At 49.7% G+C, this 115,343-nt stretch carries 100 protein-coding genes, 3 tRNA genes, 10 pseudogenes and 1 other annotated feature (2 of these 114 running past the window's edge); of the genes and pseudogenes, 50 read left to right on the forward strand and 63 right to left on the reverse strand.

The genetic code is table 11. The features are described 5' to 3' along the window. The 10 genes and pseudogenes from carB to ESM_RS1000000128440 form a co-directional block, all read right to left on the reverse strand. Positions 1–535, reverse strand: the 5' end (the start) of a protein-coding gene (carB, locus tag ESM_RS0111225; RefSeq protein WP_001126327.1) for a carbamoyl-phosphate synthase large subunit. It extends 2,684 nt beyond the left edge of the window; 535 of the gene's 3,219 nt are visible here — the first part of the coding sequence; its start codon is at positions 533–535; its stop codon lies off the left edge, out of view. 17 nt (positions 536–552) lie between these two features. Then, positions 553–1,701: a glutamine-hydrolyzing carbamoyl-phosphate synthase small subunit gene (gene carA / locus ESM_RS0111230; protein ID WP_001517722.1), complete on the reverse strand. Its 1,149-nt coding sequence runs from the start codon at positions 1,699–1,701 to the stop codon at positions 553–555. Positions 1,702–2,157: 456 nt separating this feature from the next. Further along, entirely contained in the window at positions 2,158–2,979 is an 822-nt protein-coding gene (dapB, locus tag ESM_RS0111240; RefSeq protein ID WP_000543592.1) for a 4-hydroxy-tetrahydrodipicolinate reductase, read from the reverse strand. Between the two features lie 166 nt (positions 2,980–3,145). After that, positions 3,146–4,053, reverse strand: a pseudogene (gene rihC / locus ESM_RS01000000124660) (ribonucleoside hydrolase RihC). Positions 4,054–4,118: 65 nt separating this feature from the next. Continuing rightward, positions 4,119–5,069 carry a 4-hydroxy-3-methylbut-2-enyl diphosphate reductase gene (gene ispH, locus ESM_RS0111250; protein ID WP_001166388.1) on the reverse strand — a complete coding sequence of 317 codons (951 nt, stop codon included), beginning with the start codon at positions 5,067–5,069 and terminating at the stop codon, positions 4,119–4,121. 1 nt (position 5,070) lies between these two features. Next, on the reverse strand, positions 5,071–5,520 hold the full coding sequence (fkpB, locus tag ESM_RS0111255; RefSeq protein ID WP_000004655.1) for an FKBP-type peptidyl-prolyl cis-trans isomerase: 450 nt from the start codon (positions 5,518–5,520) through the stop codon (positions 5,071–5,073). Positions 5,521–5,627: 107 nt separating this feature from the next. Further along, positions 5,628–6,122 carry a signal peptidase II gene (gene lspA / locus ESM_RS0111260; protein ID WP_000083379.1) on the reverse strand — a complete coding sequence of 165 codons (495 nt, stop codon included), beginning with the start codon at positions 6,120–6,122 and terminating at the stop codon, positions 5,628–5,630. Then, the gene (ileS, locus tag ESM_RS0111265) at positions 6,122–8,938 is read right to left on the reverse strand and encodes an isoleucine--tRNA ligase (protein ID WP_001286811.1); all 2,817 of its coding nucleotides are present in this window, start codon (positions 8,936–8,938) and stop codon (positions 6,122–6,124) included. Before ileS ends, lspA begins: the two co-directional genes overlap by 1 nt. 42 nt (positions 8,939–8,980) lie before the next feature. Then, entirely contained in the window at positions 8,981–9,922 is a 942-nt protein-coding gene (gene ribF, locus ESM_RS0111270) for a bifunctional riboflavin kinase/FAD synthetase (protein WP_000767344.1), read from the reverse strand. A gap of 7 nt (positions 9,923–9,929) precedes the next feature. Further along, positions 9,930–10,148, reverse strand: a pseudogene (locus ESM_RS1000000128440) (DUF2575 domain-containing protein). Positions 10,149–10,250: 102 nt separating this feature from the next. Between ESM_RS1000000128440 and rpsT the strand changes: the two are divergent. Further along, the gene (rpsT, locus tag ESM_RS0111275; RefSeq protein ID WP_001274018.1) at positions 10,251–10,514 is read left to right on the forward strand and encodes a 30S ribosomal protein S20; all 264 of its coding nucleotides are present in this window, start codon (positions 10,251–10,253) and stop codon (positions 10,512–10,514) included. A gap of 102 nt (positions 10,515–10,616) precedes the next feature. On the opposite strand, the gene nhaR is transcribed toward rpsT, so the two are convergent. Beyond that, a complete protein-coding gene (nhaR, locus tag ESM_RS0111280; protein ID WP_000062876.1) occupies positions 10,617–11,522 on the reverse strand; it encodes a transcriptional activator NhaR in 906 nt (301 codons plus the stop codon). Positions 11,523–11,581: 59 nt separating this feature from the next. Next, on the reverse strand, positions 11,582–12,748 hold the full coding sequence (nhaA, locus tag ESM_RS0111285; protein ID WP_000681378.1) for a Na+/H+ antiporter NhaA: 1,167 nt from the start codon (positions 12,746–12,748) through the stop codon (positions 11,582–11,584). Positions 12,749–13,331: 583 nt separating this feature from the next. Here nhaA and mokC point away from each other — a divergent pair. Then, positions 13,332–13,484: a type I toxin-antitoxin system toxin MokC gene (gene mokC, locus ESM_RS0111290; protein WP_000809168.1), complete on the forward strand. Its 153-nt coding sequence runs from the start codon at positions 13,332–13,334 to the stop codon at positions 13,482–13,484. A 104-nt stretch (positions 13,485–13,588) separates the two neighbouring features. Here mokC and dnaJ read toward each other — a convergent pair whose 3' ends face one another. Beyond that, complete coding sequence (gene dnaJ, locus ESM_RS0111295; protein ID WP_001118463.1) at positions 13,589–14,719, reverse strand: molecular chaperone DnaJ; 1,131 nt, start codon at positions 14,717–14,719, stop codon at positions 13,589–13,591. A gap of 88 nt (positions 14,720–14,807) precedes the next feature. Next, positions 14,808–16,724, reverse strand: coding sequence for a molecular chaperone DnaK (gene dnaK / locus ESM_RS0111300; RefSeq protein WP_000516135.1), 1,917 nt, complete (start codon positions 16,722–16,724; stop codon positions 14,808–14,810). Positions 16,725–17,100: 376 nt separating this feature from the next. Here dnaK and ESM_RS01000000124670 point away from each other — a divergent pair. The 3 genes and pseudogenes from ESM_RS01000000124670 to ESM_RS0111325 form a co-directional block, all read left to right on the forward strand. After that, positions 17,101–17,301, forward strand: a pseudogene (locus ESM_RS01000000124670) (DUF2541 family protein); the annotation flags it as partial. A 29-nt stretch (positions 17,302–17,330) separates the two neighbouring features. Next, positions 17,331–17,444: pseudogene (locus tag ESM_RS1000000129095) on the forward strand (hypothetical protein); the annotation flags it as partial. A 917-nt stretch (positions 17,445–18,361) separates the two neighbouring features. Further along, complete coding sequence (locus tag ESM_RS0111325; protein ID WP_000891955.1) at positions 18,362–19,108, forward strand: YagK/YfjJ domain-containing protein; 747 nt, start codon at positions 18,362–18,364, stop codon at positions 19,106–19,108. Between the two features lie 213 nt (positions 19,109–19,321). Here the strand turns inward: ESM_RS0111325 and ESM_RS0111330 are convergent, their stop codons facing one another. The 5 genes from ESM_RS0111330 to ESM_RS0111350 all read right to left on the reverse strand — a co-directional run bounded on the left by ESM_RS0111330 (position 19,322) and on the right by ESM_RS0111350 (position 24,856). Continuing rightward, positions 19,322–19,882 carry a recombinase family protein gene (locus ESM_RS0111330; protein WP_000536423.1) on the reverse strand — a complete coding sequence of 187 codons (561 nt, stop codon included), beginning with the start codon at positions 19,880–19,882 and terminating at the stop codon, positions 19,322–19,324. Positions 19,883–20,153: 271 nt separating this feature from the next. Then, a complete protein-coding gene (locus tag ESM_RS0111335) occupies positions 20,154–20,744 on the reverse strand; it encodes a hypothetical protein (protein WP_000323889.1) in 591 nt (196 codons plus the stop codon). A 72-nt stretch (positions 20,745–20,816) separates the two neighbouring features. Continuing rightward, a complete protein-coding gene (locus ESM_RS0111340; protein ID WP_010378191.1) occupies positions 20,817–21,572 on the reverse strand; it encodes an OB-fold protein in 756 nt (251 codons plus the stop codon). 618 nt (positions 21,573–22,190) lie between these two features. Next, positions 22,191–22,859, reverse strand: coding sequence for a hypothetical protein (locus ESM_RS01000000124675; RefSeq protein WP_010378194.1), 669 nt, complete (start codon positions 22,857–22,859; stop codon positions 22,191–22,193). Between the two features lie 254 nt (positions 22,860–23,113). After that, positions 23,114–24,856: a recombinase family protein gene (locus ESM_RS0111350; protein ID WP_000737971.1), complete on the reverse strand. Its 1,743-nt coding sequence runs from the start codon at positions 24,854–24,856 to the stop codon at positions 23,114–23,116. A gap of 49 nt (positions 24,857–24,905) precedes the next feature. Here ESM_RS0111350 and satP point away from each other — a divergent pair, with 49 nt between their 5' ends. Then, complete coding sequence (satP, locus tag ESM_RS0111355; RefSeq protein ID WP_000528538.1) at positions 24,906–25,472, forward strand: acetate uptake transporter; 567 nt, start codon at positions 24,906–24,908, stop codon at positions 25,470–25,472. Positions 25,473–25,666: 194 nt separating this feature from the next. Here satP and mog read toward each other — a convergent pair whose 3' ends face one another. Then, positions 25,667–26,254 carry a molybdopterin adenylyltransferase gene (mog, locus tag ESM_RS0111360; protein WP_001517716.1) on the reverse strand — a complete coding sequence of 196 codons (588 nt, stop codon included), beginning with the start codon at positions 26,252–26,254 and terminating at the stop codon, positions 25,667–25,669. 114 nt (positions 26,255–26,368) lie between these two features. Beyond that, positions 26,369–27,322, reverse strand: a complete 954-nt coding sequence (gene tal, locus ESM_RS0111365) for a transaldolase (RefSeq protein ID WP_000130186.1) — start codon at positions 27,320–27,322, stop codon at positions 26,369–26,371. A gap of 279 nt (positions 27,323–27,601) precedes the next feature. Between tal and ESM_RS0111370 the strand changes: the two genes are divergently transcribed. Together ESM_RS0111370 and yaaA are read left to right on the forward strand one after the other, a co-directional pair. Continuing rightward, entirely contained in the window at positions 27,602–29,032 is a 1,431-nt protein-coding gene (locus tag ESM_RS0111370) for an alanine/glycine:cation symporter family protein (protein WP_001112618.1), read from the forward strand. A gap of 69 nt (positions 29,033–29,101) precedes the next feature. Further along, entirely contained in the window at positions 29,102–29,878 is a 777-nt protein-coding gene (gene yaaA / locus ESM_RS0111375; RefSeq protein ID WP_000906159.1) for a peroxide stress protein YaaA, read from the forward strand. Positions 29,879–30,042: 164 nt separating this feature from the next. Here the strand turns inward: yaaA and ESM_RS01000000124680 are convergent, their stop codons facing one another. The 7 genes from ESM_RS01000000124680 to yjjY form a co-directional block, all read right to left on the reverse strand. After that, entirely contained in the window at positions 30,043–30,369 is a 327-nt protein-coding gene (locus ESM_RS01000000124680) for a DUF2502 domain-containing protein (RefSeq protein ID WP_032159450.1), read from the reverse strand. 213 nt (positions 30,370–30,582) lie between these two features. Continuing rightward, positions 30,583–31,869 carry a threonine synthase gene (gene thrC, locus ESM_RS0111385; RefSeq protein WP_000781035.1) on the reverse strand — a complete coding sequence of 429 codons (1,287 nt, stop codon included), beginning with the start codon at positions 31,867–31,869 and terminating at the stop codon, positions 30,583–30,585. Further along, positions 31,870–32,802, reverse strand: coding sequence for a homoserine kinase (thrB, locus tag ESM_RS0111390; RefSeq protein ID WP_000241675.1), 933 nt, complete (start codon positions 32,800–32,802; stop codon positions 31,870–31,872). A 1-nt stretch (position 32,803) separates the two neighbouring features. Beyond that, complete coding sequence (thrA, locus tag ESM_RS0111395; protein WP_010378218.1) at positions 32,804–35,266, reverse strand: bifunctional aspartate kinase/homoserine dehydrogenase I; 2,463 nt, start codon at positions 35,264–35,266, stop codon at positions 32,804–32,806. 25 nt (positions 35,267–35,291) lie between these two features. Further along, positions 35,292–35,411 (reverse strand) — a sequence feature (Thr leader region). Further along, positions 35,347–35,412 carry a thr operon leader peptide gene (gene thrL, locus ESM_RS01000000124690; RefSeq protein ID WP_001386572.1) on the reverse strand — a complete coding sequence of 22 codons (66 nt, stop codon included), beginning with the start codon at positions 35,410–35,412 and terminating at the stop codon, positions 35,347–35,349. Its footprint overlaps the feature before it by 65 nt. A 213-nt stretch (positions 35,413–35,625) precedes the next feature. Then, positions 35,626–36,312: a tRNA/rRNA methyltransferase gene (locus ESM_RS0111400; protein WP_001223170.1), complete on the reverse strand. Its 687-nt coding sequence runs from the start codon at positions 36,310–36,312 to the stop codon at positions 35,626–35,628. Between the two features lie 399 nt (positions 36,313–36,711). Beyond that, the gene (gene yjjY / locus ESM_RS01000000124695; protein WP_001303782.1) at positions 36,712–36,852 is read right to left on the reverse strand and encodes a protein YjjY; all 141 of its coding nucleotides are present in this window, start codon (positions 36,850–36,852) and stop codon (positions 36,712–36,714) included. Between the two features lie 95 nt (positions 36,853–36,947). Between yjjY and arcA the strand changes: the two genes are divergently transcribed. After that, complete coding sequence (gene arcA / locus ESM_RS0111405) at positions 36,948–37,664, forward strand: two-component system response regulator ArcA (RefSeq protein ID WP_001194358.1); 717 nt, start codon at positions 36,948–36,950, stop codon at positions 37,662–37,664. A gap of 58 nt (positions 37,665–37,722) precedes the next feature. Here arcA and creD read toward each other — a convergent pair whose 3' ends face one another. From creD to creA, 4 genes are read right to left on the reverse strand one after another with little or no spacing between them, the layout of a single operon-like run. Beyond that, positions 37,723–39,075, reverse strand: a complete 1,353-nt coding sequence (gene creD / locus ESM_RS0111410) for a cell envelope integrity protein CreD (protein WP_000920292.1) — start codon at positions 39,073–39,075, stop codon at positions 37,723–37,725. 57 nt (positions 39,076–39,132) lie between these two features. Beyond that, the gene (gene creC / locus ESM_RS0111415; protein WP_001219555.1) at positions 39,133–40,557 is read right to left on the reverse strand and encodes a two-component system sensor histidine kinase CreC; all 1,425 of its coding nucleotides are present in this window, start codon (positions 40,555–40,557) and stop codon (positions 39,133–39,135) included. Next, on the reverse strand, positions 40,557–41,246 hold the full coding sequence (creB, locus tag ESM_RS0111420) for a two-component system response regulator CreB (protein WP_001188652.1): 690 nt from the start codon (positions 41,244–41,246) through the stop codon (positions 40,557–40,559). Before creB ends, creC begins: the two co-directional genes overlap by 1 nt. Before the next feature lie 12 nt (positions 41,247–41,258). Further along, the gene (gene creA, locus ESM_RS0111425; RefSeq protein ID WP_000875488.1) at positions 41,259–41,732 is read right to left on the reverse strand and encodes a protein CreA; all 474 of its coding nucleotides are present in this window, start codon (positions 41,730–41,732) and stop codon (positions 41,259–41,261) included. A 211-nt stretch (positions 41,733–41,943) separates the two neighbouring features. Here creA and robA point away from each other — a divergent pair, with 211 nt between their 5' ends. Further along, entirely contained in the window at positions 41,944–42,813 is an 870-nt protein-coding gene (robA, locus tag ESM_RS0111430) for an MDR efflux pump AcrAB transcriptional activator RobA (protein ID WP_000371670.1), read from the forward strand. Here the strand turns inward: robA and gpmB are convergent. Next, a complete protein-coding gene (gpmB, locus tag ESM_RS0111435) occupies positions 42,810–43,457 on the reverse strand; it encodes a 2,3-diphosphoglycerate-dependent phosphoglycerate mutase GpmB (protein WP_000942336.1) in 648 nt (215 codons plus the stop codon). The genes robA and gpmB overlap by 4 nt on opposite strands. Before the next feature lie 51 nt (positions 43,458–43,508). On the opposite strand from gpmB, the gene yjjX reads away from it, so the two are divergent. Beyond that, complete coding sequence (gene yjjX / locus ESM_RS0111440) at positions 43,509–44,039, forward strand: inosine/xanthosine triphosphatase (protein WP_000546619.1); 531 nt, start codon at positions 43,509–43,511, stop codon at positions 44,037–44,039. Between the two features lie 75 nt (positions 44,040–44,114). Here yjjX and trpR read toward each other — a convergent pair whose 3' ends face one another. Both trpR and sltY read right to left on the reverse strand, forming a co-directional pair. Next, complete coding sequence (gene trpR / locus ESM_RS0111445) at positions 44,115–44,441, reverse strand: trp operon repressor (RefSeq protein WP_000068671.1); 327 nt, start codon at positions 44,439–44,441, stop codon at positions 44,115–44,117. A 94-nt stretch (positions 44,442–44,535) separates the two neighbouring features. After that, a complete protein-coding gene (gene sltY / locus ESM_RS0111450) occupies positions 44,536–46,473 on the reverse strand; it encodes a murein transglycosylase (protein WP_000409422.1) in 1,938 nt (645 codons plus the stop codon). Positions 46,474–46,683: 210 nt separating this feature from the next. On the opposite strand from sltY, the gene ettA reads away from it, so the two are divergent. Further along, a complete protein-coding gene (gene ettA / locus ESM_RS0111455; protein WP_000046765.1) occupies positions 46,684–48,351 on the forward strand; it encodes an energy-dependent translational throttle protein EttA in 1,668 nt (555 codons plus the stop codon). A gap of 120 nt (positions 48,352–48,471) precedes the next feature. On the opposite strand, the gene nadR is transcribed toward ettA, so the two are convergent. Genes nadR through serB form a run of 3 tightly spaced genes read right to left on the reverse strand, consistent with a single transcriptional unit; the run spans position 48,472 to position 52,124 of the window. Then, on the reverse strand, positions 48,472–49,704 hold the full coding sequence (nadR, locus tag ESM_RS0111460; RefSeq protein WP_000093824.1) for a multifunctional transcriptional regulator/nicotinamide-nucleotide adenylyltransferase/ribosylnicotinamide kinase NadR: 1,233 nt from the start codon (positions 49,702–49,704) through the stop codon (positions 48,472–48,474). 20 nt (positions 49,705–49,724) lie between these two features. Further along, positions 49,725–51,107: a DNA repair protein RadA gene (gene radA, locus ESM_RS0111465; RefSeq protein ID WP_001029699.1), complete on the reverse strand. Its 1,383-nt coding sequence runs from the start codon at positions 51,105–51,107 to the stop codon at positions 49,725–49,727. A 48-nt stretch (positions 51,108–51,155) separates the two neighbouring features. Continuing rightward, positions 51,156–52,124, reverse strand: coding sequence for a phosphoserine phosphatase (gene serB / locus ESM_RS0111470; protein WP_001132950.1), 969 nt, complete (start codon positions 52,122–52,124; stop codon positions 51,156–51,158). A 105-nt stretch (positions 52,125–52,229) separates the two neighbouring features. On the opposite strand from serB, the gene ESM_RS0111475 reads away from it, so the two are divergent. From ESM_RS0111475 to ESM_RS0111485, 3 genes are read left to right on the forward strand one after another with little or no spacing between them, the layout of a single operon-like run. After that, a complete protein-coding gene (locus tag ESM_RS0111475) occupies positions 52,230–52,874 on the forward strand; it encodes a YtjB family periplasmic protein (RefSeq protein ID WP_000124620.1) in 645 nt (214 codons plus the stop codon). Positions 52,875–52,901: 27 nt separating this feature from the next. Continuing rightward, positions 52,902–53,918 carry a lipoate--protein ligase LplA gene (lplA, locus tag ESM_RS0111480; RefSeq protein ID WP_001094692.1) on the forward strand — a complete coding sequence of 339 codons (1,017 nt, stop codon included), beginning with the start codon at positions 52,902–52,904 and terminating at the stop codon, positions 53,916–53,918. 31 nt (positions 53,919–53,949) lie between these two features. Then, positions 53,950–54,213, forward strand: a complete 264-nt coding sequence (locus ESM_RS0111485) for a helix-turn-helix domain-containing protein (protein WP_000566146.1) — start codon at positions 53,950–53,952, stop codon at positions 54,211–54,213. Positions 54,214–54,373: 160 nt separating this feature from the next. Here ESM_RS0111485 and deoD read toward each other — a convergent pair whose 3' ends face one another. The 4 genes from deoD to deoC form a co-directional block, all read right to left on the reverse strand. Further along, a complete protein-coding gene (gene deoD / locus ESM_RS0111490; protein WP_000224873.1) occupies positions 54,374–55,093 on the reverse strand; it encodes a purine-nucleoside phosphorylase in 720 nt (239 codons plus the stop codon). 57 nt (positions 55,094–55,150) lie between these two features. Further along, entirely contained in the window at positions 55,151–56,374 is a 1,224-nt protein-coding gene (gene deoB / locus ESM_RS0111495) for a phosphopentomutase (protein WP_000816460.1), read from the reverse strand. Positions 56,375–56,425: 51 nt separating this feature from the next. Then, the gene (gene deoA / locus ESM_RS0111500; protein WP_000477830.1) at positions 56,426–57,748 is read right to left on the reverse strand and encodes a thymidine phosphorylase; all 1,323 of its coding nucleotides are present in this window, start codon (positions 57,746–57,748) and stop codon (positions 56,426–56,428) included. 225 nt (positions 57,749–57,973) lie between these two features. Continuing rightward, complete coding sequence (gene deoC, locus ESM_RS0111505; RefSeq protein ID WP_001295412.1) at positions 57,974–58,753, reverse strand: deoxyribose-phosphate aldolase; 780 nt, start codon at positions 58,751–58,753, stop codon at positions 57,974–57,976. Between the two features lie 257 nt (positions 58,754–59,010). Between deoC and ESM_RS0111515 the strand changes: the two genes are divergently transcribed. Both ESM_RS0111515 and ESM_RS0111520 read left to right on the forward strand, forming a co-directional pair. Next, complete coding sequence (locus ESM_RS0111515) at positions 59,011–60,561, forward strand: YjjI family glycine radical enzyme (protein ID WP_001143195.1); 1,551 nt, start codon at positions 59,011–59,013, stop codon at positions 60,559–60,561. After that, on the forward strand, positions 60,533–61,396 hold the full coding sequence (locus ESM_RS0111520; RefSeq protein WP_001088424.1) for a YjjW family glycine radical enzyme activase: 864 nt from the start codon (positions 60,533–60,535) through the stop codon (positions 61,394–61,396). The genes ESM_RS0111515 and ESM_RS0111520 overlap by 29 nt, the downstream gene beginning before the upstream one ends. Positions 61,397–61,496: 100 nt before the next feature. Here ESM_RS0111520 and ESM_RS0111525 read toward each other — a convergent pair whose 3' ends face one another. The 8 genes from ESM_RS0111525 to holD all read right to left on the reverse strand — a co-directional run bounded on the left by ESM_RS0111525 (position 61,497) and on the right by holD (position 67,965). After that, positions 61,497–62,276, reverse strand: a complete 780-nt coding sequence (locus ESM_RS0111525; protein WP_000563020.1) for a metal-dependent hydrolase — start codon at positions 62,274–62,276, stop codon at positions 61,497–61,499. Then, positions 62,273–63,346: a patatin-like phospholipase family protein gene (locus ESM_RS0111530; protein ID WP_000531526.1), complete on the reverse strand. Its 1,074-nt coding sequence runs from the start codon at positions 63,344–63,346 to the stop codon at positions 62,273–62,275. The genes ESM_RS0111525 and ESM_RS0111530 overlap by 4 nt, the downstream gene beginning before the upstream one ends. Positions 63,347–63,469: 123 nt before the next feature. Next, positions 63,470–63,631 (reverse strand): DUF1328 domain-containing protein, encoded by a 162-nt coding sequence (locus ESM_RS01000000124705; protein WP_000490275.1) that lies wholly within the window; start codon positions 63,629–63,631, stop codon positions 63,470–63,472. A 126-nt stretch (positions 63,632–63,757) separates the two neighbouring features. Continuing rightward, positions 63,758–64,363, reverse strand: a complete 606-nt coding sequence (gene osmY / locus ESM_RS0111540) for a molecular chaperone OsmY (protein WP_000178899.1) — start codon at positions 64,361–64,363, stop codon at positions 63,758–63,760. A 401-nt stretch (positions 64,364–64,764) separates the two neighbouring features. Beyond that, positions 64,765–66,354, reverse strand: a complete 1,590-nt coding sequence (prfC, locus tag ESM_RS0111545; protein WP_000175960.1) for a peptide chain release factor 3 — start codon at positions 66,352–66,354, stop codon at positions 64,765–64,767. 90 nt (positions 66,355–66,444) lie between these two features. Then, positions 66,445–67,122, reverse strand: coding sequence for a pyrimidine 5'-nucleotidase (yjjG, locus tag ESM_RS0111550; protein WP_000870712.1), 678 nt, complete (start codon positions 67,120–67,122; stop codon positions 66,445–66,447). A gap of 14 nt (positions 67,123–67,136) precedes the next feature. After that, positions 67,137–67,583: a ribosomal protein S18-alanine N-acetyltransferase gene (gene rimI, locus ESM_RS0111555; protein WP_001092453.1), complete on the reverse strand. Its 447-nt coding sequence runs from the start codon at positions 67,581–67,583 to the stop codon at positions 67,137–67,139. Further along, entirely contained in the window at positions 67,552–67,965 is a 414-nt protein-coding gene (holD, locus tag ESM_RS0111560) for a DNA polymerase III subunit psi (protein ID WP_000204034.1), read from the reverse strand. The genes rimI and holD overlap by 32 nt, the downstream gene beginning before the upstream one ends. A gap of 102 nt (positions 67,966–68,067) precedes the next feature. On the opposite strand from holD, the gene rsmC reads away from it, so the two are divergent. The 4 genes from rsmC (at position 68,068) to ESM_RS0111580 (ending at position 69,731) form a co-directional block, all read left to right on the forward strand. Then, the gene (gene rsmC, locus ESM_RS0111565) at positions 68,068–69,099 is read left to right on the forward strand and encodes a 16S rRNA (guanine(1207)-N(2))-methyltransferase RsmC (RefSeq protein WP_001272304.1); all 1,032 of its coding nucleotides are present in this window, start codon (positions 68,068–68,070) and stop codon (positions 69,097–69,099) included. Positions 69,100–69,410: 311 nt separating this feature from the next. Further along, positions 69,411–69,497: transfer RNA gene (locus tag ESM_RS0111570), tRNA-Leu, on the forward strand. A 28-nt stretch (positions 69,498–69,525) separates the two neighbouring features. Then, a tRNA-Leu gene (locus ESM_RS0111575) sits at positions 69,526–69,612 on the forward strand. A gap of 32 nt (positions 69,613–69,644) precedes the next feature. Beyond that, positions 69,645–69,731: transfer RNA gene (locus ESM_RS0111580), tRNA-Leu, on the forward strand. Positions 69,732–69,769: 38 nt separating this feature from the next. Here ESM_RS0111580 and ESM_RS0111585 read toward each other — a convergent pair. Then, entirely contained in the window at positions 69,770–70,006 is a 237-nt protein-coding gene (locus ESM_RS0111585; protein WP_001468488.1) for a DUF1435 domain-containing protein, read from the reverse strand. Positions 70,007–70,146: 140 nt separating this feature from the next. Here ESM_RS0111585 and fhuF point away from each other — a divergent pair, with 140 nt between their 5' ends. Next, entirely contained in the window at positions 70,147–70,932 is a 786-nt protein-coding gene (gene fhuF, locus ESM_RS0111590) for a siderophore-iron reductase FhuF (RefSeq protein WP_000331548.1), read from the forward strand. Positions 70,933–70,968: 36 nt separating this feature from the next. Here fhuF and bglJ read toward each other — a convergent pair whose 3' ends face one another. Further along, entirely contained in the window at positions 70,969–71,646 is a 678-nt protein-coding gene (bglJ, locus tag ESM_RS0111595; protein ID WP_001517702.1) for a DNA-binding transcriptional activator BglJ, read from the reverse strand. Next, positions 71,604–72,329: a helix-turn-helix domain-containing protein gene (locus tag ESM_RS0111600; protein ID WP_000936620.1), complete on the reverse strand. Its 726-nt coding sequence runs from the start codon at positions 72,327–72,329 to the stop codon at positions 71,604–71,606. Before ESM_RS0111600 ends, bglJ begins: the two co-directional genes overlap by 43 nt. A 627-nt stretch (positions 72,330–72,956) precedes the next feature. Here ESM_RS0111600 and ESM_RS0111605 point away from each other — a divergent pair. The 6 genes from ESM_RS0111605 to opgB all read left to right on the forward strand — a co-directional run bounded on the left by ESM_RS0111605 (position 72,957) and on the right by opgB (position 78,666). Beyond that, positions 72,957–73,727, forward strand: coding sequence for a threonine/serine ThrE exporter family protein (locus tag ESM_RS0111605; protein WP_001468486.1), 771 nt, complete (start codon positions 72,957–72,959; stop codon positions 73,725–73,727). Further along, entirely contained in the window at positions 73,718–74,191 is a 474-nt protein-coding gene (locus ESM_RS0111610; RefSeq protein WP_000538195.1) for a threonine/serine exporter, read from the forward strand. The genes ESM_RS0111605 and ESM_RS0111610 overlap by 10 nt, the downstream gene beginning before the upstream one ends. A 106-nt stretch (positions 74,192–74,297) precedes the next feature. Next, complete coding sequence (dnaT, locus tag ESM_RS0111615; protein WP_010378269.1) at positions 74,298–74,837, forward strand: primosomal protein DnaT; 540 nt, start codon at positions 74,298–74,300, stop codon at positions 74,835–74,837. A gap of 2 nt (positions 74,838–74,839) precedes the next feature. After that, positions 74,840–75,577, forward strand: coding sequence for a DNA replication protein DnaC (gene dnaC / locus ESM_RS0111620; protein ID WP_000799916.1), 738 nt, complete (start codon positions 74,840–74,842; stop codon positions 75,575–75,577). 48 nt (positions 75,578–75,625) lie between these two features. After that, the gene (gene yjjA, locus ESM_RS0111625; RefSeq protein WP_001517700.1) at positions 75,626–76,120 is read left to right on the forward strand and encodes a DUF2501 domain-containing protein YjjA; all 495 of its coding nucleotides are present in this window, start codon (positions 75,626–75,628) and stop codon (positions 76,118–76,120) included. Between the two features lie 254 nt (positions 76,121–76,374). Beyond that, the gene (gene opgB / locus ESM_RS0111630) at positions 76,375–78,666 is read left to right on the forward strand and encodes a phosphatidylglycerol--membrane-oligosaccharide glycerophosphotransferase (protein ID WP_010378274.1); all 2,292 of its coding nucleotides are present in this window, start codon (positions 76,375–76,377) and stop codon (positions 78,664–78,666) included. Between the two features lie 178 nt (positions 78,667–78,844). Here opgB and ESM_RS0111635 read toward each other — a convergent pair whose 3' ends face one another. After that, positions 78,845–79,867 carry a zinc-binding alcohol dehydrogenase family protein gene (locus ESM_RS0111635; RefSeq protein ID WP_000106014.1) on the reverse strand — a complete coding sequence of 341 codons (1,023 nt, stop codon included), beginning with the start codon at positions 79,865–79,867 and terminating at the stop codon, positions 78,845–78,847. Between the two features lie 138 nt (positions 79,868–80,005). On the opposite strand from ESM_RS0111635, the gene ESM_RS0111640 reads away from it, so the two are divergent. After that, a complete protein-coding gene (locus tag ESM_RS0111640; protein WP_000091590.1) occupies positions 80,006–80,911 on the forward strand; it encodes a GntR family transcriptional regulator in 906 nt (301 codons plus the stop codon). 122 nt (positions 80,912–81,033) lie between these two features. Here the strand turns inward: ESM_RS0111640 and ESM_RS0111645 are convergent, their stop codons facing one another. After that, on the reverse strand, positions 81,034–82,686 hold the full coding sequence (locus tag ESM_RS0111645; protein ID WP_000404375.1) for a Na+/H+ antiporter: 1,653 nt from the start codon (positions 82,684–82,686) through the stop codon (positions 81,034–81,036). 730 nt (positions 82,687–83,416) lie between these two features. Here ESM_RS0111645 and ESM_RS0111650 point away from each other — a divergent pair. The 3 genes from ESM_RS0111650 (at position 83,417) to ESM_RS0111660 (ending at position 86,192) form a co-directional block, all read left to right on the forward strand. Next, on the forward strand, positions 83,417–84,388 hold the full coding sequence (locus ESM_RS0111650) for a C4-dicarboxylate TRAP transporter substrate-binding protein (RefSeq protein ID WP_001468480.1): 972 nt from the start codon (positions 83,417–83,419) through the stop codon (positions 84,386–84,388). 62 nt (positions 84,389–84,450) lie between these two features. Further along, positions 84,451–84,924 (forward strand): TRAP transporter small permease, encoded by a 474-nt coding sequence (locus ESM_RS0111655; RefSeq protein ID WP_001210260.1) that lies wholly within the window; start codon positions 84,451–84,453, stop codon positions 84,922–84,924. Further along, positions 84,921–86,192, forward strand: a complete 1,272-nt coding sequence (locus tag ESM_RS0111660; protein WP_000118645.1) for a TRAP transporter large permease — start codon at positions 84,921–84,923, stop codon at positions 86,190–86,192. The genes ESM_RS0111655 and ESM_RS0111660 overlap by 4 nt, the downstream gene beginning before the upstream one ends. Positions 86,193–86,234: 42 nt before the next feature. Here the strand turns inward: ESM_RS0111660 and tsr are convergent, their stop codons facing one another. Continuing rightward, a complete protein-coding gene (gene tsr / locus ESM_RS0111665; RefSeq protein ID WP_000919638.1) occupies positions 86,235–87,896 on the reverse strand; it encodes a methyl-accepting chemotaxis protein in 1,662 nt (553 codons plus the stop codon). Between the two features lie 560 nt (positions 87,897–88,456). Between tsr and btsT the strand changes: the two are divergent. From btsT to yjiA, 3 genes and pseudogenes are all read left to right on the forward strand, one after another. Beyond that, positions 88,457–90,606: pseudogene (gene btsT, locus ESM_RS01000000124720) on the forward strand (pyruvate/proton symporter BtsT). 131 nt (positions 90,607–90,737) lie between these two features. After that, the gene (locus tag ESM_RS0111675; RefSeq protein WP_000467859.1) at positions 90,738–90,941 is read left to right on the forward strand and encodes a YbdD/YjiX family protein; all 204 of its coding nucleotides are present in this window, start codon (positions 90,738–90,740) and stop codon (positions 90,939–90,941) included. A 10-nt stretch (positions 90,942–90,951) separates the two neighbouring features. Continuing rightward, positions 90,952–91,908: a GTPase gene (yjiA, locus tag ESM_RS0111680; RefSeq protein WP_001297640.1), complete on the forward strand. Its 957-nt coding sequence runs from the start codon at positions 90,952–90,954 to the stop codon at positions 91,906–91,908. Between the two features lie 33 nt (positions 91,909–91,941). Here the strand turns inward: yjiA and ESM_RS0111685 are convergent, their stop codons facing one another. Both ESM_RS0111685 and ESM_RS01000000124725 read right to left on the reverse strand, forming a co-directional pair. Further along, a complete protein-coding gene (locus ESM_RS0111685; protein ID WP_000063150.1) occupies positions 91,942–92,244 on the reverse strand; it encodes a BrnA antitoxin family protein in 303 nt (100 codons plus the stop codon). After that, positions 92,231–92,516, reverse strand: a pseudogene (locus ESM_RS01000000124725) (BrnT family toxin). The gene ESM_RS0111685 and the pseudogene ESM_RS01000000124725 overlap by 14 nt, the downstream one beginning before the upstream one ends. Before the next feature lie 196 nt (positions 92,517–92,712). Here ESM_RS01000000124725 and ESM_RS0111695 point away from each other — a divergent pair. The 6 genes and pseudogenes from ESM_RS0111695 to ESM_RS1000000129100 all read left to right on the forward strand — a co-directional run. Then, entirely contained in the window at positions 92,713–93,879 is a 1,167-nt protein-coding gene (locus tag ESM_RS0111695) for a restriction endonuclease (RefSeq protein WP_000800829.1), read from the forward strand. 63 nt (positions 93,880–93,942) lie between these two features. Next, on the forward strand, positions 93,943–95,562 hold the full coding sequence (locus ESM_RS0111700; protein ID WP_001029742.1) for a type I restriction-modification system subunit M: 1,620 nt from the start codon (positions 93,943–93,945) through the stop codon (positions 95,560–95,562). Further along, positions 95,552–96,913, forward strand: a complete 1,362-nt coding sequence (locus ESM_RS0111705; RefSeq protein WP_000535394.1) for a restriction endonuclease subunit S — start codon at positions 95,552–95,554, stop codon at positions 96,911–96,913. The genes ESM_RS0111700 and ESM_RS0111705 overlap by 11 nt, the downstream gene beginning before the upstream one ends. A 94-nt stretch (positions 96,914–97,007) precedes the next feature. Beyond that, a complete protein-coding gene (locus ESM_RS0111710; RefSeq protein ID WP_000058877.1) occupies positions 97,008–100,271 on the forward strand; it encodes a type I restriction endonuclease subunit R in 3,264 nt (1,087 codons plus the stop codon). Positions 100,272–100,364: 93 nt separating this feature from the next. Next, positions 100,365–100,418: pseudogene (locus tag ESM_RS1000000129650) on the forward strand (GntR family transcriptional regulator); the annotation flags it as partial. Between the two features lie 77 nt (positions 100,419–100,495). Next, a pseudogene (locus ESM_RS1000000129100) lies at positions 100,496–100,894 on the forward strand (aminotransferase class I/II-fold pyridoxal phosphate-dependent enzyme); the annotation flags it as partial. Between the two features lie 242 nt (positions 100,895–101,136). On the opposite strand, the gene ESM_RS0111720 reads toward ESM_RS1000000129100, so the two are convergent. After that, entirely contained in the window at positions 101,137–102,081 is a 945-nt protein-coding gene (locus ESM_RS0111720; RefSeq protein ID WP_000185358.1) for an Rpn family recombination-promoting nuclease/putative transposase, read from the reverse strand. Positions 102,082–102,266: 185 nt separating this feature from the next. On the opposite strand from ESM_RS0111720, the gene ESM_RS0111725 reads away from it, so the two are divergent. From ESM_RS0111725 to ESM_RS0111750, 6 genes are all read left to right on the forward strand, one after another. After that, positions 102,267–103,547: a DUF445 domain-containing protein gene (locus tag ESM_RS0111725; RefSeq protein WP_010378299.1), complete on the forward strand. Its 1,281-nt coding sequence runs from the start codon at positions 102,267–102,269 to the stop codon at positions 103,545–103,547. Positions 103,548–103,665: 118 nt separating this feature from the next. After that, complete coding sequence (locus ESM_RS0111730; RefSeq protein WP_010378304.1) at positions 103,666–104,817, forward strand: double-cubane-cluster-containing anaerobic reductase; 1,152 nt, start codon at positions 103,666–103,668, stop codon at positions 104,815–104,817. A gap of 9 nt (positions 104,818–104,826) precedes the next feature. Next, positions 104,827–105,594, forward strand: a complete 768-nt coding sequence (yjiL, locus tag ESM_RS0111735; protein WP_001270705.1) for a putative 2-hydroxyacyl-CoA dehydratase activator YjiL — start codon at positions 104,827–104,829, stop codon at positions 105,592–105,594. Next, entirely contained in the window at positions 105,591–105,848 is a 258-nt protein-coding gene (locus ESM_RS0111740; protein ID WP_010378310.1) for a DUF3343 domain-containing protein, read from the forward strand. The genes yjiL and ESM_RS0111740 overlap by 4 nt, the downstream gene beginning before the upstream one ends. Positions 105,849–105,912: 64 nt before the next feature. Next, positions 105,913–106,773, forward strand: coding sequence for an SdiA-regulated domain-containing protein (locus ESM_RS0111745; RefSeq protein WP_001517684.1), 861 nt, complete (start codon positions 105,913–105,915; stop codon positions 106,771–106,773). Positions 106,774–106,840: 67 nt separating this feature from the next. Then, a complete protein-coding gene (locus ESM_RS0111750) occupies positions 106,841–108,019 on the forward strand; it encodes an MFS transporter (RefSeq protein WP_000075091.1) in 1,179 nt (392 codons plus the stop codon). Here ESM_RS0111750 and kptA read toward each other — a convergent pair. Next, positions 108,014–108,586 (reverse strand): RNA 2'-phosphotransferase, encoded by a 573-nt coding sequence (gene kptA, locus ESM_RS0111755; RefSeq protein ID WP_001151954.1) that lies wholly within the window; start codon positions 108,584–108,586, stop codon positions 108,014–108,016. The two genes, ESM_RS0111750 and kptA, sit on opposite strands and share 6 nt — an antisense overlap. Positions 108,587–108,723: 137 nt before the next feature. Between kptA and ESM_RS1000000127800 the strand changes: the two are divergent. The 3 genes and pseudogenes from ESM_RS1000000127800 to ESM_RS1000000128115 form a co-directional block, all read left to right on the forward strand. After that, positions 108,724–108,998 (forward strand): annotated as a pseudogene (locus tag ESM_RS1000000127800) (hypothetical protein); the annotation flags it as partial. A 12-nt stretch (positions 108,999–109,010) separates the two neighbouring features. Continuing rightward, positions 109,011–110,183, forward strand: coding sequence for a beta-aspartyl-peptidase (gene iadA, locus ESM_RS0111765; RefSeq protein ID WP_000568395.1), 1,173 nt, complete (start codon positions 109,011–109,013; stop codon positions 110,181–110,183). Between the two features lie 4 nt (positions 110,184–110,187). After that, a pseudogene (locus tag ESM_RS1000000128115) lies at positions 110,188–110,363 on the forward strand (hypochlorite stress DNA-binding transcriptional regulator HypT); the annotation flags it as partial. Positions 110,364–110,449: 86 nt separating this feature from the next. Here the strand turns inward: ESM_RS1000000128115 and nhaC are convergent. From nhaC to dhaR, 3 genes are all read right to left on the reverse strand, one after another. Continuing rightward, on the reverse strand, positions 110,450–111,853 hold the full coding sequence (nhaC, locus tag ESM_RS0111770) for a Na+/H+ antiporter NhaC (RefSeq protein ID WP_001208427.1): 1,404 nt from the start codon (positions 111,851–111,853) through the stop codon (positions 110,450–110,452). A 14-nt stretch (positions 111,854–111,867) separates the two neighbouring features. Beyond that, positions 111,868–113,238: a putative intracellular survival FAD-dependent oxidoreductase IbeA gene (gene ibeA / locus ESM_RS0111775; RefSeq protein WP_000397943.1), complete on the reverse strand. Its 1,371-nt coding sequence runs from the start codon at positions 113,236–113,238 to the stop codon at positions 111,868–111,870. Between the two features lie 286 nt (positions 113,239–113,524). After that, a protein-coding gene (gene dhaR / locus ESM_RS0111780) for a dihydroxyacetone kinase operon transcriptional regulator DhaR (RefSeq protein WP_001031487.1) crosses the window boundary here: on the reverse strand, positions 113,525–115,343 show its 3' portion. Its footprint extends 116 nt past the window's final position; 1,819 of the gene's 1,935 nt are visible here — the last part of the coding sequence; its start codon lies off the right edge, out of view; the stop codon is at positions 113,525–113,527.

Genomic DNA, 115,343 nt, shown 5'->3' on the forward strand with positions numbered 1-115,343 from the left:
CACCACTACCGCCCATAGTGAAGCTGGGGCGAATGATGCACGGGAAGCCCACGTCAGCAGCAACCGCCAGTGCTTCTTCCATTGAGTGCGCGATACCGGAACGCGCGGTTTCCAGACCGATTTTCTTCATCGCCACGTCGAAACGGCGACGGTCTTCTGCTTTATCAATCGCGTCGGCGGTGGCACCAATCATGGTTACGCCGAACTCTTCCAGTACGCCCTGGCGCTCCAGTTCCAGTGCACAGTTCAGCGCTGTCTGGCCGCCCATCGTTGGCAGAACTGCATCCGGGCGCTCTTTTTCGATAATTTTGCGTACTACTTCCCAGTGAATCGGCTCAATGTAGGTCGCATCGGCCATTTCCGGATCGGTCATAATGGTCGCCGGGTTGGAGTTCACCAGAATGACGCGGTAACCCTCTTCACGCAGGGCTTTACATGCTTGCGCGCCAGAGTAGTCAAACTCACACGCCTGGCCGATAACAATCGGGCCAGCCCCCAGAATCAGGATACTTTTTATATCTGTACGTTTTGGCATGGCTCTTTTACTCCTGATTACTTAGCGGTTTTACGGTACTGCTCAATTAACTCGATAAAGTGGTCGAACAACATAGCTGCGTCGTGCGGCCCCGGGCTGGCTTCAGGGTGCCCCTGGAAGCTGAATGCCGGTTTATCAGTGCGATGAATGCCCTGTAACGTACCGTCGAACAGGGATTTATGCGTCACGCGCAGATTTGCAGGTAATGTTGCTTCGTCCACCGCAAAACCGTGATTCTGGGCGGTAATCATCACCACATTTTTCTCAATATCTTTAACCGGATGGTTGCCGCCATGATGACCAAATTTCATTTTGACCGTCTTCGCGCCACTGGCCAGCGCCAGCAACTGATGACCGAGGCAGATGCCAAATACCGGGATGTCAGTTTCGAGGAATTTCTGGATGGCGGTAATAGCGTAATCGCATGGAGCCGGGTCGCCAGGACCGTTCGAGAGGAAGATGCCGTCCGGATTCATTTTCAGCACGTCTTCAGCAGACGTTTGCGCCGGAACGATAGTCAGGCGGCAGCCTCTGTCCACCAGCATCCGCAGGATGTTGCGCTTAGCACCGAAATCGTAGGCCACCACATGGAACGGCAGCTCGTCTTCTTTTTTCGCTTCCGGCAGGCCGCCAGCCAGCGTCCAGCTCCCTTGTGTCCAGCTATAGGCTTCAGCGGTAGTCACTTCTTTTGCCAGATCCATGCCGTTCAGCCCAGGGAACGCGCGGGCTTTTTCTAACGCCAGCGCCGCATCCGGGTTATCGCCCGCGATGATGCAACCATTCTGTGCGCCTTTCTCACGCAGTAAACGCGTCAGCTTACGGGTATCGATATCGGCAATCGCCACAATGTTATGGCGTTTCAGGTAAGAAGAGAGGTCTTCGGTATTACGAAAGTTGCTGGCAATCAGCGGCAGGTCGCGAATCACCAGACCTTGTGCATGTACCTGGGAGGATTCTTCATCGGCGTCATTAGTGCCGACATTACCAATATGGGGATAAGTAAGAGTAACGATTTGGCGAGAATAGGAAGGATCAGTGAGGATTTCTTGATAACCGGTCATTGAAGTATTGAAAACGACTTCCCCAACCGCCGAACCTGTTGCCCCTATGGCCCGACCGTGAAACTGGGTTCCGTCTTCCAGAACCAATAGCGCTGACTTAATCAAAACACCCTCCAGAGAATATTCACTCACTTTATTTGCATATTAATTCACAATGATAACATGAATCAATGCAAATCTGCTTACCGACGAATTTCTGGCAAACGGCGGCATTCTGGAGATATGGAAGCTAAAAGTCAACTCAATCGCAGTATTTATTATATGATTTTATGCATCACACATATTTTGATGGCATTAAGCGGCAAAAATATCATCTAACATAGTCTGGAAAACGCTTGCGCAGAGAGAAGAATGTATAAAACCAATTTCGTCAGATAAAAAGTGGACCAAACGGTCAAAATTTACATTAAAACAACAAAAATCACCAACAAAACATGATATTTTTAGCAACTCACACCAATTAACAATAAGAACAATCAAAATAAAAGGGCTAAAATTTAAAGCCCTTTATAATCATAAGGTTGGATGTGTTATTTTTGCATCAACACTAATGTTTTGTTGTTATAACGCATTGAGATTAAGCACATCTCGCATGTCAAAAAGCCCACTTTCTTTGCCATTCAGCCACAAAGCCGATCTTACCGCGCCGTTAGCAAAGGTCATGCGGCTGGAAGCCTTATGCGTAATCTCCAGACGTTCGCCAATATCGGCAAACATGGCGGTATGTTCGCCAACGATGTCGCCGGCACGGACGGTGGCAAAACCAATGGTGCCTGGCACTCGTTCACCGGTATGACCTTCACGGCTGTAAACTGCGCAATCTTTCAGATCTTTGTTCAGTGCATGGGCAATCGCCTCTCCCATCGCCAGCGCAGTGCCCGACGGCGCATCCACTTTATGCCTGTGATGTGCTTCAATAATCTCGATATCCGTGTAGTCACCCATTACCTGAGCGGCTTTCTCCAGCAGCTTAAGCATCACATTAACGCCGACACTAAAGTTGGCGGCAAAGACAATCGCAATATCCCCGGCGGCATCACGAATCGCCTGCTTGCCTGCGTCATCAAAACCCGTCGTGCCAATCACCATCCCTTTGCCATGCTGGCGACAAAATGCCAGATGGTTCAGCGTGCCTTCCGGACGGGTAAAATCAATAAACACATCAAAATCATCTTTTACCGCATCCAGGCTGCTTTGTACGGTAACGCCGGTTTTTCCGGCTCCAGCCAGTTCACCGGCGTCACTGCCCAGTAAAGAAGATCCTTCACGCTCCAGCGCCGCGCCAAGCTGCACGCCCTCTAACGCCAGCGCCGCCTGAATCAACTGGCGGCCCATACGCCCACCGGCTCCCGCGATGGCAACGCGGATGTTTGCATCATGCATAGCTATTCTCTTTTGTTAATTTGCATAGACCGTTTTCAGAGTAACCAGCGCATCGCTACGCCGCCAGCCAAAAACGCCGATAATTAGAAATTAATGATAAACAGGGAGGGATATCAGTGAAAGGCATGAGTCAGTAAATGACTACATGCCGATAATATGTGACAGGTTATGGTGCCAGGGCCAGCACCTCAGCCACCCACTGTTGGAAACCTTTCACATCCAGATCCAGCGCCACCTGTACATTGGCAGGTTTACCCAGGCAACCGTCAATATCAACGACCGTAGTGCCCGAAGTAAATTCCCCCTGAGTTTCCACCGCCACAAAACAGGGTTTGAGGGTGAACAAATCCGGACGCACCAGCCAGGCGATAGCGCAGAGATCGTGCATACGCAGACCGCTTTGCATACTGCCGCTGCGATAGTGGCTAAACAAGGCGTGAAGCATTTTCCCGGTACGATTCAACTCCGGCAACGTGGCGAGATAGTCTGGGGTTAATATCGCCTGATTGGTGACATCCAGACCACACATGACAATTTCAATGTCACTACGGAAGACACATGCCGCTGCTTCCGGATCGGCTGCGATATTAAACTCGGCGTTTGGCGTACAGTTGCCGCGTCCGGCGGAACCGCCCATGATCACCAGACGGCGAATATGCGGTTTACATTCCGGGCATTGTGAAAGTAACAGCGCGATATTGGTCAACGGGCCGATAGCCACCAGAGTAACGGGTTCTGGCGCACGTATCAGAGCATCACGAATAGCCAGAAATGCCGGTTTATCCAGCGGGCTTCTGTTGTGTTCAACAAAGTCGTAGCCAGCCATTCACCGTGCACAGATGCCGCATTACGCGGCGCGCGTACCAGCGGTACAGCAGCGCCCTGGGCGAGCGGAATATCCACATTCCAGAAATGCAGCAGTTGCAGGGCGTTACGCGTGGTTTTCTCAACTGAGACATTACCCGCAACGGTGGTCATCAGTTGCAGGTCGAGTTCGGGAGCAAAAATCGCGGCGGCAATGGCAACGGCATCATCGATGCCGGGATCAGTATCGAGGAAAATAGGTAATCGCATGTTTTCTCCATAAAAAATGCCGGTAACAAGACCGGCATTTTCGCATAACTTAGGCTGCTAATGACTTAATCAACTTCACGAATATCCACACGCAACTCTTTCGGCACTTCGAAAACAATGTTTTCTTCGCGGCCTTCCAGCGGAATGGCTTCGCCGCCGCCAAGCTGCTGTAAACGTGCAACCACATTCTGCACCAAAATATCCGGAGCCGATGCCCCCGCAGTCACGCCGACACATTCAACGTCTTTCACCCACTCTTCCTGGATATCTGTCGCATCATCAATCAAAAACGCGCGTTTGCCCATACGCTGCGCCAGTTCCGCCAGACGATTGGAGTTGGATGAATTTTTCGAACCAACGACCAATACCACTTCCGCCTGCTCTGCCAGTGCGCGTACCGCTTCCTGGCGGTTGGTGGTGGCGTAACAGATGTCATCTTTGCGCGGCCCGACAATCTTCGGAAAGCGTTTACGCAGCGCATCGATAACATCCGAAGTGTCATCCACCGACAGCGTGGTCTGGGTCATAAAGGAGAGTTTATCTTCGTCTTTGACCGTCAGTTTCCACACGTCGTCCGGTGACTCGACCAGATACATTCCCCCTTCCGGGTTACTGTACTGCCCCATCGTACCTTCCACTTCCGGGTGCCCGGCATGGCCAATGAGAATAGATTCTTCGCCACGACGGCTGGCGCGGGCGACTTCCATATGCACTTTGGTCACCAGCGGACAAGTTGCGTCGAATACCGTCAGATCGCGGCTTTTCGCTTCGTTGCGTACAGCCTGGGAAACACCGTGCGCGGAGAAAATCAGGATTGCGCCATCCGGCACTTCGCTGATCTGCTCAATAAAGATAGCGCCACGCTCGCGCAGGCTATCGACCACGTAGCGGTTATGCACCACTTCGTGGCGGACATAAATCGGTGCGCCGTAAATGGCCAGCGCGTTTTCAACAATGCTGATAGCGCGGTCTACCCCGGCACAAAAACCACGTGGGTTGGCCAACAGGATCTGCATGTTACGCCTCCAGTGCCGGATCGATTTCCAGCACTTCAATATCAAAATGAACGGTCTGCCCGGCCAGCGGATGGTTGAAATCAACGGTAATAGAGTCGCCGTTAATCTCGCGGATCACGCCAGGCATCTCACTGCCATCCATTGCGGTAAAAAGCATTATTGCGCCAATTTCTGGCTCGCCTGCATCCATAAACTCACGGCGGGAGAAGTACTGAATCAGGTCCGGTGACGGTACGCCAAACGCCGCATCAGGCTCCAGCGAGAAGGTGGTTTTATCGCCCACTTTCAGCCCCAGCAGGTGTTGCTCCAGCCCTTCGGAAAGAGAAGCGTCACCAAGGCGGAACAGCGCCGGTTTACCGTTGTTGCGGGTAGACTCAGCGGTGGTGCCATCGTCGAGTTTTAGCGTGAAGTGCACCAGGACGGCGCTATTGCTCTGTACAGATTCAGACATGCAGGTTTGCTCTTGTATTTTGAGGATGTTTGCCGGATGCGGCCTACGATTTCGCAGCAATCTGTAGGCCGGATAAGATGCGTCAGCATCGCATCCGGCAGGGTTTATTATTGTTTTTTCGCTTTCGAAGGCAAAAAACCTTCCAGCACAATCAGTGCCGCGCCGACACAGATGGCAGTATCAGCGAGGTTGAAGGTGGCGAAGTGCCAGTCGCCAACGTAGAAGTCGATCATATCGACCACAAAGCCGTGCCACAGGCGGTCGAACAGGTTGCCCAGCGCACCGCCAATAATCAGCGCGTAAGCAATGTTGTTCAGTTTCTGCGTGGCCTTCGAGCGATACATCATCACCGTCAGGATCACGCTAATACCAATTGCAATACCGGCAAAGAACCAACGCTGCCAGCCGCCGCTATCGGCAAGGAAACTAAACGCCGCGCCATAGTTACGCGCATAATGCAGATTAAGCGACGGGAACAGCGGAACCGTATCCCCCAGAGCAAAATTCTGGAGGATAAGGTATTTGCTGCCCAGATCGATAATCAGCACGACTACTACCAGCCACAGCCAGCGTAGCCCTGTTGAACAGATCGATTGACTCATCAGGCAAACTTACGTTTTTCACCGTCACCGGCGACGTTGCTGACACAGCGGCCGCAGATTTCTGCATGCTCCGCCACCTTGCCGACATCCTGGGTGTAGTGCCAGCAGCGTGGGCACTTCTCACCTTCGGCTTTACTCAACGCGACTTTCAGCCCTTTGAGTACTTCGCTCTGCTGAGCATCAGCAGGTGCGTTGTTATAGTCTGCAACGGTAGCGCCGGAGGTCAACAGGACAAATCGTAATTCATCGCCCAACGCGTTCAGTTTCGCTGCCAGTTCCGGTTCTGCGTACAAGGTTACTGCCGCTTCCAGCGAGCCACCCACTTTCTTGTCAGCACGCGCTTGCTCAATGACTTTGTTCACTTCGCCACGCACTTGCAGCAACTCGTCCCAGAACGCATCGTTCATCGCTTCGCTGTCAGCCAGACCAAACAGACCTTCGTACCACTCACCGGTAAAGACGTATTTTTCACGTTCGCCCGGCAGGTAACCCCACACTTCATCCGCGGTGAAGGAGAGGATCGGTGCCATCCAGCGAACCAGCGCTTCTGCGATGTGATACAGCGCAGTCTGGCAGCTACGACGCGCCACGCTATCTGCTTTGGCGGTGTACTGACGGTCTTTGATGATGTCGAGGTAGAAAGAGCCCATCTCAACGGAGCAGAAGCGCATCAGACGCTGCACCACTTCGTGGAAATCGTATGCTTCGTAAGCCTTGATGATGTCTTCCTGAGCCGCTTTCGCACAACCCACGGCCCATCTGTCCAGTACCACCATCTCTTCCGGTTTCACCATATCTTTTGCCGGATCGAAACCATTGAGGTTTGCCAGCAGGAAGCGTGCGGTGTTACGGATACGACGATAGCTGTCAGCAGCACGTTTCAGGATCTCGTCAGAAACGGCCATTTCGCCGGTGTAGTCAGTTGATGCCACCCACAGACGCAGAATATCCGCGCCAAGCTTGTTCATCACATCCTGCGGCGAAACGGTGTTGCCGATGGATTTAGACATCTTGCGACCCTGACCATCCACGGTAAAGCCGTGAGTCAGTACCTGACGATATGGCGCTTTGCCTTTCATCGCAGTGGAGATCATCAGGGAAGACATGAACCAACCACGGTGTTGGTCAGAACCTTCCAGATACATGTCCGCAGCGTGACCGGCAAATTCCGGACGCACGTCAACAACGGAAGAGTGCGTAGATCCGGAGTCAAACCATACGTCCAGCGTATCCGGCACTTTCACGTACTGGTCAGCGTCGTCACCGAGGATCTCTTTTGCATCGAGATCCCACCACGCCTGGATGCCGTCAACTTCAACGCGTTTTGCCACTTCTTCCATCAGTTCAAGGGTACGCGGATGCAGCTCTTCAGTGTCTTTGTGCACGAACAGTGACATCGGTACGCCCCAGGTACGCTGACGGGAGATACACCAGTCAGGACGGTTAGCGACCATCGACTCAATACGCGCCTGGCCCCAGTCCGGGATCCACTGCACGCCTTTGATCTCTTTCAGTGACTGCGCACGCAGACCTTTCTGATCCATGCTGACGAACCACTGTGGCGTCGCACGGAAGATGATTGGGGTTTTGTGACGCCAGCAGCACGGATAGCTGTGCTGCAGCTTCTCAACATGCAGCAGCGCGCCTTTTTCCTGCAACAGTGCAACGACAATATCGTTCGCTTTGAAGACGTTCACACCGTCTAACGTCGGGTAAGTTCCCGGCAGATAAGTACCGTCCGGGCCAACCGGGTTAGCGGTTTCCAGACCGTATTTCTGACCGATAACATAGTCGTCAGGGCCGTGGCCAGGCGCGGTGTGAACAGCACCAGTACCGGCATCCAGCGTGACGTGATCGCCAAGAATTGCCGGAACATCGAAGCCCATAAACGGATGGGTAAAGCGCAGCAGTTCCAGCTCCGCACCTTTCACCGTGCCGAGGATGGTGTATTCGGTAACGCCGATACGCTGCATCACGCTTTCAACCAAATCTTTCGCAAGGATCACGGCCTGACCGTCGATCTGCACCAGCGCATAGTCGAAATCCGGTGCAATAGAGATTGCGCGGTTCGCAGGCAGGGTCCACGGCGTTGTGGTCCAGATAACCAGAGAGATCGGGCCATTAACGTCAGAAACGCCAAATTTCGCTTTCAGCGCATCCTGATCGGCGGCGTGGAACGCGACGTCGATGGACGGGGAGGTTTTGTCGTAATACTCAACTTCCGCTTCCGCCAGCGCGGAACGGCAGTCTACGCACCAGTGCACCGGTTTAGCACCTTTGTGCAGATGGCCGTTGCCGATAATTTTGCCCAGCGCACGGATGATGTTGGCTTCGGTTTTGAAGTCCATAGTCAGGTACGGATGTGACCAGTCGCCCAGCACCCCCAGACGGATAAAGTCTTTGCGCTGACCATCAACCTGGGTCGCTGCATATTCGCGACACTTGGCGCGAAACTCGGCTGCGGTGAATTTCTCACCCGGCTTACCGAACTCTTGCTCTACTTTCAGCTCGATCGGCAGACCGTGACAGTCCCAACCAGGCACATACGGCGAGTCATATCCAGAAAGCCCTTTGGACTTGATGATTATGTCTTTCAGAATCTTGTTAACCGAGTGACCAATATGAATGCTGCCATTCGCATAAGGAGGGCCATCATGCAGAATGAAGGTTTTTTTGCCTTTTTTAGCCGCACGGATGATGCCGTACAGATCATCATCAGTCCAACGCGCCAGCATTCCCGGTTCGCGCTTGGCGAGGTCGCCACGCATCGGGAACCCTGTTTCCGGCAAATTCAGGGTTGATTTATAGTCACTCATCAGATTCTCGGTTCCGTATTTCGGTTTGATTACATAACAGGCTTAAGCCGGTTTTGTTAGCCCAAAAAATTCGCGGGCGGTTAATTCATCACGCGCAATCTGCGCTTTCAGTTCGTCCAGCGACGCAAATCGCTGCTCACTGCGTATTTTTTTACGCAGCACTACTTGTATATGGCGACCGTAAAGGTCCATTGCAACATCCAGAACATGCACTTCCAGTTGCTGTCGAATGCCTGCTACCGTTGGGCGCGTGCCGATGTTCGCGACGCCAGGCAACGGTTTTTCACCGAGGCCCAGCACTTCCACCGCATAAACCCCTTTCACCGGGGAAACCTGACGACGCAGCGGTACATTCGCCGTCGGGAAACCAATAGTGCGCCCTAACTCATCACCGTGGACAACACGCCCGGAGATGGCAAACGGGTGCCCCAGTAAACTTTCAGCCAGAGCCAGGTTGTCATCCGCCAGGGCCTGACGCACGGCAGTACTACTGATACGCACGCCACCTTCACAGAAAGTTTGCGTACTGGTGATGTCGAAGCCGTATTCTGCGCCAGCTTTCTGTAATAACAAGAAATCGCCTTCACGACCAGCGCCAAAGCGGAAATCATCACCCACAGCAAGAAATTTTACCCGCAACTGCTTCACCAGTAGATCGCTGATAAAATTTTGCGCCGTCAGCGCCGCAAAGCGCCTGTCAAAACGCACGCACAGCACGTAATCTACGCCACACTCGGCAAGATAACGCAGTTTTTCCCGCAGCCGGGTCAGGCGTGCCGGGGCTTTGTCGGTGGCAAACAGTTCCAGTGGTTGAGGCTCAAAAATCATCACCATCACCGGTAAGTTGCGCCTGCGCCCTTCTTCCTGCAAGCCCTGCAACAGCGCGCGATGACCGCGATGCACGCCGTCGAAATTACCAATAGTCAGCACACACCCTTCTTGCGGGGCCTGGCTGAGATTATGTATGCCGCGTATCAGCTTCATGTCTGGCTCAAAACAGTGAAAATCGTCCGAGTATACCTTGTACAGCGGTCAAGGTTAACCGGCGATTGAGTACTGAAATTAGAAAGAAGTGGCTTTTCATTGCCATGGCGCAAATCACGGTAAGAAACTAACGGCCTGCTGCAATTTTTCTCGCGGAAAAGCTGTATTCACACCCTGCAAGCTGGTAGAATCCTGCGCCATCACTACGCAACGAGCGCTGCCATATTAACGGCGCTTATTTGCACAAATCCATTGACAAAAGAAGGCTAAAAGGGCATATTCCTCGGCCTTTGAATTGTCCATATAGAACACATTTGGGAGTTGGACCTTGGCTAATATCAAATCAGCTAAGAAGCGCGCCATTCAGTCTGAAAAGGCTCGTAAGCACAACGCAAGCCGTCGCTCTATGATGCGTACTTTCATCAAGAAAGTATACGCAGCTATCGAAGCTGGCGACAAAGCTGCTGCACTGAAAGCATTTAACGAAATGCAACCGATCGTGGACCGTCAGGCTGCTAAAGGTCTGATCCACAAAAACAAAGCTGCACGTCATAAGGCTAACCTGGCTGCACAGATCAACAAACTGGCTTAATCGCCTTTTGTTGTCAGCTTTGTAAAAAAACCCGCGCAAGCGGGTTTTTTTATGCCAACGAGCAAAAGCAGGCCAACACTGTAGCCTGCAAAGTACGAATGGCTATTTCGCGGCTGAAGTAAACAGCGCAGAGTAATCTGTATTGCAAATACGCTGTACCGCAGGGTGCTGGATCATCCTTTCGGCAAAAATCGCATGGTACTCTTCCATGACGTTCTCAACGCGACCAATCTCCACAACCGAGTTATCGGTATAAAAATCATTGGCGTAAAGTGAAGGTGCAACAAAAATAGCATTGTGCGTCGCACCAAAGGCTTTCATCAACGCCGCATCATCAAACTCCCCCAGAATTTCAACATTCAATCCCTGGGAGTTAAACCAGTTTAATAGCTTGCGTCCCAACATTGAGCGCCGCCCCGGTATAAGTAAGCGACGTTGCTCCAGACAGGCTGGAAACGGTTTTTCTGGCAGCGGGTTAGTGCACCAGAAACTGACACCACACTCGCCAATTTTTATGGAAAATAGCCCCTCCTGCTGGGTGGAGTCGATCGGACAGTCAGAGATGATCATATCCAACTTATGCTGACTCAGTTGCTCCAACAGCATCTCGTGCGTCGATTCAAAGCAGCGTAGATGGATCTGCTCGTCTTCTACAACTGCGGCATCCAGAACACTGCTGACCAGGCGTTTCGAAAGTGCATCTGCAACGCCAACATCAAACAATAAGTTAGACTCTTTGCGATAGTTGACGATATCCAGCATTTCCTGGCTTAACGTGAACATTTTATCGGCATAGCGATAAACCAGTTCCCCCAGTTCACTGGGTTCCAGGCCACGTCCTTTGCGCTTAAATAGTTTCCCTTGCAGACGCTCTTCCAGCGCCCTGATCTGCCCGGTAATCGTTTGTGGTGTTAAATAAAGCGCCTCCGCTGCGCCAACCACAGAACCTTCTTTGTAGACATGCCAGAAGTAATACAAGTGGTTGTAATTGATATGAGACATGCTCATTTCTCTCCCTGATAACAATGAAAAGGGAGCCATTTATGGCTCCCCGGTACATCGCCCGATCAAACAGATGGACGTAGACGAATGCGTAGCCAGCTATATCCAATTACCGCCGAAGAGATTGAACCGACCAGAATGCCTAATTTCGCCCAGTTAATCAGTTCTGGATCTACGCTACCAAAGGCCAGGCTGGCGATAAAAATAGACATAGTAAAACCGATACCGCACAGGATCCCAACAGCCATAATTTGCTGATAAGTCGTTCCCTCTGGCAGATGTGCCAGCTTCAAACGCAGCGCCAGCCAGCAGAACAGACTAATACCCAGCGGCTTGCCAATCAGCAAACCGGCGATGATCCCTAATGGCAGAATGGAGGTCAGGCCATCCAGCGTCACGCCTTGCAGAGAAACACCAGCATTGGCAAAAGCAAATAGCGGCAAGATCAGATAAGCCACCCACGGATGCAATACATGCTCCAGGCGCTTCGCCGGAGAACGCCCATGTTTCTCTTTTAACGGAATAAAGAAGCCAACAATAACCCCAGCCAGCGTTGCGTGGACGCCTGATTTCAGCACGGCCGTCCACAGCACCACACCAACCAGAATATAAACCCCTGTACGGCGCACGCCACACATGTTCAACACAGCGAGTACAGCAATCGCCACTGCAGCAACGCCAAGAGAAGCCATCGACAAGTCATTGGTGTAAAACAAGGCGATGATAATGATGGCACCAAGATCATCGATAATAGCCAGCGCCATCAAAAAGATCTTCAGCGCTAACGGCACACGGCTTCCCAATAACGCCAGTACACCAAGCGCAAAGGCAATGTCAGTAGCCGCCGGGATCGCCCACCCTTCACGAGTGATAGGATCAGCATAGTTAAAAGCCAGATAGAGCAATGCCGGGACAATCATCCCGCCGATAGCGGCAATGACCGGAAACGCAGCCTGCCGCAGGCTGGCCAGCGATCCTTGCATCAGTTCGCGTTTAACTTCCAGACCAACTAACAGGAAAAATATCGCCATCAGTGCGTCATTTATCCATAACAGCATGTTTTTGTTGATCTCAAGTGAACCAACCCGAAGCTGAACCGGCGTTTCAAGAAAGTCGTGATACCATCCACTGGTTGCGCCGCTGTTGGCCATAATCATCGCCAGAACAGCGGCAATAATGAGAATAATGCCTCCCGAGGCATCACTACTAAAGAATCGATGCAGATGTTTCACTTTTTATTTCTCTTTCAGGTGAATAGATCGTTTTTACTATTTTACCCCGCAAGAATCATCGTTAAAATCAGATTATAATGTAGGAATAGTTCGCTTTTTACGATCTATAAAGGAGGTTGCGTCACCAGCGGAGGAAGATTTTTTGACGCCCGAAAGCGGTGGCTGATGACCTCAAAACTCAATAATCATAGCTTAAGGTCACGATTTCTGAAGGATTTATTCGGAAAAGTAATAATTAATTTGTGGTAAGCCAGAGCTGTTTGTTAGGGCGATATTTCAAATATATCCAACTTGTCCTCAATAATTGCAATAAAGGGACAAATCAACGTTAACTAATTGAATCCTTAAAAAATTACGCCATAAAAATGCGAGGCGTCTTCAGGATTGGGGTTGATATAATCAAATGGATTAAAGTGAATAGTATAATAGCGGCGGGTGCTTGAGGCTGTCTGTCTCAGGCATTAGCTGGATGGCAGATAGAGAAAAGCCCCGAGTGATATTTTACCATCAACCCGAGGCCCCCTATATGCAGAACACATGTAGAGTGCCTCTTACTGACCGTAAGGTCAAGGAGAAGAGAGCAATGAAGCAGCATAAGGCGATGATTGTCGCCCTGATCGTCATCTGTATCACCGCCGTAGTGGCGGCGCTGGTAACGAGAAAAGACCTCTGTGAGGTTCACATCCGAACTGGCCAGACGGAGGTTGCTGTTTTCACGGCTTACGAATCCGAGTAAGAGCAACGGCGGGGAGTAATCCCCGCCACTTTACAGGTGCTCGCATATCTTCAACGCACCCTTGTTTTTACCCAAGCCTGCCCACGGGTAGGCTTTTCAGGAAATTAGCGAGTCAGGTCGTCAAAAAACTTCTTCACGCCGTCGAAGAAACTCTTCGAACGCGGGCTGTTGTGCTCGCCGGTTGGGCCTCCGAAGCTTTCTTGCAGATCTTGCAGCAGTTGTTTCTGCTTCTCGTTCAGACCTACCGGTGTTTCGACCACGACGCGGCACAGTAAATCCCCCTGCGCACCGCCGCGGACAGACTTCACGCCTTTACCACGCATGCGGAACAGCTTACCGGTCTGGGTTTCTCCAGGCACTTTCAGTTTGACGCGACCATCGAGGGTCGGCACTTCGATTTCACCACCAAGTGCGGCCATCGCGAAGTTGATCGGCACTTCGCAATACAGGTTGTTACCTTCACGTTCGAAAATCGGGTGCTGTTTAACCTGAACCTGAACGTACAGATCGCCTGCTGGTGCGCCGTGCTCGCCCGCTTCACCTTCGCCCGCAAGACGGATGCGGTCTCCAGTGTCCACCCCTGCCGGGATTTTAACGGACAGCGTTTTGCTACGCTCAACACGACCATGACCATGACATTTGTTGCACGGATCTTTGATCAGCGTACCTCGGCCCTGACAGTGTGGACAGGTCTGCTGTACGGCAAAGAACCCCTGGCGCATCTGCACTTGACCAGAACCATGACAGGTCGGACAGGTCTGCGGTTGCGTACCCGGTTTTGCACCGCTACCGTGGCAAACGTCACACTCTTCCAGAGTCGGAATGCGGATCTCTTTGGTCACGCCACGTACAGCTTCTTCGAGGGTGAGCTCCATGTTATAGCGTAAATCAGCACCACGCGCCGCACGTTGACGACCACGTCCGCCGCCAAAAATATCGCCAAAAACGTCACCAAAAATATCGCTGAAGTCTGCGCCGCCGCCAAAACCGCCGCCGCCCATGCCGCCTTGCTCAAACGCCGCATGACCATACTGATCGTATGCCGCGCGTTTTTGCGAATCGGTCAGAACTTCATAAGCTTCCTTGATCTCTTTAAATTTCGCCTCGGCCTCTTTGTCACCCTGGTTACGGTCCGGGTGATATTTCATGGCCAGGCGTTTATAGGCCTTTTTGATTTCACGCTCTTCCGCAGTTTTGGAAACGCCTAAAATCTCGTAATAATCTTGCTTAGCCATCTTTTTTAATTTGCCCCTAGATGAATGCACGGGCGGAGAGGAAAATCCCCTTCGCCCGTGTCAGTATAATTACCCGTTTATAGGGCGATTATTTTTTGTCTTTGACTTCTTCGAATTCAGCGTCGACAACATCGTCATCTTTCGCGTTGTTTGCAGAAGCATCAGCACCGGCAGTCTGCTGCTGGGCATGTTGCTGCTGGGCGATTTCCATCAGTTTCTGGGAAACCTGTGCCAGTTCCTGCATTTTCGCTTCGATAGCGGCTTTGTCTTCACCTTTCAGAGCAGTTTCCAGCGCAGTCAGCGCAGACTCGATGGCAGTTTTGTCGTCAGCCGGCAGTTTGTCGCCTGCTTCTTCAACCTGCTTACGGGTGCTGTGCAGCAGATGGTCGCCCTGGTTGCGAGTCTGTACCAGCTCTTCAAACTTACGGTCTGCTTCGGCGTTAGCTTCAGCGTCGCGTACCATTTTCTGGATTTCATCTTCGTTCAGACCAGAAGAAGCCTTAATGGTGATCTTCTGCTCTTTACCGCTGTTTTTGTCTTTCGCAGAAACGTGCAGGATACCGTCAGCATCGATATCGAAGGTAACTTCGATCTGCGGCATACCGCGCGGTGCCGGGTTGATACCATCCAGGTTGAACTGACCCAGAGATTTGTTATCAGCCGCACGTTTACGTTCACCCTGCAGCACGTGGATGGTTACTGCAGACTGGTTGTCTTCAGCGGTAGAGAACACCTGGCTGTGCTTGGTCGGGATAGTGGTGTTTTTCGCGATCAGCGTCGTCATCACACCGCCCATGGTTTCGATACCCAGAGACAGCGGGGTAACGTCCAGCAGCAGTACGTCTTTCACGTCGCCAGTCAGTACACCACCCTGAACGGCAGCACCGATTGCCACAGCTTCGTCCGGGTTAACGTCTTTACGCGGCTCTTTACCAAAGAATTCAGCAACTTTCTTCTGAACCATTGGCATACGAGTCTGACCACCAACGAGGATAACATCGTCGATATCAGATACGGACAGGCCAGCGTCCTGCAGAGCAACTTTCAGCGGCTCGATGGAACGGTTCACCAGGTCTTCTACCAGGCTTTCCAGTTTTGCACGAGTCACTTTGATGTTCATGTGTTTCGGACCGGTCGCGTCTGCAGTGATGTACGGCAGGTTAACGTCGGTCTGCTGAGCAGAAGACAGCTCGATTTTCGCTTTTTCTGCCGCTTCTTTCAGACGCTGCATTGCCAGCGGATCGTTACGCAGGTCAATGCCCTGATCTTTCTTGAATTCTTCAACCAGGTAGTTGATCAGGCGGCTGTCGAAGTCTTCACCACCCAGGTGGGTATCACCGTTGGTTGCCAGAACTTCGAAGGTTTTTTCACCGTCAACTTCGTCGATTTCGATAATGGAAATATCGAAAGTACCACCACCAAGGTCATAAACAGCGATAGTACGGTTGCCTGTACCTTTGTCCAGACCGTAAGCCAGTGCAGCGGCGGTCGGTTCGTTGATGATACGTTTTACTTCCAGACCAGCGATACGGCCTGCGTCTTTCGTTGCCTGACGCTGAGCATCGTTAAAGTATGCCGGTACGGTGATAACTGCTTCAGTTACCGGTTCACCCAGGTAATCTTCTGCAGTTTTCTTCATTTTTTTCAGCACTTCGGCAGAAATCTGCGGCGGTGCCATTTTCTGGCCTTTAACTTCGACCCATGCGTCGCCGTTATCAGCAGCAATAATTTTGAACGGCATGATGGAAACATCACGCTGTACTTCTTCGTCCTGGAAGCGGCGGCCAATCAGGCGTTTAATCGCAAACAGGGTGTTTTGCGGGTTCGTCACTGCCTGACGTTTAGCCGGCTGACCAACCAGAGTTTCACCATCCTGGGTATAGGCAATGATAGAAGGCGTGGTGCGATCGCCTTCGGCGTTCTCCAGCACACGAGGAGTGGTGCCATCCATAATCGCTACACAAGAGTTGGTAGTACCCAGGTCGATACCAATTATTTTACCCATCTAAACGTCTCCACTATATATTCGGTCATCATGTGGTTGTGAGTCTGTAATAGGGGCGAAACGTCTGGTTTCAACTGCCCAATTTCATTTTTTTGCAGACTCACTCACTGCGGTTGACTACTAAATGGGGTCGTAACCCACGTCATCAAGGGGGAGATGCAAAAATTTTTTGTGCTTTTGCGCAGAAATTTCGCGATATGGCGGAAGAAGACGAGAAACGGACTGGAATTTAATTCCTATAAAGGATGAATTCAACACAAAACTATCACCAAAAAATTGTAATAAAAATAACATATTACGTTCATGCGTCATGTTTTCTCTGCCAACAAACCAGTCGCTATTTGTCCTCCTGGTGCTCCCCACAAGGAGAATCCTTATGAAATCTGTTTTTACGATTTCTGTCAGCCTGGCTATTGGCCTTATGTTGTGCTGTGCCGCGCAGGCTAACGACCATAAAATCCTCGACGTCATTGCCATGACGCGTAATGAAACTAACGATCCCGCACTGCAATGCCCCGTTTGCCGCGTTGTAAAACACATACAACTCACCGCCGATCATGGCGATTTACAGTTAAGCGACTTTTAAAGCGAGTCAGGGAGGCCTGTGGCGCAGCATTAAATGGGGTTAAAGCCGTCAGCGGTAGCGTCCTTCGCGTCACGATCCCGGCACTACTACAAATCGCCTTCCTGCGGCGAATAGTTAACACCACTCAAGTGTGATACCTGATACCGGGGAAAATTTTCATTTTCCCATCAAAAGATCATAGACACTGCCCCACTGGCTGATTATTATGCCGCGCCCCGAAAACACTACAGTTATTCAGGGAAATTATTTCACCATTCATTCGATGATGATTTTTGAGGAATTATGGGCAAGCCCATTATCATTTAGACAAACAAGTAACACAGCATGTGATAATGATTCTCGCTTGAATTAATTCTTATCAAAATCAATGGCAAATATTATTTATAATCAATATGTTACACGCATGCCATTTTGTGTTTTATCTTAACACCACCAGCGTTTTCATCGCCTTCCTCAGAAAAACGTAAGACGATGATCAGCATCTTGAAGACCACAGATTTGTCCTTGACTATTTCTAAGCTCAATCTTCTTCACCACCTGACGTAAACTCAGATCCCAGTTACAGCTTTCAGGTCTGTCACAGCTAACGGATATTCCTTTATCAACTATCTATAGAAACTTGTCCGCATTGCTGATTTTAGTTTGGTTGATTTCATCGTTGACCGTTTGGGTGTCTGTCGGTGGTATCTTTTGACCGCTGAACGCACTAACCATTGTCCAACCTGCAATACCGCTAACTGATACACCAAACCATATTAACGCCATCCAAAAATCAAAAAATTGTGGATGCAAACCCGAAAAGCACCAACGGATAAAAAATCCTTGCATATCGATACACTTGACTATAATATAGATAATGGAATAATTTGAATTGTAAACTTTGTACGAAAAAATACTGATGCCATTATTTGCCTGCGAACCCTTTATTCATGCGCCTTTATAGTCATCATGGTAGCAGCATTTGTCGGTGGTCTGATGGTAATAACTATATATTATATGGATCAGTATTTAACAGATTAGAGTAAATTTATGTAAAATAAGAGGAGGTATATTGTTAGAATTAGTACATCCGCAGTCAGTGCAGTCACAGATCACACAAACCACGCCTTACACAGTCATAACTCACGCTCACGGTAGGTATCCAGTAATTACTGGTGATACGTTTTACCATAATGGTCGCGCGTACCAAATCAACATTACGGAGAAATCCGGTGTTCGGTTAGATATCCTCAGGCCGATAGTGGAGGAACTTGATGCCATGTTATTTAGTTACAGTCGAGTCTTCTTGAGTCGCTTCGATTTGCGTCTGCCTGATGGTACTGCCGTAGAAGAAAGCAACAAATGGGTACGACAGCTATTTAAGAAATTGCGTGAGCGTCTCAAGTCAAAAACTAAAAGACCAGAAGGTGTAACAAGCCCAATCAATGAATTTGCTTTCAGTTGGGTGCGTGAGAGACATGAGGTAGAAAAAGACCATTACCATTGCTGGATTGCACTACCACATCGGCAAATAAACCGATTGGGAGGGAGATCATACGGAGTGGGAAGCGCAATCATTGATATCTGGTGTCAACTAACTGGTGGTGAGCATACGCTGGTGCATTTAGCGAAGAAGAAGAAGGCCAAATACCCAGACCATTATGTTATCGAGCGCGGTCAACCTGAAACACTGGAGGGACCGATCTATTGGCTATCGTATCTGGCTAAAGTTCGTGGGAAGTATCAAACAGGCGCATACGATAGAGTGCATTCAACCTCGCAACTTCGTAACAGAATAACTCGCTCGCGAAATAATTAATATAGCAGCCTCTAAGGCCGTAAATCCCCAAAAAAATTTTCCTTACCTATACAAAAAACGCGCTGCACACCCTTTTAAGCGCGTTTAACAACGTTTTCTCCCCGCTATCTTAGGCGACATAAAAATATGGCGCATAATTCTCATTTCTGAAGCTCTATCAAACGCCCTGGCTATCATGGGCGTTGATATTAATAATCGGACATATATTTCAATCTACAGAGATTTACTTAATTCCTTCTTGATTCGAAAAAATGTAGCTCGCCCACATCCAACTAACTTATAAATCTCTTCGTTGGTATATGTTCCTTTAGCCAAATATTCAGCGACCTTCTTGCGGATTTCATCATCTTTTTGCCGCCCTTTGAACACACCTTTCGCCTTTGCAATCTTGATACCCTCTGCCTGTCTTTGACGAATAAAAGAGCGTTCCAACTCACCAACGGCTCCCAACATGGTGGTTATGAACTTGCTGGTGGGGGAATCATCAAAAGTCATGTGATTATCTATAAACTCAACTCTCACGCCCTTTGTAGTCAGTTCATCCAGTATCCCCAGAAGGTCACGGGTATTACGTGCCAGACGGTCAACGCTTTTAACTCGAACTATGTCACCTGAGCGAACTTTACTCATTAACTCTTTTAAAGCTGGCCTGTCTGCATTCTTACCGCTGGCCTTATCAATCAAAATCTCATCAACCAGTGTTTTTAACGCTTCAATCTGGCGTGATTCATTCTGATCTTTGCTACTTACTCGTACATACCCGAAAGTTCCCATAGCCCCCTCAAAAAGTCTCATATCAATGACATCAATGATACAGTATCAAATAAGTTAAAACAAAGAAATTTTGATACCCAGCTCCAACATCAACGACACGTATCAATTGAGTCTACTCAAAGGAGACTACAGAATCCCTCACCGATATTTTCAATTTTAGGGCTACTCGATGCTTGCTAGCGTGACCGATATTAGACCGTGCTGCTCATGCGCTATGGTTGATAACATGATGAAGTGTTCAGGAGGAAAGCAGGTAATTCCCCCAAAGTAGTTAATCGAATAAATCGAATAGATCGCTCAAGGGGACTAGCTTGACGTAAATATACCCATCATCATCCTCTTCAATGACAATAGGCATATCTACGCCATTGGATAATACAGCCTTAGCGCGGTAATGCTTATCAGTGATTTCTTTAACATCTTCAACAACAAGACATTTCACATCACTTCCTTCATCTTTCAATATTGAAGTCGTAAGTTCACACGCACCTACTTTAAGCTCTTTGCTGTAAGCCAAAGCACCAACAACAGGAACACAACTCAACGCAATGGCAATGTAAACAAAAAACCATCCCCATCGGTTACTCGACTTAACGCCTGCAAATTGAGCTCTACTGTAAACATACAGTGGCGGGAAAAAGAGAACACTAATAGCAGGATTTACAAACTTGGGAACTGACGCCCTATGAACATTAGCTATCTCCTTTAAGTCAAGTTCTGCACAGATAAGAGCGGTTACAAAGAAAACAATTATAGCAATCTGAGCATCCGTTGTGAGAAAGTAAACTATTGGACAAAGCAATGGAACTACCATATAAAAATAGAAATAAATATTTTTTATTTTCAATTCGTTATATGCCATTAAAGGATACCTGCCATGCTACAAATTAGCTTATAACTGACACCGAAATGTTCTACATCACGATATACGTGTTTATTGTACGAATGTACAGTTACTACCTGATGGTGCACCAATGAACAACTGCATCTTTTCGCAGGTAACAACTATCTTCTGCCCTTTCTTCAGTTTTGAGGCTTTTGGCTTCTCTGAATCTTCCATGCTTAACATTACAGGCAATAAACGGTTGCCACTTTCCAGCCGAACGATTACATCATTTGTAAAATTCTTAGCTATTTCCTGGACTGTACCTGTGATTTCTACTTTACGCCCACCAATTTCATTATCGGCGGCGACTTCATTGGCGTCATATAACTCAGCTAGGGCTTTTGCTGTTGTTCGATAAATATGATTATCAGAAACGGCTTTCTTTGATTCACTATTGGCAGCTTGCGATTGTTCCAGATTCACCATTTCTGCAACCACCGTTTTTATAAAATCTTTTTGCATTGAGATGTAAGTGGCAATCCCACCACAGCTATCAATAGCAATCTTATCTTTTGTAATCAAACTCCCTTTAACTTTGAGTGCAGCCCCTGCGCTGGCTCCATCAACTACTGAATTGTAAACAGAGTAGTAGCTCGGAGTATTCTTCTTCATCCCCTGTGTTGCCTGCTTTATCAATACATCTTCAGGCTCACCTTTCAACGCCCGTTCACAACTTTCAGTAATTAGCGTTTTAACATAATTCGCCACATATTCAGGATATGGCTGTATGCCTGAAGTAGCTCCCCCATCAGCGAAAGACATGAACGGAAAGAGCATGAAAGGTAACACCAAGAACTTTCTCAAAATTAGCCTCCATGAATATGTGTAACACATTGATATTAATGTGAAATAATACTATCGATCATTTTGATCGATCAATATTATAAAACCGATCGGTAAAACTGATCAATTAAGTCGTTGAAAATCCTCTAAGAGAAAACGAAGAGAAGTAGCCAATCATTAGGAGATAACGAACAATCAGAGAGGGGGAAAGTTAATGTTTTGTGGTTTGTTGTTGCCGTTTAACGGCAATGCAGGATGTATAACTATTCAGTCGCAACTTGTAAACTCGTGTCCTTGGTAGAAGACAACCATTTGCTGGTGCCTTATGCCATAACTGAGTAGCCCTGTTCCGACAGTGAACAACAGGATGCAACATAGAAATAGCCCAAGGCAAAAACCGTTTTAACGAGATGGCGACCGAAATTCTTGTGAAACTTTTCGCGGATTACGTCCCACTCAGAATTTGGCTGATCGAAACGGAGAACGGTAAGAAGTTCTGTAGATATGAGAACAGCGTTTACTTATTAACTATGTGACCAAAAGCAAACACTGTTCCAGTGTGAAAACTTTCACTATTGATGACTACAAAAAGCAACCAGCCAACGAATAAAGCCGATTGGCTGGATTCTTTAAAGGGTGTTAATCATCAATATCCAATGGTTCATCGTCCAACCATGAATAATCGCGTGACGTAGAGCACTCTGTTATGTCATCCAATAAAACTAGCCCTGCACGCCCTGCTTTCATAAACGTTAACTTACATTGAACGTTAAGCTGATGCCCGTTGTACATCTGTTCTTCTTCGAGCTCATACTCGCCTGAAAGTGTTCCCGTATCAGAAATTGACCATTTTTCAACCGACTTCCAAAGATCACCGCTAGTTACAAGGTCATAATCCATGTCGGGATAATCAGGAAAATAAGCATTACTTTCAGCCATTTCCCCGGATTCTGCTGCATCTTGATATATCGCCTCTTCAAGAATTTCCCGAATATGATCATCATAAAAATCATCCACTGATTCAGATACTTTCACAGACAAGCCGGCCTTTAACTCTGAGATAAAGACACCAAAGTTATCATCAGACACACCGAACTTTTTCGCTCTTTCCATACCCAAGGGCATATTTAGAACGATGTATTCTGCATCCGCAAGGCTATATTTACGAGGTGGATTCTTGTCTTCTTCAAGCATTGCCGCATAGCTGGCATAACCTAAGAGAGCAGCAATGACTTCGCGGGTATGAGAGCGTTTTAAGGATGTATTAATGGAAATGTTGTAGCAAATTGCTTTGATTGCATCATTCATGATAAACCACTCCAACACATCAGATCTTTTGGCAATCATTTAAGGTTTGGCATTGGACATTTTGTTACCTTCAACCATTTGCCAGATCTGACGCTATGAATAAGGTTTAAGAAAGAATGACTACTGCCTTTTTTAAGCTGTCCAAAACTTAGGCTGGCGCCTGAGTTCACTATATCACTTAAGAAATAAAATGCAATAGCAACTATTTAGCGCCGTGATGGGACTCTATAGGGGACGCCGCCCCTACCAAGCATCTACTGCTTACTAACGAAGCATGATGGATTTATTCGAGGAAAACCAATTAACATTTCATCTATTTTTTGTACTAACAATTTATCTGAGTCATGATACTTCTTTATCACTTCTGGTGGAACTCTATCTGAGAAAACCGGAGTTTCAACATACATTGCATATCCGCAAAGCTTATTACCATTATTGTCAGTTTTGATTTGCCCCTTGAAAAGGTAGCGTTGCCTATCATAAATCTCATATCTAAGAGTCAACGTCTTATCTTTCGCTTTACTGATTGTCACACTACTGATCACTGCTCGCACAACTTCACGAATATTCAATCGATTTGGGTGCGTTGTATCCTCAAGCAATTGCGGGGTGAGCATCTCTACAGTATCTACTATTTTTTCAATTTGTTGCTCACGAGAACCTTGTAAAAGCTCACGTTGACTCAATTTGTCCAGTTCCAACAGTAGCCCACGTTTACGCGACTCCAGTTCCTGGAGCTGGGTGACCAAAGACTCCAGATTCCCTCCCATTGTAATTGCTGTTGTCAGATTTCCAATCTGGGATTCGACAAGCTCCAATTCGCTACGTTTCGAATCAATCTGATCTGCAAGCGACTCTCCCGCATTCTGATCTTCTATTACTAACGACATATATCCACTGATAAGTGGGTATAACAAACAACGTTCGACCAACTCGCCTGAAACACTCCAAGCTTTACAGGAAGACATTCTTTTCTTACCCGACTCACACAGGTAGCGAATTTTTCCTTGCTTACTGAATGAAGTCATCGCACCGCCACAGTGACCACAACGTAAAATCCCCATACCAGAAAGCAGTGTTATAACTTTTTTCTTACAACCTTGTGGCATTTTGTTGTTGCAAGCAACATCTTGAAGCCGTGCAAATTCAGCGGGCGTACAGACAGGCGGAAAATAATCCTCCAGATGATAAGTAACATTGTTCAATGTTAAGACTTTTTCCCCCATCAGTGCCCGATTTAACCGCATTTTTTTGATATTCGGTACAGTCCAACGAGCTTCTCTATTTTTATTTCGTGTCTTTTTACCCGGCGGCGGCGGGTAAATGTCGCTATTTTCATTGAGGTAATTTGCTACCCGATAGTTACCCCACCCCGAAAGCAACAATCTCACAGCCTCTTTTGCGGCCTTAAAGTATATTGGATGTGGCTTTACTGCTTCAGTATTTGGCCCTGTTGCATCAATCCAGAAAGGAGTTGAGCCAGCACTTTTTATGTTCGTAGGTAGCCCCGATTTATGTCGCTCAATCAGCTTCAATGTGGTTTCATAAGCACGTTTTTGCTTAGTCAGTGACTCTTCATTTGCTCGGCTGAACAAGAAAAGAGACATAATTAAATCGTTAACGTTGTTACTAATACTCTCCTCTGTATAAATTTTCCCATCCATACCAGTAACGATTGTCAGCCCCAACTTTAACAAGCTAGTGAATAGATTCAGAGCCGTCATGACGTCCTGTCTTGTTAGGCGGTCGAGATTCTCAACATACAGCCATGAATCAGATGAAATAACCCCAGCTTTAACAGCGTTAATAAATCCAGAAAACGCACCTTGTGTAGTATTCTTACCCCGAAACGCAGAGACGCCTGCATCAAGGATCTGGACATACTCCAAACCATGAATTGCAGCGTATTGTTTCGCTTTTTCAGTCTGACGCTCCAGGGATGTATTCCCTGTTTGTTTGTCAGTAGACCAACGTATATAGGAATAAAGTTTTTTCATGGCTAACACTTTGAATAATAGACATTCTGAGAATATCATCTTTTCAAACTTGGGCAACACTAAGTTGGCTAACCCGGCACCGCTGGGCCTGATGGGCTTCGGCATGACCACCATTCTGCTTAACCTGCACAACGTGGGTTATTTCGCTCTGGACGGTATTATTCTCGCCATGGGCATCTTCTACGGCGGTATCGCGCAAATTTTTGCCGGTCTGCTGGAGTATAAAAAAGGCAACACTTTCGGCTTAACTGCCTTCACTTCTTACGGCTCTTTTTGGCTGACGCTGGTTGCGATTCTGCTGATGCCGAAACTGGGTCTGACCGACGCGCCGAATGCGCAGTTCCTCGGTGTTTATCTGGGGCTGTGGGGCGTGTTTACGCTGTTTATGTTCTTCGGCACGCTAAAAGGTGCACGCGTTCTGCAATTCGTTTTCTTCAGCCTGACCGTGCTGTTTGCCCTACTGGCTATCGGTAACATTGCCGGTAACGCTGCGATCATCCACTTCGCGGGCTGGATAGGTCTGATCTGCGGTGCCAGCGCGATCTACCTGGCAATGGGTGAAGTGCTGAACGAGCAGTTTGGTCGCACCGTTCTGCCAATTGGTGAATCCCACTAATTGCTTGATATCCCCCGCACGGGGGATATCAGCGTGCGCTTTATTCATGCCGGATGCGGCGTGAACGCCTTATCCGGCCTACATAATCATGCAAATTCAATATATTGCAGGAAGATCGTAGGCCTGATAAGCGTAGCGCATCAGGCAGTTTTGCGTTTGTCATCAGTCTGATCCCCCCGCCTGGGGGGATTTTTTTATTCGCTAACTTCACGTCTTGCACTCTTCGGTCTGAATGCCGCTACCACTTCAGGTGCCGTTTCAACGTATGGTCCTTCCAGCAACTGAATGCAGTACGGCACACTGGCAAAAATACCGTGCACCACGACATTGCCCTCGCCATCCTTCACGCCTTCCAGCGTCTCTTTGATGGACTTCGGCTGACCAGGCAAATTAAGAATCAATGCCTGTTTACGAATCACGCCCACCTGCCGCGAAAGGATCGCGGTTGGAACAAAATGCAGGCTAATCTGGCGCATCTGTTCGCCAAAACCCGGCATCTCGCGATCGGCTACTGCCAACGTTGCATCGGGTGTCACGTCACGGCGCGCGGGGCCAGTACCGCCGGTTGTCAGCACCAGATGGCAACTCATTTCGTCCACCAGCTCACACAAGGTTTGCTCAATGATCGCCTGCTCATCAGGGATTAAACGGGTTTCCAGCTCAAATGGCGTCGTCAGCGCCGATGCCAGCCACTCTTCCAGTGCAGGAATGCCTTTATCCTGATAAACGCCGCTGGACGCGCGATCAGAAATGGAAACTAAGCCGATACGTAAAGTATTCATCAAGATTTTTCCGTTTAAACAGTCTCGTTAAACAGAATGATACACTGCGAAGGGAGTGACAGACAGGCTTCAGAAGAGGTAGCGTGACCGACTTCCCGGCCACGCTAAGAATGATTACAGCAGAGCGCCGATCATTTTTTCCAGTTTTTCCTGGTCAACAGCAAACTTACGGATACCTTCCGCCAGTTTATCTACAGCCATTGGATCCTGGTTGTGCTGCCACAGGAACTCGGACTCAGTGATACGTGCCGGACGCGCTTTCACTTCGCCAGTGTAGGACAGTTTACGTTCAATAGCCCCTTCGCTCTCTGCCAGTTCTTTCAGCAGTGCCGGAGCAATGGTCAGGCGGTCGCAACCTGCCAGTTCCAGAATTTCACCGATGTTACGGAAGCTTGCGCCCATAACCACGGTTTCATAACCATGCTCTTTGTAGTACTGGTAGATTTCCGATACAGAAACCACGCCAGGATCTTCTGCCGGAGCGTACTCTTTCTTGTCGGTATTGGCTTTGTACCAGTCAAGAATACGGCCAACAAACGGAGAGATCAGGAATACGCCAGCTTCTGCACAAGCACGCGCCTGGGCGAAGGAAAACAGCAGAGTCAGGTTACAGTTGATACCTTCTTTTTCTAGCTGTTCAGCAGCACGGATACCCTGCCAGGTAGACGCCAGTTTGATCAGAATACGATCGTTGCTGATACCCGCATCGTTGTAGAGCTTGATCAGACGTTTTGCTTTTGCAATTGACGCTTCTGTGTCATAGGAAAGACGCGCATCAACTTCAGTTGAGATACGGCCAGGAACCAGTTTCAGGATTTCCAGACCAATGTTTACTGCCAGTTTGTCAGTCGCGTCCACGATTTGCTGTGCGCGATCGTTGCTCTGCTGTTTCGCCCATGCGACAGCATCATCAATCAACTTGCGGTATTCCGGAATCTGCGCTGCGTTAAGAATGAGAGAAGGGTTGGTTGTGGCATCCTGCGGTTGATACAGCTTCATTGCCGCGATGTCCCCAGTGTCGGCCACTACAGTGGTGTACTGACGAAGGGAGGTCAATTTGTCCGTCATGATAGTATTTCTCTTTAAACAGCTTGTTAGGGGGATGTAACCGGTCTGCCCTGATGATATCACGACGCAACGACAGCGCAACCGCAGACGAGAGGGTTATCGCCAGGCGAGACTGTTTAGGTTTTCTGACACTGCGTTGATATCGCTCGCCATTTTTAAGCAAAAACTCAAGTATGCTACACAAGCGTTATCTACCAATGCACATCGTATATAATTCTTAATCAATTGGTAACGTTTACACAGGAATGTAACCGCGTGCCGGCGACAAGAGGGATACGAATGCCTGACTTTTTCTCTTTTATTAACAGTGTCCTATGGGGATCAGTGATGATCTACCTGCTCTTCGGCGCAGGTTGCTGGTTCACTTTTCGCACCAGATTCGTTCAGTTTCGCTACATTCGCCAGTTTGGCAAAAGTCTCAAAAATAGCGTTCATCCACAACCGGGGGGCTTAACGTCTTTTCAGTCACTGTGTACCAGTCTTGCCGCGCGCGTCGGCAGCGGTAACCTCGCCGGTGTTGCGCTGGCCATTACTGCCGGTGGACCCGGTGCCATCTTCTGGATGTGGATTGCCGCGTTTATCGGCATGGCGACCTCTTTTGCCGAATGTTCCCTTGCCCAACTTTATAAAGAACGTGACGCTAATGGGCAGTTTCGCGGTGGTCCGGCATGGTATATGGCGCGTGGATTGGGGATGCGCTGGATGGGCGTGCTATTCGCTATCTTTTTGCTCATCGCCTACGGATTGATTTTCAGCGGTGTTCAGGCAAACGCCGTCGCCCGCGCGATGCATTTTGCGTTTGATGTTCCACCATTAGTAACTGGCATCATACTCGCTGTCTTTGCCCTGTTGGCGATAACCCACGGTATTTATGGTGTCGCCCGACTGATGCAATGGTTTGTCCCTGTAATGGCATTAATTTGGGTACTCGCCAGTCTGATCATTTGTGCGATGAATATCGAGCAACTTCCTCACATCATTTGGTCTATTTTTGACAGCGCCTTTGGCTGGCAGGAAGCGGCAGGCGGCACCGCGGGTTACACCCTGAGCCAGGCAGTTACGAACGGCTTTCAGCGCAGTATGTTTTCTAATGAGGCGGGAATGGGGTCGACACCAAATGCAGCGGCGGCGGCAGCATCCTGGCCGCCGCATCCGGCAGCACAAGGTATTGTTCAGATGATCGGCATTTTTATCGACACCCTGGTCATCTGCACGGCAAGCGCCATGCTAATATTGCTGGCCGGAAACGGTACAACCTATATGCCGCTGGAGGGTATTCAGCTTCTCCAGAAAGCGATGCGAGCACTAATGGGTTCCTGGGGGGCAGAGTTTGTCACAATAGTGGTGATTCTGTTTGCCTTCAGCTCTATCGTCGCCAATTACATTTATGCGGAAAATAACCTTTTCTTTTTACGTATGAACAATACTAAAGCGATCTGGTGTCTGCGTATCTGCATCTTTGCCACCGTGATTAGTGGCACGCTACTTAGCCTCCCCATGATGTGGCAACTGGCTGATATTATTATGGCGTGTATGGCGATCACTAATCTGACCGCTATTTTGCTGCTCTCTCCGGTAGTGCATACCATTGCCAGTGATTATCTGCGCCAGCGTAAACTCGGCATACGCCCGATGTTTGATCCGCTGCGCTACCCGGACATCGGCCAGCAACTCGCACCTGATACGTGGGATGATGTTTCGCAGGACTAATCACAACTATCGATCAATTCATCCGCATTTTTTGCTACAGTCGCTGTAAATTTCCTGCAAGGACTGGATATGCTGATTCTGATTTCACCTGCGAAAACGCTTGATTATCAAAGCCCGTTGGCTACCACGCGCTATACGTTGCCGGAGCTGTTAGATCACTCACAGCAGCTTATTCACGAAGCGCGGAAGCTGACACCCCCGCAGATTAGCACGCTGATGCATATCAGCGACAAACTGGCGGGTATCAACGCCGCTCGCTTTCATGACTGGCAGCCAGATTTCACGCCGGAGAATGCCCGGCAGGCGATTCTGGCGTTCAAAGGCGATGTCTATACCGGTTTGCAGGCCGAAACCTTCAGCGAAGAAGATTTCGCTTTTGCCCAGCAGCATCTGCGTATGCTTTCCGGTTTGTATGGCGTACTGCGTCCACTCGATTTAATGCAGCCATACCGTCTGGAAATGGGGATCCGTCTTGAGAACGCCCGGGGCAAAGATCTGTACCAATTCTGGGGTGATGTGATCACCAACAAGCTGAACGAGGCGCTCGAAGCGCAAGGCGATCAGGTAGTAATTAACCTGGCGTCAGATGAGTATTTTAAATCAGTGAAACCGAAGAAACTGAATGCTGAGATTATCAAGCCGGTGTTCCTCGATGAGAAGAACGGCAAGTTTAAGGTTATTAGTTTCTACGCTAAGAAAGCGCGCGGCCTGATGAGTCGTTTTATTATTGAGAATCGCCTGACCAAACCAGAACAACTGACTGGCTTTAATCGTGAAGGTTACTTCTTTGATGAAGCCACCTCCAGCAATAGCGAACTGGTGTTTAAACGCTACGAGCTGCGTTAAGTTTGCGGTAAATGCCGGATACGGCGTAAACGCCTTATCCGGCCTACAAAAGCATGCAGATTCAATATATTGTAGAGATCACGTAGGCCTGATAAGTGTAGCGCATCAGGCAATTTTGCGTTTGCCATCAGGCTCAAATGCCGGAGGTCATCCGGCAGTTATGTTTACCGATGGTGTCTGTCCGGACCTGGACGATGATCGCCGCCGTGATCGTTTCGATGATCTCCGCGGTGATCATTTCGATGATCATTATACCAATTATGGTGCGGCTGCGATCCGTGTGGGTGCCAGCGATTATCTCGCCATTCGTAATTTCTATACCACCAGTTATGGTCACGCCAGTAACCGCCATCCCAGTAGTAACCGCGATGATCGCGATCGCCAATCTGTAATTTCACTGATGGTACTAGCATTATTTCCTCTGCCTGCGCTGCCATAGGAGCGACCAGAATCAGGGAAAGTGCGAGCAGGATAGATTGCATCTTTTTCACAGGTGACTCCTTTTATCATTGCCAGTTATGGGCCGATATCCGGAGCTTACGGTAAAAGAATCCCCGTTGTCATTCTCTACAATTAAAAGAGCTAAGTTACCGCATTTATTGAAAATTTCTCCTTTTTTTCTGTCGATTTTTCTCATATTTTCTCCACAAAAAAGCCGAACTGCATAAACGCAAGCCCGGCCATTTTCAGGAAATTAATGGATACTACTTATGATTCATCATCAGCTTGCGCAGCGCGGCAAAATCAGCGGGCAGATTATGAGAAAGCAGCGGTAAATCAGCACGTTCTGCCAGCTCTTTTGGCAGCTCCAGCGTTTCACCAAGAATTACCTCCACGCTCTCTTTAAATTTCGCCGGATGCGCGGTGCCGAGGAACAGACCATATTCGCCTGGGTGAAGCTGGTCACGCAGCGCACGGTAAGCCACGGCAGCATGCGGTTCTGAGGTATATCCCAGATCTTTTAATTCGCGCATCGTCTGCCGGGTCGATTCATCATCCACCGCCGCATAGCCCAACTCCTTCAATTGCCAAATTTTGCGGCGGAACAACTCTTCCACACGCGGCCAGTTATTCGGCTGGCTAACATCCATCGCATTGGATAATGTCGCCTGGGTGGCTTTTGGCGACCACTGCCCGTCGTGCAGGAAACGCGGCACTGTATCGTTAACGTTAGTGGCAGCGATAAAACGCTTCACCGGCAGACCGAGAGATTTTGCCAGCAGGCCTGCAGTTAAATCACCGAAGTTACCGCTTGGCACCGAGACAACCAACTGGTTCCGCGCCTCCTGCGGCAACTGCGCCACAGCCTCAAAGTAGTAGCAAATCTGCGCCAGCAACCGGCTGATATTAATGGAGTTAGCTGAGTTCAGCCCAAGCGCCACTTTCAGCTCTTCATCATCAAACGCCTGCTTCACCAGTGCCTGACAGGCATCGAAATCGCCGTCGATAGCGACAGTTTCAATGTTGCCGCCTAATGTACAGAACAGTTTTTCTTGCAGTGGACTGATTTTGCCGCGCGGATAGAGGATAACCACTTTTACATTTGGTAAACCATAGAACGCGTGAGCCACTGCCGCCCCGGTATCGCCGGAGGTCGCGGTCAGAATAGTCACCGGTTTATCGCCCGCAATATGAGTCAGCATTTGCGCCATAAAGCGACCGCCGAAATCTTTAAATGCCAGCGTTGGCCCGTGGAACAGTTCCAGGCAACCGACATCGCTTGTAACTTTGGCAACCGGAGCCGGGAATGCAAACGCTGCACGCACACGCTCTTCCAGTGCGTCCTGCGGGATCTCATCACCAATAAACGCTGAGAGGATCTTCGCGCTGCGGGTAACGAAATCCAGCTTCAGCATCTCATCAATTTCGGTCAGACTAAATTCCGGTAGATCGTGCGGAAAAAATAGCCCCTGATTTTTACCCAACCCCTGCGTTACGGCTTGCGCAAAGCTGACCTGTTCGTTGTGATCTTTCAGATTGTAGAGTTTCATTTAGTTTTCCAGTACTCGTGCGCCCGCCGTATCCAGCCGGCAAATATGAACAAAACCTTCCTGATTTTGCAGGTAGTTCTTACCCAACCAGTCAGCAACGCGTTGGGCGGTATCCAGCTTGTCACACAGAGCGAACAAGGTCGGGCCAGAGCCGGAGATACCGCTCGCTACTGCGCCGATTTCCGCTACCGCCTGCCGTGCCTGCCTGAAGCCCGGCAGTAAACGTTCACGGTAGGGTTCAGCGATAACATCTTTCATCAGCTTCGCGGCAAGCTCAGGCTGACGGGAATAGCAGGCGTGAATGAAGCCCGCCAGATGCCGCCCGTGAGCAATGCAATCCTGACGGCGGTACTGCGCCGGTAAAATAGCCCGAGCTTCTGCCGTCGAGACTTTAATCCCCGGATACGCCAGCACCCACAACCACTCATCAAACCCCGGCACCTGCTGGCTGATGATGCCGTTTTCTTCGATCATCAACTGCATACCACCAAGAAAGCACGGAGCCACATTGTCGTAATGAATGCTGCCAGAAATACGCCCTTCCAGCTCGCCCATCAAGGCCAACAGGCGGGTATCGTTGAGCGGCTTGCCACAGTGCTCATTCATCGCGACCAGTGCCGCGACCACTGAACAGGCGCTGGAACCTAAGCCAGAACCGATCGGCATATTCTTTTCCAGGGTCATCGCCACTGGAATTTGCTTGCCCAGTTCCTGGCAAAAACGCTCCCAGCACTGATAAACGATATTTTCTCGCGGTTCTGACGGTAGTTTGTCGGCAAACTGTCCGAGGTTGTTGAGACTGAATGCCTCTGCCACCTCAACCGTCACCACATCCCCAAGCAATTCGCCATCAACAGGCGTTACCGCCGCGCCGAGCACATCAAACCCGACGCTCATATTGGCACTGGAAGCCGGAGCATAAACTTTAACCATTTCAGACTCCTAACTTCCATGAGAGGGTGCGTAGCAGATCGGCAAAGACACCGGCAGCCGTAACATCATTGCCCGCGCCGTAACCGCGCAAAACCAGCGGCAGCGGCTGATAATAGTGGCTATAGAAGGCTAATGCGTTTTCGCCGTTTTTCACTTTGAACAGCGGATCGTTACCATCCACTTCAGCAATCTTCACGCGGCAGACACCATCTTCATCAATGTTGCCAACATAGCGCAAAACTTTGCCTTCATCACGAGCCTTCGCCACGCGTGCGGCAAAGAGATCGTCAAGCTGTGACAGGTTCGCCATAAAAGCCGCAACATCACCCTCAGCGTTAAACCCGGCTGGCAGCACAGGTTCGATTTCAATATCCGCCAGTTCCAGTTCACGCCCGGTTTCACGGGCGAGAATCAACAGCTTACGCGCCACATCCATACCGGACAGGTCATCTCGCGGATCCGGTTCGGTATAACCCATTTCCCGCGCCAGCGTGGTCGCTTCAGAGAAGCTCATACCTTCATCTAACTTGCCGAAGATAAACGAGAGCGAGCCAGAAAGAATGCCGGAGAATTTCATCAATTCATCGCCAGCGCTGAGCAAGTTTTGCAGGTTCTCAATAACCGGCAGTCCCGCACCGACATTGGTGTCGTAGAGGAATTTACGCCGTGATTTTTCCGCCGCGTAACGCAACTGATGGTAGTAATCCATCGACGAGGTGTTGGCCTTTTTATTCGGCGTCACCACGTGGAAACCTTCACGCAGGAAGTCGGCATATTGATCCGCCACCGCCTGGCTGGAGGTGCAGTCGACAATCACCGGGTTCAACAGATGATATTCTTTCACCAGGCGAATTAAACGCCCGAGATTAAACGGCTCTTTGGCTTGCGCCAGTTCTTCCTGCCAGTTTTCCAGGTTAAGGCCATGCACATTGGTCAGCAACGCCTTCGAGTTGGCAACGCCGCAGACACGTAAGTCGATATGTTTGTTCTTCAGCCAGCTTTGCTGACGCTTCAGTTGCTCCAGCAGCGCACCGCCAACGCCACCGACGCCAATCACAAAGACTTCGATAACCTGATCGGTATTGAACAGCATCTGGTGGGTTACACGCACACCCGTCGTCGCGTCATCGTTATTTACCACCACGGAGATTGAGCGTTCAGAAGACCCCTGGGCAATGGCGACAATATTGATATTGGCGCGAGCCAGCGCGGCAAAGAATTTCGCTGAGATCCCGCGCAAGGTGCGCATACCATCACCCACCACCGAAATTATTGCCAGTCGTTCAGTGACCGCCAGCGGCTCCAGTAAACCTTCTTTCAGTTCAAGGTAGAACTCTTCCTGCATCGCCCGTTCAGCGCGTGCACAGTCGCTTTGTGGAACGCAGAAACTGATACTGTATTCGGAAGACGATTGGGTAATCAGCACCACCGAAATTCTGGCACGTGACATTGCAGCAAACACACGCGCCGCCATGCCAACCATCCCCTTCATTCCTGGACCGGAAACGCTGAACATCGCCATATTATTCAGATTGGAAATCCCTTTTACCGGTAGTTCGTCTTCGTCACGGCTGGCGCCAATAAGCGTACCGGGCGCTTGTGGGTTTCCGGTGTTTTTAATCAGGCAAGGGATCTGGAACTGGGCGATAGGGGTAATGGTGCGAGGATGAAGAACTTTAGCGCCGAAGTAAGAAAGCTCCATCGCTTCCTGATAGGACATCGACTTCAACAACCTCGCATCGGGCACCTGACGCGGGTCGCAGGTATAAACACCGTCAACGTCCGTCCAGATCTCGCAGCAATCGGCGCGTAAACAAGCAGCCAGTACCGCAGCGGAGTAGTCGGAACCATTGCGCCCCAGCACCACCAGTTCGCCTTTTTCGTTACCGGCGGTGAAACCAGCCATCAGCACCATGTGGTCAGCCGGAATGCGGCTTGCAGCAATACGGCGGGTAGATTCGGCAATATCGACGGTAGATTCGAGGTAATGACCGACTGCCAGCAGTTTTTCGACCGGATCGATAACGGTAACGTTGTGACCGCGCGCTTCCAGTACACCGGCCATAATAGCGATCGACATTTTTTCACCACGGCAGATAAGCGCAGCGTTGATGCTGTCCGGACATTGTCCCAGCAGGCTAATACCGTGCAGGACATGCTTAATTTGGGCAAATTCTTGATCGACAAACGTTTTCAGTTGCGCCAGCGGGAATCCCGGCTGGGCGGCGGCGAGTCCAGTCAGAAGTTCGGCAAAAATACGTTCGGCATCGCTGATATTGGGTAAAGCATCCTGGCCGCTAATGGTTTTTTCAATCATCGCCACCAGATGGTTGGTAATTTTGGCGGGGGCAGAGAGGACGGTAGCCACCTGCCCCTGCCTGGCATTGCTCTCCAGAATATCGGCAACCCGCAGAAAACGTTCTGCATTTGCCACTGATGTACCGCCGAACTTCAACACTCGCATGGTTGTTACCTCGTTACCTTTGGTCGAAAAAAAAGCCCGCACTGTCAGGTGCGGGCTTTTTTCTGTGTTTCCTGTACGCGTCAGCCCGCACCGTTACCTGTGGTAATGGTGATGGTGGTGGTAATGGTGGTGCTGATGCGTTTCATGGATGTTGTGTACTCTGTAATTTTTATCTGTCTGTGCGCTATGCCTATATTGGTTAAAGTATTTAGTGACCTAAGTCAATAATATTTTAATTTACTCACGGAAGGCTACCCGTCCATAAGCTGCTGGCAAGTGCTCTTTTTTTAATCCACACTGAGACATATTTCCCGTTGCAGTCAGAATTAAAACCTAAAGATAACATTCCCTACAGTTTTTTATTTGGTGATATTTTTTTCAATATCATGCAGCAAACGGTGCAACATTGCGGTGTCTCGTTGCTCTAAAAGTCCCAGGCGTTGTTGTAACCAGTCGATCAGTTTTGTGTCATCTGCCACCGCTAACGTCGTTAACAATGACATGACTCGTTCGCGTAAAGCACGCAGTTGATGTTGGTCTGCCGTTGCGTCACTTTTCGTCGGTTGTTGTATTAATGTTGCTAATTGATAGCAATAAACCATCACCGCCTGCCCCAGATTAAGCGAAGGGTAATCTGCCACCATCGGCACGCCAGTAAGAATATCAGCCAGCGCCAGTTCTTCGTTTGTCAGACCGGAATCTTCCCGGCCAAATACCAACGCCACATGATTCATCCACGTCGATTTTTCCTCCAACAACGGCACCAGTTCCACCGGCGTCGCATAGTAATGATATTTCGCCCGGCTACGCGCAGTGGTGGCGACAGTAAAGTCGACATCGTGTAAAGATTCAGCCAGTGTTGGAAAAACTTTAATATTATCAATAATATCACCGGAGCCATGTGCAACCCAGCGGGTGGCTGGCTCCAGATGGGCCTGGCTATCGACAATGCGCAGTTCGCTAAATCCCATTGTTTTCATTGCCCGCGCCGCTGCACCTATATTTTCTGCTCTGGCGGGTGCGACCAGAATAATCGTTATACGCATGTTGCTACTCTTCTTGACCAAATAACCGCGAACAGGGTGATGAATGTCAACTTACTGCGCGGAGAGAATTTACAAAATATTAACGCAAGTCGCAGAAAAAGCCCTTTACTTAGCTTAAAAAAAGCTAAACTATTTCCTGACTGTACTAACCGTTTAATTGTTAAAAAACGCTACATATCTTTCTGTTTACTTAGGATAATTTTATAAAAAATAAATCTCGACAATTGGATTCACCACGTTTATTAGTTGTATGATGCAACTAGTTGGATTATTAAAATAATGTGACGAAAGCTAGCATTTAGATACGATGATTTCATCAAACTGTTAACGTGCTACAATTGAACTTGATATATGTCAACGAAGCGTAGTTTTATTGGGTGTCCGGCACGTCTTAGCCTGTTATGTCGCTGTTAAAATGGTTAGGATGACAGCCGTTTTTGACACTGTCGGGTCCTGAGGGAAAGTACCCACGACCAAGCTAATGATGTTGTTGACGTTGATGGAAAGTGCATCAAGAACGCAATTACGTACTTTAGTCATGTTACGCCGATCATGTTAATTTGCAGCATGTATCAGGCAGGTCAGGGACTTTTGTACTTCCTGTTTCGATTTAGTTGGCAATTTAGGTAGCAAACATGCAGACCCCGCACATTCTTATCGTTGAAGACGAGTTGGTAACACGCAACACGTTGAAAAGTATTTTCGAAGCGGAAGGCTATGATGTTTTCGAAGCGACAGATGGCGCGGAAATGCATCAGATCCTCTCTGAATATGACATCAACCTGGTGATCATGGATATCAATCTGCCGGGTAAGAACGGTCTTCTGTTAGCGCGTGAACTGCGCGAGCAGGCGAATGTTGCGTTGATGTTCCTGACTGGCCGTGACAACGAAGTCGATAAAATTCTCGGCCTCGAAATCGGTGCAGATGACTACATCACCAAACCGTTTAACCCGCGTGAACTGACTATCCGTGCACGCAACCTGCTGTCTCGTACCATGAATCTGGGTACTGTCAGCGAAGAACGCCGTAGCGTTGAAAGCTACAAGTTCAATGGTTGGGAACTGGACATCAACAGCCGTTCGTTGATCGGCCCTGATGGCGAGCAGTACAAACTGCCGCGCAGCGAGTTCCGCGCCATGCTTCACTTCTGTGAAAACCCTGGCAAAATTCAGTCCCGTGCTGAACTGCTGAAGAAAATGACCGGCCGTGAGCTGAAACCACACGACCGTACTGTAGACGTGACGATCCGTCGTATTCGTAAGCATTTCGAATCTACGCCGGATACGCCGGAAATCATCGCCACCATTCACGGTGAAGGTTATCGCTTCTGCGGTGATCTGGAAGATTAATCGGCTTTACCACCGTCAAAAAAACGGCGCTTTTTAGCGCCGTTTTTATTAGCCAACATTATTTCCAGATACGTAACTCATCGTCCGTTGTGACTTCTTTACTGATTTTCATTTTCGGCATTGAAAACGCATACCAGTCGATATTGCGAGTCACAAACATCATACCTGCCAGCGCCACCACCAACACACTCGTCCCCAACAACAGCGCGCTATCGGCAGAATTCAGCAGTCCCCACATCACACCATCCAGCAACAACAAAGCCAGGGTAAACAACATGCTGTTGCGCCAACCTTTTAATACCGCCTGCAAGTAAACACCGTTCATTAACGCCCCTATCAGGCTGGCGATTATCCAGGCCACGGTAAAACCGGTATGTTCAGAAAACGCCAGCAAGAGTAAATAAAACATCACCAATGACAACCCCACCAGCAAATATTGCATTGGGTGTAAACGTTGTGCGGTTAGCATTTCAAAAACAAAGAAGGCCATAAAAGTCAGCGCAATGAGCAAAATGGCGTATTTGGTCGCCCGGTCCGTTAATTGATACTGATCGGCTGGCGTAGTGACTGCGACGCTAAACGCAGGGAAATTGTCCCAACGGGTATTATTGCCTGAAGCAAAACGCTCACCGAGGTTATTGGCAAACCAACTACTTTGCCATTGTGCCTGAAAACCGGTCTCGCTGACCTCCCGTTTTGCGGGCAAAAAATCACCTAAAAAACTGGGGTGCGGCCAGTTACTGGTTAAGGTCAATTCGCTATTACGCCCCGTCGGCACCACGGAAAGGCTCCTTGTTCCGCTTAAATTCAGCGCCATATTCAGCTTCAGGTTCTGCTTCAGCCAGTTCCCTTCGGTTAAAGGAATATGCACGCCCTGCCCGCCTTGCTCTAACCCTGTTCCGGGTTCAATGGTCAGCGTCGTTCCGTTAAGTTCAGGTGCTTTCACCACCCCAATACCACGCGCATCACCTACACTAATCACAATAAACGGCTTGCCTAAGGTGATATTGGGCGCGTTGAGTTCGCTAAGACGCGAAACGTCAAAATCGGCTTTTAGCGTTAAATCACTGTGCCAGACCTGACCGGTATAAATGCCTATCTTCCGTTCTTCCACGTTCTGATTGCCATCAACCATCAACGACTCAGGTAACCAGAAATGGATAAAACTTCGTTTCCGCTCCACGGTTTTTTCTTCTTCCTGCACCGTATAAAGCTCAGTTACAGGGATAGCGATGAGCGGCCCGACCAACTTTTGCGACCCACTGGTGCTTTGACGAATTGCATCCTCAACATCACTACGGTAATCGGCACGTTCGACAATCACCTGCCGAATCAACATTAATGGAATTAACAGCAGCAACACGGCACCAAACAAAGTGGCCATTTTCCAGAACAGGGGGGATTTCAACATAGTCTTCTCCTTTGCGATGGCTGCAGTGTATGAAGACTATGTGGGAAGAATTTGAAGTTATGTGAAGTGCAGGTGAAGTCGGAGCGAGGCCAGCACGCCGCCTTGCGGCACGTTGCGCAGTGTGACTTCACCATTAAGCAAACGGGCAACTTCGCTGACAAACGCCAGTCCCAACCCACTGCTTTTTTGTCCATTCTCGCGCGGCAAAGAGTAAAAGCGTTCAAAAATACGCGACAGCGCGTAGTCAGGAATGCCGCTACCGGTATCCTGCACGTTAAGCGTAACTTGCTCCTGATCCACCTCAGCACTAAGCGTTATACAGCCATGCTCGGGGGTAAAATCGATGGCGTTATCCAGTAAATTCCCCAGCGCCTGTTCCAGCAACGCCGGTTCAGCAACAACGTTAACCTCGATGGGCATAACATTCAGAGTGATATTTTTTTCTGCCAACTGTACGGTGCGCGCTTCGCTGACGCGGAGAAATAATGCCGCCACATCAACCGCAGAAAGAACGACCTCCTGACGATTTTCCAGTCTTGCCTGGCGTAGTAGCGTTTCAACCAGCGCCTGCATTCTCGCGTTTTGTGTCAAAATATTGTCGGTAAAACGGGCTACCACTTCCAGTGGCGGTCCTTCGCGTAAGATTTCCGCCGCGCCACGAATTGCCGCCAACGGACTTTTCAGCTCATGGGTTAACGCGTAGACATACTGCTCAATATAGTTTTTCCCTTCCAGCTTCACGCGCATACTTTCCAACGCCTGCGCTAACTTACGCAACTCGCTACTGCCAAGATCAGGGAGCGGAACGGGTTTATTATCGGTGACGGAATCAGCATAACGGGTGAGTCGGGCAATGGAGCGGTTGATCCACCAAACCATTCCGGTACCAATCACCAGTGCAATTCCCAGCAAAATGCCGCTCGCCCATAATATTCGCCGCTCGCTGCGTTTAATCACCGGTGCCATCGCCGCGTTCGGTTTGCCTACGCTCAAAACACCAATAAGCCGCGAGCCGTCCATAATGGGGGCAGCAACATACATCACAGAACTTTCGGGATCGGCGGGATTTTGCAACGTACTGCGCGCGCCATACTGACCGCGCAACGTTAGCCAGACATCATTCCAGCGTGAGTAATCCTGCCCAACGGCTTTATTTGCCGAGTCGAACAAAACTTTGCCCTGTGCATCAGTCATATAAACATGGTATTCGTTGCGCACTTTGTGAATGCCGCCGATATTGGCGCGAAACGGGCGATTTTGTAGTTGGTCAAACGCCTGTGCCAATTGCCCATGCGCAGGATCGCCAGAGAGCAAATCAGGGCGCGCCAGCTCCGCCAGCAACGTTGCGGTGTCGATCAACGTCCCTTCCGTCGCCCTTCGCACGCCCGGTTTAACTTCTTTGACAAAAATAGCCAGCACGAACCAGGCAGCCACTGCTACCAGTAAAAAATAGCCCAGCAACAGTCGCATGCCGATGCGCATTACAGACTCCTCAGGCTGTATCCCATGCCGCGGTGGGTATTAATCGGTGAAAGCTCGGGATTGATGCAGCGCAGCTTGGCACGCAGCGTTTTAATGTGGGTATCGACGGTGCGATCGTAAGTGTCCTGCGCGTCTTCCCAGACACTATCCATCAATTGCTGGCGTGACCAGACGCGGCCTGGCGACTTGAGTAACGTTTTCAGCAATAAAAACTCGTATCGCGTCAGCGTTAATGGCGTGTCAAACCAGCTTATCTGCGCCGCAGGTTCATTCAGTTCAAAATGACCAATACGGATGACGGGAGGCGGCGTAGAAAATTTCTTCACCCGACGCAGCAAGGTGCGCACTCTGGCGCACACTTCGCGAGGTGAAAACGGTTTAGCCACGTAGTCGTCAGCACCAATTTCTAGCCCAAGCAGACGATCGACCTCTTCACTACGGGCCGTCAGGAACAGCACAGGCAACGCCGGATGGATCGCCAGCAACTGGCGGCATAATTCAAAGCCGCTGATATCAGGCAGACCAACATCGAGAATAATAACGTCGGGAACCCGCTGGCGCGCTTTATCGAGCACCGGCAAGCCCCGCTCAAAAACGTCGACGGCAAAACCTTCCTGCTGCAACATGTAGACCAGCGTGTCGGCTATCCCTTGCTCGTCTTCTACTAACCAGACCGTTTCCCGTTGCATAAATCGCCTCTGTTATTGTCGCCACGGCATGACAGGGACGGCGCTGATGGCATTTTTCGGTGAACCATCGACAACTTTGTCGGAGTAAGCCAGATAGGCGAGCGCATTGCGTTTGGCATCATAGAAGCGCACGACCTGTAACGACTTAAAGACCAGCGATGTACGTTTCTTGAATACCACTTCGCCCTGGGCTTTGCCGTTTTTAATGCGTTCTGACAGTTCAATCGGTCCGACTTGCTGGCAGGAAATAGCCGCGTCGGAAGTATCTTCCGCCAGCCCCAATCCGCCTTTAATACCGCCCGTTTTCGCCCGGCTCACATAGCAGGTGACATTTTTTACATCGGGATCGTCGAAGGCTTCTACGACAATTTTGTGATCCGGGCCGATCATTTTAAATACGGTATCAACCGAACCAATTTCTTCCGCATGTGCCAACGGCCCCAGCATTATCAGGCTTAAAGATAGGATCAAATGCTTGTATTTCATATTGTTACCATTTTTATAAGTTACATTAAGCAATTAGTTCGTCACGGTAAATAACATATTGATTAAGAACAAAATCTCAATACTTTTATTCCCGTAAAGACCTGAAACATACTCTACTAAGAAAAAAACACTGAATGCTAAAACAACAAAAAATGCTATTATCCAATTACCTGATGTCAGGTGCTCGTTGTTGAAAGGATGAGGAAATTTTATGGATCAGGCCGGCATTATTCGCGACCTTTTAATCTGGCTGGAAGGTCATCTGGATCAGCCCCTGTCGCTCGACAATGTAGCGGCGAAAGCAGGTTATTCCAAGTGGCACTTACAGAGAATGTTTAAAGATGTCACTGGCCATGCTATTGGCGCGTATATTCGTGCTCGTCGTTTGTCGAAATCAGCGGTAGCACTACGCCTGACCGCGCGCCCGATTCTGGATATTGCGCTGCAGTACCGCTTCGACTCTCAACAGACATTTACCCGCGCATTTAAAAAGCAATTTGCTCAAACACCTGCGCTGTACCGTCGTTCCCCGGAATGGAGTGCTTTTGGCATTCGCCCACCGCTACGTCTGGGTGAATTCACTATGCCAGAACACAAATTTGTCACCCTGGAAGATACGCCGCTGATTGGTGTTACCCAGAGCTACTCCTGCTCGCTGGAGCAAATCTCTGATTTCCGCCACGAAATGCGCTACCAGTTCTGGCATGATTTTCTCGGCAACTCGCCTTCTATTCCGCCAGTACTTTACGGTCTGAATGAAACGCGCCCAAGCCAGGATAAAGACGACGAACAAGAGGTGTTCTACACCACTGCGTTAGCCCAGGATCAGGCTGACGGCTATGTATTAACCGGGCATCCAGTGATGTTGCAAGGCGGCGAATATGTGATGTTTACCTACGAAGGTCTGGGAACAGGCGTGCAGGAGTTTATCCTGACGGTATACGGAACATGCATGCCAATGCTCAACCTGACACGCCGTAAAGGTCAGGATATTGAGCGATACTACCCGGCAGAAGATGCCAAAGCGGGAGATCGCCCAATTAATCTGCGCTGCGAACTGCTGATTCCAGTGCGTCGTTAACGCTGTAACTCATCTAATGCAGGGGCGTCCAGATGCGAGATGTCCCCTGCAGTTTCAACAACCCAGCCAGACGCCAGCCACAGGCTTTCCTGATAATCCACGCGCGAAATAGAACAGTTACGCAGGCGTAAACGGCGTTCTGCCCACGCCGGTAAGCCCAGAATGGTACTCACCAGACACCCCAGCGCGATACCGTGACTCACCAGCAGCGGTCGACTTCCCTGCGGTAAATCCCGACAAGATTCCAGTGCGGCATTGACGCGATCGCTCAGTTCCTGCATTGACTCGCCTTCAGGAATACGCCCGTCAACGGTGCCATTCACTAACTGGCGACGCCAGTTCTCTTCTTCTTCGGTCAGAGAATCAATATGTCTTTTTTCCAGCACCCCCATATTTAACTCACGCAGGCGGGGATCAAGGATGATGTCACAACCGCAAGCCTGGGCGATGATTTCCGCTGTACGCCGGGTGCGACCTAAATCGCTACTGATAATGTGGGTGATGCCAAGTTCTTTGGCACGGCTCGCCACCTGCATTGCCTGTTGCTCACCTTTTGCGGTTAGCGGGCTGTCAGACTGGCCCTGAATACGCCGCTCGGCGTTCCACTGCGTTTCGCCGTGGCGGACAAGGTATACCTGTAACATGCTTTTTTTCCGTATACTGCTTTAACGTTAATTTTTTGAGTAATCCTGATTATGCACCATGTTGTCTGTGCGACCACTAACCCCGCTAAGATTCAGGCCATTCTGCAGGCATTTCACGAGATCTTCGACGAAGGATCCTGCCATATTGAATCCGTTGTCGTCGAGAGCGGCGTACCGGAACAGCCTTTTGGTAGTGAGGAAACGCGCGCTGGCGCACGAAATCGGGTAGCAAATGCCCGCCGTTTACGTCCAGAGGCTGATTTTTGGGTGGCCATTGAAGCGGGTATAGATGGTGACAGCACCTTCAGTTGGGTGGTAATTGAAAACGCCAGCCAGCGTGGTGAAGCACGCTCGGCAACCTTGCCGTTGCCTGAGGTGATTCTGGAAAAAGTGCGTGAGGGCGAGGCGCTTGGGCCAGTAATGTCGCGCTATACTGGCATTGATGAGATTGGTCGTAAAGAAGGGGCGATCGGCGTGTTTACCGCCGGGAAACTCACCCGCGCCAGTGTCTATCACCAGGCGGTGATCCTGGCGCTAAGTCCGTTTCATAATGCCGTGTATCAGCCATTGCAGGACGGATAAGGCGTTCACGCCGCATCCGGCATTCGGTGCACGATGCCTGATGCGACGCTGATGCGTCTTATCAGGCCTACAAAATCAATCGCTTTTCAGCAACACGCCTTCCAGCCACTGACGTAGCTCGACGGGTGCCGCTTTCAGGCTGTTAGATCCACGCGTAATCGTCGCGATGCCCGCACCGAGTTCATTTTTTAACTCGCGCTGACTCATTTCACCGCGCAATAACTCTTCGACAATGCGCACACGAGTCCCTAACGCTTCGCGCTCATCCGGCGTCAGCATCAGGTTTAACAACGGTAAATGGAGATCGTTTTCGTAGGCATTCTTAAGCAGGTCGACAAAACGTAACCACTCCTGGTGACGCTGTTCTGCCATCGCTGCTGAATAGGGTGATTGTTGGGCCATAGTGTGTCGCCATTGTTAGCGGGGGAAGCCTGATGCCTCCCCCGGTTGTACTCGCTAAAGAGTACGATAGCATATCATAAACGTGCAGATCAGTTCAGTAACGACGCCCCCATTCCGTGGCGCTCATCAACGTCGGTTTATCGCCCATGAAATAGCGATAGTACGCGTCATAAGCCAATACGTTCTTCACATAACCACGCGTCTCGGAGAATGGGATACTCTCGACAAATGCCACCGCATCGATACGCCCGGCGCTGTTACCAAGCCAGGTGCGCACCCGCCCCGGCCCGGCGTTGTATGCTGCGGATGAGAAAATACGGTTATTGCCGAACTGTTGATAAACATATTGCAGATAGCTGGTGCCAATGTTGATGTTCGTTTCCGGATCAAGCAATTGTGCCGGGCTGCTGTAACCAGGAATAGAGAACATCTTCACCGTATGAGTCGCCGTACCAGGCATAATCTGCATCAGCCCGCTGGCCCCTACCGGTGATTTCACTTTCGGATTCCAGGCGCTCTCCTGACGGGCAATCGCCATTGCATAGCTTTGCGGGATATCTTTGTCGTTAGTGTAACGTGCGAAGAGATCGTTATAGGCCAGTGGGAATCGTTCTTCCAGATGATCCCAAAGTTTCCCGGCAATCGTCGCCTGAACGCTGAGATCCCACCAGTGGTTGTTAAAAGCATAACGCGCCAGTTGCGCTTGCTCTGCTTTCGACTTGCTCTTCACCAGATTGGCCCACTCGCTACGGGCGGTATTATCGAGGTTCCAGTACATCAACTCGCGCACGCGCGCCATTTCCGCCCCCTGAGTCAGGGCGCTATCGACGTTCTGTGGCACTTTATCAATCTTCAGTTGATACTCTTCGCCTATGCGCTGCGCAGCAACCATTGGGTAGAAGCCACGCTGTTGCATGAGTTGATGCAAAATCTCTTTTGCTTCAGCTTCACGCCCACGTTCCAGCAGCAAATCCGCCTGCCAGTAGCGCCATTCATCTTTCTCTTTCGCTTCCATCGGCAAGCGCGCCAGCCATGTATTCAGCCCCGAACGGTCGCCGGTGCCAAGCGCCATCCTTATACGGCGTTCAATCAACGACGTGGATTGCGAACGCATAATTGCATCATCACGCCACTTCGCCTGTTCGTCGGTGACATCGTTGCCCATCAAACGCCAGGCAACGATATCACGTAGCTCCTGAATCTGATCTTCATTAAGCTGTTGTGCCTGGGCAAGTGAAGGGATCATCAGTCGTGCGTTTTCTACATCCTGCCGCGCCACACTGGCAAACGCCACCGCGGCCATCTGACGGGTAAAATCAGTCGCGCCGGTCGTTCGTGCAAAAGTCAGCACCGTATTGGGATTGTTTGCCAGTGAAATAATTGCCGTAGAAATAGTCTGGTAATCGGCGGGCATCTGCCCTGCCAGCACCGTCACCAGGCCGGTATTACCCGCCTTCATCGCCAGGCGGATACGCTCTAAATACGCCCGCGGATCTTGTTTGCCGGACGCGCGCCAGACGCTAAATAACTTGTCACAAGCGTTAGGCTGGCTCTTTCCTGTCAGCCACAGCTCTTTCGCCCCCTGCCAGGCTTCTTCGCTCTGCCCGGTATTCCATTTTGCATAGTAGTAATTACATTGCGCTTCGGTTGTGCCTGGCTTTTCCGGACTAAAAGCTAACAGGCCGCGCCAGTCTTCACGTCGCGCCAGTTCATTGACGAAACGAGATTGCAGCGTGCGAGCCGGAGGAAGCGTGGGGTTAGCGCGAACAAAGTTAGTGACCGTGACCGCCGGTTGATTCATCAGGTCATCGGTAATCTGGCGGTATTCCAGGTAGGGATAAAGAGGATAATCCTTCAGGGATGGCATCATCTGCTCAACCACATCCATTTGTCGATTATCCCAGGCCTGCTTGATTTGCGCGTAGCGGCTACGCTGCTCATCCAGTGAGTCGGCTCGCGCCACGCTGCTGACCGTCAGCAGACAGACACCGGCAGCCAACAGCCGCCAGGTAACGTGTTTGGCTTTTTCCACAAGCGCTTCCTCTAAGTGTAAATACATCAATGCAGCGTCATGCCGCGTAATAGATTTATGCTAACCAGTCATTGCCGTTTCCGCCACGTTATGGACACTTTTTTACTTTTACTGCGAGGGTGATCGACCGGCTGGGATTAGGCAGGGAAACAGGCTACACTTCGCCTTTGAAAACTCATCATCACGATAAACATAGAGGCGAAGTCCAACGTGGCTCAATTCGTTTATACCATGCATCGTGTCGGCAAAGTTGTTCCGCCGAAACGTCATATTTTGAAAAACATCTCTCTGAGTTTCTTCCCCGGGGCAAAAATCGGCGTTCTGGGTCTGAACGGCGCGGGTAAGTCTACCCTGCTACGCATTATGGCGGGCATTGATAAAGACATCGAAGGTGAAGCGCGTCCACAACCAGATATCAAGATTGGCTATCTGCCGCAGGAACCGCAGCTAAACCCGGAACACACTGTACGTGAGTCCGTCGAAGAAGCGGTTTCCGAAGTAGTTAATGCCCTGAAACGTCTGGACGAAGTGTATGCGCTGTACGCCGATCCAGATGCAGACTTTGACAAGCTGGCCGCAGAGCAAGGCCGTCTGGAAGAGATCATCCAGGCTCACGACGGTCACAACCTGAATGTTCAGTTGGAGCGTGCGGCGGATGCGCTGCGTCTGCCGGACTGGGACGCGAAAATTGCTAACCTCTCCGGTGGTGAGCGTCGTCGCGTAGCGTTGTGCCGCCTGCTGCTGGAAAAACCAGACATGCTGCTGCTCGACGAACCGACCAACCACCTGGATGCGGAATCCGTAGCGTGGCTGGAACGCTTCCTGCATGACTTCGAAGGGACCGTTGTGGCGATTACCCACGACCGTTACTTCCTCGATAACGTCGCGGGCTGGATCCTCGAACTTGACCGCGGTGAAGGTATTCCGTGGGAAGGTAACTACTCCTCCTGGCTGGAGCAAAAAGATCAGCGTCTGGCGCAGGAAGCTTCGCAAGAAGCGGCGCGTCGTAAGTCGATTGAAAAAGAGCTGGAGTGGGTACGTCAGGGCACGAAAGGCCGTCAGTCGAAAGGTAAAGCACGTCTGGCACGCTTTGAAGAGCTGAACAGCACCGAATACCAGAAACGTAACGAAACCAACGAACTGTTTATTCCACCTGGACCACGTCTGGGCGATAAAGTGTTGGAAGTCAGCAATCTGCGTAAATCCTACGGCGATCGCCTGCTGATTGATGATCTGACCTTCTCGATCCCGAAAGGGGCGATCGTCGGGATCATCGGGCCGAACGGTGCGGGTAAATCGACCCTGTTCCGCATGATCTCCGGTCAGGAACAGCCGGACAGCGGCACCATCACTTTAGGTGAAACGGTGAAACTGGCGTCGGTTGATCAGTTCCGTGACTCAATGGATAACAGCAAAACCGTTTGGGAAGAAGTTTCCGGCGGGCTGGATATCATGAAGATCGGTAACACCGAGATGCCAAGCCGCGCCTACGTTGGCCGCTTTAACTTTAAAGGGGTTGATCAGGGTAAACGTGTTGGCGAACTCTCCGGCGGTGAGCGTGGTCGTCTGCATCTGGCGAAGCTGCTGCAGGTTGGCGGCAACATGTTGCTGCTCGACGAACCGACCAACGATCTGGATATCGAAACCCTGCGCGCGCTGGAAAACGCCCTGCTGGAGTTCCCTGGCTGCGCGATGGTTATCTCGCACGACCGTTGGTTCCTCGACCGTATTGCCACGCACATTCTGGATTACCAGGATGAAGGTAAGGTTGAGTTCTTCGAAGGTAACTTTACCGAGTACGAAGAGTACAAGAAACGCACGCTGGGCGCAGACGCGCTGGAGCCGAAGCGTATCAAGTACAAGCGTATTGCGAAGTAATGCGTAAAATGCCGGGTGCGGCGTGAACGCCTTATCCGGCCTACAAACACAGCGATTTCAATACGTTGTGAAACTCCAGGCCTGATAAGACGCGGTAAGCGTCTCATCAGGCATTGGGTCTTATCCCTGCTCCCCCATCATCTCCCGCACCAGCTCCACACAACGCAGGAAACGGCTGTCGTAATCGTCCTCTTCGACCCGCACGAATTCGATATTGTTCTCTTCGAGCATCTCCACCAGCAGGTTCTGGAACTCTTTGCGATCCACCGAACTGCCAAGGCTACGTAAACCATCCGCCACCCACGGGGTGTTATTCTCAAGCAGGATCACCAGATCAAAACGGTATTCATCAATCAGCGCCTGCACGAACGGATGCTCACGCCCTTCGTACTTTTTGCAGAACGCCTGAGTAGTGACAAAATCGGTGTCGATAAACGCCACTTTATTGGCGTATTTCACTGCAAAATCAATATATTGTGCGTGTCCCAGCGCGATTTTATCGTAGTCAGAATACTGTAACGCAATCTCGTCACCGCCAAGATGCGAAAAAACATAATCACGACCAAACTCCCACGCACTGGTGGTGTTGAAAATGTTAGCGAGTTTATTTACCAGAGTGGATTTACCGCTCGACTCGCCACCGAGGATCGCTACAGTACGCACAAAGAACGGCTTCACTTCGGTAGGAATATATTCCCAGTAGCGGAACGGGTTTTCGCGGATCTGCGCACCACTGATACTCATAAAGGTGCGTTTCGGATCGATCAGCACCGTTTCGATCCCCAGATGTTCCATATACTGCGGCGCGTCGGCTTCTTCCGAGGTGTAGATCAGATCCGGCTGAATGCCCTTTTCGGCCATAAACTTTTTGATGCCGTTGCTCCACACATCCCATCCGTGCGGATACGGTTCCATGCCCTCTTCATTGAAGGAATGAATGCGGATATTTTTCTGATATTTAAAAGTTTGCAATAACCAGCGCAGACGATCCGGCACCGTTGGTTGCTGCGACATGGCGCTATCTTCAAACAACGCGCGGTCACGGGTGTCGTCAAACCCCATAATGATATGCAGCTCATCAACCTGACTACAGGCACGCTGGATAAGATAGATATGTCCGGTATGTAGCGGATAAAATTTACCGAATACGACACCGATGGTTTTCTTCTGCCGGGGAAATTCCAGCCCGAGGAAACGGTGCAACGCCTCCAGCTTTTGCGCGCTGGGGCTTTTAATTTTGGCATTCAGTAACTGGCTTAAATACCCTTTGGTCATACCGCTGGCATCGGCCACCTGCTGTAGCGTGCAGCCCTGTTGCTTGATGGCAGTTTTCAGGTAATCAAATGACGACATATCTCCCTCCGTATCTCTCATTATAAGTCGTCGAACACGCTAAGCGCGTCGGAGAGTTTTTTAACGCCAAAAATCTGCATCCCTTCCGGCACTTTTTTCGGTACGTTGGCCGCCGGTACAATCGCCCGCCGAAAGCCGTGTTTCGCCGCTTCTGAAATTCGCTCCTGACCGCTGGGCACCGGGCGGATCTCTCCTGCCAGCCCAACTTCACCAAACACAACCAGATCCTGCGGCAGCGGTCTGTCACGCAGGCTGGAAACCATCGCCAGCAGTAACGCTAAGTCGGCGCTGGTTTCAGTCACCTTCACGCCGCCGACCACGTTTACAAACACATCCTGATCGGCCATTTGCAGACCACCGTGACGGTGCAGCACCGCCAGCAGGATTGCCAGACGGTTTTGTTCCAGCCCCACCGCCACGCGGCGTGGATTCGCCATCATCGAGTGATCGACCAGCGCCTGAATCTCCACCAGCAGCGGACGCGTTCCTTCCCACACAACCATCACTGAACTGCCGGACGTCACTTCATCGCCACGACTTAAGAAGATTGCTGAAGGGTTGCTGACTTCGCGTAGCCCCTGTTCAGTCATCGCGAATACGCCCAGCTCATTTACCGCGCCGAAGCGGTTTTTATGGCTGCGTAAGGTGCGAAAACGGGAATCAGCATCGCCGTCCAGCAGCACCGAACAGTCAATACAGTGTTCCAGCACTTTAGGGCCAGCCAGCGAACCATCTTTGGTTACGTGACCAACCATGACGATTGCCACCCCGCGCGTTTTGGCGAAGCGCGTCAGGTAAGCTGCCGTTTCACGCACCTGCGCCACGCTGCCAGGCGATGACTGTACATCCGCCATATGCATCACCTGGATGGAGTCAATTACCATCAGCTTCGGTTGCTCTTCTTCGGCAATCAGGCAGATCTGCTCGATGCTGGTTTCCGACAACATATTGAGATTGTCAGTCGGCAGGCCAAGGCGATGAGCGCGCATTGCCACCTGTTGCAGCGACTCTTCGCCGGTGACATACAGCGTTTTCATCTGCTGGGCCAGTTTGCACAGCGTTTGCAGCAACAGCGTGGATTTCCCGGCACCTGGGTTACCGCCAATCAGAATGGCGCTTCCCGGCACCACGCCGCCGCCTAATACGCGGTCAAACTCTTTAAATCCGGTTGAAAAACGCGGCAGCTCTTCAAGGCTGATATCGGAGAGTTTCTGGACCTTTGCCACCCCGGCGCTACCGGCATAGCCACTGAGACGCTCGTTACGCGCCACCGTTGGCGACGCAGCAAGACGCACCTCGGTGATGGTGTTCCAGGCATGACAGGCACTGCACTGCCCCTGCCAGCGCGGATAATCGGCCCCGCATTCATTACAAACAAAGGCGCGTTTTGGAGCTTTTGCCACGGTGTACCTCGTTAATGCTGTGCCGCCCGCAGGATGACGGGCGGGCAATTACTTCTGATTCAGGCTGCCAGAGAGGATGCAGAACACTCCCATCAGATCAGCGTGACGGATGGTGACTTCCGTCTTTTCATTCACTTTTGGTTTGGCATGGTAGGCAATCCCCAGCCCTGCCGCTTTGATCATCGGCAGGTCGTTGGCACCATCGCCAATCGCCACGGTCTGCGCCAGTGGGATTTCATACTCCTGCGCCAGACGGGTCAGGGTTTTCGCTTTGTACTGTGCATCGACGATGTCACCGATCACATTGCCGGTAAATTTACCGTCCATGATCTCCAGTTCATTGGCTACCACGGCAGTGAGTCGCAGTTTGTCACGCAGATATTCGGCAAAGAAGGTAAAGCCACCGGAGGCAATTGCCACTTTCCAGCCCAGCGTTTCCAGCTTCAGCACCAGTTGCGTTAAGCCTGGCATCAACGGCAGATTTTCCCGAACCTGAAGCAAAATGTTCGCATCAGCGCCTTTCAGCGTCGCCACGCGGCTACGCAGGCTGGCGGTAAAATCGAGTTCTCCGCGCATCGCCCGTTCGGTCACTTCCGCCACCATCTCACCTGTCCCGGCCAGTTTGGCGATCTCATCAATACATTCAATCTGGATGGCTGTAGAGTCCATGTCCATTACCAGCAGCCCCGGCGTACGCAAATGTGGAATTTTCCCCAGTGGCGCGACATCCAGTTGTGCTTCATGGGCCAGGCGCGTAGCACGCGCGGTGAGCGAACCTGCCAGACGAATCACCTGATAATCTTCCACGCACCAGGCGGCAACAATCACCATCGCCGCGCCCAGTTTGCTCTGATACTGGGTCAGTCGTTGTTTATCCAGCCCACGACCATACAGCAGCCAGCCGCTACGACCTGCGTGGTAATCCAGTGGCATCACTTCATCACCACTTAATGAAAGAGGCAGACCTGGCCATAAAGAGACATCTTCAGGCAGGTCGCACCAGGTAATGTTAGGCATTAAGGCTCCTGTAAAATCGTTCGAAGCAGGGAAAATAACGCATGAGGCTACCTTGTATCCATTGCTTCTGGCAACATTAAGTCTCAAATTTTCAACGGGTGGAATATGGCTCGCACAAAACTAAAATTCCGGCTGCATCGGGCAGTGATTGTCCTGTTCTGTCTCGCTTTGTTGGTCGCGTTGATGCAAGGTGCTTCCTGGTTCAGTCAAAACCACCAGCGCCAGCGTAATCCGCAGCTTGAAGAGCTGGCCCGCACCCTGGCACGTCAGGTGACGCTGAACGTTGCGCCGCTGATGCGTACCGACTCGCCGGATGAAAAGCGCATTCAGTCAATACTCAACCAGTTAACAGATGAAAGCCGCATCCTTGACGCAGGCGTATATGACGAACAAGGCGATCTTATTGCCCGCGCAGGCGAAAGCGTAGAAGTACGCGACCGTCTGGCACTCGACGGTAAAAAAGCAGGTGGCTATTTTAACCAGCAAATTGTCGAACCCATTGCGGGGAAAAATGGTCCGCTCGGCTATCTGCGCCTGACGCTCGACACCCACACACTCGCCACCGAAGCCAAACAGGTGGATAACACCACCAACATTTTACGCCTGATGCTGCTGCTCTCGCTGGCAATCGGCGTGGTGCTGACCCGCACGCTATTACAGGGTAAGCGCACCCGCTGGCAACAATCGCCCTTCCTGCTAACCGCCAGCAAACCGGTGCCGGAAGAGGAAGAAGGCGAGAAAAAAGAGTGACCCATTACAACAAGAAAGGAAATCGTTATGAATACATTACGCCTGCTTATCTCTGACTCTTACGACCCGTGGTTTAACCTGGCGGTGGAAGAGTGTATTTTTCGCCAGATGCCCGCCACGCAGCGCGTTCTGTTTCTCTGGCGTAACGCCGACACGGTAGTGATTGGCCGCGCACAAAACCCGTGGAAAGAGTGTAATACCCGGCGGATGGAAGAAGATAATGTCCGCCTGGCGCGGCGCAGTAGTGGCGGCGGCGCGGTGTTCCACGATCTCGGTAATACCTGCTTTACCTTTATGGCTGGCAAGCCGGAGTACGATAAAACCATCTCTACGTCAATTGTACTCAATGCACTGAACGCGCTCGGCGTCAGCGCCGAAGCCTCCGGACGTAACGATCTGGTGGTGAAAACAACCGAGGGAGACCGTAAAGTCTCTGGCTCGGCCTATCGCGAAACCAAAGATCGCGGCTTCCACCACGGCACTTTGCTGCTCAATGCCGACCTGAGTCGCCTGGCAAACTACCTCAACCCGGATAAAAAGAAACTGGCGGCGAAAGGCATCACATCGGTACGTTCCCGCGTGACCAATCTGACCGAATTGCTACCGGGAATTACCCATGAGCATGTTTGCGAGGCCATAACCGAGGCCTTTTTCGCCCATTATGGCGAGCGCGTAGCAGCGGAAATCATCTCCCCGGACAAAACGCCAGACTTGCCAAACTTCATCGAAACCTTTGCCCGCCAGAGTAGCTGGGAGTGGAACTTCGGTCAGGCTCCGGCGTTTTCGCATCTGCTGGATGAACGCTTTACCTGGGGCGGCGTGGAACTGCATTTCGACGTTGAAAAAGGCCATATCACCCGCGCCCAGGTGTTTACCGACAGCCTCAACCCCGCGCCGCTGGAAGCCCTCGCCGGGCGACTGCAAGGCTGTCTGTACCGCGCGGATATGCTGCAACAGGAGTGCGAAGCGCTGCTGGTTGACTTCCCGGAACAGGAAAAAGAGCTACGGGAGTTGTCGGCGTGGATGGCAGGGGCGGTAAGGTAACTCGCTGATTAAAATATCCAGGGAAGGAAATATGATCGATCTGGAAAACCAGGAACGGGAGATTATCAATTTAATGTTCAGCCAGGGTATATCCTGGCTAACCGCCGTGCGTATCAGGCATAAACTATCACTTGCTGAAGTAAGTAAAATGTTAGGTATCTCGATTAATACTCTAAAACGAATCGAAAAGACGGAACGGCTTAGCTCAAACATCAAAAGCAAAATGGCAGGAATTTATGGTTGTCCACCAGAGTTACTGATATGCCCTTACTGGGTGACGGCTGAACATAAATGAATAGATTCGTGAATTGATACTTGAATGGATTTTATTTTCTATCCATATGAAAAATAATAGTAAATCTATAAATCAGTTGCTATTGATAAATAGATACTAAAAAACCGGAGCGGTCTCCCGTTCCGGCTTAACATGACAATCGCCTTTCAGCGAAACACCATTACTCTTTATCGCCCAGAAGAACAGATTCCAGTGCGATTTTGATCATGTCGTTGAAGGTGGTCTGACGCTCTTCGGCAGTGGTCTGCTCGTGAGTGCGGATGTGGTCAGACACGGTGCAGATAGCCAGTGCTTTCGCACCAAATTCTGCAGCCACACCGTAGATACCTGCCGCTTCCATTTCCACGCCGAGGATGCCGTATTTTTCCATCACATCGAACATTTCGCCGTCCGGAGAGTAGAACAGGTCAGCGGAGAACAGGTTACCAACACGTGCATCAACGCCCAGTGCTTTAGCTGCGTCTACTGCGTTACGCACCATGTCGAAATCAGCGATAGCTGCAAAATCATGGTCTTTAAAACGGATGCGGTTAACTTTGGAATCGGTGCAGGCACCCATACCGATAACTACATCACGCAGTTTTACGTGCGGCAGAACTGCACCACAGGAACCTACGCGGATAATTTTCTTCACGCCGAAATCGGTGATCAGTTCTTTGGTGTAGATGGAGCAGGACGGGATACCCATACCATGACCCATTACGGAAATTTTGCGGCCTTTGTAAGTACCGGTGAAGCCCAGCATGCCGCGAACGTTGTTCACTTCACGGACATCTTCAAGGAAATTTTCAGCAATATACTTCGCACGCAGTGGGTCGCCTGGCATCAAAACTACGTCAGCGAAATCGCCCATTTCTGCATTAATGTGTGGGGTAGCCATTGTTTTATCCTTTTTGTGACAATATCAAGGGCGGAGCCGCTGCTCCGCCCAAATCCATCAGAACATGGCTTTGCCATATTCCATATCAGAAGTACCAAAATATTTTGCCAGAGTCTGACCGATATCTGCGAAGGTTTCGCGGTGCCCCAGCGACCCCGGTTTCACTTTCGGGCCGTAAACCAGTACCGGAATGTGTTCACGCGTGTGGTCAGTACCGGTCCAGGTCGGGTCACAACCGTGGTCGGCGGTGAGGATCAGGATGTCGTCGTCGCGCAGCAGAGACATCAGTTCCGGCAGACGGCGGTCGAACAGTTCCAGACCCGCAGCATAACCGGCGACGTCGCGACGGTGGCCCCAGGAAGAGTCAAAGTCAACAAAGTTGGTGAAGACGATGGTGTTATCACCCGCTTCCTTCATCTCTTTGATGGTGGCGTCAAACAGCGCATCCAGGCCGGTCGCTTTCACTTTCTTGGTGATACCGCAGTTAGCATAGATGTCAGCAATTTTACCCACAGAAACAACCTGGCCGTGTTTTTCATCAACCAGTTTTTGCAGCACGGTCGGTGCTGGCGGTTCAACTGCCAGGTCGTGGCGGTTGCCAGTACGCTGGAAGTTACCGGCTTTGTCACCGATAAACGGACGGGCAATAACGCGACCGATGTTGTAGCCGCCGTTGGTCAGCTCTTCACGGGCGATTTCGCACAGTTCGTAGAGTTTATCCAGACCAAACGTTTCTTCGTGGCAGGCAATCTGGAACACTGAGTCAGCGGAGGTATAGAAAATCGGCTTGCCGGTTTTCATGTGCTCTTCGCCCAGTTGATCCAGAATGACCGTACCAGAAGAGTGGCAGTTACCGAGGTAACCCGGCAGGTTAGCGCGTTCAACCAGTTTATCCAGCAGTTCTTGCGGGAAGCTGTTTTCGTGATCGGAGAAGTATCCCCACTCAAACAGAACCGGTACACCGGCGATTTCCCAGTGCCCCGACGGGGTATCTTTACCGGATGACATTTCGTGCGCCCATGCATACGCGCCAATAACTTCAGCGTTGCCGTCCATTCCTGCCGGAATGAAACCGGTAGAACCTTCGTGTGCTTTCGCCAGCCCCAGACGGGTCAGATTTGGCAGATTGAGCGGACCTTTACGACCGTGGTCAGCTTCGCCTTTGGCACAAGCTTCTGCGATATGACCCAGGGTGTCAGCCCCGACGTCACCAAAGCGTTCTGCATCTTCTGTAGCGCCGATGCCGAATGAGTCCAGCACCATAATAAATGCACGTTTCATATGTTCTCCGTACTCAGTGCTTCAAATTTAAATGATCAGATCAGTATACCGTTATTCACTGATACGACGATAGACAGTTGGGGTGCTTTCCGGGGCTTTATCGGCAAGTTTAATTGCCGCTTTCACCGCTTTCGCCGCTTCCTGCCAGGTGGTTTCGTCTTTCGCGTGGATCACCGCCAGTGGGCGCTGACCGTCAACCTGGTCGCCCAGACGCGCCATATCAGTAAAGCCGACGCTGTAATCAATGGTGTCAGATGCCTGACGGCGACCACCGCCCATCGCAACCACTGCCATCCCCAGCGCACGAGTATCCATTTCACTGACAAAACCTTCGGTATCAGCATAGACTGCTTTCGTCAGCATCGCTGTCGGCAGATACTTCGCGTAGTTCTCAACGAAGTCGGTCGGGCCTTTTTGTGCCGCTACCATACGTCCGAAGACTTCTGCCGCTTTACCGTTGTCCAGCACAGCCTGCAATTTCGCGCGCGCTTCGGCATCATCTTTCGCCAGTTTGCCGGAGGTAAGCATCTCCACGCACAGCGCCATTGTGACGTCAAACAGTCGCGGGTTACGGTATTCACCTGTCAGGAACTGTACCGCTTCACGCACTTCGACCGCGTTACCAGCGCTGGATGCCAGCACCTGGTTCATGTCGGTCAGCAGCGCGGTGGTGCGTACGCCTGCGCCATTTGCCACGCCAACAATCGCTTCGGCAAGGGCTTCAGAGAGTTCATAGGTCGGCATAAACGCGCCGCTACCCACTTTCACGTCCATCACCAGTGCGTCCAGACCTTCCGCCAGTTTCTTCGCCAGGATCGAGGCAGTGATCAGCGGGATTGAGTCAACAGTAGCGGTAATGTCGCGGGTCGCGTAGAAACGTTTATCCGCCGGAGCCAGTGAGCTGGTCTGGCCGATAATTGCTACGCCAACATCTTTAATGATTTCGCGGAAACGGTTGTCATCCGGGAAGATATCGAAGCCAGGGATTGACTCCAGTTTGTCGAGCGTGCCGCCAGTATGACCGAGGCCACGACCGGAGATCATCGGAATGTAGCCGCCGCAGGCAGCGACCATTGGCCCAAGCATCAGCGAAGTGACATCACCGACGCCACCGGTGGAGTGTTTATCAACAATCGGGCCATTCAGATGCAGGCTTTTCCAGTCGAGAACGGTTCCTGAATCTCGCATCGCCATGGTCAGCGAGACACGCTCCGGCATTGTCATATCGTGGAAGAAAATGGTCATCGCGAGGGCGGCAATCTGCCCTTCGGAGATAGTGTTGTCGCGAATGCCGTTGATAAAGAAACGAATTTCTTCATCGCTCAGCGCATGACCATCACGTTTTTTACGAATAATTTCTTGTGCGAGAAACAAGGTAACCTCCCGTGGAATAAGTTTGAAGGCGTTGTTGCCAGATGGTGGATGTTGTTATTGCCTGATGCTGGCAGCTTCTTATCAAGCCTGCATGGCACTCGCCCCGTAGGCCGGATAAGGCGTTCACGCCGCATCCGGCATCACTGCTGACAGCCTGATGCGACGCTGACGCGTCTTATCAGGCCTACAGGGGCATCCGGCATCCACCCTCTGGCACAAGGCAGCTTAGTAGCTGCTGGCGCTCTTACCGTCGCCGTGACCCAGCGCTTTCAGCAGGCTTGCCAGCAGGCTGGAAGCGCCAAAGCGATAGTGACGCGCATCTGCCCAGTCAGCACCGAACAGTTCATCGGCAATCGCGAGATATTTCTGCGCATCTTCCGCAGTACGCACGCCGCCCGCCGGTTTGAAACCAACGGTTTTCTCTACGCCCATATCACGGATCACTTCCATCATGATGCGCGCGCTTTCCGGCGTCGCGTTCACTGCCACTTTACCGGTAGAGGTTTTGATGAAGTCAGCACCCGCTTTAATGGAGATTTCAGACGCTTTGCGGATCAGCGCTTCGTCTTTCAGTTCACCGGTTTCGATGATCACTTTCAGCAGCACATTCGCCGCTGCGCAAGCCTCTTTACAGGCTTTCACCAGGTCAAAACCAACCTGCTCGTTACCCGCCATCAGCGCGCGGTACGGGAACACCACGTCAACTTCATCGGCACCGTAAGCAATTGCCGCACGGGTTTCTGCCAGTGCGATTTCGATGTCGTCGTTACCGTGTGGGAAGTTGGTTACCGTAGCAATACGGATTTCCGGGGTACCCTGCTCTTTCAGCGTTTTGCGAGCAATTGGGATAAAGCGAGGATAGATACAGATAGCGGCGGTATTGCCGACCGGAGTTTTGGCCTGATGACACAGAGCGATCACTTTCTCGTCGGTGTCGTCGTCATTCAGGGTAGTCAGGTCCATCAATTTCAGTGCACGCAGGCTGCTTGCTTTCAGATCAGTCATTTCATTCTCCTGGCTTGTCGCCAATAAAATTCACCTTGCGAGTTTGTTAGTATTCTAACATCGACTTCGCAACGCACTTCGATATACATCACAATTAAGAAAATCTACTTACAAATTTGCATTACGGTAATGCGATCTGGTTCAAATAATTCACTTTCAAATGAATGCGTCAGTGGCGGCAAACGCATCAGGATCAAAGTGAACATCACGAAACTTCTTACAATGGCGCATCACCTTCGGCATAAAAGGAAAAGAAGATGCCCACTTCTCATGAAATTGCACTGCAACAACGTTGCCAGCAAATTGTCACCAGCCCGGTACTTAGCCCGGAGCAGAAGCGCCATTTTCTGGCGCTGGAAGCAGAAAACAATCTGCCTTACCCGGAGCTGCCTGCCGAAGCCCGCCGTGCGCTGGATGAAGGTATAATCTGCGATATGTTTGAAGGTCATGCGCCGTACAAACCGCGCTATGTCTTACCCGATTACGCCCGTTTTCTGGCCAACGGTTCTGAATGGCTGGAGCTGGAAGGCGCCAAAGATCTTGATGATGCGCTCTCCCTGCTGACCATTCTTTATCACCATGTCCCGTCAGTCACATCGATGCCGGTCTACCTTGGGCAATTGGATGCGTTGTTGCAACCATATGTGAAAATTCTAACACAGGACGAGATTGATATTCGAATAAAACGTTTCTGGCGTTATCTCGACAGAACCCTGCCAGACGCCTTTATGCACGCCAATATCGGCCCGTTCGATTCCCCCATCACTCGTGCAATACTGCGCGCAGATGCCGAGTTGAAGCAGGTTTCACCGAATCTGACCTTTATCTACGATCCCGAAATCACTCCTGATGACCTGCTGCTGGAAGTGGCGAAGAACATCTGTGAATGTAGCAAACCGCACATCGCCAACGGTCCGGTACATGATAAAATTTTCACAAAAGGGGGCTACGGGATTGTGAGCTGCTACAACTCACTGCCGCTGGCCGGTGGTGGCAGCACGCTGGTGCGCCTTAACCTGAAGGCCATTGCTGAACGTAGTGAGTCGCTGGATGACTTTTTTACGCGCACTCTACCGCACTACTGCCAGCAGCAGATCGCCATCATCGATGCGCGGTGTGAATTCCTCTATCAACAATCACACTTCTTTGAGAATAGCTTCCTGGTGAAAGAAGGGTTGATTGATCCTGAACGTTTTGTGCCGATGTTTGGCATGTACGGGCTGGCAGAAGCGGTTAACTTGCTGTGCGAGAAAGAAGGGATTGCCGCGCGCTACGGTAAAGAAGCCGCCGCAAATGAAGTGGGTTATCGCATCAGCGCGCAACTGGCGGAGTTTGTCGCCAATACTCCCGTAAAATATGGCTGGCAAAAACGCGCCATGTTACACGCACAGTCGGGGATCAGTTCTGATGTTGGCACCACACCGGGGGCGCGCTTGCCGTATGGCGATGAGCCAGATCCGATCACCCATCTGCAAACCGTCGCTCCACATCATGCATATTACTACTCCGGGATCAGCGACATTCTGACGCTCGACGAAACCATCAAGCGTAATCCGCAGGCACTGGTGCAGCTTTGCCTCGGTGCCTTTAAAGCCGGAATGCGCGAATTTACTGCCAACGTCAGCGGTAACGATTTGGTTCGTGTTACCGGTTATATGGTGCGTTTGTCAGATTTAGAAAAATATCGCGCCGAAGGCTCACGTACCAACACCACATGGCTGGGCGAAGAAGCTGCACGTAACACTCGTATTCTGGAACGCCAACCGCGCGTGATAAGCCATGAACAGCAGATGCGCTTTAGTCAGTAAGATCATCCCCTTCTCCTGCGTTGACGGGCCAGGCAGTCGTCTGGCTCTGTTTTTACAGGGCTGTAATCTGCGCTGCAAAAATTGCCACAATCCGTGGACGATGGGGCGCTGTAATGATTGCGGGGAGTGCGTGCCGCAGTGTCCACATCAGGCGTTGCAGATTGTCGACAGCAAAGTGGTGTGGAGCGTTGCGGTCTGTGAGCAGTGCGATACCTGCCTGAAGATGTGCCCACAACACGCCACGCCGATGGCACAATCGATGAGTGTGGACGAAGTGCTTAGTCATATCCGCAAAGTGGTGCTGTTTATCGAAGGGATAACGGTGAGCGGCGGCGAAGCCACGACCCAGCTCCCGTTTGTGGTGGCACTGTTTACTGCCATCAAAAGCGATCCACAACTGCACCACCTTACCTGTCTGGTGGACAGCAACGGCATGTTGAGCGAAACCGGCTGGGAAAAATTACTCCCGGTGTGCGACGGCGCGATGCTCGATCTTAAAGCGTGGGATAGCGCCTGCCATCAACAGTTAACCGGACGCGATAATCAACAGATTAAGCACAGCATCTGTTTGCTTGCAGAGCGCGGTAAACTGGCGGAACTGCGTTTGCTGGTAATCCCCAATCAGGTGGATTATTTGCAGCATATTGATGAATTGGCAGCGTTTATCAGGCAACTTGGTGACGTTCCTGTACGGCTGAACGCGTTTCATGCGCACGGTGTGTATGGAGAAGCGCAAAACTGGCCGAGCGCCACGCCGGAAGATGTTGAGCAGTTGGCTGGCGCGTTAAAGGAGCGTGAGGTGAGTCGATTGATATTTCCGGCGCTGTATTTGTGACATGCCGGTGGCACAGGCCAGTAGGCATGACAAGACGCGTCAGCGTCGCATCCGGCATTGTGCGCCAACTGCCAGATACGGCGTGAACGCCTTACCCGTCCTACGGCACGTTAAACATCGCATATGTGTTATTACGTAACGCTTCAGCAATCTCATCTTCTGCTTCCGGACGTAACTCGCACAGCACGGCAAACACCCGGGCGGCCTGTTCCGGGCGGTTGGGCTGCCCCTGAAAACCGTTGAGCGGCATATCCGGCGCGTCGGTTTCCAGTAACAACGACGCCAGTGGCAGTTTCGCTATTACATCGCGAGTTTTACTGGCGCGTGGATAAGTGATGGTGCCGCCTACACCGATTTTGTAGTTCAATTGTACAAACCGTTCGGCCTGTTGCAGGCTGCCGGAAAAACCGTGGACTACGCCAGTGCGTGGCAAATCGTGGCGTTTAAGGTGCATCGCCAGTTTGTCATGAGTACGGCGCGAATGGAGGATCACCGGCAGATCATAGCGTTTCGCCAGTTTCAGTTGTTCGTCGAGCAACCACTGTTGGTGATCGAATTGTGGATCATCGCCAAAGAGATCCAGACCGATCTCCCCCACTGCCACCACCTTTGCGGGACGTCTTTCCAGCGCCTGCTGTAACTGTTCCAGCGACTCATCGGTGTGTTGATCCAACATCCCTGGGTGTAGCCCTAACGCGGCGTACAGCGGTTGATAATTTTCCGCCAGCGCCAACACGCGGGCAAAGTTTGCCGCCTCGGTTGCCGGAACAATGATCTTGCCTACGCCCGCTTGTGCCGCGCGTTGCAGGCTGGACTCTTCATCGCCACGAAACGGCGGAAAATCAAAATGACAGTGGGTATCGATAAAACGGCAAATCAAGCCAGATCCTCATTATTAAATGTCGGGTCATTCGCCTGCGGAGCGTCACTCACCCCGGCAACCAGCGTATCGTTGGCGACTGGCGCAGGCGGAATGACGATCGATTCAGGCGTCGCCGCGGGCACCAGATGGCGGGTAAGCGGCGCTTTTTCGGTTAGCATTTTACCGACGGTTGCCAGAAAATAACGACCGCATAAACGCCCGAGTTTATAGTCATCGCGCAGCGCCGGAAGCCGACTTCCCAGGGCGATACTATGCAGCGGCTTCGGCGGATAAATTTCGAATATCCGCAGCTTGCCCGGTGGTTTTTCAATAAATTGCTGGATGTCACGATAACTGGTTTCATGGTGCTGCACCAAATTCACCAGCGGTTGCAGGCTACTGTCGCCCAGCCAGCGTTCCATGCGTTTAAACCACTGCGGTGTGTAATACATTTGCGACGGCACAGTGCGGATCACCACCAGCGTTTTCGCTCCTTGTCTTGCCGCTTCCTTAACCGGGATCGCATCGCTGACGCCACCATCAAAATAGTTAATTCCATCAAGTGAAACTCCGGTGCGATAAAAACCAGGAATCGCACTTGAGGCGCGAATCAAATCCAGCCAGTTTTGTTTGGTCGGCAAAAAGTAGTTCGGCGTGTAATCGTCCTGACGACAGGCACACATATAAAACGATTTGCCGCTCTCAAACAGCCGCGCGGCGGTATCCATCTGCAACGGCATCTGGCTGGCCGTCGCCTCTATCAGCCAGTCCAGATCGATAAGATTTCCGCCACGCACAAAACGCACTGGATCGAAAAATTCGCGTTTTGTGGTATAGCGCATGATGACTTTGCGGGCGTAACCAGGCTGGTTACAAATATACGCCGAAAGGTTCTGCGCCCCGGCAGACGTGCCAAAATAAAGATCGAAAGGATTAAACTGCGCGCGCATAAACTCATCCAGCACGCCAGCCGTGAAGATTCCGCGTTGCCCACCGCCTTCGCACACCAGCGCAATACGCCCGGGCTGGAACGGCCTTAGCGACAACGGCGCAATATTACCAAGCGTTACAGGTATTCGCTGCCCCACCTCTGCCTTCCTGTTTTTTTAATGTGAAAGACTGACAAAGTAACGCAATTTATTATTCGCTAAAACCGTAAAAGCCAGTCCGCTGGACTGGCTTTGTATAAAATTTTCTTAATGGTCTGAAATCTAGGGTCGTTTTCGGCCCATGAACAAACTCACCAGGAACAGAATAATCCCGACGACAAAGACAATTTTTGCTGCACCTGCAGCAGTACCGGCCAGACCACCAAACCCAAGTGCGGCGGCGATTAACGCGATAACCAGAAATATGATGCCCCAACGAAACATAAGCGTCTCCTTTACCATAGTTAATGTCACCGCTTGATATGAGCGTGCAAATCACTCAATGCGATATTTTTAGTGTGGTGCACATCGCGCCTCCCGACAAAGTTCGGGAGGACGAATTACGACGAATTACTTAGTTTTCAGATCATTTTTAACGCTTTTCACACCATCTACCGCTTTAGCGATACTTTCAGCACGGTCGCTTTGTGCCTGGGAATCAACAGTACCGGAGAGCTGAACCACGCCGTCGGTGGTTTCAACTTTCACATGACGGGAAGGGACGATATCGTCTGCCAGCAGTTTGGCTTTGATTTCACTGGTGGTGGCGGTATCACCTGCGTAACCCTTCACAGAGCCTTCTTTAGCGTCGCGAACATGCAGTTTGTCGCTGACAGAGGTCACACCCTCAACTCCTTTAGCCACTTTCACGGCCTCTTCAGCCTGTGCCTGGCTTTCAACAAATCCGCTCAGAGTCACGACTTTTTGATCGGTTTTAACAGAGATATCGGTGCTTTTGATGTTGTCATGATCCACCAGAGCCGCCTTCACTTTCGCAGTGATGGCGCTGTCATCCATGAAATTACCGACTTTATTCATAGAGCTATCGACTTTTTGCCCTGCGGTTTCGTTGGTGGTCTGCGCGTTGTTTTCCGCAAAAGCAGAGCCTGTCGCCACGGCAGAGGTCAACATTACGGCCAGCAGCGTTTTCGAAATCTTCAGTTTTGTCATAGTCATCGATGTATTCCTGTATGTTTGCTCATAATTTGAGCCTGGCAACACGAGGTTGCATTGCTGAAAGGGAGAGACTTCACCCTGTACAGAAGTCAATGGTCGCCATCACAAAAGCGATGAGTGATGAATAACGACCATCACAGCCTCTGGATCAGTTATTAATATCAATCGAATGACATTTAACGGTTTTAAATACTGATATCCACGAATTGAACGGTATTTAAAGCCGTCACAAATGTCATCACTTTGTTAAATATAGATCACAATTTTGAAACCGCTCGCCGCATCGGCTAAAAAACGCGCAAACATAAGCAAAAGCGAATGTTTTAAGAACATTCCGCAAGCGGCTAATAAGGAAGGGAAAGTGACAGGGCGCAGCGGTTGCCGCGCCCTTGAGGCAAGAATTAATGTTCGCGAGTCTGGTGGAACTGAACATCCGGGTAACGCTCTTGCGCTAAGCGCAAGTTCACCATGCTGGTAGCGATGTAAGCGAGGTTGTCGCCGCCATCAAGCGCCAGTTGGCTTTCGTTCTTACGCTTGAACTCTTCGAATTTCTTCGCGTCCGCACATTCTACCCAACGGGCGGTGGCAACGTTGACCGACTCGTACACGGCTTCAACGTTGTATTCGCTCTTCAGGCGCGATACCACCACATCAAACTGCAGCACACCAACCGCACCTACGATCAGGTCGTTGTTGGAGAGCGGACGGAACACCTGTACCGCGCCCTCTTCGGAAAGCTGTACCAGCCCTTTGAGCAGTTGTTTTTGCTTCAGCGGATCTTTCAGGCGGATACGGCGGAACAGTTCTGGTGCGAAGTTCGGAATACCGGTGAACTTCATCATCTCGCCCTGGGTAAAGGTGTCGCCAATCTGAATAGTGCCGTGGTTGTGCAGACCAAGGATATCGCCCGGATAAGCTTCTTCAACGTGCGAACGGTCGCCCGCCATAAAGGTCAATGCGTCGGAAATCACCACGTCTTTCGCGGTACGCACCTGGCGCAGTTTCATGCCTTTTTCATATTTACCGGACACGACTCGCATAAACGCCACGCGGTCGCGGTGTTTCGGGTCCATGTTGGCCTGAATTTTAAATACGAAGCCGGTAAATTTGTCTTCGCTCGCCTCTACAGTGCGAGTATCTGTCTGACGCGACATCGGCGCAGGCGCCCACTCCACCAGCCCGTCCAGCATATGATCCACGCCGAAGTTACCCAGCGCAGTACCAAAAAATACCGGGGTGATTTCACCTGCAAGGAACAGCTCTTTGTCGAACTCGTTAGATGCGCCTTTCACCAGTTCCAGTTCATCACGCAGTTGTTGCGCCAGATCTTCACCAACAGCAGCATCGAGATCCGGGTTGTTCAGCCCTTTAACAATGCGCACTTCCTGAATGGTGTGACCTTTACCGCTCTGATAGAGATACGTTTCATCTTTATAAAGATGGTAAACGCCTTTAAACAGCTTGCCGCAGCCAATCGGCCAGGTGATCGGCGCACAACCGATTTTCAGCTCGTTTTCAACTTCATCGAGCAATTCCATCGGGTCGCGGATATCACGGTCAAGTTTGTTCATAAAGGTGAGGATCGGCGTATCGCGCAGACGGGTAACTTCCATCAGCTTGCGGGTACGATCTTCTACACCTTTTGCGGCGTCGATCACCATCAGGCAGCAGTCCACTGCAGTCAGTGTACGATAGGTATCTTCCGAGAAGTCTTCGTGCCCCGGGGTGTCGAGCAGGTTAACCAGGCAATCCTTATAAGGGAACTGCATCACAGAAGTGGTAATAGAGATACCACGCTGCTTTTCCATCTCCATCCAGTCCGACTTCGCGTGCTGGTTAGAGCCACGGCCTTTTACTGTACCGGCGGTCTGAATGGCCTGTCCGAACAGCAACACCTTCTCGGTAATAGTGGTCTTACCTGCGTCCGGGTGAGAAATAATGGCAAAAGTGCGGCGCTTCGCCACCTCTTGCAAATAAGGAGACAACGTCATAATTCTTTCTTCTTGAGTAAGCGGCATCGCGCCGCGCTTGTTGAAAACGAAAAATTGCGGCTATTTTACCCATCAACGGGGGGGAGGCAATCAGTGTTTACACAGGAGTTGCTCCAGTTCATGCAACGATGAAACGGTCCAGGTGGGTGCGATACCTTCTGGTTGCTCACGGTTGTGCGCATTCAGCCAGCAGGTCGCAAGCCCGGCATTGATACCACCGAGAATATCGGACTCAGCAGTATCACCGACCATCAGCACTCGTGAACGGTCAGGATTGCCCGCCTGTTCCAGGGCATAATCGAAAATTTTCTTATTCGGCTTGGCGACACCAACTTCTTCGGAAATCACTAGCAAATCGAAATAATCACGCAGGCCCGTGCGTTCCAGACGCACCTGCTGCAAGGCGCTAAAGCCGTTGGTGATGATGCCGATTTTGGCGTTGCCGCGAATGGCGTTAAGCAGGGAAACCGCGCCCGGCAGCGGCGTGCAGATTTCCGCCATCGCATTTATAAAGGCCTCGTTGAGTTTACCTGGCTCGACGTTCAGTCGTTCGGCCCAGCTTTCAAAACGCCCGTGCTGAAGCTGTAATGAAGTGATCGCGCCGTTTTGATAATCCACCCACAGTGGCTTGTTAACGGCCTGATAGTCCTGAAAATCTTCAGCGGTAAAGGTGACGCTGTAGTCAAGAAACATCCGCTGCAGGCCGGTGAACGAGTCAAAAGTAAACAGCGTTTCATCGGCATCAAAGAAAATCCAGTCCCACTTCATTATTCCACCTTGTCTTACATACTGATTGGCAACGCCATGATGATGGCGTCTTCGCGACCGTCCGTGGTGGGGTAGTAATTGCGGCGAATCGTCGCCTCGTTAAAACCTAAACTTTCATACAGGGCAATGGCGGCAGCGTTTGAGGCGCGGACCTCCAGCCATAGCGTTGCCACGCCGCGTTTTTCCAGTTCGTCGATCAGATGCTCCAGTAGCGCCCTTCCCAATCCCTGACGCTGATAGTCGGGATCGACAGCAATATTGAACAATGTAGCTTCATCCAGCACCACTTGCGTAATCGCAAACGCCGCCATTTTGCCGTTTTGCGTTAACTGAAAGTTGAGATAGCGTTCGCCCTGGTTGCTGGCAAAGGTTTTTTCGCTCCACGGAAAGGCGTGGGCGCGTTGTTCAATGTTAAAAGCCGCTGGTAAATCAGTCGTTTCGAGGGAAGAAATCGTGTTCATATGTGCAAATTTGTTGCCATAACGCGGCGCGTGCCGTTGGGTTTGCCCGTAATTCAGTGAGCGTCGGGGATGCTATCTGGGCACCTTCCAGTGACAGCGGTTCATCAGTGCCCAGCCGCCAACTGTTGCAGCGACTACCTTGCGGTAGCATCGCGATCCTTTCGGGCGTCAATTGCAGTACCTGCTCGGGGCTAACGGTTAATGCGCGCAAAACGTCACTCACCAGCGGATCGGTCAGGGCGGGAATATCGTTTGCCACCATCACCAGACGAACGTGTGCCGGGATCGCAATGGCTACCTCTCCCTGCAACGCGCCAGGGCGACGCAGCGACCACTGGGTAATGCCCAGTTGCTGTAACTGCCAGTCTCGTCGGGATGTCATAGCGAATCGCTCCTGTTGTCAGGGGCGCAAATATAGCAAATTCGTCGATACCGCGCCAACATATGGCTATAATCGCCGCCAGTATCAATTGAGGAGCATTCCATGTCTGCATTTACCCCGGCAAGTGAAGTCTTGCTGCGCCACAGTGATGATTTCGAACAAAGCCGTATTCTGTTTGCCGGTGACTTACAGGATGACCTGCCCGCGCGTTTAGATACCGCGGCCAGTCGTGCTCATACCCAGCAATTCCACCATTGGCAGGTGTTAAGTCGCCAGATGGGTGATAACGCCCGTTTTAGCCTGATCGCTACGGCGGACGACGTCGCAGATTGCGATACGCTGATCTACTACTGGCCGAAGAACAAACCAGAAGCGCAATTCCAACTGATGAACCTACTGTCACTACTGCCGGTAGGGACAGATATTTTCGTCGTGGGCGAAAACCGCAGCGGTGTGCGCAGCGCCGAGCAGATGTTGGCGGACTACGCACCACTGAATAAGGTAGACAGCGCCCGCCGCTGCGGCCTCTATTTTGGTCGTCTGGAAAAGCAGCCGGAGTTTGATGCTGATAAATTCTGGGGCGAATACAACGTTGATGGCCTGACGGTCAAAACGTTGCCGGGCGTGTTTAGTCGTGACGGCCTGGATGTCGGTAGCCAGTTGCTGCTTTCGACATTTACTCCGCACACGAAAGGCAAAGTGCTGGATGTCGGCTGCGGTGCAGGCGTGCTTTCGGTTGCTTTTGCGCACCATTCACCGAAAATTCGCCTCACCTTGTGCGATGTCTCCGCACCGGCAGTAGAAGCCAGTCGCGCGACACTTTCCGCTAACGGTGTTGAAGGTGAAGTCTTTGCCAGCAACGTCTTTTCCGAGGTGAAAGGTCGTTTTGACATGATTATCTCCAACCCACCGTTCCACGATGGAATGCAAACCAGCCTTGATGCTGCGCAAACGTTGATTCGCGGCGCGGTACGTCATCTTAATAGCGGCGGCGAGTTGCGGATTGTAGCGAATGCGTTCCTGCCTTATCCGGATCTGCTGGATGAAACATTTGGCTTCCATGAAGTCATCGCACAAACCGGGCGTTTCAAGGTGTATCGCGCCATTATGACCCGCCAGGCGAAGAAAGGTTAAGTCTCTGGCACCTGTCGCCGCATGCCGTGTCGGATGCGGCGTAAACGCCTTATCCAACCAACAAAACCTGTACGTTAGCCCTCCGTAGGCCAGATAAGACGCGTCAGCGTCGCATCTGGCATATACAGCCACAAGCCATGTCGGATGCGACGTGAACGCCTGATCTGACCGACAAACGAATTATCCACAATCCACTGATGGCCATTTTTCCAGCAATCACACATCAGGCGACAATTAACTATTGACGAAAAACTGAAAACCACTAGAATGCGCCTCCGTGGTAGCAATTCTTTTTTAAGAATTGATGGTATGCGAAGGTGGCGGAATTGGTAGACGCGCTAGCTTCAGGTGTTAGTGTCCTTACGGACGTGGGGGTTCAAGTCCCCCCCCTCGCACCAAAAACCACGTTGATATTGCTCGCACTGGGCGAAGGTGGCGGAATTGGTAGACGCGCTAGCTTCAGGTGTTAGTGTTCTTACGGACGTGGGGGTTCAAGTCCCCCCCCTCGCACCAACGAGGCGATATCAAAAAAGTAAGATGACTGTGCGAAGGTGGCGGAATTGGTAGACGCGCTAGCTTCAGGTGTTAGTGTCCTTACGGACGTGGGGGTTCAAGTCCCCCCCCTCGCACCAATTATCTTTACTTCCTTTCTTGTTTCTTCCCTGTTTTATCATCCTTGATCCCAGCTCGTTATCATCAGTATGACGCTCGCAATTAGCGCCAGGCACGATGGCAACAAAACATAATGCCGTAACTGTTTGTGATACAGCATCAGCGGTGTCACCAATAATCCCATCAGCATGACAATCCGCCACAGTTCCGGCGATAAATCCACATACGTCAGTCCTGCAATCAGCAATCCCGGCAGCAACACTCCCCAACCACTGCCCAGTGTACGTTGCAACATGGTTTCATCTCTTTTATTGATAATGATAAGCAATATCATATGATAATTTTTATCGTTTGCAAGTTAGCAAAATCCCTTGCTATCGTTTAAACCTATCGCTAGGATTAGCAATCATTATCATTTAGATTACTATCACGATTATGGCCTATCGTTCCGCACCGCTTCTTGAAGATGTTATCTGGCGAACGCATCTCCAGCCGCAAGATCCAACACTTGCGGAAACAGTACGTGCGACGATCGCAGAACATCGTGAACATTTGCTGGAGTTTATCCGTCTGGATGAACCCGCCCCACTTAGCGCCCTGACGCTGGCGCAATGGTCTTCTCCAACGGCCCTGCGTTCCCTGTTGGCTGTTTATTCCGATCATATCTACCGCAATCAACCATTGATGCTCCGCGAGAATAAGCCGCTGATCTCACTGTGGGCGCAATGGTATATCGGTCTGATGATGCCGCCATTAATGCTGGCGCTGTTAACACAGGAAAAAGCGTTAGATCTTTCCCCGGAACATTTTCACGTTGAGTTTCACGAAACCGGGCGTGCCGCCTGTTTCTGGATCGACGTGTGTGAGGACAAGAACGCTCCGCATTTGCCACAGCAGCGAATGGAAAAGTTAATCAGTCAGGCGATCGCCCCGGTTGTGCAGGCATTAGAAGCCACCGGCGAAATCAATGGCAAACTTATCTGGAGTAATACCGGCTATCTGATCAACTGGTATTTGACTGAGATGAAGCAGTTACTTGGTGATGCGACAGTTGAATCACTTCGCCGTGCTCTCTTTTTTGAGAAAACACTCTCCACGGGTGAAGATAATCCTCTTTGGCGTACGGTGGTGCTGCGCGACGGCCTGTTGGTGCGCCGTACCTGCTGCCAACGTTATCGCTTGCCGGATGTACAGCAATGCGGCGACTGTACGCTGAAATGAAAAACTCTGCCGGGGTGATAACCCGGCATTAGCGTATTAAAAGGAATGCAACACATTGCTTGTTTCTGAAACCCGCATACATAACAGAATGTCTGCAGCCTCCAACAACCCAGCATCGGAACTGACGCCCAGTTTCGACATCACATTAAATTTATGCGCGCGGATCGTTTTAATATTTCGTTTAAGCTGCTCGGCAATTTGTGTCATTGAGTAGCCACGCGACATAAAACGCAATATTTCTCTCTCCGTTGGGCTTAGCGTCCGGCTTTGATTAATGTACCACTGATTGTTCAGGCGATCGGTAGCCTGACGCACGCCATTTAATGACAGAAACAGCTCCTGATAAAAAATGTCCAGCGTCGATGCTTTACTTAATACACCGTCCAACGGTGATGGCGATAATGATCCGATTAATCGTGCTTCAATATCATCATCCGCAATAACTAAACGCCGGGTACGCGGAAATTTAATAGCCAGCTCAGTCAAATAAGATAATCCCTCTCTGCGCTCACTTCTCATGGCAGAAAAAGAAAAAATAACCGCCGCAAATGAGACCCGCGACATCGCATCCTGAAACGCCTCCTGGCTTCTATAGATATGGAGTGTATAAGGGTTACCCGCAAACTTTCTGAATAAGCTTTCAATACCGATACTACTCATGACGCACTTCTCTATGAGTGCGACATTTCTCTTCTTAATTCGGCTGTGTTCCATTCTGCGGCATCTCCATAAACCGAAGGCAAGTTAAGTTCTCTTGCCCCCTGCGCGCTATTTATCCATGCATACATCTCAGCGTTGCTGTGAATTGCCAGCCGACGCATCGCACTGTTTTTTTGTGCGCTGATGGTTTTATTGCTTTTCTTAAGCAATGAAGCTATCTGGTTGATGCCCCATCCTTTGCCTAACAACCGCAGTACCTTGCGCTCTGAAAGTGTCAGAATGACGGTGCGATAGCTAAAATCCTGAGTTTCAGTCATTGCCGGGGAGGTCAGCATGGCGCTGATACGCTCTGCATGCGCATTACCGGAACGAACCGTCTTAACCAGATTCTCAATGGGTTCGATATCGGACAGTAACGTCGCTGCCGGGCACATAAGCAGTTCTACCGCCTGAGAGTACCAGGCACGCGAAACCATGAAAACCCAATGAATTTCCCTGTATTGTGAGATCAATGAATAATAATGTTCACAAACGGAATGTGGATTGTCATTTTCGCCGGTTAAATCGGCAATGACTAATCCGGAGCGACGTAATTGTAATAAGGTAAGATCCTCCGCGGAGGCTCTGGATATTATTTCATATTCAGGGAAGTGAGTCCTCATGACCTCTTTTAACCCTGCTTGCATAACCGGTATTTTACTGATAACAATTCCATTTTTGCAGCATCCTGGCAACATATTTCCTCCACATCCACTGTCTAAAAATCATGATGGTTTATTCAGGATATTCATTCCTTAAATGCTTCCAGCAAATTAATAGATTAAGCGAATAAATTATCCTTAGCATTCACTTTCATATCAGCATACTCCTGCTGCACAATAACTCCACGGCATGTGTCAGAAGGTTAGCATCAAATGATAACCTGGTGAAATAGCCTGGAGACATTTAAAATAACTAAATTAACTTGTTAGAAATACTTAATGGAAACCCTGGGATTCCATTAGTTTAAGATATAATTAAAATACCGCCTTCCCATCGAACAAAAAACATCTCGCCAGCATTTGCACAAAAAAAATCAGTAAAATCTGATGATTTTATCTGTTTAAAATTCAAAAGCACGAACGGCCATCCATTACTCTAATCCGTAAGAGACAAATTATAAATTCATTATAATTATAATATTCATATGATAATTTTTTTGCAGCGATAAAAAATTCGCTTTTCGCCACTGAACTTCACCCGCCAACCAGGACTAATCAGCGCAATTTTGATCTTAACCTACCCCAAAACAACCGCTCTTCATGATACAAATGGGGTCTCATTATTTGAACAATACGCAGCACGTCTATGACAAAGGACGAGTTATGCAGACTGAGCAACAGCGGGCCGTAACACGGCTTTGTATCCAGTGTGGATTATTTCTTTTGCAACATGGAGCGGAAAGCGCGTTAGTTGATGAGCTTTCCTCGCGACTGGGTCGGGCATTGGGAATGGACTGCGTCGAAAGTTCTATCTCTTCGAACGCCATTGTGCTTACTACCATTAAAGATGGGCAATGCCTGACATCTACGCGCAAAAATCACGATCGCGGCATTAATATGCATGTAGTGACGGAAGTTCAGCATATTGTGATTCTGGCGGAGCATCACCTGCTGGATTACAAAGGCGTGGAGAAACGTTTTAGCCAGATTCAACCCTTACGTTACCCGAGATGGCTGGTCGCCTTGATGGTTGGTCTGTCATGCGCCTGTTTCTGTAAGCTCAATAAAGGTGGCTGGGATGGTGCCGTCATCACCTTCTTTGCCAGCACGGTCGCAATGTATATCCGTCAGCTACTGGCGCAACGTCATCTCCACCCTCAGATAAACTTTTGCATCACCGCATTTGCCGCCACCACGATTTCTGGTTTGCTTTTACAACTCCCTGCCTTCAGCAATACGCCAACAATCGCGATGGCTGCCAGCGTTCTGCTGCTGGTGCCGGGCTTTCCGTTGATTAATGCCGTCGCTGATATGTTTAAAGGGCACATCAATACCGGGCTGGCACGCTGGGCGATTGCCAGCCTATTGACGTTGGCTACCTGCGTTGGCGTGGTGATGGCACTCACGATTTGGGGACTACGCGGATGGGTGTGATCGAATTTCTCTTAGCACTAGTGCAGGATATGATCCTCGCGGCAATTCCTGCAGTCGGCTTTGCGATGGTATTCAATGTGCCGGTTCGGGCGTTACGCTGGTGTGCACTGCTTGGCGCGATTGGTCATGGCTCTCGAATGATCTTAATGAATACCGGGCTGAATATTGAATGGTCAACCTTTATGGCATCCATGCTGGTCGGCACCATTGGTATTCAATGGTCACGCTGGTATCTGGCGCATCCGAAAGTCTTTACCGTGGCAGCCGTTATCCCTATGTTTCCCGGTATCTCTGCTTATACAGCAATGATTTCAGCCGTAAAAATCAGCCAGTTAGGTTACAGCGAGCCGTTGATGATTACCCTGTTAACCAACTTTCTTACGGCATCATCAATTGTTGGCGCGTTATCCATCGGCCTTTCCATTCCTGGATTATGGTTGTACCGCAAGCGCCCTCGCGTATAAAATTGCCTCGCTTAAAGCACACGGATGAGAGACAGCCTCCTTTCATCCGTGTGTTACTATAAAAGTAATCTCCCTTCTCGTTCATCGTTCCATATTGAGAAACAGTATGTCTTCCAGAGTTTTGACCCCGGACGTCGTTGGTATTGACGCCCTGGTACACGATCACCAGACCGTTCTGGCAAAAGCTGAAGGCGGTATGGTTGCCGTATTTGCTAACAACGCTCCGGCGTTTTATGCCGTCACGCCCTCACGTCTTGCTGAACTGCTGGCGCTGGAAGAAAAGCTGGCACGTCCAGGAAGCGATGTCGCTCTGGACGATCAACTCTATCAGGAACCGCAAACTCCCCCCGTTGCCGTACCGATGGGAAAATTCGCCATGTACCCGGACTGGCGGCCAGATGCTGATTTTACTCGCCTGGCCGCATTATGGGGCGTGGCGCTAAGAGAACCCGCCACCGCCGAAGAACTGGCCTCATTCATTGCCTACTGGCAGGCGGAAGGCAAAGTCTTTCATCATGTGCAATGGCAACAAAAACTGGCGCGCAGTCTGCAAATTGGTCGTGCCAGCAATGGCGGACTGCCGAAACGAGATGTGAACACAGTCAGCGAACCTGACAGCCAAATTCCACCGGGATTCAGAGGGTAACGATGAAAAACGTTGGCGACCTGATGCAACGTCTGCAAAAAATGATGCCTGCCCATATCAAACCCGCCTTCAAAACGGGTGAAGAGCTTCTGGCGTGGCAGAAAGAACAAGGAGCGCTCCGCGCCGCCGCTCTGGAGCGCGAGAACCGGGCAATGAAAATGCAGCGCACCTTTAACCGCTCCGGCATTCGTCCGCTGCATCAGAACTGCTCCTTTGAGAACTATCGTGTTGAATGCGAAGGGCAGATGAATGCGTTGAGCAAAGCGCGCCAGTATGTCGACGAGTTCGACGGCAACATAGCCAGCTTTATCTTTTCTGGCAAGCCTGGAACCGGTAAAAACCACCTGGCGGCAGCGATCTGCAACGAACTACTGCTACGCGGCAAATCGGTATTGATTATTACTGTTGCCGATATTATGTCAGCGATGAAAGATACTTTCAGAAATAGCAGCACCAGCGAAGAGCAACTGCTCAACGATCTGAGCAACGTTGATCTGCTGGTGATCGACGAGATCGGTGTACAGACCGAATCGAAATACGAAAAAGTGATCATCAACCAGATCGTCGATCGTCGTTCTTCTTCCAAACGCCCGACCGGGATGCTGACCAACAGCAATATGGAGGAGATGACGAAATTGCTGGGCGAACGCGTTATGGATCGTATGCGCCTGGGCAACAGCCTGTGGGTGATCTTCAACTGGGACAGTTATCGTAGTCGGGTAACGGGTAAAGAGTATTAATCCCCATTTCCGGCGTTATACTGCGACAAAATTCCATTATGAGTAATGATGATGAAAACTGTTAAACACCTTCTGTGCTGTGCAATTGTCACCACCGCATTCATTTCTGCCGGGACACATGCCGCTTCCTGGAAAGATGCGCTTTCCAGCGCCGCCAGCGAGTTAAGCAACCAGAGCAGCACCACACAGGAAGGTGGTTGGTCGCTCTCTTCATTAACGAGTCTGCTTAGCAGTGGCAACCAGGCGTTAAGCGCAGACAATATGAACAATGCCGCAGGTATTCTGCAATATTGCGCGAAACAAAAGCTGGCTTCAGTGACCGACGCGGAAAACATCAAAAATCAGGTACTGGAGAAGCTGGGCCTGAACAGCGAAGAACAGAAAGAAGACACCAACTATCTGGATGGCATTCAGGGTTTGCTGAAAACCAAAGATGGTCAGCAGCTTAATCTGGATAACATCGGCACCACTCCGCTGGCGGAGAAAGTGAAAACCAAAGCCTGCGATCTGGTATTAAAGCAAGGCCTGAACTTTATCTCCTGATCTGTATAATGCCGCGTTTTAACTGTTAATCGGCTGGCGCGGCTCTCCCCTTCTCTTTTTCCCGCTTCTCACGCTTTCATCCCCCGCTATGCGGGACGCGACCTTGAATAAAAAAGCCTGTTTATAAACTAATTCCTAACAACATCGCATTTTTTTGACACTAGAATTGCAGCAATATGGCAGCGCCATTACATTGTGTTTCTCAAAAAATCTTAAACATCGGCTACACGGCCTGGTTTAGTGAGGATCGCCCGTTGTCAGAACTACTCTCTTTCGCCCTGTTTCTCGCCTCTGTGCTGATCTACGCATGGAAAGCGGGACGTAACACCTGGTGGTTTGCAGCCACGTTAACGGTGCTGGGGCTATTTGTCGTTTTAAATATTACCCTGTTTGCCAGCGACTATTTTACTGGCGATGGTATTAACGACGCGGTGCTCTATACCTTAACCAACAGCCTGACCGGTGCAGGCGTCAGCAAATATATCCTGCCAGGCATCGGCATTGTGCTGGCACTGACGGCGGTGTTCGGCGCGCTGGGATGGATCCTTCGCCGCCGCCGACATCATCCTCACCATTTTGGCTACAGCCTTTTGGCACTCTTGCTGGCGCTGGGTTCAGTGGATGCCAGCCCGGCATTTCGTCAGATAACGGAACTGGTGAAATCCCAATCGCGCGACGGCGATCCGGACTTTGCGGCTTATTATAAAGAGCCGTCAAAAACCATCCCCTCCCCCAAACTCAACCTGGTTTATATCTACGGAGAAAGCCTCGAACGAACTTATTTTGACAACGACGCTTTCCCGGATCTCACGCCAGAACTGGGGGCGCTAAAAAATGAAGGGCTGGATTTCAGCCATACGCAGCAACTGCCGGGAACCGATTACACAATTGCTGGCATGGTAGCCTCCCAGTGTGGCATTCCGCTGTTTGCCCCGTTTGAAGGCAACGCCTCTGCATCCGTTTCCAGCTTCTTCCCACAGAACATCTGTCTGGGCGATATCCTGAAAAATTCCGGTTATCAGAACTATTTCGTGCAGGGAGCCAACCTGCGTTTTGCGGGTAAAGATGTGTTCCTGAAATCACACGGCTTCGACCATTTATACGGTTCGGAAGAACTGAAAAGCGTGGTGGCAGACCCGCATTATCGCAACGACTGGGGATACTACGACGATACGGTGCTGGACGAAGCATGGAAAAAATTTGAAGAACTGTCTCGCTCCGGCCAACGGTTTTCGCTGTTTACTCTGACGGTCGATACCCATCACCCGGATGGTTTTATCTCACGTACCTGTAACCGCAAAAAATATGATTTTGACGGAAAACCGAACCAGTCATTCAGCGCGGTAAGTTGCAGCCAGGAGAACATCGCGGCGTTTATCAACAAAATCAAAGCCTCTCCGTGGTTTAAAGATACCGTTATAGTGGTCTCTTCCGACCATCTGGCGATGAACAACACCGCGTGGAAATACCTGAACAAACAGGATCGCAACAACCTGTTTTTTGTCATCCGTGGCGACAAACCGCAGCAAGAGACGCTGGCAGTGAAGCGTAACACGATGGATAACGGCGCTACCGTGCTGGATATTCTCGGAGGCGATAACTTCCTCGGTCTCGGACGCAGCAGCCTGTCTGGTCAGTCAATATCAGAAGTGTTCCTCAACATTAAAGAGAAAGTGCTGGCGTGGAAGCCGGATATCATCCGCTTGTGGAAATTCCCTACCGAGATGAAAACGTTCACCATTGATCAGAACAAAAACATGATCGCATTCTCAGGAAGCCACTTCCGCCTGCCACTGCTGTTACGCGTGTCAGATAAACGCGTGGAGCCTCTGCCAGAAAGTGAATACTCCGCACCTCTGCGTTTCCAGTTAGCTGATTTCGCCCCACGAGACAATTTCGTCTGGGTTGACCGCTGTTACAAGATGGCGCAACTGTGGGCACCGGAACTGGCGCTCTCTACCGACTGGTGCGTCTCACAAGGTCAACTTGGCGGACAACAAATTGTGCAGCATGTTGATAAGCCTGAATGGAAAGGCAAAACAGCGTTTAAAGACACGGTCATCGACATGAAACGCTACAAAGAGAATGTTGATACGCTGAAAATTGTCGATAACGATATTCGCTACAAAGCAGACAGTTTCATCTTTAACGTCGCTGGTGCGCCGGAAGAGGTGAAACAGTTCAGTGGAATTTCCCGCCCGGAATCCTGGGGACGCTGGTCAAACGCGCAGTTAGGCGATGAAGTGAAAATCGAGTACAAACATCCGCTGCCGAAGAAATTTGACCTGGTGATCACCGCCAAAGCCTATGGTAATAACGCCGGCCGCCCCATTCCGGTACGCGTAGGCAATGAAGAACAAACCATCGTGCTGGGTAATGAAGTGACCACCAATACGCTGCATTTCGATAACCCAACCGATGCCGATACGCTGGTGATTGTTCCACCGGAACCTGTCGCAACCAACGAAGGGAACATTCTCGGCCACTCGCCGCGTAAGCTCGGCATTGGTATGGTGGAAATCAAAGTGGTTGAGCGTGAAGGGTAATAATATTGCCTGGTTGTAGTTCGGATAAGACGCGCAAGCGTCGCATCAGGCATCGGCACACAACTGCCGGATGCGGCGTGAACGCCTTATCCGTTCTGCGGTATATTATTGAAACGTAAAAAAACAGCGCCCAACACGTCCCCGAGCGCTGCATGGCAACTTTACCAATATCCGATTATCAGAAAGTAATAACGCCCTTAATCAACTCAGGATTGTTAATTACATCGCGCTCATAGATTTCCGCCAGCGTGGCGAACGGATAGCGATGGGTTAACATCATGTCAGCCGTGATTTTCCCTTCCGCCATCAATCTCCCGACTTTCGCGAAATCTTCCGGCGTGGCGTTGCGGCTACCCATCATTGTGGTTTCTTTTTTATGGAACTCCGGGTCAGAGAATTGCAACTCGCCTTTAAACAGGCCGACAAATACCACCGTGCCGCCGTGGCGAATCAGATTAACTGTGTTATTCATCGCATGTTGATTACCCGTCGCGTCGATCACTTTCTGCGCCAAAGAACCACCAAATTGCGCCCGCAACTGGTCATCAAAATCCTCTGCTGAAGGATCCAGCACCGGCAGTTCCAGACGCGTTGCTACATGCTCACGGCGAGTCGGACTGGTATCTGCCACTACCACCTGTGCACCATCAGCTTTAGCGATTGCCGCCGCGCCCAGACCGATTGGCCCCGCACCGACCACCAGCACCTGCTCGCCGGGCGCAACTGCCGCACGACGTACCGCATGAGCGCTAATGGCGAAAGGTTCAATCAACGCAGCCGCCTGCGGATCAATGCCGTCTGCGGGTAGCAAATTAGCCGCAGGCACTGCCAGATACTCACTAAAACCACCATCCTGATGCACACCAATGACTGAAATTCTTTCACAGCAGTTGGTGCGACCACTTTTACACGCAGGACACTGCTGACAAGAGATATACGGAATTACTGCAACTTGCTGCCCAATATTAAAATTGTGAATATTTTTCCCTGCATCAATAATCTCCCCACATATTTCATGACCTAAAACACGTGGGTAGCTAAAAAATGGCTGATTACCCGCCCAGGCATGAATATCTGTACCACAAATTCCGACAGCTTTAATTTTAATTAATGCTTCATCGTCGCCTGCCACCGGCCTTTCCCGGATTTTCCAGACTAAACTCTTTATTTTCTGACAAATTAAGACTTTCATTGTAGACATGATTCACTGCTCCTTTTATTTTATTACTCCCAGATATCGTCGAATTTATAAGAGCGACTGAATTTGCCCATGAAATATGCGGATGATCACGCATAAAAATGTTTTAAATCGGTTTTTAATGCCGTACTGGAGGGAACAATGAGTCGTTCACAGAATTTACGTCATAACGTCATAAACCAGGTGATTGAAGATATGGCGCGGGGAAATATTCCATCCCCACTCCCTTCACAAAGTGGACTGGCAGAAATGTATAACATTAGCCGCACCACGGTACGCCACATACTCCAGCATTTAAGCGCATGCGGCGTGCTCACCCAGGTGGGAAAGGATTATGTTGTCGCCCGCAAACCCGAACAGAACGATGGTTTCGATTGCATCACAGTCTCGCTGACAGAGCAAAACTACATTTTCGAGCAGGCATTTTTCACCATGATTAACCAGCGTCAGCTACGCGCCGGAGAGAGTTTTTCCGAGCTGCAACTGGCGCGGACGGCAGGCGTCAGCCCGGTCGTGGTTCGAGAATACCTTTTAAAATTTGGCCGCTATGGTCTGATTCAGAGCGAAAAACGCGGGCAGTGGAGCATGAAGCAGTTCGATCAGTCTTATGCCGAACAACTGTTTGAACTGCGGGAGATGCTGGAAACACACGCGTTACAGCACTTTCTGAATTTGCCAGATGATGATTCACGCTGGCTACAGGCAAAAACACTGCTCGAACGCCACCGGACACTGCGTGACAGCATTGGCAGTAATTTTCGTATGTTTTCGCAGTTAGACCGCGATTTTCATGCCATGCTGCTATCTGCGGCTGACAACATCTTTTTTAATCAAACACTTGAAATTATATCGGTGATTTTTCACTGTCATTATCAGTGGGATGAAAGCGATCTGAAACAACGTAATATTATTGCCATTGATGAGCATATGACGATTCTTAGCGCGCTAATTTGCCGCAGTGATTTAGATGCCGTACTCGCGCTGCGTAATCATCTCGATACCGCCAGGCAATCGATGATTCGCTCAGTCAAACAACATCATCGTTAAATTAAGTACAGATTAAAAACTACTATTCCGAGTTTATATCACGGCATAAAAATCAAGCCAATAATAAACGATGCTGAGTTAACAACACTCAGCCATCATTTATTGATTAAACAACAATAAAATTATTGGCTGTCCATAATTAATGCTTCCAGTACATCTAATTCACTGACAATTTTAGCCAGTGTTTCATCACACACTTCTTGCCTTGCTCGCATTTGATAAATAGCTGCACGTTTGGCATTCAGCGCCGCCAGATTAAATGTTTTTTCCAGTTTTGTCCGTTGCATATGCAACGAATTATCGTTTGCCGACATATCATCATCATTACGCCGCATATAATCGATAATTCTGGCCCCGGTTTCCATAATTAATTCATTATCGAGGTTTTCCGTGCTGGCACCAAGCAAACGTTGCTGAGTTTTTTGCACGCTCAGGATAGCCATTTTAGACATAAACAAATCGGCGGCGATCTCTTCTTTCTGCCGGTTATCGCTAAACAGGCTAACATTTTTCCCCAATAACAGCGGCAGAATGATAATGCCGCACAGCAACGAAAAGAGGATCACCCCGGTAGCGAGAAACACCAGCAAATAGCGCCCAGGGAACGGTTCACCATCGGGCAGTAATAACGGTATAGAAAGCACCCCCGCAAGAGTTATAGCCCCACGAACGCCAGCAAAAGTCGCTAACAACAAGTGGCGTGTTTTGTATCCGGCAAACAGCATTGGATGATTACTTTTCCGCCTGCGGCTGTACAGACGCATCAACCATAGCCAACCAAAGCGCATAACCATCAATGCAAGGTAGATCCACACAATATCCAGCACCAGCGACCAGGTTTGCACTAATGGATCGTGTTGTGCGCGGGTCAGTGATTCCGAAATGATGGCCGGAAGCTGCAAGCCCAGAATCAAAAATACCATGCCGTTGAAGACATATTCCAGCATTGACCAGGAGCTTTTCGCCTTAATTCTCAGTCGTATAGGCGCATGATGCACGACGCCAATACGGCTGGTCGTTAGCCCTGCGGCAACAGCGGCGAGGATGCCGGATAAACCAAAATGCTCCGCCACCAGATAAACAATAAACGGCAGCAGCAACATCAACACGATCTGGATTGAAGGCTCATCGTGAGCGTAACGGCTGATCAACAACAGTCCTTTACCATATAACCAGGTAACGGCGATCCCAACGGCAATACCGCCCACTGCCACGACAAAAAAGGCGATAGTCGCACCATACACGCTAAATTCCATCGTCCCCATAGTCACTGCGACAGCAAACTTCAACGCCACCAAACCGGAGGCATCATTCATTAATGCTTCGCCTTCAAGCACTTCCTGAATGCTTTTGTTGATTCGTCCTTTACCGACGATCCCCAACAATGCGACAGCATCCGTTGGCGACAATACCGCAGCCAATGCAAACGCCGCAATAAGCGGAACATTCGGTAACAGTAAATGAATAACGTAGCCGACGGCAAAAATAGTGATTAAGACCAGGATCAGCGCCAGACCTACGATTTCCCGACTGTGTTTGATCAACTCTTTAGGTTGTATTTTTGAACTTTCAGCAAACAACAACGGTGGAATAAACAATAACAGGAAAAGTTCAGGATTAAATTCCACATGTAAACCAAAAATGGGCTGAGCCAGTAATGCACCGGCAGCAATCTGGATTAAAGGAAGTGGAATCTGGATGGGAGACAGACGTGTCAGCACACTGGTTAATGAAACAACCAGAGTAAGAATTAAAATCGTTAAAAGTATTTCCATATAATTACTCCGCATCCTCATGCATAAATAATGGATATAACTAACCTAACTTCATAAGAATAACATCCAATCTATTACTTACAATTAATCGTTAATCGCAACATTTACTCACGAGAGTATATTAAGAAATGCAACTTATTATTTTTCTTTTGTTTATTCATAGTGTGAATGGTTATGATCTACCCTCCTCATGCATACGCAACAGAAAAACTTTTTTACTCAAACATTTCAACCAGATATGAATAACCTCTCATTTTTAATACCCGGCGATAACATAACTGACAAAAATGAATCAATTCAGCATTTAACAAATTTAAAGGATATCGCTATACACCGTCAACCGAAAATTTATTCTGTTTATATTATCAATTTAAATAATTATCAGTAGATTATAAAATAAAAACAATCACTCCTTATGTGAAATAGCCTGTCGCCGCCTTATAAAATCGCAACAAATACGCTAACTACACGCATACTAAAAAAATGCTTATCTATCTGAAAACAGACCATTACTCATCAGACATTGCATAACTTAAGGATATACAATAAAAATCATATTAAAAACCGATTAAAAGCAGCAAAGTCATACCAGGAGCACGAATTCACGAAACATTTGCAGCAGTCAGTCTATTCGCTGATTATTTTCGCACAGACGACAACTTTTTCATGATGTTTCTCTCCAGATAGTAATGTTGGAGTTATTTATTCTATAACATGGAGTACGTGGAAGATGAGTAAAATAATAGCAATGCTAATTACTGTCAGCACCCTTTTTCTGCCGACAATAATTCAGGCAAAACCGATTTCGATAAAAGTTGCCTATGAAAATAACCCCGGCGAACCACTGGATGTTGTCATGCGCCACTGGGCGGATCTGTTGAATAAAAAAAGTGGTGGTGAAATAACACTGGCGCTTTACCCCAGTTCCCAATTGGGATCAAAACAGGATGTGACTGAACAAGCCATGATGGGGATGAATGTTATTACCCTGAGTGATGTCGCATTCCTCGCTGATTATGAACCAGATTTGGGCATTCTGTTTGGCCCCTATTTAACCGACGATCCGCAAAAACTGTTCAAAATATATGAAAGTGACTGGTTCAAGCAGAAAAATGAAAGCCTGAAGAAAAAAGGTATTCATGTGGTTATGAATAATTATCTTTATGGCACCCGGCAGATCATTTCTAAAAAACCTATCCGCACAGTTGAAGACCTCGCGGGATTAAAAATCCGTGTGCCTAATAATGTCATGCAGATAAAAGCTATTCAGGCGATGGGAGCAACCCCAACGCCAATGCCATTAGGTGAAGTTTATCCTGCGTTAACCCAGGGCGTTATTGACGGAGTGGAAAACCCGATTTCTGTTCTGCAAGGACAAAAACTCTATGAGCAGGCGAAATACCTGACGATGGTGAATTACCTTACCAACACCTCCGTCTGGATTGGTGGCGAAGCTTTCTTTAGCACCCTCTCCCCGGAACAACTGGAAATGATTCACCAGACTGGTTATGAAGCTGGGCTCTATAGCCAGAAGCTCACTCTTGAGCGCGATGCTGAAATGCTGAAAGCCATGCAAGCTGAAGGTGTAGAGGTTATCTATCCTGATACCGAACCATTCCGTAAGAAAGCCCGCGAAGTTTACTCACAGTTCCCGGAGTGGACACCTGGCCTCTATGAAACCATTCAACAACAACTGAAATAAGTATCGATGCTAATCGTCCTGCTTTTTTCACAAAAGCAGGACAAGCCCTTACAGGAGGTTTCATGCGTTTTTTCGGCAAACTGGCAGAGTTTAGCGCTGCCTTTGCGCTGTTTGTTCTGGTTGTGATGACAATTGGAGCAGTATTTATGCGCTATTTCATCGGCCAACCGATTCAGTGGACAGAAGAGATGTCCGGGATGCTGATGATTTGGGTGGTGATGCTAGGTGGTATCGTGGCAGAGCGCGACCGGGCACATCTGACCATCCCTTTTGTAATGGATATGCTGCCAGCCACCATCAGACGAGTGATTGCTGTTCTGGTCGCCCTTCTCTCCCTCTGCGTGTTGCTTTATATGGCCTGGCTGGGCTACCGGCTGGCGGAAATGGCGCAGTTTAAAGTGACACAAATACTGAAAGTTTCCTGGTTCTGGATCGATCTGGCGGTCCCCGTCGGCGCGCTGGCAACTGCTCTCTATACCCTTTACTGGTTAATCACCGATATAAAGCAACCCCATAGCGGAGACGAAAAACAATGAGTTGGTTATTGATTATCCCGCTAATGATCGTCTGTTTATTTCTTAACATTCGGGTCTATCTGGCGATGTTTATTGGCATCATCGCTTACTTTTTATTCTTCTCCAGCGTGCCGATCGAAATTGCCGTCCAGAGGCTAATCGCCCCGACGCAAAGTCCTTCACTACTGGCTATTCCGTTTTTTATTTTGCTGGGTACGCTAATGAGCTACACCGGCATTGCAGAACGCATTTTACAAATTGCCAACGTCCTGGTGGGGAAAATGCGCGGTGGTCTGGGCGTAGCGAATATTCTCGTCAGCACCATGATGGGCGGTGTCAGTGCCTCTAACCTTGCAGATGCAGCAATGTTATCGCGCATGATGGTGCCGGAAATGGAACGCAAAGGTTACAACCGTGCCTTTGCCGCCGCCATTACCGCTGGCGGTTCGTTAGTCACGCCAATCATACCGCCGGGAATTGCCCTGATTATTTACGGTCTGGTTGCGGATGTCTCTATCGGCAAAATGTTTATCGCCGGACTGGTGCCTGGTTTGCTGTGTGCGGTCGTGCTGATGTTTACCGTCTACCTCGTCGCCCGCAGAACAAACGCCAAACCCTCGCGTGAAAGCTGGCCAACGGGCAAAGAAGTGGTGTTCTCTCTCGGTCAGGCGTGGCCAGCGCTGTTTCTGATTTTTGCCGTAGTCGGCGGCATTCGGGCGAATATCTTCACCCCGACGGAAGCAGGTGCCGCAGCGGTATTAATCGTTCTGGCGATTGGCTTTTTCATCTACCGTGAAATGAAAGTTTCCCACGTAGTTAAAGCTCTCGGTGAAACCGCACGCGCCACGGCGTCGGTGATGCTGGTGATTATGGCCAGCGCCGCCCTGGGTTGGATTTTCTCAATGGAACATGCTGGCGTCGCGGTGGCGAATTTCGTCACCTCGCTGACTGAAAACAAATATATGTTCCTTTTGATTATCAACGTATTGCTTTTGACGTTGGGGATGTTTCTGGAAGGAAACGCCATTCTGTTGATCCTGGTGCCGCTACTGAAACCGGTGGTCGAACACTTTGGTATCGATCCGGTACATTTCGGTATCATCATGATCTTCAACCTGTCGATTGGCGCGTTCACGCCGCCGGTGGGCACCGTGATGCTGCTGGTGTGTAATATCACGCAAGTTTCTGTAGGTAATTTCTTTAAGCAATCTCTGCCACTGCTGGTAGCCCTGCTGCTGATGCTGTTGCTGGTCACATATATCCCGGCAATTTCGCTGTTCCTGGTATAACGATAAAAACGCCGGATGAAGCACTCATCCGGCGTCATTGTGTTAAAACGTCTCCCAGTTATCCCCGCTATCGGCAACGGCAATTTTGCGCGGCGCAACCGGTGCCACACTGTTTACTACCAACACTTCGCGCTGACGCTTTTGCTCTTGCTGAATACGAAATACAGCCACAGCTTCAGTCAGGCGGCTGGCCTGCTCTTCCAGCGCGGCGGCAGCGGCGGCAGACTCTTCCACCAGCGCAGCGTTCTGTTGCGTTACCCGATCCATCTCGACAACCGCTAAACCAACCTGATCGATACCACGACTCTGCTCATCAGAAGCGGAGGCAATTTCACCCATAATATCGGTCACGCGGGTCACGGCGCTGACAATCTCCGCCATCGTTTCCCCGGCACTTTCGACCAGCGTAGAGCCAACATCCACTTTGCCAACCGAGTCTTCAATCAGAGTCTTAATTTCACGCGCCGCCTGAGCGCTACGCTGAGCCAGATTACGCACTTCTCCCGCAACTACCGCAAAACCGCGACCTTGTTCACCCGCGCGTGCCGCTTCGACCGCCGCATTCAAGGCCAGAATATTAGTCTGGAAAGCAATGCCGTCGATAACACTGATAATGTCGGCAATTTTCTGCGAACTGGTAGAAATATCACGCATGGTCTGTACCACGCTATCCACCACATTTCCGCCGCGTTGTGCTGTTTCAGAAGCACTTAATGCCAGATGGCTGGCCTGCCGCGCGTTCTCGGCATTTTGTTTCACTGTCGCGGTCAGTTGCTCCATGCTGGCTGCCGTCTCTTCCAGCGAAGCAGCCTGTTGCTCGGTGCGCGAAGAGAGGTCATTGTTGCCGGTGGCGATTTCGCTGGCCCCGCTATAGATAGCATTCGCGCCGTTACGCACATCGCCTACGGTACGTACCAGCTCACTTTGCATATGACGCAAACTCTCTGCCAGTTGACCCACTTCATTGGAACCGTCCACCTCAATCGATTTCACCAGATCACCGCCAGCAATATGGCGAATGCTGTCGATCAGGCGATTCATCGGTGCCACCAGCGACGTTTTAATACCAAACCAGACGGCGAAAATCACCGCCAGTACGACGATCAGCACGCACGCCAGCACCCACATTGCCTGGTTATAGGAAGCATTATTATCGGTGACGGCGATGTCATAGAGACGATCGTTTTGCTGCATATACGCCATATACTGCTTTTCGAACCCGTCCTGATATCCCTGTGTAGGTTGGTCAAAAAACGCATTGATTTTGCCCGCACTTAACAACTGGATCAGCTCCGCCAGTGCATTGTGATAGATATCGTAATTGCGTTTGATCTCAGTAGCAGCCGCTGTGCTCTGACGCGAGTTACGCGGTAGTGCCTCGTAATCTGCCCAGTTTTTTTCCGCTTGTTTCAGTGAAAGAGTGGCACTCTGCATCAGCTCGGCAACAGTTGAACCACTGCCAATATTGTTCTGATCCATCATGTAGCGGATACCCGCGCGGTTGAGGGTGTTACGCGTCTGCAACAACTCAACCCAACTGCTATTCAGCGTAGATTGCTGCTGGCGAATGGTTTGTAAAACGGAGAAGTATTCTTTGTCCTTCTTTAAGGTATTAAAGAACAGACCGCCTGATGTTAGTTGTAAAAGGCCGAAAATGGCCAAAACCAGTAGTACACTGGTCACGATCCTGATACGTTTTAGCATGGTTTCTCTTTTCCTGTTGACCGATAGCAGGATTTTCGGCCTGGAATGAGAAAACTTTATAGGTAGCGGCTTTAAACTGGCTAAATTTACCTCACTTTTTTTATTTTTGTTCAAAAATACAATAGCCACGCATTGGTACATTTTCTTTTCTTATTTTTTTTACACTAATTGTATCTATTTTGAACATGAGAATATTTGCCAATAGTTTAATATTATTGGCCAAAACAATATTACCGGTTGGGAAGTGTGGTTTTATATTGTTATTTAATATATATAGAATAAATATAATTTTTATATGAGTAACACAACCGGGAGATAAAATTCGCCCTGGGTGTGATCATCATCACATAAATAACCTTCGTAAACCTCGCCCAATACCGCTCAACTGCAAAACTGACCGCTTACATCCCTAATATAACCGCTCAGTTATTTACCTTACTTTACGCGCGCGTAACTCTGGCAACATCACTGCAGGATAGCGGTCAATTTACCTCCTCAAACGCAACGCAAACCTAGAACGGTTTCGGCCAACTATTAATCAATACATGCCAGGTTTTACTATGGATACTAAAAAGATATTCAAGCACATACCCTGGGTGATTCTCGGAATCATCGGTGCATTCTGCCTCGCGGTAGTTGCATTACGTCGGGGGGAGCACGTCAGTGCCCTGTGGATCGTGGTCGCCTCTGTGTCGGTGTATCTGGTGGCGTATCGCTACTACAGCCTGTACATCGCCCAGAAGGTGATGAAACTCGACCCCACGCGCGCGACGCCTGCGGTTATTAACAACGACGGTCTGAACTATGTTCCGACCAACCGTTACGTGTTGTTTGGTCACCACTTCGCCGCTATCGCCGGTGCTGGTCCGCTGGTGGGGCCGGTTCTCGCCGCGCAAATGGGCTACCTGCCGGGCACGCTGTGGCTGCTGGCAGGCGTGGTGCTGGCCGGTGCGGTTCAGGACTTTATGGTGCTGTTTATCTCTTCTCGCCGTAACGGCGCATCTCTCGGTGAGATGATCAAAGAAGAGATGGGGCCAGTACCTGGGACTATCGCGCTGTTTGGCTGTTTCTTAATCATGATCATCATCCTGGCGGTACTGGCGCTGATCGTGGTTAAAGCCCTGGCCGAAAGTCCGTGGGGTGTCTTCACCGTTTGCTCAACCGTACCGATTGCGCTGTTTATGGGTATCTACATGCGCTTTATTCGTCCGGGGCGTGTAGGTGAAGTCTCTGTCATTGGTATTGTGCTGCTGGTTGCCTCTATCTACTTTGGCGGCGTGATTGCTCACGACCCTTACTGGGGTCCGGCACTGACCTTTAAAGACACCACCATTACCTTCGCGCTGATTGGCTATGCGTTTGTTTCCGCGCTGCTGCCGGTGTGGTTGATCCTCGCACCGCGCGACTATCTGGCAACCTTCCTGAAAATCGGCGTTATCGTCGGCCTGGCGCTGGGTATCGTGGTGCTGAACCCGGAACTGAAAATGCCTGCGATGACCCAGTACATTGATGGTACTGGCCCGCTGTGGAAAGGCGCTCTGTTCCCGTTCCTGTTCATCACCATCGCCTGTGGTGCGGTATCTGGCTTCCACGCGCTGATCTCTTCCGGTACGACGCCGAAACTGCTGGCTAACGAAACCGACGCGCGTTTCATTGGCTACGGCGCAATGCTGATGGAGTCCTTCGTGGCGATTATGGCGCTGGTTGCTGCGTCCATCATCGAACCGGGTCTTTACTTCGCAATGAACACCCCGCCAGCGGGTCTCGGCATCACCATGCCTAACCTGCATGAAATGGGTGGCGAGAACGCGCCTGTCATCATGGCACAACTGAAAGACGTTACCGCACACGCGGCGGCAACTGTCAGTTCCTGGGGCTTCGTGATTTCGCCGGAACAGATCCTGCAAACTGCGAAAGACATTGGTGAACCTTCTGTCCTGAACCGTGCGGGTGGCGCGCCGACGCTGGCGGTAGGTATCGCTCACGTGTTCCACAAAGTGCTGCCGATGGCTGACATGGGCTTCTGGTATCACTTCGGTATTCTGTTCGAAGCACTGTTCATCCTGACCGCGCTGGATGCCGGTACGCGTTCTGGCCGCTTTATGCTGCAAGACCTGCTGGGCAACTTCATCCCGTTCCTGAAAAAAACCGACTCTCTGGTTGCCGGTATCATCGGTACTGCGGGCTGTGTGGGTCTGTGGGGCTACCTGCTGTATCAGGGTGTGGTCGATCCGCTGGGCGGCGTTAAGAGCCTGTGGCCGCTGTTCGGTATCTCTAACCAGATGCTGGCAGCCGTGGCGCTGGTACTGAGCACTGTGGTGCTGATTAAGATGAAGCGCACTAAATACATCTGGGTTACCGTTATCCCGGCAGTATGGCTGCTTATCTGCACTACCGGGCGCTGGGTCTGAAGCTATTCAGCAACAACCCGCAGATGGAAGGCTTCTTCTACATGGCAAACCAGTACAAAGAGAAGATTGCTAACGGTACTGACCTGACGGCACAGCAGATTGCCAACATGAACCACATCGTTGTGAACAACTACACCAACGCAGGCCTGAGTATTCTGTTCCTGATTGTGGTGTACAGCATCATCTTCTACGGTTTCAAAACCTGGCTGAAGGTGCGTAACAGTGACAAACGTACTGACAAAGAAACGCCGTACGTTCCAATCCCGGAAGGCGGCGTGAAGATCTCTTCGCATCACTAACCGGTTGCCGGATGCGCTGCGCGTATCCGGCCTACAAAGTGTCTATCGTAGGCCGGATAAGGCGTTTTACGCCGCATCCGGCAAATCCCCGGCCCGGCTCTTCCGGGCTTTACGCATATCTGGAAGGCAAAATGTTTGGTAACTTAGGACAGGCAAAAAAATATCTCGGCCAGGCGGCGAAGATGTTGATTGGCATTCCAGACTACGACAACTACGTCGAGCATATGAAGACCAACCATCCCGACAAGCCGTACATGAGCTATGAAGAATTCTTCCGCGAACGCCAGAACGCGCGCTACGGCGGCGATGGTAAAGGCGGTATGCGCTGTTGTTAATGGAGAGAGCATGAACCCGATTGCAGTCACCCTACTCACCGGTTTTTTAGGCGCGGGCAAAACCACCCTGCTACGCCATATTCTTAACGAACAGCACGGCTATAAGATTGCCGTAATTGAAAACGAATTTGGCGAAGTCTCCGTCGATGATCAACTGATTGGCGACCGCGCCACGCAGATCAAAACGCTGACCAACGGCTGCATCTGCTGTTCCCGCTCCAACGAACTGGAAGATGCGCTGCTCGACCTACTGGATAATCTCGACAAGGGCAATATTCAGTTCGATCGTCTGGTGATTGAATGCACCGGCATGGCCGATCCCGGCCCGATTATTCAGACCTTTTTCTCCCATGAGATTTTATGCCAGCGTTACCTGCTGGACGGCGTGATTGCGCTGGTAGATGCGGTACATGCCGATGAGCAGATGAACCAGTTCACTATCGCCCAGTCACAGGTTGGCTACGCCGACCGTATTCTGCTGACCAAAACCGACGTCGCTGGCGAAGCAGAAAAACTGCGTGAACGCCTGGCGCGCATCAACGCCCGTGCACCGGTCTACACCGTCACTCACGGCGACATCGACCTGGGTCTGCTGTTCAACACCAACGGTTTTATGCTGGAAGAAAACGTTGTCAGCACCAAACCGCGTTTCCACTTTATCGCGGATAAACAAAACGATATTTCGTCGATTGTGGTGGAACTGGATTACCCGGTAGATATCAGCGAAGTTTCCCGGGTGATGGAAAACCTGCTGCTGGAATCGGCAGATAAACTGCTGCGTTACAAAGGGATGCTGTGGATTGACGGCGAACCTAACCGCCTGCTGTTCCAGGGCGTCCAGCGCCTCTACAGCGCCGACTGGGACCGCCCGTGGGGCGATGAAAAACCGCATAGCACGATGGTGTTTATTGGGATCCAGTTGCCGGAGGAAGAGATAAGGGCAGCGTTTGCGGGGTTGAGGAAGTAAGTTGGGATGATGGCCGCCACTTGGCGGCCTGAATTATTTTTTGTTCTGATCGCGCAGCATCGCTTCACGTAAAATTGCATTCAGGCGGGTTTGATAGCCTTTACCTGGCCGCTTCAGCCATTCCATCACATCAGCATCAATACGCACCGAAGCCTGGGTTTTCAATGGCCGATAAAACTTACCCCGTTCGGCGTTTGACCATTGCTCATCGCTGGAAGGAGGGATATCACTGTAATCAATATCCTCGTCGGATTTATTCGCCAGAGCCTTCAGTTCGGCCTCATGCTGCACATCGAGTGTAGAGGGTGTCCCTCGTTTATGTTTAACCATGCTCATAGCGACTCCTCTCTTTACGATCTGCTTTTCGTGCACTAATGATTCGAATAATTTCATTTCCGCTTTCGAAACGGATGATATGCGCAACCAGAATAACTACGATGCCGTGTACCAGGCCGATAGTCTGCCAGCGATACTCACCGTTTCCTACGCGATCTTGCTGTGACAAATGTTGTGGATCATCAAACTAACACCGCATCTTCAAAGCGGATGCCATGTTTCACCCGATTACTTTTGACCTTGTTTGCATCCCATTCAAACTCCATTGGCATAATTGCCATCCCTAATTGTATATACAAAAATGTATCTACAATTGTTCTGTAATTATAGCGTTGATGTTGGAAATAGCATCACGTTTTGGATAATCAACCATGAAATTGACAATGTGTGAGTTGGACTTGATTCATCCAATAGAATTTCTCGCCTGACGTGGCACACTAAGCACCTCGCTGTCGTTAAGGGATTACCGTGAAAAACTACAAAGTTATTACTCCGCTTTTTCCTACCTATGCGCAAGTTAAGGCTATGATGAAAGCCGTATCAGGCTATTCTCTGAAAGCGGTGCGCAATATGATTACCGCCATTCACGAGCAAACTGGTACGCCGCAAAAACCCGTTGACTGGTCGGAACCTGACCTGTGGATCAGCGAACGCTTAACGGGCGAAGATGCCGACATCGCCCGTCGTATTTGGGATACCGATAATCACATATTGAACCCGCGACACAGCTACGGCTGCTACTTATTCCTCAACTATCCCCAGTTTGAGCTGATGGAAAGCACACCAGATGATACCTGGCAGCCCACCTCGCGCGGGCAAAAATTCCTGCAAGATGACGAAAAAACGCTGCGTTCACTGGACGACCAGGAAGGAATTCTGCAACTGCTTGAGCTGCTGGCTGGCCGGGAAATGTCGCGCCGCGCCGATTTACTACCGGAATGGCAGGCCTTTTTGCATCAGCATTCGAAATTCGCTTCCGCAAGTTCAGTGAAAAGCACGCTCTACTCCCGTCTCTATAACCTTATCGACCGTGACATGGTTAACCGTGAAGGCATGAGCTATCGCATCACCGATACCGGGCGCGCCTGGCTTGGAAAAGCGTTACCTGCACGAAAAAGCGATCCGCGTAAAGAGCTGCTGGAAGCCGTGAAGCGCTACAACGAGCAGCAAAAAGAGCTGCTGCGCGAACAAATCAGTACGATGAACCCGTACAAGTTTGAGCAACTGGTCGGTCAATTACTGGAAGCAATGGGCTACGAGCAGGTCGAAGTGACCAAAGCCTCAGGCGATAAAGGCGTGGACGTGATTGGTCAGGTGCAGGTCGGCATCACCACTATTACCGAAGTGGTGCAGGTCAAAAGAATGCAGAACACTATCACTCGCCCGTATATCGACCAGTTGCGCGGGGCATTGCCTTACCACAAAGCCATTCGCGGTACGCTCATCACCACCGGAAAATTTGCAGCGAAATGCGCAGAAGCAGCGCTCTTTCCGGGTGCCGCGCCCATTACGCTTATCGACGGCGATCGCTTACTGGAACTGTTAATCGAAAATAATGTCGGCATTCGCCGCAGCAATGCAGTTGAATTGCTGGATGTGGATTTGCAGTTGTTTGATGAGCTGGAGATGGATTAAAGGGCGAAATCTGCCGCCTCTACCATTACAATAGCGACCCAATTTATCTGAACAGAGTTCATCATGGCCAAAGCACCAACTAAAAAAGCCAAAGCAAAGAAAGGCTTTGAAGAAACATTATGGGATACCGCAAACCAGCTTCGCGGTAGCGTTGAGTCCTCCGAATACAAGCACGTGGTGTTGAGCCTCGTGTTCCTGAAATTCATCAGCGATAAGTTTGAAGCACGCCGCAAAAAAATGATTGCCGATGGGCAAGCAGACTTCCTTGAGATGGAAGTGTTCTACCAGCAGGACAACATTTTCTACCTGCCGGAAGAAGCGCGCTGGTCGTTTATCAAACAAAATGCCAAACAGGACGATATTGCGGTCCGTATTGACACCGCCCTCTCGACCATAGAGAAACGTAACCCAACGCTGAAAGGCGCGCTGCCAGACAACTACTTCAGCCGTCAGAATCTGGAAACCAAAAAACTGGCGTCACTGATTGATACCATCGACAACATCGAAACGCTGGCACACGAAACTGACGTTGAAACGTTATCGAAAGAAGACCTGGTCGGACGCGTTTACGAATACTTCCTCGGTAAGTTTGCCGCAACCGAAGGCAAAGGCGGTGGTGAGTTCTACACGCCCAAATGTGTGGTTACGCTGTTAACTGAAATGCTCGAACCCTTCCAGGGCAAAATTTATGATCCGTGCTGCGGCTCGGCGGGGATGTTTGTGCAGTCGGTGAAGTTTGTTGAGAGCCATCAGGGTAAAAGTCGTGATATCGCGCTGTATGGTCAGGAACTGACAGCCACGACGTATAAACTGGCAAAAATGAACCTCGCCATTCGCGGTCTTTCAGCTAACCTCGGCGAACGACCGGCAGACACCTTCTTTAGCGACCAGCACCCGGACCTGAAAGCCGACTACATTCTGGCGAATCCGCCCTTCAACCTGAAAGACTGGCGTAATGAAGCCGAATTAACCAAAGACCCACGTTTTGCTGGGTATCGTATGCCGCCAACCGGTAACGCCAACTACGGCTGGATTTTGCATATGCTCTCCAAGCTGTCGGCTAACGGCACAGCAGGTTTTGTGCTGGCAAACGGTTCGATGAGTTCTAACACCAGCGGTGAAGGCGAGATCCGTGCGCAGATGATCGAAAATGATCTGATCGACTGCATGATCGCTCTGCCAGGTCAGTTGTTTTACACCACGCAGATCCCGGTGTGTTTATGGTTTATGACCAAATCGAAGGCTGCCGATCCGGCCAAAGGTTATCGTGATCGTCAGGGCGAGACGCTGTTTATTGATGCGCGTAACCTCGGCACTATGATTAGTCGCACAACTAAAGAGTTAACGACGGAAGATATTGCCACAATCGCCGATACCTACCATGCCTGGCGCAGTACGCCAGAAGAACTGGCTGCACGGATTGCGCGTGGTGACAGCAAGCTGGAAAAATATGAAGACCAGGCAGGCTTCTGCAAAGTTGCGACCCTGCAAGATATTAAAGATAACGACTACGTTCTGACACCGGGCCGCTATGTGGGTGCAGCCGAGCAGGAAGAAGACGGCGTGGCATTTGAGACCAAAATGCGTGAATTGTCGAAGACGTTGTTTGAGCAGATGAAGCAGGCGGAAGAACTGGATCGTGCGATTCGCCAGAATCTGGAGGCGCTGGGTTATGGGGAGTAATTATATAGAAATGCGCCTTGAAGATTGTATGGACGCTATTATTGATTACAGGGGTAAAACCCCAAAAAAAGTTGATAACGGCATCCCCTTAATCACGGCAAAAATAATTAAAAATGGCAGAATTCAAGAAGTAAATGAATTTATTTCTATTAATGATTATGATGACTGGATGGTTCGTGGGTTACCTTTGGAAGGTGATGTAGTGCTAACTACAGAGGCTCCACTTGGTGAAGTCGCACAATTAGATTCACGTAAGGTAGCTTTGGCTCAACGAGTTATTACTCTAAGGGGTAAAAAAGGAATTCTAGAAAATGATTACCTTTTATATCTATTGCAATCTTCTTTTGTCCAAAACCAGCTTGACGGAAGAGCCTCCGGAAGCACTGTTACAGGTATTAAACAGTCTGAACTTCGAGAAATAATACTAAGACTACCTCCAGTCTCTTTACAAAAATCAATTTCTCATCAATTAAAGTGTCTTGATAAAAAAATTGATTTAAATAATAAAATTAATAAAATCCTGGAACAAATGTCCCAAACCCTCTTTAAATCCTGGTTTGTGGATTTTGATCCGGTGATTGATAACGCCCTGGATGCAGGAAATCCAATCCCGGAGGCTCTGCAATCTCGTGCCGAGTTGCGTCAAAAAGTACGTAATAGTGCAGATTTTAAACCGCTTCCGGCGGAAATCCGCTCGCTTTTCCCAAGTGAATTTGAAGAAACGGAGTTGGGTTGGATGCCAAAGGGATGGCAAATTAAATCATTAGATCATATTGCTAATTTCCAGAATGGTTTGGCTTTACAAAAATTTAGGCCGAAGAATATGGAGGATGATTATTTACCTGTATTAAAAATAGCAGATCTCCGAGCAGGACAAATAACTAATGACGAACGAGCAAGAACTGATATTTCTGATAGTTGTAAGGTGTATGACGGCGATATGATTTTCTCATGGTCGGGGACTTTGATGATCGATATTTGGACTGGTGGGAATGCTGCATTAAATCAGCATTTATATAAGGTCACATCAAAAAAATACCCACAATCTTTTTATTTTATGTGGACAAAACAGCATCTTTCAAGATTTCAACATATTGCAGAGGCAAAAGCGGTAACAATGGGGCACATCAAAAAAGGAGATTTAAGTAACTCTTTCTGTCTAATTCCTACTTCATCGTTGATTACTAAATATGATAATATCGTTGGAGGATATTTAGCGAAGATTAAAAATCAAAGATTGTTAAATAACCAAATGACCGCCCTACGCGACACCCTGCTCCCGAAACTCATCTCCGGTGAGCTATCCCTGGACGATCTTCCGGATCTCACCACCGATACAGAAGCCGCATAACGCATTTTGCCCCTGTAAAATCAGGGGCTTTCTGGTAAGGTTTTCTACTGATACGGGAATGCTTACCAGAAATTAGCCAGGGTTGGAGCGCGATATGAGTCTCTCTTTCAGTGAAGCAAAATTAGAACAAGCGATCATTGAACTGTTACAGGATCAGGGATATCAACACCTGATCGGCGATAATGTCCCACGTTCGAGTCTCGATCAGGTCATTATCGAAGACGATCTCCGTCATTATTTAGCGGCACGCTACCAGCCTGATGGCATTACTGAAGAAGAGATTCAGCGACTGATCAAACAGTTCACCACGCTTCCTGCTTCCGATCTTTATGAAAGCAACAAAACATTTTGTCGCTGGCTGGCAAATGGTTTTCTGTTCAAACGCGACGATCGGCAACAAAAAGATCTCTATATTGAATTGCTCGACACCCGGCATCTACCTGCCGCACTGCGCCAGATATTTGACGCCGAAGATGTCCCGTTGCAACAGGCGGCGGAACTCCCGCCTTCCTATATTAATCCGCCGCTTAACCGGATTAAGATTGTTAACCAGCTTAAAATCTCCGGCAAAGATAATCAGACTCGTATTCCTGACGGTATTCTCTATATCAACGGTCTGCCACTGGTCGTCTTTGAATTTAAAAGTGCGGTGCGCGAGCAGGATGCCAGTATTGGCGATGCCTGGAAGCAGCTCTGTAAACGCTATCGCCGGGATATTCCGCAACTGTTTATCTACAACGCGCTCTGCATTATTAGCGATGGCGTAAATAACCGGATGGGCAATCTGTTTGCGCCCTATGAATACTTTTACTCATGGCGCAAAGTCACCGGTAATGAAAACCGTGAACAGGACGGAATTCCGTCATTGCACTCAATGATTCAGGGGCTGTTTCACCCGGTACGTCTGTTGGATGTGATTAAAAACTTTATCTGCTTCCCGGATAAAGCCAAGCATGAAGTTAAAATTTGCTGCCGTTATCCGCAGTACTATGCCGCCCGCAAACTCTATTACAGCATCAAGCAAGCGCGTAAACCTTTCGGTAACGGTAAAGGCGGCACCTACTTTGGTGCAACGGGCTGTGGCAAAAGTTACACCATGCAATTTTTAACGCGTCTTTTGATGAAGAGCGTGGAGTTTGCCAGTCCAACCATTGTTTTGATCACCGACCGCACCGATCTGGACGATCAGCTTTCTGCGCAAATGTGCAACGCCAAAAATTACATTGGCGACGACACCATCGTTCCCGTTACCAGCCGTGAAGATCTGCGTAATCAGCTAGCGGGACGCAATAGTGGCGGTGTCTTCCTGACAACGATCCATAAATTCACCGAAGACACCGAACTTCTTTCTGAACGCAGCAATATCATTTGCATCTCGGACGAAGCACATCGCAGCCAGGTTAACCTCGACCAGAAAGTCATCGTCGATAAAGAAAGCGGAAAAGTGCGCAAAACTTATGGCTTTGCGAAATACCTGCACGATTCACTGCCAAACGCCACCTATGTTGGCTTTACCGGTACACCGATTGACGCGACGCTCGATGTCTTCGGTGAGGTGATCGACAGTTACACCATGACCGAATCCGTTCAGGATGAAATCACTGTACGCATCGTGTACGAAGGCCGTGCGGCGAAAGTGATCCTGGACTCCAGCAAACTGGAAGAAGTCGAAAAGTATTACGAAGAGTGCGCAAACGCAGGCACCAATGAGTGGCAAATCGACGAAAGCAAAAAAGCCACCGCAACCATGAATGCGGTTCTGGGTGATGAAGATCGGTTAAAAGCCCTCGCGGAAGATTTTGCTAAACATTATGAAAAACGCGTAGCCGAAGGTTCCACCGTAAAAGGCAAAGCCATGTTTGTTTGTGCCAGCCGTGAAATTGCCTGGGATTTCTACCGCCAGCTTAAAGCTATTCGCCCCGCCTGGTTTGAGGTGAAGCAAGCACCCGATGGCGTCGTCCTGACGAAACAGGAGCAGAAAGAGTTACCGCCTTCTGAAATGGTGAAGATGGTCATGACGCGCGGTAAAGATGACGACGAGGCGCTTTATGATTTACTGGGCACAAAAGAATATCGTAAAGAGCTGGATAAGCAGTTCAAAAACGCTAAATCGAATTTCAAAATTGCCATTGTCGTTGATATGTGGCTGACCGGTTTCGACGTTCCGGAACTGGACACCATCTATATTGATAAGCCCTTACAAAAACATAATCTTATCCAGACCATTTCTCGCGTTAACCGTAAACTGGAAGGCAAAAGTAAAGGGTTAGTGGTGGACTACATCGGAATTAAGAGTCAGATGAACCAGGCACTGGCAATGTATTCCCGCATTGATGCCACCAACTTTGAAGATATTCAGCAATCGGTTATAGAAGTTAAAAACCATCTCGATTTGTTGGGGCAAGTCTTTTACGAATTTGACAGCCGGGATTATTTTAGTGGTGAACCACAAGCGCAATTATCCTGCCTCAACCGCGCAGCGGAATTTGTTCTGCGCACCCAGAAAGTTGAACGTCGTTTTATGGGACTGGTTAAACGCATGAAAGCCGCCTACGACGTCTGCTGTGGCAGCGAAGCACTATCACAGACAGAACGTGACTATATTCACTATTATCTTGCTGTTCGTTCAATTGTTTTCAAGCTGACGAAAGGTGACGCACCGGATGTCACCCAGATGAATGCACGCGTTCGTGAAATGATTGCAGAAGCGTTAAAAGCTGATGGCGTAGAAGAAATTTATTTTCTTGGCGACAAAAAAGCGGAGTCTATCGATATTTTTGACGAAGATTATCTGGCACGAATTAACAAGATCAAACTTCCGGCAACGAAGATCCAGTTATTGCAAAAATTACTGGAGAAAGCGATCAGCGACTTCAAAAAAGTGAACCAGTTGCAAGGGATTAACTTCACCCGCCGCTTCCAGGCGATTATAGATCGTTATAATGAGCGACGAGAAGATGATGTACTCAACGGTGAAGAATTTGATACATTCAGCCAGGAAATGACCGATATTATCTATGATATTAAAACCGAAATGGGCACCTGGGCCGATTTAGGTATTGATATTGAAGAAAAAGCGTTTTACGACATTCTTGCCCATATGCGCGATAAATATCAGTTCACCTATGACGATGAAAAAATGCTGTCGCTGGCAAAAGAGATGAAAAGCGTGGTTGACAACACATCGAAATATCCTGACTGGAGTAAACGCGATGATATTAAAGCGAAACTAAAAGTTGAACTTATTCTGCTTCTACACAAGCATAAATTCCCGCCAGTAGCGAATGATGATGTTTATATGGGTGTGCTGGCACAGGCAGAGAATTTTAAAGAACATCATATGAGTGCTTTAAATTAATTATGAAGGCCGGATACACTTTGTTATCCGGCCATTCTGAATTAACGTTAGATTGAGCAAGGGCTGTATCGTCACGGGGAGAAATTACCGTCGGTGCGCAGCTTAAGTCAGGAGCACGGCGTCAGCATCAGTACCGTGCAGCAGGCGTATCAGACGCTGGAGACGATGAAGCTCATCACTCCGCAGCCACGTTCGGGCTATTTTGTTGCGCAACATAAAACCCAGCCACCAGCAGCTTTAATGTACCGTCCACGCAAATGGCGGCAGCAACGTTTGTGCTGGAAGGTCACTATCATCGCCATATCCGGCGGATGCGGCAAAACTATCAGCGCAATATGGCGCTTTATACCTGCTGGATATGGGAATATTTTCCCTGCGAAATCTGTATTACACGCCCGAAAGGCGGATTTTTACTGTGGATAGAACTGCCTGAACAGGTCGATATGGTCTGCGTCGCGCGGCAACTGTGCCGCATGAAAATCCAGGTAGCGGCAGGCTCGATTTTCTCAGTTTCCGGCAAATACCGTAATTGTCTGCGCATCAACTGCGCTTTACCGCTCAGCGAAACTTATCGCGAAGCGCTGAAGCACATTGGCGAGGCCGTGTATCGGGCAATGGAATAAATACGAAATAGTAGCGAAGCGCTGGAATTTCCTCTCACGAATCGCCTGTAACTCGTTTTATCTCTGCCGGGTCATCGCCACGTTCCAACCTGACTTAGGCAAAGTGCACTTTGTTCATGCCGGATGCGACGTGAACGCCTTATTCAGCCTACAAATATCGTAAATTCAATAGATTGCAGATAAAATGTAGGTCTGATAAGCGTAGCGCATCAGGCAGTTTTTCGTATGCCATCAGTCTCTGATTAGTACTCGATCCATGGATCGCGCTTGCTTTCAGGCAAGGGCTGCTCTAATGCCTGCATTTGATCTGCCGAAAGTCCGGTGATTTTTTGTATCCATTCAGGATCTGCCCCATTCTGCAACAACAATCGGAGGAGGCGCTGTTCCCCTTCTTCTTTCCCTTTCTCCCTCCCCAACAGCCATCCATCATGATGAATTCGCTCTGCAATCGTCATTATTCGCTCCCTTTGTTGTGGCATTCGACGGGTAAGTTCGCTGATAAACTTCTTAAAACGCGCTTCATCGCCAGTCAGTAAAATGTAATTTAACAGCGCAGTTATCTGGCTGTCATTAGCACACTCTGTAACCAGTAATACTACCAGTTGATCGATAAGCCCCATCAGATCGCGCTGGCGAATATGCTTTTGGATCAACTCCAACAGGGCGACTCTGCGATGCTGCACAATCTCGTCGTCCGGCACCACGGTGACATCCACCAGCGGGAACGCGGCGGAATAAAGTTTCCGTGCGGTAGCCGGGTCGGCAAATTCATCCAGCCAGCACAAAGACCAGGGATAAGGACTACGGCTACCGTGATAAAACAGCATAGGGATGACCAGCGGTAGCGGTTGGCGTTTATCATGCTCTATATGGCGCTGCATCACCGCCATGGAATATCGCATCAGACGAAAGGCCATATGAATATCCTCGCGGCTCTGATGTTCAATCACCACATAGATATAGCCATCACCTTCGCGGGTCTTTACCGACCACAGAATATCAGAGTGTAGCGCCCGCAATTTTTCATCGACAAAGCGGGCTGATTCCAGTTTTAAGGTGTCGAGATCGCACAGTTCACGTAAATCTTTGGGTAAGTGGATCTCCATAAAATCCCGCGCGGTGTCAGGGTGGGAGAGAAAGGATTTAAATAATGCGTCATGCGGCGTGCTGGTCGTGGAGTTTGTCATGGCGAGCCATCACCTATAAAAGAGATGGCCTGACTTTAGCGATTAATAAACCGACTCTCACCCGGTAATTTCCCATTCCCCGAGGCGCTTTCCAGCGCTATTTTGGTTCTCCTGCAAGCGATACATTTTTCTGGAAGGCATCTCGATTTTTGCGTGAATCTACCGCCAGGCTCTATCCTTACGATATGAATAAAATCATTGAACTCCGACGCGCCAAAATGCTGGCGCTCTCTTTGCTGCTCGTCGCCGCTGCGACCTTTGTTGTTACGCTTTTTCTACCCGCCAATTTTTGGGTGAGTGGTGTTAAGGCTATCGCAGAGGCAGCAATGGTCGGCGCGCTGGCAGACTGGTTTGCGGTGGTGGCGTTGTTTCGCCGCGTGCCGATTCCGATTATTTCTCGCCATACGGCGATTATTCCGCGAAATAAAGACCGGATTGGCGAAAACCTCGGCCAGTTCGTGCAGGAAAAATTTCTTGATACCCAATCGCTGGTCGCGCTGATTCGTCGTCATGAACCGGCATTATTGATTGGCAACTGGTTTAGCCAGCCGGAAAACGCCCGCCGTGTCGGTCAGCATCTGTTGCAGATCATGAGTGGTTTTCTCGAACTGACCGATGATGCACGTATTCAGCGTCTGCTTAAGCGCGCGGTGCATCGGGCGATTGATAAAGTGGATCTTTCCGGCACCAGTGCATTGATGCTGGAGAGTATGACCAAAAACGATCGTCATCAGGTGCTGCTCGATACGCTGATCGCACAGTTGATTGCCCTGCTCCAGCGTGATAAATCGCGCAAGTTTATCGCCCAGCAGATTGTCCGCTGGCTGGAGAGTGAACACCCGCTAAAAGCCAAAATTTTGCCTACCGAATGGCTGGGTGAACATAGCGCAGAGTTGGTTTCTGACGCCGTGAATTCTTTGCTTGATGATATCAGCCGCGATCGCGCTCATCAGATCCGCCATGCGTTTGATCGCGCCACCTTTGCGTTGATCGATAAGCTAAAAAACGATCCCGAAATGGCGGCGCGCGCCGACAATATCAAAGCGTATCTGAAAGAAGATGAAGCCTTTAACCGCTATCTCAGTGAATTGTGGGGGGATTTACGGCAGTGGCTGAAAGCGGATATCAACAGCGAAGACTCTCGCGTGAAGGAGCGTATCGCGCGGGCAGGTCAGTGGTTTGGCGAGACGTTAATTGCCGATGACGCCTTGCGGGCGTCGTTAAATGGTCATCTCGAACAGGCCGCGCACCGCGTCGCGCCTGAGTTTTCGGCATTCCTGACGCGACACATTACTGACACGGTAAAAAGCTGGGACGCGCGCGATATGTCACGGCAAATCGAGTTAAATATCGGCAAAGATCTCCAGTTTATCCGCGTTAACGGCACGCTGGTTGGGGGTTGTATCGGGTTGATACTGTATCTTTTATCGCAAATCCCGACCTTGTTATCCATCGGCAATTTTTAGAGATCAATGAAAATACGCTAAGAGGCTAACCGCGAGAGAGATCAAATAAACCACACTAAAAACATGGTAATAATGTGGCCTCTTTTCATCATCTCCCGTGTTACGGGGAAGGAAAATCATGTCACTTGTCACCGATCTACCCGCCATTTTCGATCAGTTCTCCGAAGCTCGCCAAAAAGGCTTTCTCACCGTCATGGATCTCAAAGAGCGCGGCATTCCGCTGGTTGGCACCTACTGCACGTTTATGCCGCAGGAGATCCCAATGGCCGCCGGGGCGGTTGTTGTCTCGCTCTGTTCCACCTCTGATGAAACCATTGAAGAAGCGGAGAAAGATCTGCCGCGCAACCTCTGTCCGCTGATTAAAAGTAGCTACGGCTTCGGCAAAACTGATAAATGCCCTTACTTTTACTTTTCTGATCTGGTGGTTGGTGAAACTACCTGCGACGGCAAAAAGAAAATGTACGAGTACATGGCGGAGTTTAAACCCGTGCATGTGATGCAACTGCCGAACAGTGTGCAGGACGAGGCTTCGCGCGCGTTGTGGAAAGCTGAAATGCTGCGCTTGCAAAAGGTAGTGGAAGAACGTTTCGGACAAGAGATCACAGAAGACGCGTTGCGCGATGCCATTACACTGAAAAATCGCGAACGCCGTGCACTGGCGAACTTCTATCATCTGGGGCAGTTAAATCCCCCGGCGCTTAGCGGCAGCGACATTCTGAAAGTCGTTTACGGCGCAACCTTCCGTTTCGATAAAGACGCATTGATCAATGAACTGGATACAATGACCGCCCGCGTTCGTCAGCAATGGGAAGAAGGTCAGCGGCTGGAGCCGCGTCCACGCATTTTAATTACCGGCTGCCCAATTGGCGGCGCAGCAGAGAAAGTGGTGCGCGCAATTGAAGAGAACGGCGGCTGGGTGGTCGGTTATGAAAACTGCACGGGGGCAAAAGCGACTGAGCAATGTGTGGCGGAAACGGGCGATGTCTATGATGCGCTGGCCGACAAGTATCTGGCGATTGGCTGCTCCTGTGTTTCTCCGAATGATCAACGTCTGAAAATGCTCAGCCAGATGGTGGAGGAGTATCAGGTCGATGGCGTGGTAGACGTGATTTTGCAGGCGTGCCATACCTACGCGGTGGAATCGTTGGCGATTAAACGTCACGTGCGCCAGCAGCACAACATTCCTTATATCGCCATTGAAACGGACTACTCCACTTCGGATATCGGGCAGTTCAGTACCCGCGTCGCGGCCTTTATTGAGATGCTGTAAGAGGTGGCTGTGAGGTATTCGATAGGCATTGATTCCGGTTCTACCGCCACCAAAGGGATCTTACTGGCAGACGGCGTGATTATGCGCCGTTTCCTCGTTCCAACACCATTTCGCCCGGCAATAGCAATTACAGAAGCCTGGGAAACTCTGCGCGAAGGGTTAGAGACAACGCCGTTTCTGACGCTCACCGGTTACGGGCGGCAACTGGTGGATTTTGCCGATAAACAGGTGACGGAAATCTCCTGCCACGGGCTGGGAGCGCGGTTTCTTGCGCCAGCAACGCGCGCGGTGATCGACATCGGCGGCCAGGACAGCAAAGTGATTCAACTTGATGGTGACGGTAATCTGTGTGACTTCCTGATGAATGACAAATGTGCGGCAGGAACCGGACGTTTTCTGGAAGTGATTTCGAGTACGCTGGGCACCAGCATCGAGGAACTCGACTGTATTACCGAAAATGTGCCACCGCACGCCATCAGCAGTATGTGTACGGTGTTTGCCGAATCAGAAGTGATCAGTCTGCGTTCTGCCGGGGTAGCGCCGGAAGCGATTCTCGCCGGAGTGATTAACGCTATGGCGCGCCGCAGCGCCAATTTCATTGCTCGTCTCTCCTGTGAAGCGCCGATTCTGTTTACTGGCGGTGTCAGCCATTGCCAGGTCGTTTCCCGGATGCTGGAAACTCACCTGGGAATGCCAGTACATACCCATCCTGATGCACAATTCGCTGGCGCAATTGGCGCAGCGGTGATTGGTCAGCGGCAGAGAAAACGCACATGAAAGAGTATCTTTTTTTATTTCACTCAACGGTCGGCGTCGTGCAAACGCGCAAGGCGTTGCAAGCAGCGGGCATGGCTTTTCGCGTCTCGGATATTCCCCGTGAGTTACGTGGAGGCTGTGGGCTATGCATCTGGTTGAGGTGTCCTGCTGGTGAGGAAACACAATGGGTTATCCCAGGTCAAACAGAGTCAATTTATTATCAGCAGGATGGGAGCTGGCTGTGTATTGCAGATTACGATTCAACTCCGCGTTAAGGATTCATTAAGATCGCTACGTATACTTCTCGATATCTTATTGATTTGCCTTAAAGGGAATGCCATGACAAAAAGTTTTTCGTTACATAAACGCATCACGGGTATTGCTATTCTTTTTGCCATCGTAGTCGTGAGTTTTTTCTTTGTGCAATCTTGCGCCCGTAAAAGCAATCATGCGACATCATTTCAGAATTACCACGCCACCATTGACGGCAAAGAAATTGAAGGTGTAACGAATAATATCTCCTCGCTGACCTGGTCGGCACAGAGCAATACCCTGTTTAGTACTATCAACAAGCCCGCGGCAATTGTTGAAATGACCACCAATGGCGACTTGATCCGCACTATTCCTCTGGATTTTGTGAAAGATCTCGAGACGATCGAATACATTGGCGATAATCAGTTTGTCATTAGCGATGAGCGCGATTATGCCATTTATGTCATTTCTCTTAATGAAAACTCAGAGGTGAAAATCCTCAAAAAAATAAAAATCCCGCTGCAGGAAACGCCGACCAATAGTGGTTTTGAAGGACTGGCTTATTCTCGCCAGGACCACACTTTTTGGTTTTTTAAAGAGAAAAACCCGATTGAGATCTATAAAGTTACCGGACTATTACGTAGTGACGAGTTGCACATTAGCAAGGATAAATCATTACAACGGCAATTTACTTTAGACGACGTGTCTGGCGCGGAATTTAACCCACAAAAAAATACACTTCTGGTGCTGTCTCATGAGTCTCGCGCACTCCAGGAAGTCACCCAAACAGGCGAGGTCATCGGTGAGATGTCGCTTACCAAAGGTAGCCGGGGTTTGTCACATAACATCAAACAGGCCGAAGGGATAGCGATGGACGCCACTGGCAATATCTATATCGTTGGCGAACCCAATCTTTTTTATCGCTTTACCCCTACATCATCACATTAACAGGCTGGCATGTTTTCCTTTTTTGTTATTAACTTGTTAACAACAAAAAATACAAATAAGGTAAAACATGTCCCCTTCATTGCATCCCGTAGAACGCTTCTCTTTCAGCACCGCGTTTTTTGGGATGCTGGTTCTGACCTTAGGGATGGGGTTAGGCCGCTTTCTGTATACGCCAATGCTACCTGTCATGCTGGCGGAAGGAACGTTTTCATTTAGCGAACTGTCGTGGATTGCCAGCGGCAACTACGCAGGGTATCTGGCAGGCAGCATGCTGTTTTCATTCGGCGCGTTTCATCTGCCGTCGCGTCTGCGCCCGTTTTTATTGGCTTGCGCCCTGGCAACCGGATTATTGATCCTCGCGATGGCATGGTTGCCAACTTTTGTTCTGGTGTTGTTGATTCGCTTTCTGGCGGGCGTCGCCAGCGCCGGAATGCTGATATTCGGCTCGACGCTGATTATGCAACATACCCGCCATCCCTTTGTGCTTGCGGCGCTGTTTTCTGGCGTTGGCGTCGGTATCGCGCTGGGCAATGAATATGTGCTGGCGGGACTGCATTTTACCCTCTCCTCGCAAACATTGTGGCAAGGAGCCGGAGCGCTTTCTGCCATTATATTGATTGTTCTGGCACTATTGATCCCGTCGAAAAAACACCTCATCGCGCCTGCGCCGTTGGCAAAAAACGATCAACAGATGATGAGTTGGTGGTTGCTGGCGATTCTGTATGGCCTGGCAGGTTTTGGTTATATCATCGTCGCCACTTACCTGCCGCTGATGGCGAAAGATGCAGGCTCGCCATTGTTAACCGCCCATCTCTGGACGCTGGTTGGCTTGTCGATTGTCCCGGGTTGCTTTAGCTGGCTGTGGGCGGCAAAACGCTGGGGAGCGTTACCTTGCCTGACAGCGAACTTACTGGTGCAGGCGATCTGCGTACTGTTAACCCTCGCCAGCAGCTCGCCTTTATTACTCATCATCAGTAGTGTTGGGTTTGGCGGCACCTTTATGGGCACCACCTCGCTGGTGATGACCATCGCCCGCCAGCTTAGTGTGCCGGGAAACCTCAACCTGTTAGGCTTTGTGACGCTTATTTACGGCATTGGGCAAATTCTTGGCCCGGCGCTGACCAGTTTGCTCGGCAACGGAACATCGGCTCTCGCCAGTGCCACTCTCTGTGGCGCAGCAGCGTTGTTTATTGCGGCGCTGATCTGCACAGTGCAATTGTTTAAGCTGCAAGTGGTGACTTCATAAGGGCTGTTTCCCTTGCCAGTCAAGAAACTCAACCGCAACAGTTGATGTCAGCCAGACCCCGTTTTCCGCTTGCCAGAAAGGTATTCCTCGTTTCGCCATTTCCTGTGCTTTGACGGTTAAGATAACCGGCGCTCCGTGTCTTTCTCCTACTTTGCGAGCTGTCGCTTCATCAGCAGAGAGATGCACATAGTGACGCTCCCCTGCAATTAATCCCTGACTTTTTATCGCCTCAAGGAAACGACTTGCCGTACCGTGGTAGAGAAATTGTGGCGGTGTTTTTTCGGTGAAGGCAATAGCGACCTGCGAAGTCGAATGCCCCTGAACAGCACGAATACACCTACCATCACTGGAATAACTAAAGCGCTTCTTATCACTGGTGGCGACCACGGAATCCAGTAATGCACGCGTTAACCGCTTGCCCGCTTTTTGTGCACAGAGTATGAGCTTATCGATATTCGCCCACCCTTCACGATCCAGCACGATGCCAATCGCCTCTGGTTTATGTCGGAGGACAAAACTTAAAAACTTACTCGTATCCGCCAGATCTTTTTCACTGTACTTTGCCATTTTGCATTCATCCTTGTATTTTTTGCCTTTACTTACTCATCGTTATTGTCACTGTGTTTATGAATTTTCTGCAACTCAATCCTATTTTTCCACTCTGCAAAAAACACGTAGCAACACACGGTCACAAAAACGTTGTGGGAATGCCCGGTGAAGCGGCAACTGTCTTTTAGCCACGTTGATGAGTATGGACGACGCGGTCGGCGTTGCTGCCAGCCAGGCGACCGCGGGCGCATTAACCGATCATGATGTCACCGTTTTACTGCTCGCGATGTATTTAATGGGCAACCCGGTGCAAAATGTCGGTCGCTGCCTGGAGACAGCCGAAGTGAATGCCAAATATTACCCGCATATCATTACGGTCTGCGTGATTAACGCATTGCTGTCGATTTGGGTTATGCAGCTTATTGTTTAACAAGGAGTTACCATGATTGATTATTCCGCAGCCGGTTTTACCCTGTTGCAGGGAGCGCATTTGTATGCGCCGGAGGATCGGGGTATTTGCGATGTGTTAATCGCTAACGGCAAGATTATCGCCGTTGCCAGCAATATCCCTTCTGACATCGTACCGGACTGCACGGTTGTCGATCTCAGCGGGCAGATCCTCTGTCCGGGTTTTATTGATCAACACGTCCATTTGATTGGCGGCGGCGGTGAAGCTGGCCCCACAACACGCACGCCGGAAGTAGCATTAAGCCGCCTGACGGAAGCGGGCGTCACGTCGGTAGTTGGCCTGCTGGGCACTGACTCTATCTCTCGCCATCCGGAATCCCTACTCGCCAAGACCCGAGCACTCAATGAAGAAGGCATCAGCGCCTGGATGCTGACCGGTGCTTATCATGTACCTTCCCGCACCATTACGGGTTCTGTGGAAAAGGATGTGGCGATTATCGATCGCGTGATTGGCGTGAAATGTGCCATCTCTGATCACCGCTCTGCCGCGCCGGATGTTTACCATCTGGCCAATATGGCAGCAGAATCCCGCGTTGGTGGCTTGCTCGGCGGTAAGCCTGGCGTCACCGTGTTCCACATGGGCGACAGCAAAAAGGCGTTACAGCCCATCTATGACCTCCTGGAAAACTGCGATGTGCCAATCAGTAAGTTGCTGCCGACGCATGTTAACCGCAACGTGCCTTTGTTTGAGCAGGCGCTGGAGTTCGCGCGCCAGGGTGGCACCATCGACATTACCAGCAGCATTGACGAACCGGTCGCCCCTGCCGAAGGTATTGCCCGCGCCGTTCAGGCGGGTATTCCGCTGGCACGCGTCACCCTTAGCTCCGACGGCAACGGCAGCCAACCCTTCTTCGACGACGAAGGGAATTTAACCCATATCGGCGTTGCGGGTTTTGAGACGTTGCTGGAAACCGTGCAGGCGCTGGTTAAAGACTACGGTTTCAGTATCAGCGATGCCCTGCGCCCGCTCACCAGTAGCGTAGCCGGTTTCCTTAACCTGACCGGGAAAGGTGAAATCCTGCCAGGTAATGACGCGGATTTGCTGGTATTGACACCGAAGCTGCGCATTGCGCAGGTATACGCTCGCGGCAAACTGATGGTCAAAGACGGCAAGGCGTGTGTGAAAGGAACGTTTGAAACTGCATAAGCGGTTACGAGAATACCTGACAATTCAACTGGAAATTCGCAGCGGTAGCTTATTGTTCTGAATCGGGACGAGCTGGTGATCCCGATTCAGGCCTACGCATACCGAATGAACACCTGCATAAATCCAGTAGCGGAACGCTTCTGGCGTGAAATACGCGAGCTGGAAATTGTGCTTAGCTGAAATTTTTCTGGAGAAAATTGGATTCTGACATTAACGCCGGATGGAGATTAATCCATCCGGCAAACGCATTTATTATCTTGAATAACTCAGGCTTTTGCTTCATTAAAACGCAGTAAACGGAAACCTGTAGAAGCATAAATCAACGCAAATATCATCGAGCAGAAACAGAACACACAGTACGGCAGATAACTAAACGTCGGAACACCCAATGTTGTTGCCATATATAACCCAGCAGCCGACCACGGAATAATTGGCGCACTCATGGTGCCAAAATCTTCCAGCGTTCGGGCTAAGACTAATGGTGATAAATTAAGATCTTCGAACTTCTTCATCATCAATTCGGAAATAACAATCTTATTTAAACCATCAGAACCGGTAAGCAAGTTAATGATTATTGCTAAAACACCGCTTGCCAGAATAGCACCAAAAGCACTTTTTATTTTGTTTGCCGCACTTTGTAATGTGACATCCATCATTCCAGTTCCCGTCAGGATGCCAGCAAACATCATGGCACAGATAATAAATGACAGGAAACCACCCTGATTATTAAGCCCCCCCTGTTCAAGTAGTTCTTTCACCGAAGGTAACAACGTCGTTGAATCAGTGATCATCGTCAGACGGAAACCACTCATTGTGGCCTTAATACCTTCTGCCAACGGGAAACCTTGATACAGCCATCCAACCAGCACTGCCACAAATGCACTGCTTAATAATGCAGGTACTGTAGGCAAACGCAAAAAGGTAAAGCACAAAACAATAAGCATAGGTAATAGCGGTAACAAACCAAACTTATATAATTCTTTGAGCTGTACCAGCATTTGCATACTTTCTGGAGAAATAGACCCTGTAGAAGTATGAATCATCCCCAGCCAGGTAAAAAACAACAGGCTAATAATCGTTGATGGGATGGTTGTCCAGAGCAGATATTTAATCAGATCATAGAGTTTAGTTTTGGTAACCGCAGAAGTCAGGTTGGTTGTATCACTTAATGGTGAAAGTTTGTCGCCAAAATAAGCCCCAGTAACAATGGCCGCCGCCAGAATCGGAAGATCGGCATTTAAGCCAGAACCAATCCCCATTAGGGCAACACCAATTGAAGCGACAGACCCCCATGATGCTCCAGAAACATAGGACAACACTGCGTTCAGAAAAAACGCTATGGCATAAAGCCATGCGGGAGCAACCAGTAACATACCGTAATAAACCAGCATCGGCAGCGTACCCGCATAGCTCCATGTCGCGACCATAAAGCCAACGAAAATAACAATAAGTACTGGTGCCATTACTGCCGAAATTTTATCAATAATAAAACCCTGGATTTCATCCCAGGTATACTTCAGCTTAGCCATCGCAATAATGCAGGAAAAAGCCGCTGAAATTAATAAACAGACGCTGGCAGGCCAGCCCATAACACCGATGCCAACAACTAACACGATCATCATAAAAATGATCGGTGTTAGCGCGACATAAAAACTGGGTTTTTCTCTCATAACTCTATTCCCTGTTAAAATACTTTAACGCCATTTTGCTGTAAGCGTTCCTGTACAGCCTTAATATCCACCTGTGAAACGGCAGTATTATTTTTAATAGCGATTGCAGCGGCCGTTCCTGCACCTTCTCCAGTAACAATGCAGCAGCCCATATTGCGAATTGTCGCGTATGCAAAATTATCTGCATCAATTGCTCTTCCGCAAACCAGCAGATTCTCAACTTGCTGCGGAATCATTACACCATAAGGGATTTGAAAATAATGCGCTTCGAGAGGTAATTTAAGATGGCCATTGCCATCTATAAATTCAGGGAATACACCTATCGAGTCAGCATGACGCCCTTCATTACAAATATCATCTTCAGTTAGTTTGTTTCGCCCAAGAATATGTCTTGATTCCCTTGTTCCCACTGTCATACCGAAGTTTTTTAATTGTGCTTGTTCGAATCCTGGCTGGAACTGACGCAAAGCTTCAATTGCCTGCATAGCTTGCTTACGGCCTTCTATTTCCGCACGTGTCAGGTCAAAAACATCCGTACAATCAACAGCCGGGATGCTAACAACGTTCAAATAATTTGCATCTCCATACTCGGTGACCGTACTCCAGGAACCACCTAACGTCACATCCTTTGGAATAATTCCTGCAGATTTTCCTTTCGCAAAGACTTTACCCAAATAAGGGCTAAACATATCACGACAAGATTCATGGACATCATAAGACCAATTTTTATTTTCTTCGTCTGCTCCCCAATCACCATATTTAGGCTGAGTGGTCTTAATATTTTGCATAAACGCGTCTTTATTCACATTTGCACAGCTAAAAACAGTTGTCATGCACATTAGTTCTGCACGATCGCGCTTAATAAATGGTGCCCCGGCAAACCATGCAATATCAGCATCGCCAGTACAGTCAATAATGACATTCGCCAAAATAGCCTGACGTCCTGATTTACTCTCAGTGATTACTCCGAGTAAATTATTACCCTGCTTAATAACATCAACAGCAGTAATATGCAGTACGCGACGTACACCTGCCTGTTCAAGCATTGCATCCGCAACGAGTTTGAAACGCTCGGCGTTAATAGCCTGACTATTCGATTGCGGCTCGGGGCTGGACGCCCCCATTGATCTTGCGGTTTCTTCTATTTCGCGCGCCAGCCCGCCTGACTCCACCGTATTTTCATGACGCCACCAGGCAATTGACTCTACACCAGCCGTCGTCATCATGCCGCCAAAACAGCCGAAACGCTCAATCAGCATCGTTGTCGCCCCCTCACGAGCGGCACTCATTGCTGCAGCAATACCCGATGGCCCGCCGCCGACAACTAATACTTCTGTGGTTGCCAGAACAGGTATATTGCGAGCGGGTTCCAGATAAAATTCCATACTTTATCTCCGTATTCAATAATTGAGTAAAATAAACCCTCGCGCTTATATAAGCGCGTTGATATTTTTAATTATTAACAAGCAACATCATGCTAATACAGACATACAAGGAGATCATCTCTCTTTGCCTGTTTTTTATTATTTCAGGAGTGCGCACACATTTTCTTGCCCCTTAACTTATTATCATAATGGTATTTATGGAGCACATCACAATATTTCAATTCAATTCAGTCACTGCACCAAAATGAAACATTGCGATATTAAAGCCTTTTCAATTTGAAAAGCGTCAGTCTGCATGTTCAACATCCGGATAGAGATTATAGTTTTTAAGCTTACGCCATAATGTTGTACGACCAATTTTTAATACCTCAGCGGCTTTAGTCAGATTCCATTCGCAGACGCGACATGTATGCTCGATAGCTTGCATCTCCAGTTCGGCCAGTGAAGTAAGATGAGGGATATCATCTTCACCACTACCGTTATTTTGGCGGATATCCAAAGGAATATTCTCCAACCCGAGAACAAGCCGATTGCAGTTAATAAAAACCTTCTCCATTCGATTCTTGAACTCAGATATGTTCCCAGGCCAACGGTACTCAAGCAGAACTGCATTTGCATCTGGCGTGATCGTCATTTTCTTTCTGGTACGTTCCTGATATTTATCAATAATATCATCAACCATTTGCTTGAGATCTTCCCGACGTTTACGCAATGGCGGGATCTCAATTTCATTCATGGAGATCTCATAATATAACTGGCGGCTAAAAGCCCCTTGCTGAACGTACTCGCGTAAAGAACTACTGGTACATGTAATCAAACGAAAACGTACGGGGATAAAACGATGGCTGTCTGATCTTGTAACAAGTCCAGTTTTTAATACTTTCAATAAAACACTCTGAACCTCTCCAGAAAGATATTCCACTTTATCCAGATATAAGGTGCCATTATGCGCCAGCTCAAATTTCGATGGCGAAGGGCCAACATCAGAGCCAAGAAGTTCGTGTAAGATATTTTCTGGTGATAGCATCTGACAATCCACAGAAATAAACGGTCCATCACGTTGCTCGCTCTCATTATGTATTGCCATCGCCAGACTCAATTTGCCCACCCCTTCTTCACCATTGATCAGAATCGGAGAGATGGACTTAATTGCCCGGCGAGCGATAAGCAGTACCTGCTTCATGCCGCTTGAAGCTGCATGTAAACTATCAAAGGTAAAATTTGCGTTAGTACTTATTTGTTGTTGGGCTATTTTTCTAATTTTATCTAACGGGTGAAGAAAAAGTAGAAACGAACCATCACTCAGTGGACGAAGGGTAACCATTAGCTCAATGAACTCACCACGACATTCAAGAACAATTTGCTTTTGTGATAGTTTATTTCGTTGCGTAATTGCCTCATTTAAAATAGGCGGAAATACGAATCCTTTTCTAATGTTCTGACCAATTAAATTTTCCTTATCAATACTCAGTAATATTTGCGCCTGAGGATTGACCATTGTAATTAAAGAATTGCTATTCCAACAAATAAAACCATCATCCATACATTCAATCACTGCATTGTGTTGACAGAGCACTTTATTTATTAATTTTTGCTCATTTTCAATATAGATATAGTTAGCAATTTCTGTGGCACATGAATATGATGTTCTTAATTTAACGAGCTCTGCTGTTGCTTCAGTTATGCATAAAATATATCCATGAATATTACCATAATAATCAATGACTGGAGCGGAGCTCATTGCATAGCTATGCAATTGCTCACTGAAATGCTCTGCACCTTCCAGTTGCGTATATAAATTTGTTTCACGGCAGAGACCATATACATTGGTTCCAATTCCATCTTCCGCCCATGACATGCCAGATTCAATCCCTAGATCTCTCAATTGACTGGAATAATCATCTGCTGCATATAACGATAATACCCAACCGTGAGGATCTAGGATTAAAAATGCCAGGTGGCCATCACCAGACAGCGTAAAATGGTCTTCAACAACTCTTTGCGAAATTCTAATAAACTCTTTGTTACGAGATAAAATCGTTTGTAATGTTTGCCCGGAAGCTTTAACAGGTGTGTTCCAGTGGCGAGGATCACAATGCTTCAGG

Origin of the sequence: Escherichia sp. TW09308, from assembly GCF_000208565.1 — a bacterium.
Taxonomy (GTDB): Bacteria; Pseudomonadota; Gammaproteobacteria; order Enterobacterales; family Enterobacteriaceae; genus Escherichia; species Escherichia marmotae.

What these genes read in the sequence shown, in the direction of transcription:
- rsmC (WP_001272304.1), top strand. Translation starts at nt 68,068, where the DNA reads ATGTCTGCATTTACCCCGGCAAGTGAAGTCTTGCTGCGCCACAGTGAT.
- ESM_RS0111650 (WP_001468480.1), top strand. Translation starts at nt 83,417, where the DNA reads ATGAGTAAAATAATAGCAATGCTAATTACTGTCAGCACCCTTTTTCTG.
- deoB (WP_000816460.1), bottom strand. Translation starts at nt 56,374, where the DNA reads ATGAAACGTGCATTTATTATGGTGCTGGACTCATTCGGCATCGGCGCT.
- serB (WP_001132950.1), bottom strand. Translation starts at nt 52,124, where the DNA reads ATGCCTAACATTACCTGGTGCGACCTGCCTGAAGATGTCTCTTTATGG.
- lplA (WP_001094692.1), top strand. Translation starts at nt 52,902, where the DNA reads ATGAATACATTACGCCTGCTTATCTCTGACTCTTACGACCCGTGGTTT.
- iadA (WP_000568395.1), top strand. Translation starts at nt 109,011, where the DNA reads ATGATTGATTATTCCGCAGCCGGTTTTACCCTGTTGCAGGGAGCGCAT.
- creD (WP_000920292.1), bottom strand. Translation starts at nt 39,075, where the DNA reads ATGTTGAAATCCCCCCTGTTCTGGAAAATGGCCACTTTGTTTGGTGCC.
- ESM_RS0111730 (WP_010378304.1), top strand. Translation starts at nt 103,666, where the DNA reads ATGTCACTTGTCACCGATCTACCCGCCATTTTCGATCAGTTCTCCGAA.
- fkpB (WP_000004655.1), bottom strand. Translation starts at nt 5,520, where the DNA reads ATGTCTGAATCTGTACAGAGCAATAGCGCCGTCCTGGTGCACTTCACG.
- rimI (WP_001092453.1), bottom strand. Translation starts at nt 67,583, where the DNA reads ATGAACACGATTTCTTCCCTCGAAACGACTGATTTACCAGCGGCTTTT.
- yjjA (WP_001517700.1), top strand. Translation starts at nt 75,626, where the DNA reads ATGATGAAAACTGTTAAACACCTTCTGTGCTGTGCAATTGTCACCACC.
- ribF (WP_000767344.1), bottom strand. Translation starts at nt 9,922, where the DNA reads ATGAAGCTGATACGCGGCATACATAATCTCAGCCAGGCCCCGCAAGAA.
- bglJ (WP_001517702.1), bottom strand. Translation starts at nt 71,646, where the DNA reads ATGGAACACAGCCGAATTAAGAAGAGAAATGTCGCACTCATAGAGAAG.
- ESM_RS0111750 (WP_000075091.1), top strand. Translation starts at nt 106,841, where the DNA reads ATGTCCCCTTCATTGCATCCCGTAGAACGCTTCTCTTTCAGCACCGCG.
- yjjG (WP_000870712.1), bottom strand. Translation starts at nt 67,122, where the DNA reads ATGAAGTGGGACTGGATTTTCTTTGATGCCGATGAAACGCTGTTTACT.
- creA (WP_000875488.1), bottom strand. Translation starts at nt 41,732, where the DNA reads ATGAAATACAAGCATTTGATCCTATCTTTAAGCCTGATAATGCTGGGG.
- ESM_RS0111520 (WP_001088424.1), top strand. Translation starts at nt 60,533, where the DNA reads ATGAACAGCAGATGCGCTTTAGTCAGTAAGATCATCCCCTTCTCCTGC.
- ESM_RS0111745 (WP_001517684.1), top strand. Translation starts at nt 105,913, where the DNA reads ATGACAAAAAGTTTTTCGTTACATAAACGCATCACGGGTATTGCTATT.
- ileS (WP_001286811.1), bottom strand. Translation starts at nt 8,938, where the DNA reads ATGAGTGACTATAAATCAACCCTGAATTTGCCGGAAACAGGGTTCCCG.
- ESM_RS0111600 (WP_000936620.1), bottom strand. Translation starts at nt 72,329, where the DNA reads ATGTTGCCAGGATGCTGCAAAAATGGAATTGTTATCAGTAAAATACCG.
- yjiA (WP_001297640.1), top strand. Translation starts at nt 90,952, where the DNA reads ATGAACCCGATTGCAGTCACCCTACTCACCGGTTTTTTAGGCGCGGGC.
- thrA (WP_010378218.1), bottom strand. Translation starts at nt 35,266, where the DNA reads ATGCGAGTGTTGAAGTTCGGCGGTACATCAGTGGCAAATGCAGAACGT.
- dnaK (WP_000516135.1), bottom strand. Translation starts at nt 16,724, where the DNA reads ATGGGTAAAATAATTGGTATCGACCTGGGTACTACCAACTCTTGTGTA.
- nadR (WP_000093824.1), bottom strand. Translation starts at nt 49,704, where the DNA reads ATGTCGTCATTTGATTACCTGAAAACTGCCATCAAGCAACAGGGCTGC.
- ESM_RS0111675 (WP_000467859.1), top strand. Translation starts at nt 90,738, where the DNA reads ATGTTTGGTAACTTAGGACAGGCAAAAAAATATCTCGGCCAGGCGGCG.
- ESM_RS0111700 (WP_001029742.1), top strand. Translation starts at nt 93,943, where the DNA reads ATGGCCAAAGCACCAACTAAAAAAGCCAAAGCAAAGAAAGGCTTTGAA.
- ESM_RS0111725 (WP_010378299.1), top strand. Translation starts at nt 102,267, where the DNA reads ATGAATAAAATCATTGAACTCCGACGCGCCAAAATGCTGGCGCTCTCT.
- arcA (WP_001194358.1), top strand. Translation starts at nt 36,948, where the DNA reads ATGCAGACCCCGCACATTCTTATCGTTGAAGACGAGTTGGTAACACGC.
- nhaR (WP_000062876.1), bottom strand. Translation starts at nt 11,522, where the DNA reads ATGAGCATGTCTCATATCAATTACAACCACTTGTATTACTTCTGGCAT.
- ESM_RS01000000124705 (WP_000490275.1), bottom strand. Translation starts at nt 63,631, where the DNA reads ATGTTTCGTTGGGGCATCATATTTCTGGTTATCGCGTTAATCGCCGCC.
- ESM_RS0111370 (WP_001112618.1), top strand. Translation starts at nt 27,602, where the DNA reads ATGCCTGACTTTTTCTCTTTTATTAACAGTGTCCTATGGGGATCAGTG.
- yjjY (WP_001303782.1), bottom strand. Translation starts at nt 36,852, where the DNA reads ATGACTAAAGTACGTAATTGCGTTCTTGATGCACTTTCCATCAACGTC.
- ESM_RS0111710 (WP_000058877.1), top strand. Translation starts at nt 97,008, where the DNA reads ATGAGTCTCTCTTTCAGTGAAGCAAAATTAGAACAAGCGATCATTGAA.
- dnaJ (WP_001118463.1), bottom strand. Translation starts at nt 14,719, where the DNA reads ATGGCTAAGCAAGATTATTACGAGATTTTAGGCGTTTCCAAAACTGCG.
- ESM_RS0111705 (WP_000535394.1), top strand. Translation starts at nt 95,552, where the DNA reads ATGGGGAGTAATTATATAGAAATGCGCCTTGAAGATTGTATGGACGCT.
- kptA (WP_001151954.1), bottom strand. Translation starts at nt 108,586, where the DNA reads ATGGCAAAGTACAGTGAAAAAGATCTGGCGGATACGAGTAAGTTTTTA.
- nhaC (WP_001208427.1), bottom strand. Translation starts at nt 111,853, where the DNA reads ATGAGAGAAAAACCCAGTTTTTATGTCGCGCTAACACCGATCATTTTT.
- osmY (WP_000178899.1), bottom strand. Translation starts at nt 64,363, where the DNA reads ATGACTATGACAAAACTGAAGATTTCGAAAACGCTGCTGGCCGTAATG.
- lspA (WP_000083379.1), bottom strand. Translation starts at nt 6,122, where the DNA reads ATGAGTCAATCGATCTGTTCAACAGGGCTACGCTGGCTGTGGCTGGTA.
- thrC (WP_000781035.1), bottom strand. Translation starts at nt 31,869, where the DNA reads ATGAAACTCTACAATCTGAAAGATCACAACGAACAGGTCAGCTTTGCG.
- ESM_RS0111585 (WP_001468488.1), bottom strand. Translation starts at nt 70,006, where the DNA reads ATGTTGCAACGTACACTGGGCAGTGGTTGGGGAGTGTTGCTGCCGGGA.
- ESM_RS0111685 (WP_000063150.1), bottom strand. Translation starts at nt 92,244, where the DNA reads ATGAGCATGGTTAAACATAAACGAGGGACACCCTCTACACTCGATGTG.
- fhuF (WP_000331548.1), top strand. Translation starts at nt 70,147, where the DNA reads ATGGCCTATCGTTCCGCACCGCTTCTTGAAGATGTTATCTGGCGAACG.
- ESM_RS0111515 (WP_001143195.1), top strand. Translation starts at nt 59,011, where the DNA reads ATGCCCACTTCTCATGAAATTGCACTGCAACAACGTTGCCAGCAAATT.
- ESM_RS0111635 (WP_000106014.1), bottom strand. Translation starts at nt 79,867, where the DNA reads ATGTCTACAATGAAAGTCTTAATTTGTCAGAAAATAAAGAGTTTAGTC.
- ESM_RS0111655 (WP_001210260.1), top strand. Translation starts at nt 84,451, where the DNA reads ATGCGTTTTTTCGGCAAACTGGCAGAGTTTAGCGCTGCCTTTGCGCTG.
- mokC (WP_000809168.1), top strand. Translation starts at nt 13,332, where the DNA reads ATGAAGCAGCATAAGGCGATGATTGTCGCCCTGATCGTCATCTGTATC.
- ispH (WP_001166388.1), bottom strand. Translation starts at nt 5,069, where the DNA reads ATGCAGATCCTGTTGGCCAACCCACGTGGTTTTTGTGCCGGGGTAGAC.
- yaaA (WP_000906159.1), top strand. Translation starts at nt 29,102, where the DNA reads ATGCTGATTCTGATTTCACCTGCGAAAACGCTTGATTATCAAAGCCCG.
- creC (WP_001219555.1), bottom strand. Translation starts at nt 40,557, where the DNA reads ATGCGCATCGGCATGCGACTGTTGCTGGGCTATTTTTTACTGGTAGCA.
- ESM_RS0111485 (WP_000566146.1), top strand. Translation starts at nt 53,950, where the DNA reads ATGATCGATCTGGAAAACCAGGAACGGGAGATTATCAATTTAATGTTC.
- ESM_RS0111400 (WP_001223170.1), bottom strand. Translation starts at nt 36,312, where the DNA reads ATGCGTATAACGATTATTCTGGTCGCACCCGCCAGAGCAGAAAATATA.
- ESM_RS0111335 (WP_000323889.1), bottom strand. Translation starts at nt 20,744, where the DNA reads ATGGCATATAACGAATTGAAAATAAAAAATATTTATTTCTATTTTTAT.
- ESM_RS0111610 (WP_000538195.1), top strand. Translation starts at nt 73,718, where the DNA reads ATGGGTGTGATCGAATTTCTCTTAGCACTAGTGCAGGATATGATCCTC.
- thrB (WP_000241675.1), bottom strand. Translation starts at nt 32,802, where the DNA reads ATGGTTAAAGTTTATGCTCCGGCTTCCAGTGCCAATATGAGCGTCGGG.
- ESM_RS0111640 (WP_000091590.1), top strand. Translation starts at nt 80,006, where the DNA reads ATGAGTCGTTCACAGAATTTACGTCATAACGTCATAAACCAGGTGATT.
- ESM_RS0111720 (WP_000185358.1), bottom strand. Translation starts at nt 102,081, where the DNA reads ATGACAAACTCCACGACCAGCACGCCGCATGACGCATTATTTAAATCC.
- trpR (WP_000068671.1), bottom strand. Translation starts at nt 44,441, where the DNA reads ATGGCCCAACAATCACCCTATTCAGCAGCGATGGCAGAACAGCGTCAC.
- gpmB (WP_000942336.1), bottom strand. Translation starts at nt 43,457, where the DNA reads ATGTTACAGGTATACCTTGTCCGCCACGGCGAAACGCAGTGGAACGCC.
- robA (WP_000371670.1), top strand. Translation starts at nt 41,944, where the DNA reads ATGGATCAGGCCGGCATTATTCGCGACCTTTTAATCTGGCTGGAAGGT.
- dapB (WP_000543592.1), bottom strand. Translation starts at nt 2,979, where the DNA reads ATGCATGATGCAAACATCCGCGTTGCCATCGCGGGAGCCGGTGGGCGT.
- ESM_RS0111605 (WP_001468486.1), top strand. Translation starts at nt 72,957, where the DNA reads ATGCAGACTGAGCAACAGCGGGCCGTAACACGGCTTTGTATCCAGTGT.
- mog (WP_001517716.1), bottom strand. Translation starts at nt 26,254, where the DNA reads ATGAATACTTTACGTATCGGCTTAGTTTCCATTTCTGATCGCGCGTCC.
- prfC (WP_000175960.1), bottom strand. Translation starts at nt 66,354, where the DNA reads ATGACGTTGTCTCCTTATTTGCAAGAGGTGGCGAAGCGCCGCACTTTT.
- ibeA (WP_000397943.1), bottom strand. Translation starts at nt 113,238, where the DNA reads ATGGAATTTTATCTGGAACCCGCTCGCAATATACCTGTTCTGGCAACC.
- creB (WP_001188652.1), bottom strand. Translation starts at nt 41,246, where the DNA reads ATGCAACGGGAAACGGTCTGGTTAGTAGAAGACGAGCAAGGGATAGCC.
- ESM_RS0111740 (WP_010378310.1), top strand. Translation starts at nt 105,591, where the DNA reads ATGAAAGAGTATCTTTTTTTATTTCACTCAACGGTCGGCGTCGTGCAA.
- deoD (WP_000224873.1), bottom strand. Translation starts at nt 55,093, where the DNA reads ATGGCTACCCCACACATTAATGCAGAAATGGGCGATTTCGCTGACGTA.
- holD (WP_000204034.1), bottom strand. Translation starts at nt 67,965, where the DNA reads ATGACATCCCGACGAGACTGGCAGTTACAGCAACTGGGCATTACCCAG.
- dnaT (WP_010378269.1), top strand. Translation starts at nt 74,298, where the DNA reads ATGTCTTCCAGAGTTTTGACCCCGGACGTCGTTGGTATTGACGCCCTG.
- ESM_RS0111350 (WP_000737971.1), bottom strand. Translation starts at nt 24,856, where the DNA reads ATGAAAAAACTTTATTCCTATATACGTTGGTCTACTGACAAACAAACA.
- tal (WP_000130186.1), bottom strand. Translation starts at nt 27,322, where the DNA reads ATGACGGACAAATTGACCTCCCTTCGTCAGTACACCACTGTAGTGGCC.
- ESM_RS0111330 (WP_000536423.1), bottom strand. Translation starts at nt 19,882, where the DNA reads ATGGGAACTTTCGGGTATGTACGAGTAAGTAGCAAAGATCAGAATGAA.
- yjjX (WP_000546619.1), top strand. Translation starts at nt 43,509, where the DNA reads ATGCACCATGTTGTCTGTGCGACCACTAACCCCGCTAAGATTCAGGCC.
- ESM_RS01000000124675 (WP_010378194.1), bottom strand. Translation starts at nt 22,859, where the DNA reads ATGAATGATGCAATCAAAGCAATTTGCTACAACATTTCCATTAATACA.
- tsr (WP_000919638.1), bottom strand. Translation starts at nt 87,896, where the DNA reads ATGCTAAAACGTATCAGGATCGTGACCAGTGTACTACTGGTTTTGGCC.
- ESM_RS0111645 (WP_000404375.1), bottom strand. Translation starts at nt 82,686, where the DNA reads ATGGAAATACTTTTAACGATTTTAATTCTTACTCTGGTTGTTTCATTA.
- deoC (WP_001295412.1), bottom strand. Translation starts at nt 58,753, where the DNA reads ATGACTGATCTGAAAGCAAGCAGCCTGCGTGCACTGAAATTGATGGAC.
- ESM_RS0111660 (WP_000118645.1), top strand. Translation starts at nt 84,921, where the DNA reads ATGAGTTGGTTATTGATTATCCCGCTAATGATCGTCTGTTTATTTCTT.
- dnaC (WP_000799916.1), top strand. Translation starts at nt 74,840, where the DNA reads ATGAAAAACGTTGGCGACCTGATGCAACGTCTGCAAAAAATGATGCCT.
- ESM_RS0111475 (WP_000124620.1), top strand. Translation starts at nt 52,230, where the DNA reads ATGGCTCGCACAAAACTAAAATTCCGGCTGCATCGGGCAGTGATTGTC.